The following is a 109961-nucleotide window of genomic DNA, read 5'->3' on the forward strand; positions in this document are numbered from 1 at the left end:
GCGGCGATGTCCAGCGACTGCATGGAGCGAGTCCTTCCCGCATCCCGCACGGCTCTATTCTGCATTTTGCCATAGAAGTGGCCAACCTTGCCGTGGAGTTCGGCGTCCAGTGCTCTGGCCGGCCTGAGATAGGGACCCGCGAGAGCCTTGAAAACATGAAGGACCGGGACGGCGAACGGCACGAGTTCAGCGTTTATTTCCGGCATTTCACCGCGCTCCGGAGCGGTGACCAATCCGGCCAGATCGCGGAGCCCGTCGATGCGGTCGCCCAGATGCCGGGCCACCGTCGTCAGAACCCGGGTCGTGTCAGAACGGCGCCCCCCGGCGAGGAGTTCATCGCGGACCCCGGGTGCGAAGTCGAAGGCGACCTCGTCCCGCGCGTCCGCCGCCGGCCCGACCCGGTGCAGGAGCCCGCTGCCCACCAGTTCGACCAGGTCCGAGGGCCGCGACTCCGGAAGCATGGTGCGCTGGACGAGTCGCATGACGGGAGCGTTCAGGGGCGCCGCGGCCAGATGCACCGCCAGCGCGTACACGGTCGGGCTCACGGCCGCCCGGAACCGCCGGACGATCTCGGGCGCCGACGCCTCCGCGGGCGGGGCCTCCTCGATGTCCGCCGCGTCCGGCGCTGGGAAGGGTTCCGGGGGCGCTCCGCAGACGGCGACCGCACCGTACCAGTCGCCGCGGCGCGCCGCCGCGAACCCCGCCCAGCCGGCGAGCTGCCCGGGGTCCAGTTCGATCACGGGCACATGGACGTGCGAGCGGTCCGCGTGCCGGGCCTCGACGTCGGGGCCGCCGAAGAGCGGCGGCGCGGGGTAGCGCGCCCGGTAGAGGCGGTTAGCGACCGCGGGACGCGCCGCGTAGAGCTTGGCGGGCCGGGTGGTGAGGCCCGTGCGCCGCCACTGGCGCCGGGCGAGCAGGTTGATCACCACGATCGGGGCCTGCCGGCCCCACCGGGCCAGCAGCCGCTGGGCGGCTCCCGAGTGCCAGGCGTCTCCGATCCCGTCCGTCAGCACGAAGACGAGCCGCCGGTCGCGGGCTCCCCGGGCGGTGAGTCCCTCGGCCGCACGCGCGGCGGCCAGCGGCCCCGGCCCGCGCAGCGCCAGGGGCCCGGTCTCGCCGGTGTCGGTTTCGAGCAGGTGCGTTCGGATCATCCCGAAGGCGCCGACGGCCCCGAGGCAGTCGATGAACCGGTCGGTCGTCGGCCGGTTGAGCGCGGCCAGGCGGCCGTCGTCCACGACGACGTCGAGATCGAGCCAGCGTTCGGGGACGAGCCGCGTCTGGGGCAGCCAGAGTCCGTCCTGAGCCGCGCGGACCGCGGTCGCCTCGTCGTCCAGTTCCACCTCGCCCCGGCGGGACTCGACCGCCCTTTTGAAGGGGCGGAGCGCCTGTTCGAAGCGGCGACGGTCGGCCAGAGGCCGCACCCCGGCGAACGGGTCGCTCCGCACGGGGAGGTGGAGGCGCGGGGACGCGGCGTGTCCGTTCAGGCCCGGTGCACGATGCCGCAGCGGATCCGGCGGGTCCTCCCCTCGGAGCGTACCGAAACCCGGCGGCGGTGTCCCGGCCGCGCCGGGCGGCGTCGCCTGCCCCGCGCTGGCGGGGCGGGACGTGCCGTCCAGCCCGTCGCCGTCCGGAGGCCCCGCGCGGTCGTCGCCAGAAGATTCACCGCTCGCCGGCCCTGGTCGCTCCGCCCGGGGTGCGCGCGCCGCGGCGGGATCGCCCTCGCGGCCCGCCGCGAGGGCCGCCGCGTTCATCTGCGCGGCCAGCCAGACAGCGTCGGAGACCTCGCGCCAAACGGGATGGCCGGCCGGGGCGTCGGGACGTCCCGCGCCTCGCGCCGTCGACTCTCCGGTCCGCTCACTCACTCAGGCGCCACTTCCAACCGCTGCCAGATGAGATCCAGGAGCCGCTCCCAGTCGGTGTCGGGGTCGCGTGCGCCGGAGGTCGCGAGATAGACCGCGTTGAGCAGCTGGTCAGCGGCGAGCCCGCGGTGGCTGCTGCGGTGCTCCAGGAAACTGCGGACCAGGCGCCGGGTGCGCTCGTCGGACCGCTCCGCGAAATGCGCCGCCACGATGTCGGCGAGCCGGGTCTCGTCGGGCTCTCTCATGGAGAACTGCAGGCACCGACGCAGGAAGGCAGGCGGGAACTCGCGCTCGCCGTTGCTGGTGATGACCACGATCGGGAACGCCCGGCAGCGCACTCTCCCCCGCACGATCTCGGCCGTGCCGTCCAGATCGGCGGTGTGGACCTTCACCACGGGTTCGCGTGCGCTCACCCGGAAGAGCTCGGTAATTCCGTACTCGCCCTCCTCCAACACGTCGAGAAGGTCGTTCGGTAGGTCGATGTCGCTCTTGTCGAGTTCGTCGATGAGGAGCACACGGGGCAGCTCATGGGGCAGCAGCGCGGTGCCCAGCGGGCCGAGCCTGAGGTAGTGCCCCACCCCGGCGTCGGTCGGCGCGGCGGCATCCGGATCGCCCTCCACGGGTGCGCCGGATAACTCCCCGGCCCGGCGCGCGAGCGTTCCGCGGCCGGTCGCGGCATCCTGCGCCCGGCCGATCGCGTCGTATTCGTAGAGTCCGTCGCGCAGCGTGCTCCGGCTGCCGATGGGCCAGCGCAGCACCCGGCCGAGTCCCAGCTCGCGGGTGATCCGGTAGGCGAGGGTCGACTTCCCGACGCCCGGGTCTCCGGTGACCAGAAGCGGCCTCCGCAGGAACAGCGCCGCGTTGACGGCGTCGACCTCCGCGGGGTCGGCCGGTCGCGGCCGCGCGCTGACGGGTCCGAGCCGGCGGACGAGGTCGCGCTCGTCGGCGGGCGGAGGCGGGAGCGGCGGACCGCCGTCGAAGGCGCGCCACGGGGGCGGCGGGGGCAGCGCCGCGGCGAACCGCCCTTCCGGCAGTGGGCGCCCGGTACCGCGGTAGATCCACCATGCGGCGCGGGCGTCCGGGGCGGTGTCCCCCGGGCCGGCGGGAATGGGCGCGTCACCAGGGTAAGGGACCTCGGGCGGCTCGTCAGCGGCCATCGACGATGTCCCCTTCTGGTGTGGCTATGGGTTCTTGCGATGGAGGGTCGAACTCGGGCAGAACCGGTGAGGGCCACCTTAGGTCGAGCATCCCCTTCGGGTCGATGATTCGCAAGACTTGGACGGGCTACAAACGACGTTGTGTCCCGTTCATGGGTCACAACGCGTCAACCGTCACATTCGGGCAGCCGGAGCCCGAAGTGCACGAACATCGTCCAGAAAGTGATTCGGGTCGTCCCATAGGAGGGTTACCTCCAGAGCAGAGCGACCATTCTGGTCATCGGACGGCGCGCTTCCCCGGAGCCGTCTGATGTCGGTCGGCAGGGCCCTGATGTCGGGACGATCGACGACCTGCCGCACCGCCTCCCGCATTTCCGAAGCGAGCCGATCCTCCCGGTGCCAGAGCACCACCGGCACCCCCGCGCGCAGCGCCTTCCAGAGTTCGCTGCGGCCGGGCTCGCGGTCGGGCGGGCCGCTCAGCACGCACGCGACGATCTCGCGGCTGCTCAGCAGCCGGTCCCCCATCGGACGGGGGTGGCCGGGGTCCTCCGCGGCGGCCCAGTAGGTGAGGCCGTCGACGGCGTCGACGAGCACCTGCCAGCGCTGGCGCCAGGCGCGGTGGAAGCCGAACGCGCGCAGCCGCTCCTGGCTCCGGACGAGGATCTCGTACTCAGCGCCGAGCTGCGGCGGGTCCGGCGTCTCCGAGGCGTCGCGCGTCCACTGGTCCACATCGAGATTGATCATGTCCAGCGGCAGCACGAACTCCAGCACGAGGGAGTCGTCGAGCTCGTAGGCCCAGCCGCGCTCGGCATCGTGGATCAGCTCGCCGACGTGCTCGCGCACCGCACTCAGGGGGACCACCTTGTCCTCCCCCGGCTCGGGGCGCCATTCGAGCGGGTGTATCTGCCGCCAGTGCGACAGTCGGCACTGGAGCTCGCCCTCGCCGAGTTCCGGGAGCGGTTCGAGCTGGATGATGAGGTAGATGGGCTTGTCGGCGCGCGTCGCGAGCACCCCGGAACGGTCGCGCATACGGTCGAGATAATCGGCCTGGGCGACGTCGCCCGCGCCGCGCAGCCGCTCCGTCTGCAGCGCCAGCCAATCGCGCAGCCTCTTGAGACGCCATGCCTCCTCGCTTCCCGCGCTTCCCGCGGTCTGCCGTGTGTGCATGGTCTGCAGCAGCATCGCGACGAATATCAGGTGCGGCGAGGGTTTCCCGGGCGCCGTGTTGTGGTCGAGAAGCGCCGAGAACGCGTCCCATGCGTCGGTGAGCCGGAACGGCACAGTGGCGATGCCGTTTCCGGTGGCGGCCACGTAAAGGCGGGTGAGGGAAGGTATCTGCAGACCGGTGAGCAGGTCCTCGATCTGGGTCTCGACGACCGGTTCCAGGTGGGCGCGGACCGGGCTCAGCATCCGCTTCAGGTGGGCCACGGCCGCGGTCGGCCCGGCCACGAACTCGATCGCGCGGACCAGCAACTGCAGGCCGTCGGGTATCTCCCGGCAGGCGAGAACGAGATGGTAGAGGTAGTACCTCGGCTGCGGCAGATCCGGCAGCAGCACCGGTGCCCGCACGTGCTCGCTGATGTAATGGAGGACGATGGAGCGGGCGGCCGCCTCCCGCATATCCGGTATGTCCAAGAGCAGCGCGACGATGTCGGCGGTGGTCTGCTCCGCGAGGACCTGCTCCTGCGCGTACCCCAGCGACAGCGGCGCCGGGGGCACCAGGGCGGGCGACCTCGTCTCCTCGTCCGCCATGCGCGTCACCGCCTCCCCGCCCCCGGCCGTTCCGCCAGCCAATGTAGGCCGCGGCCGCCGGGGCGTTCTGCGTCGCCGGACACAATGGGATTCACCACATCACCACAAGGAGCGCCCATTTGCGGGAGCCGCCGACCGGCACCCTACTTGCCGGGGCGAGCGTCATGCGTGCACCCTTGGGGGCAATCCAATCGTTCAAGGGGCATCAGAGGTCATGCGGAACGGCTCCGGCGAAGCGGGGACAGGCTGGACCCCGACCGGTCATTGCACGCTCTTCGTCTGCGACATCATCAGTTTCGGCAAACGCGCCGACCACGTTCAAAGCCATCTGCGAGCCGTCTTATACGAGGCCCTCCGGAGCTGTTTCGAGGCGTCGGGCATGCCCCTCGAGGGCTGCTACCAGGAGGACCGCGGCGACGGCGTCATCGTCGTGCTGCCGCCGTCCTACGACCCGGCGCGCCTCGCCCACCCGCTGCCCGACCACCTGCGCGGCTCCCTCCGCAGGCACAACGGGCTGGCCGCCGAACACGCCCGGATGCGGCTGCGGATCGCGCTCCACAGCGGGCCGCTCGAATCGGATTCCGAAGGGATCGTCGGCACCTCCGTCAACCACGTCAACCGGCTCCTGGACGCGCCGTCCTTCAAGGAGGCGCTCGCCGCGGTGCCGGCCGACCTGGGGGTGCTGGCGTCCGACGAGTTCTACCGCGAGGTGATCCGGGAGGGCCGCGGCGCCATCGACCCCACGGAGTTCCGGCCGATCGAGGTACGTCTCAAGGAGACCGAGACCACCGCCTGGCTCAGCGTCCGCACCGCGCGGCCGCCGGAGGCCACGGGGGACGGCGCCAACACGCCCGCCCGGGTGGGACCGCTTCCGGCCAGCGGGCCGCCCGCTCCCGGCCTGGACGCGCGCCAAGCGCCGGACCAGGCGGACGTCACCGCTCTGCCCGCCCTCTTCGAGATCGTCGAGCGGCTCATGGACATCCCGCTGCTGACGACGGCCGAGGGCCGCCAGCAGATCGTGGACGCCCTGCGCAAAGAGATCGCGATCCGCGTGCCGCGCCGCACGCAGCCCCATCTGGACGTCCATTCGATCGTCCGGACGTGCTCGGAGTTCCCCGGCGGCCTCCAGGAGTTCCTCGCGCTCGTCCACGCCTACGCCGGGGAGTCATTGCAGGTCCAAGCACTGGACGACACGGTCGCGAGGCTGACCGGGCGCGCCTCCTGACGTTGGCGCCCGAGCCGTCTCCGCCGAGCGGGTCACCAGGTCACGGGCAGCTCCAAGGGGCCGTGGAACAGGGAGTCCGTCCGCCATCGGACCGCTTCGGGAGGGACGGCCAGGCGCAGGTCGGGGAAGCGCCGCACCAGGGCGGCGAGGGCCGTCCGCATCTCGGTCCGGGCGAGTTGGGCGCCGACGCAGAAGTGGGGGCCGTAGCCGAACGTCAGGTGCTTGTTGTCGACGCGGCCGAGGTCGGTCACCTCCGGATCGGTGAACAGGGCCGGGTCGTGGTTGGCCGCGAGCGCCGACACCGCGACCGTGCTGCCGGCGGGGATGGGCACGCCGCCGACCTCCACGTCCCGGAGCGCCAGGCGCGGGGTGCCGACCGGCACCGACGGCACCGTCCGCAGCAGCTCCTCCACCGCCGTCGCCACCAGCTCCGGGTCGCGGTGCAGCGCGGCGTACATCTCGGGGCGCGCCAGCAGGGCGTACACGCAGCGGGCCAGCTGGTTCATCGTGGGCCCGTGCCCCGCGATCAGCAGGGTGATCGCGAGCCTGACCAGCTCCGCCTCGGTGATCCGCTCCTCGCCGTCGCGCCCGGCCAGCAGTTCGCCCACCAGATCGTCGGCCGGTTCGGCGCGGCGGGCCGCGACAAGGCCGACGAAGTAGCGCCGGATCGCCTCGCGGGCGCGGTCGATCTCCTCCGCGGAGGGGCCGCGCAGCGCCATGATCGTCTCGGCCCAGCCGCGGAAGGAGTCGCGGTCCTCGCGCCGGACGCCGAGCAGCTCGCAGATGTCGGTGAGCGGCAGCGGCGCGCACAGGGCGTGGACCAGGTCGGCGGGCGGCCCGCCCGCGGCCATCTCGTCCAGCAGCCCGTCGACGACCTCCGCGATGCCCGCCCGCATGGCCTCGACGCGGCGGCGGTTGAACGCCTGGGCGACCGCCCGCCGCAGGCGGGTGTGCTCGGGCGGGTCCATCTCGAACAGGACCCGGCTGGAGCCGACCGGCTCCCGCGGTTCCGCGGGCGTGCGGGGCAGGAACGTCGCGGCGCTGCTGAAGGCCGGGTCGCACAGCACGTGCTGCGCCTCGGCCGCCCGGGTCACCACGTATCCGACGTCGCCCGACAGCATCCGCACGCGGGCGGCGGGGCCGGGGGTGCGGACGTCGTTGATCAGCGGCGGGGACGGCGACCGGTCGTCCCCCAGGTCCAGGTCCGTCGGCTCGTTCACCGCTCCTCCCGCCCGGTCGTGGACGCCTCGGCGGCCCGGTCGTCCGCGGCCGGGCCGGTGTGGCAGGCGCTGACGCGCGAGCGGGTCGCGCGGACCTCGGCGTCCAGGCCGCGGAGCGCGGCGGCGAGCTCCCGGTGCCCCGGTGAGGCGAGGAAGCGCTCATGGGAGTCCTGGTCGGTCCAGTCGCTGATCAGGTGGTAGGTGCCGGGGTCGGCGACGTCGCGCGACAGCGACTGGGTGACGTGCCCGGGGTGGCGGGCGGCGACGGCGGCCACCCGGCGCCAGGTCCGCTCGAACTCCGCGCCGCGCGCCGCGTCCACGCGGATCTCCAGCAGCAGCCGGTACGTCGCCTGCGGCCCGCCGTCCGACCAGTGGTAGAACTCCTCGGCCTGCGCCTGGCGCATGGCCGGGCGGTCCCGGTCGTACGGGACGAGCAGCGTGGCGAGCCTGGCGTTGATCTCGCGGAACCCCGGGTCGTCGCCCGCGGCGTACAGGGCCTTCTCGAACGACGCGTCCCCTTCGACCAGGTGGATGTACAGGTCGTGGAAGGTCAGCAGGGTGCGGCGCGTGACGCCGATGCGGCGGGGCAGGTCGGTGCGGTCGTGCTCGCGGAACACCGCCGCCACCGCGTCCCGGTCACCGGGCTCGATCTTTCGGATCATGACCGCCCGGTGGGTCGGGGGCGGGGCCTGAAAAAGCATGCTCGTCCTCCTTGACGTCGGGATCGGGGGCCCGGGTCACCGGCGCCCGGTCACGCGGTCTCCACAGGGCGGCATTCCAGGACGGTCCAGTGCCCCTCCCGGGGGCGGCCGACCAGCGCGAACCCGCACCGGGCGAGCAGCCGGCGCCACTCCCCCGCCCCCCGCTCCCGGCCGCCGAACAGCACGAGCATGTCGAGGTCGAGGAACTTCGCGTGGTCCCACCGGTTCCCCTCCGCCACCACGTGCTCGACGATGAACAGCCGCGCCTCGCGGCGGTCCCCGATCGCCGCGCGCACCGCGGTCAGCAGATCCGCGGCCCGCTCGTCCGGCCAGTTGTGCAGGACGGCCTTGAGCACGTACGCGTCGCAGTCGCCGGGCAGCGGGTCGGTGAAGAAGTCGCCGGCGACGCAGGTGACGCGCTCGGCGACCCCTTGGGCGTCGAGCACGTCCGCCGCGGTCTTGACGGCGCACGGCCGTTCGAAGAGCACGCCCGAAGCGTCCGGCGCGCGCCGCAGCGCGGCCGCGAGGAAGTGGCCCTGGCCACCTCCGACGTCGGCGATCCGGTTGAAGCGCTCGGGCACGACGACGTCCAGGTGCCGTTCGGTCTCCCAGCGGCCGAGCGTGGTCATGGTGCGGTCGAAGCGGTCGCCGTCGTCGGGGTTGTCCTCGAAGTAGCGCCAGATGTCGGTGCCGAGCGTCGGGACGGTCGCGGGCTCGCCGGTGCGGACGCTGTGCGCCAGCGCCCCGAACGGCTTCGTCACGAACGACCTCGCACTGTGCAGGACCAGGGGCAGCAGGCTGTAGGGGTCGTCGGCGCGCAGGCCTCCGCCCAGGGGTGTGCTCGCGAACCGTCCGTCCTGGTGCTCCGCCAGGATCCCGACGGAGGCGGCGCAGCGCAGCAGGCGGTGGAGCGCGTCCGGCACGGTGCCGGTGGCCTCGGCCAGGTCGGCGACGGTACGCGGCCCGGACGCGGTCAGATCCGCGATGCCCAGTTCCGCCAGCGTGCTCACCACCGCGGCCAGCCGCATCCCGCACGTCAGATACAGCAGACGCTGCGCGTGGATGTCGCCGGGCCCGTAGTCGACGGACCCGCCGTCGCCGGCGGCTTTGCGGGCACGCTCCTCCAGGACGGCCTTGATGTGCGCCATCTGCTCGACGGTGCCGCGGTTGATGCGGTCGCGCATCGCGTCCTCGCCGATCGGCGAGTCGGGCTTCATCGCGAACTCCTGCGTCCACCGCATGAGCACGCCCGCCGCCTGCTGGCGGTACTCCCAGCGGATGTTCATGAACGCGAAGGGCCCGGTCTCCACCCGGTGGGCGCGGACGGTGCGGGTCTCGGGGTCGGGGGTGCGCCGCGACACCCACGACCAGACGTTGCCCTGCTCGTCCGGGTGGGTGGTGAGCCGGAACACCACCGAGGGGCCGTCCCGTTCGATGATCTCCACGTCGGCGTACTCGGTGAACAGGCCCGGCCAGCCCGCCACGTCGTTGGTGTGCTCCCACACCAGCTCGATGGGCGCGTCGACCAGGATCTGGTTGTCGGTGCTCACGGTCACGACCGGACCTCCCCGTCCCCGGCCGCGGCCTGGTTGAGGCAGCGGAGCATCTCGGCGGGGGTCCCCAGCTCGAACAGCCTGTCCTCGTCGAGCCGCAGGCCGAAGCGCTCGACCATCCGCGCGGAGACCTCCATCATCGCGACGGAGTCGTAGCCGAGGTCGGTGAACGCGCGGTCGGCGATGTCGCCGGCGAGGTCGACGCCGTCGTCCTCGCCGGCGCAGGCGCGCAGGACGGTCACCAGGTCGGTCAGGGTTATCGGGCCTTCTTCGGCCATGTCAGCTCCTGGGTTCGGTTCCGGGAAGGGCACGGGGAGCCCGCTCGTCGCGTGGACCGGCCGCGGACGCGGCGCCGCGCGGGCAGGCGGCCAGGACGAGGGCGCTGTTGAACCCGCCCTCGCCGCGCGCCAGGATCAGCGCGTGGTCGATGCGGGCGGGGCGGGGACGCCCGGTGACCAGGTCGAGTCCGTAGGACGGATCGGGCCGGACGTCGGCGGTCGGCGGGATCATCCCGTCGCGCATGGCCAGCAGGCAGGTCGCGACGTCGACGGCGGCGCCGCCCGCCGACATCCGCCCGGTCATCGCCTTGGGCGCGGTCACCGGCACGCCGCCGGCGCCGAACAGCCCGGTGAGCGCCTCGGCCTCGGCACGGTCGCGCAGGGCGCTGCCCGCGGCGTCCGCGAACACCACGTCGATCCGCTCCGGGGCGAGGCCCGCGTCGGCGAGCGCGAGCGCGGCGGCGTTGCGCAGCGTCGCCGGGCGGCTCGACCCGGGCGGCGGGTCCATCGTCGCGGCGTACCCGGCGACCCGCCCGTACCGGTGGCGGGCGCCGCGGGCGCGGGCGTGGCGCTCGCGCTCCAGCACGAGGATCGCGCCGCCCTCGGCGATCACATGCCCGGAGGCGCCGGCGGCGAAGGGGCGGTAGGCGGTCGCGGGGTCGTCGCCCCCGGACAGCTCCGGAGCGGTCGGCGCGTGCCGGCCGGCCGCCATCGCGGTCACCCCCCACGAGCAGACCGGGGCCTCGAACCCCCCGGTCAGCACGCCGTCGGCGCCCTTGCGCAGCACGCGGCACGCCTGCCCGATCGCGTCCAGGCCGCCGGCCTGACCGCTGACCAGCACGCCGCAGGGGCCGCGCAGCCCGTGCCGGATGGAGATCTGGCCGGTGTTGACCGCGTAGAACCAGGCGTACGACTGGTACGCGCTGACCTTCTTCGGCCCCATCGACCACAGCTTGCGCAGCTCGTTCTCGCCGAACTCGAACCCTCCGGCCGAGTTGGCCAGCACGACGCCGTACCGCAGCGACTCCTCGGGGGACGGCGCCAGCCCGGCGTCGGCGACCGCCCACCCGGCGGCGGTCAGCGCCAGCTGGGTGAGGCGGTCGGTCTGCGGCAGCAGCCGTCCCGGGAGGTGGTCGCGCGGGACGAACCCGGGGACCTCGCCGGAGAGGCGCGCCGGGTAGCCGCTCGGGTCGAACCGGGTGATCGGCCCGATCGCGACGCGGCCGGTGAGCGTCGCCTCCCAGTGCCGGTCGGCGCCCAGGCCGCTCGGCGTGACCACGCCGATCCCGGTGATGACCGCCTGGTCGTCCTCGGCGGCGCCGGTCATCCCGGCCACCGTCCCGGGGCGCTGAGCACCATCGCGCTCTGGAAGCCGCCGAACCCGCTGCCGACCGTGAGCACGGTGTCGACCCGCTGCTCGCGCGCCGTCACCGGGACGTAGTCCAGGTCGCATTCGGGATCGCGATACCGGAGGTTCGCGGTGGGCGGGACGACGTCGTGCTCGATCGCCAGCGCGCTCGCCGCCACCTCGATCGCGCCGATCGCGCCGAGCGAGTGCCCCACCACCGACTTGATGGAGCTGACCGGAAGCCGGTAGGCGTGCTCCGGGCCGAGCGCGACCTTGAACGCGGCCGTCTCGTGGCGGTCGTTCTGCCTGGTGCCCGACCCGTGCGCGTTGATGTAGTCGACGCCTTCCGCGGGCACGTCCGCCTCGTCCAGCGCCGTTCTGATCGCCGCGGCCATCTCGGCCCCGTCGGGCCGCAGCCCGGTCATGTGGTAGGCGTTGCTGCGGGACGCGAAGCCGCGGATCTCCGCGTGCACCCGCGCCCCGCGCGCACGGGCCGCCGCGGCGTCCTCCAGCACCAGCATCGCCGCGCCCTCGCCGAGCACGAACCCCGCCCGGGTGGCGTCGAAGGGGCGGCAGGCGCGCTCGGGCTCGTCGTTGTCCGGAGACGTCGCCCGGATGGCGTCGAAGCAGGCCACCGTGATCGGGGAGATCGGGGCCTCGCACGCCCCCGCCAGCACCACGTCCGCGGCGCCGTCACGGATGATCTCCACGCCGTGCGCGACGGCGTCCAGCCCGGAGGTGCATCCGGTCGACACCATGCAGGCGGGCCCCTCCGCGCCCACGTCCCAGGCGACCTCGCGGACCAGGGACGCCGGGACGAGGTAGTCGGGCAGGTGCGGCGAGCCGTAGGACGGGTCGACCACGGCGAGCCGGCCGCTGTCGCTGACCACGCTGTACTCGCGTTCGAGCGAGACGGTGCAGCCGACCGCGCTGCCGACGACCACGCCGGTGCGGGACGGGTCGAGGTCGCCGGACCGCAGGCCGCAGGAGGCCAGGGCCTCCCGCGCGGTGACGAGGGCGAACTGGGCGGCGCGGTCCATCCGGCGCCGCTCCCGGGGCGTCAGCCCGTGCCGCGCGGCGTCGAAGTCGATCTCCGCCGCCATCTGGGACCGGTACGGCCCCGGATCGAACGCGGTGATCGTGCGGAAGGTGGGCTTGCCGCCGGTGACGGTCTCCCAGAACCCGCTCGTGCCCGGAGCGCCCGGCGTCAGGACCCCGATCCCGGTGATCGCCACGGGGCGGGCCGGCCTCCCGCTCACGCCGGCTCCCGCGCGCCCGCGGCCGTGTCCACCGACGGCGCCGTGTCCACCGACGGCGGCGGCCCGTCGCCGGCCGGCTCCGCGGTCTCCACGTGCCCCATGTCGGGGCTCGGCGCCAGCGGCCCGAGGAACAGCACGGCCGTCGCCGGCCGGTCGCCGCGGTTCTCGTAGCGGTGCCGGGCGCCGCGGCGGATCAGCACCGACTCCCCGGCCTCCACGGCCTGCTCGGCGCCGTTGACGGTCAGGACGAGCCGCCCGTCGGAGACGTAGACGTGCTCGTCGGTGTACGGATGGTAGTGCTCGCTGACCCGCTCCCCCGGCTGGAGTTCCAGGAGCGCCATGAGGCCCGCCGTCGTCCGGGCCGTGCCCGGCGACAGGAGCATCCGGATGCTGCCGCCGAGCCGGTGGTTCGGTTCGACCTCGCGGGCGCGGACCTTGACGGCTTCGAGAGCGGTCACGTTCCCTCGCCCCGCTCTCCGGCCGGTGCCGGGCCGCCCGGGACGGGCGGCGCCGCCGACCCGGCCCGCGGGCCGTCGCGGCCGGGGGCGCCGCACGGCTCGGCGGCGCGCGGTTCGAGGAGCATGGGGGTGCGGATCATTGGGGGTTGCGTCCTTCCTGGCCGGCGGTGGCCGCGCTCGTCCTGCTCGGCAGCCGAGAGCGACCGGTACGCCTTGGGAGATCGGTGCTGAGCGTCGTGTCGGGGCCTTCCCGGGCGGGGGAAGCACGCGCTCGATCCGGGTTCGCTCCTTTCAGAGAACCGCACGGACTCTCTTCTTTATAGCCAATGAAAAACGATCAATGGCAAGGCAAAGGTAGATTTTTGCGAGATCCTCGGACGCAGTTCTTCTGAAATCCGGACCGAGTGCACCATCACGGCGCCCCGCCATCGAAAAGGGACCGATTTGACCCGATCACCCGCTATGTCTTCCCTAGGCGTCTCGCCAGGTAAGCGAGACTTCGCCGGCCGTGCCGCCGAAGGCGTCGCCGATCACAACAAAGAGGATCATCGCCCCTGACCTGCCGAGAAGCCTTCGCCGCAGCACACCGGCCGCCAATGGAACAGGAACCGATCCGAAAACATTTCCCTGTTCCGGAAACATTCGATGACACGAACAACACGGGAGCGGAACTGCGGGAGCAGCCGGTTTCCGCTTCATTATTCGAAGCGGCTCCACAGGCGATGACGGAGGGTCGAGTCCGCGCCGATCAGGCGGCCGAATAGGCACGCCCGCCGCCGTCCGGGCCTCGCCCGCCTCGGCCGGGCGGCCGCCGTCGCACCGGGCCCTGCCCACGAATTGCACGCGCCGGAGGCGGCGTCCGCCGGGCAGCGCCGACCGGTGCCGCAGCACATGCCCGCTCCACCCCACGAGCGGATCGACTCCGCCGGGACCGCCTCCCGATCGACGCCCAGGGCTCGGCCGCGGATCGCGGACCGACCCGCCCCGGGATGCCCGTCCGGCCCCGGTCGCTCACCGTTACAGGTGATCCGCGCCACGAACGCCGGCGGGGCCCCTAGAGTGATCTTGGGCTGCAGGCGTGACGATCGAGGGGCCGGCGATGACCGAGGACCAGGTGGACCTGAATACCGGGATCCCCCATTCCGCCCGGGTCTACGACTACATTCTCGGCGGCAAGGACAACTATCCGGCGGACCGCGAGGCCGCGACGAACATCGTCGCCGACTGGCCCCACCTGCCGAAGTCCATGCGCGCCAACCGGAATTTCATGGCGCGCATGGCCCGCCGCCTCACCGCCGAGTTCGGCGTCCGGCAGTTCCTCGACATCGGCACCGGGCTGCCCACCTCGCCCAACCTGCACGAGGTGGCCCAGTCCGTCGCGCCGGAATCGCGGATCATCTACGTCGACAACGACCCGATCGTCCTGGTGCACGCCCGCGCCCTGCTCACGAGCACGCCGGAGGGCAGGACCACCTACCTGGACGCCGACTTCCTCGACCCCGACGCGATCCTGGGGTCCGGCCACCTGCGCGGCACCCTCGACCTGAGCCTGCCCGTGGCGCTCAGCCTGATCGCGATCGTGCACTTCATCCCGGACGACGCGCAAGTCCAGCGGATCATCGACCGCCTCATGGAACCGCTGGCCCCGGGCAGCATCCTGGCGGTGTCGACCTGCACCGCCGACAGCGCCCCGGACGAGGTGGCCGCGGGCGTGGCGGCCTACAACGCCAACGGCATCCCCCTGGTGGCGCGCACGAAGCCCGAGGTGGAGCGCTTCTTCGACGGTCTGAAGATCCTCGACCCCGGCGTCGTGCCCGTCCACCACTGGCACCCCGACCGCGCGGCCTCCGAAGTCCCCGACGCCCACGTCCACATGTACGGCGGCATAGGCCGCAAGAGCTAGGCGGAGCCTCCGGCCCCCTGCGAGGAGGAGCGATTCAGTGAACCCGTTCGTCCCGTATGTCATGCCCGAGGCCAGGGCGCAGGCCGTCGCCCTGGTCGCGAAAGGCGACGTGATTCCCGCCGTCAGGCTGATCCGGCAGGCCGCCGGCCTGGGACTCAAAGAGGCCAAGGACTACGTGGACGGCCTCAAGGGGGAGGCGTACGCCCGGACGGTCCCGGCCGACGTCCAGGCCAAAGCGCGCACGATGATCGCTGTGGGCAGGTGGAAGGACGCGGCGAAGTTCGTCCGGCAGGAGACCCCTCTGGGGTTGAGAGCCGCGAAGGACTACGTCGACGCCGTGAGAACGGGATTGATACCCGCCGAGCCGCTGGCGCTCCGCTTCGTCGAAGCCCTCCGCTGACCGGACACGCGCGAGGCCGCGTCCCGGTCGTCGCCGTGTGATCACAAGGGACGCGGTGCGTCAGGCGGACGTCGTCAGGGCGGGGACGCCCGGTCCGGTGAGCTCGTTCAGGGACGTGCGGCGGCCGGAGATCGTCAGGAGCAGGGCGAGGGCCGGTCCGGTCACTTCCGGGCCGTCTCCGATCACGAGGTCGGCGTCCGTCGCGGTCAGGCGGAGGCGGGCCGTCAGTTCCTTGGCCCCGCCGAAGGACGCCGGCGTGCGGGCCTGGTACCGGAGCGACCTGACGACGGCCTCCTGCGGGTAGGCGTGGACGAGGCCCAGAGGCCGGCGGATGTCCTCGCCGTGGACGACCTCCTCCACCAGGCGGCTGTCGAGCGCCGCCGGAGGGGTGGACGTCCGTGAGGCCACCTGGCGGAACCGGTCCAGCGTTTCCCGGGGTGAGGCGCCGCGCTCGCGCTCCACCCCCTGCGTGTTCTGCCGGTCGAAGTCGAAGCGCGCCTGGGCGAGGCGGCGGACGAAGCCGAGACGGGTCGTGCGGGCCGTGTCGACCAGGTGCGCCACCACGTCGTGCACCGTCCAACCGTCGCAGAGCGAGGGTTCCTCCCACTGCCCGGCGTCGAGGTGCGAGAGATCGTCGATCAAGGCCGCACGCTCGGCGTGCACCATCGGCCACACATCGTTCTTCACGGGTTCCCCTTCGGTCGCGGGCGGGTCCGCAATGAGGACCCGCGGCCCGGCGAAAACTCATCGCTCGGCGAGCGGAGGCCCCTGGCCTGCGGGTTCACGGACGGGCCGCGCCCGCCGAGCGGGGGTTGTGGCGCTTGACACACCGGAGCGGCCCCGCCTAACCTCCCGTCAACCGACAGGCACAGACGAAGACACCCCTGTCAGTGGTCTTCGTCTGTGCCTTTTGTCATTCCCGGACCGCTGGCAAGGGTTTCAACCCCCGAAAGGCGGCGGGCATGAACGACGGCCCTGCGAGCACGAGAACGGCGGTCATCCGCAGCGCGGCGGACGCGGCCGGACTCATCGACACCCTCACGAGCTTGCGCGGCCGTGCGAACTGGATCTGGTTCCTGGCCCTGTCGGGCCTGTTCCTGGACGCCTACTCCAACGCGGCGCTCGGCGCCGGGCTGTCCCCCATGGTCGAGCAGCTGGACCTGTCGCCCACGCAGGTCAGCGTGCTCACCGCGATGGCCCCGGCCATCGCGATCGTCTCCAATCCCTTCGGCGGCTGGCTCGCCGCCCGGATCGGCCGGATCAGACCCCTGCTGATGACGAAGGTCATCTTCGGGATCGGCGCGATCCTCACGGCGGTCGGCTCGGACTTCCAGACCGTCTTCGCCGGGCGGGCCCTGGTGGGCGTCGCCTACGGCATCGACTTCGCCGTCGCGATGGCGCTGCTCGCCGAGTACACCCCGTCCTCGCTCAAGGGCAGGCTCAACTTCTGGCAGGGCGTCTGGTACGTGGCGACGACCACCAACCTCGCGCTCACGCTGCTGTTCTACAAGCTCGACGTCGGGGCCGACATCTGGCGGTGGTCGGTGGGCTCGGCGGTCGTCCGCGTACTCACTCGTGACGCGGGCCCGGTGGCCGCGCGGGCGGGCGCTGGCGCACGTCGCCGTCACGGGCCTGCTCATCCAGGCGGTGCAGTTCGGCTGCTTCTACACCGCCCTCGCCCTGCACTACCCGGCGGCCGTGATCTCGCTCGTCCAGGGACTCAACCCGGTGGTGATCGCGTTGGCGGCCCGGCTGCTGGGCGAGGCCGTCACCCGGCGGCAGGCCCTGGGCTTCGCCCTCGGCGCGGCGGGCGTGGTGCTCGCGGTCGCCGACCGGGTGAGCCTGTCGGCCTGGGGCGTCCCGCTGTGCCTGGCGGGCCTCGCCGGGCTCAGCCTCGGCACCCTCTACCAGAAGCGCTTCGTCCCCGACATGGACGTCCGGACCGGGACCGCGACGCAGGTCCTCGTCGGCGCGGCGGCCGTCGGCCCGCTCAGCCTGGCCCTGGAGACCCCGCGCGTGTCGGACTGGACGGCGTTCGGGGGGTCGGTCGCGTGGATGGTGCTCGTCAACTCCGTCGCGGCGTTCCTGCTGCTCAACAGGATGCTGTCGCGCTCCTCGGCGACCCGGGTGAGCACGGTGTTCTTCCTGACCCCGTCGGTGACGGCGCTGCTGGCCTGGCTGGTCACCGGCCAGGCGCTGCACCCGCTCGTGATCGCCGGCCTGGTGCTCGGCGGCGCCGGCGTCCTGCTCGCCGCCGCGGACCCCGCGCGGCCGGCCCGAGGCGTCCGGGGCACGCGGCGCCGGGCGGCCCGGGGCGCCCGACGCGGGCCGCCCGACGCCGGACGGGCCGCCCGCTCGCCCTCCTAAGCGGGTCAGCGGTAGCCGTTCTCCGCCGCGGGGCCATAATGGGCGTCCACCGTCCGACGGAGGAACTGCAACGATGGCCGACGCCGGTCCCAAGCCGCGGCTGCGGGCGCCGGCCCGCAGGGCCCTGATCACGGCGGCGGCCGTGAAGGTCTTCGCCGGGAAGGGGTACCACGGCGCGTCCCTCGGTGAGATCGCGGCGGCCGCCGGGGTGGCGCGCACGGTCCTGTACGACCACTTCCCGTCCAAGCGCGTGCTGCTGCTGGCCGTCATGCAGGAGGAGAACGCGTCGCTGATCGCGTACGTGGGGGCCCGCATCAGGGCCTCCGGCACCGCCGAGGACCGGATGCGGTCCACGGTCGAGGCCTACTTCAGCTTCGCCCAGAGCCGTCCCGACGCCCGGCGCCTGCTGTTCGACCGCACCGGCGAGGACGATCCGGAGGTACAGATCGTCCGGCAGGGCATCCGCGAGTCGCGGACCCGCGCGGTGACGGCGCTGCTCGCCGACGACGTCCGCACGGTGGGGGTCGAGCCCGGCGAACCCATCGCCGAGGCCATGGTCGAGCTGATCATCTCGGGGCTGGACGGGGTGGCGCAGTGGTGGGAGCGCAACCCCGACATGCCCAGGTCCATGCTGGTCGAGGGCGCGATGCGGCTGCTGTGGACCGGGCTCGGCGAGTGAGCGCTCAGCCCACGCTCGTGTCATGGTGGTCGTAGGGGGTGCCGGAGACCCCCGACCGGGCGGCGAGCCTGGACGCCAGGGCGACGCCCCGCCGCTGCCACGCGTCGCCGTGGCGGGTCCGGGCGTCCATCCTGCGGCGGGCGCCGGGCAGGCGGTCACCGACGCGGCGCGCCGTCACGTTGAGGCGGACGAGGCGCCCGGCGATCCACTGCCAGGGTTCGAGGCGCAGGGTCGCGAGGGGCGAGGCGCGGAGCAGCGCCCGGACGAGCGGTTCGCCGGTGAGGGCCGAGACCAGGCCGAGCAGCGGGGCCGAGGCCCGGATCTGCAGGCGGCGCAGCACCGGGTTGCCGCTCAGCAGGTGGTCGCAGGCGGCCCTGACCGTGATGTCGGTCCACTCCGTCGGGCCGCCCGCCGTGAGGATCATGTGGTGGGCCATCCGCAGGCCCTCGACGGCGTCGCGGGGGACGAGCTCGTCGGCGACGCCCATCAGGTGGGCGATGTAAGCCCAGTACAGCATGACGTCGTCCAGGTCGGCCGACGTGATCCGCCGGCCGTGGGCGTGGTCGAACAGCGGCGGGAGCAGCCCGAAGGTGACGGCGGCGCCCATGGTCATGGCGTTGGAGACGGGGTTGCCGTGCCGGGCGAAGTGCTCGTCCCCCCACATCCCCCGCAGGGCGAGCCGGGCCTGGGCGTGCATCAGCCTGACCCGGACGATGCTCTTGAAGACCCCGGAGCGCCGATCGGCGCCCCCGGGGCGGGTGACGTCGTGGAACCAGGTGACGGTCTCCAGCTCGCGGCGGCGGAAGTCCGCGAGGAACCTGCGGGTCTGACCGGTCGCCGACGACACCTCGGCGCCGACGAACGTCCCCATGGCGTCGCTGAGCATCATGGTCGTCTTTCCGGCGAGGGACGCGTTGATCCACAGTCGGCGGCCCCGCTCCCAGGCGGCGGGGTCGAACCATTCCGGAGGGTGGTCCAGTCGGTCGAAGAGTCCGACGAGCGCCGGCGGCGGATCGGCGACCGCGCCGATGCCGTGGTCGAGGGCCTGGTCGAGCATGCGGCGGCCGCGTGACATCCCGATCTCCGTGAAGGCGAGGACGAGGGCGTCCATCAGTTCGTCGCCCTGCCAGCGGTGGTCGTCGAACAACCGGGTCAGCGGCGTCCGCACGGGCTCGGCGCGCACCGGGATCCAGGGTGAGAACTGCTCGATGTGGGGCTCGGTCAGCCAGAGCGGGGAGGCGACGGCGGTCTCGGGCGCCGGGCGCAGCGCCATGCCCGGCCGGTAGTAGTAGTCGTTGGGGTGCCGGCCGGCGTTCCGCCGGCCCGCTGCTCCGCTGTTCGGCATCGAACTCCCGTCAGTGTTCGAGGTGGTAGTCGGTGGGGTCGAGGCGGCGGGTGCGGCGGCGGTAGCCGGTCATGGAGCCGGGCCAGTTGTTGGTGTTGCGGCGGTCGGCGTCGAGGTACCAGCTGTCGCAGCCGCCCTGGTTCCAGACGGAGGCGGACAGGCGCCCCTGGGCGGCGGCGTCGAAGCGGTCGAGGACGTCGGCGCGGACGTCCATCGAGGTCGCGCCCTCGGCGAGGAGGCCGGCCGCCTGGACGATGTAGGCGGCCTGGCTTTCGAGCATGTGGACGATGGAGCCGGACCCGACGTTGGTGTTCGGCCCGTACATGAGGAAGAAGTTGGGGAAGCCGGTGACGGCCAGGCCGAGGTAGGCGCGGGCACCGTCCTTCCAGGCGGCGTTGAGCTCCTGCCCGTGCGCGCCGAAGACGCGCATGGGCGCGACGAAGTCCTGGGAGCGGAACCCGGTGGCCCAGATGAGGGTGTCGAAGGTGTGGTGGTCGCCGTCGGCGGTCCGGGCGCCGTGAGGGGTGATCTCGGCGATGGGGCTGTCCACCACGGCGACGTCGGGCCGGTTGAGGGTCGGGTAGTACTCGCTGGAGGTGAGGATGCGCTTGCACCCGGGCTCGTAGCGGGGCGTCAGGCGCCGCCGCAGCCGCGGGTCGCGGACCGACCGGAGCGCGTACCGGCACAGCAGGCGGACGGGGGCCGACAGGACGCGGCGGCCTCGCGGCGAGACCAGCGCGGGGTTGAGGACGAGCTCGAACCACAGGAAGATCCCCAGCCGCGACAGCCGCTGCACCGCGGGCAGGCGGCGGTTGAGGGCGTGCCGCCGGCGCGGGTAGGGGCGGTCGGGTTTCCTGCTGATCCAGTGGACCTCCCGCTGGAAGATCGTCAGATGCTCGGCGGCGGGGGCGATGAGGGGGACGAACTGGATGGCGCTGGCCCCGTTGCCGACGACGGCGACGCGCCTGCCGTCCAGGGCGTGGTCGTGGTTCCAGCGGGAGGAGTGGAAGGCCGTCCCGCCGAACCGGTCCTGACCGGGCAGGCGGGGCACGGCCGGGTTGGACAGCTGCCCGCACGCGGCGACGAACAGGTCGCACTCGTGGACCCCGCCGTCGCCGGTGTGCAGGCGCCAGCGTCCCGCCGCGGCGTCGAAGTGCGCCTCGGTGATCGTCGTGCGGAACCGGAAGTGCGGGGTCAGTCCGTACCTGCCGGCGCAGCGCCGCAGGTAGGCCAGGATCTCGTGCTGCTCGGCGAACCGGCGCGACCAGTCGGGCTTGGGTTCGAAGGAGTAGGAGTACAGGTGGGAGGGCGCGTCGCAGGCGGCGCCGGGGTAGGTGTTGTCGCGCCAGACGCCGCCCGGCCCGCCGGCCCTGTCGAAGATGGTGATGTCCTCGAAGCCGGCCCTCTTCAGTGCGATGGCCAGCCCGATCCCGCTGAACCCGCTGCCCACGACGGCGATCGAGATCGCGCGGCGCCCCGCGCGGGGACCCGCCCCGCCGGGTCCGCCCGCCTCTCGCCGCGGTCGCGCTTTTCCGACACTCATGTCGGTTAGGGTGGCGGCACCGAGGGACGGGAGTCAAGACCATGGCCAAGGATCCGCCCAGGACGCGGATGCGGGGGCCGGCGCGGCGGGCGGTCATCACCGCCGCGGCGCTGGAGCTCTTCGCCGGCAAGGGGTACCACGGGACGTCGCTGAGCGAGATCGCCGCCCGCGCCGGAGTGGCCCGGACGGTGCTGTACGACCACTTTCCCTCGAAACGCGGGCTGCTGCTGACCGTCATGCAGGAGCAGAACACGGCGCTGATGAGCCACGTCGGCGCTCGCATCACCGCGGTGGGACCGGCCGAGGATCGAATGCGGTCGACCATCGACGCCTATTTCAGTTTTACCGAAACAGGGTCCGCCGGGCGCAAACTCCTGTTCGACCACGCGAACGAGGACGATCCGGAGATCCGGATCGTCCTCCACGGCATCCGGGAGTCCCGGGCCCGGGCGGTGACCTCCCTGCTCGCCGACGACATGCGCGCGATGGGCGTCGACCCCCGTGAGCCGATCGCCGAGGCGATGGTCGAGCTGATCATCACCGGCCTGGACGGCGTGGCGCAGTGGTGGGAGCGCAACCCCGACATGCCCAGATCCCTGCTGGTCGAAGGCGTCGTGAGGCTGCTGTGGAACGGTCTCGGCCGGCCGCGGTGACCCCGCGCGGCCTCGCGGCGCTCCCCCGGACCGGCGTCACACGAGGGGCTTGACGCCGCACAGCGGCGTCCTCATAGTGAGGGGCCATCCACAACCGACATGAGTGTCGGTTAGCAACCACCCCCAAGGAGTGCGCCGTGGAGGACAGGACTCCATCGCAGACCTCGTCGTCTCACAGCGAGCCGGCTCGGAGCGGGCAGCCGGCCGCCGGAGGCGGGCTGGACCGCCGCCGGTTCGTCACCGGAGCGATCACGGCCGCCGGAGCCGTCGCCGCCGCCGGAGCCCTCGGCTCCGGGACCGCCCGGGCCGCCGCGCCCGCCGCCCGCCGCGCCCCGCGGACCGGCCGCGCGGCCGCCGGCCGCCGGGTAGCGATCTTCGGCGGCGGGATGGGCGGCCTGTCGACCGCCCACGAGCTGGCCGAGCGCGGCTTCCAGGTGACCGTCTACGAGCGCAAGGCCTGGGGCGGCAAGTGCCGCAGCATGCCCGTCCCGAACACCGCGGGCGGCGGCCGCCAGGACCTGCCCGCCGAGCACGGGTTCCGGTTCTTCCCCGGCTTCTACCAGAACCTCCCCGACACCATGTCCCGGATTCCGCTGCCCGGCGGCGGCAGAGCCTTCGAGAACCTGGTCGCGGTGATCAGGTCGCCGCCTTCTACAAGGGCACCAAGTTCACCCTTCCGGCGAGGGGCAGCATCATCGGCACGCTCAGCCCGGACTCGCTGCTGGCCTTCCTCCAGACCGCGCTCAACGTGGTCGGCGCCGTCCCGGCGGTGGAGGTCGGCTACTTCCTCCAGAAGATGATCGCGTTCGTCACCAGCGGGCCCAAGCGCCGCTACCGGCAATGGGAGAACATGAGCTTCTCCCAGTTCGTGCACGCCGAGAAGATGTCCAAGCCCTACAACGAACTGCTGGTGGAGATGTTCACCGGTACCCTCGTGGCGGCCAAGCCCGACAAGGCCAACGCCCACACCATGGGCCTGATGGCCGAGGCGTGGGTCTACAGCACCCTCGGCCTGGGCGGCTACAAGGCTCCCGACCGGCTGCTGAACGCCCCGACCAACGAGGCGCTCATCGACCCGTGGGTGGCCTACCTCAAGTCGCTCGGCGTGACCTTCCAGTCCGACGCCACGCTCACGCGGCTCGACGTCCAGGACAAGAAGATCAGCGGCGCGCAGATCACCGGCGCCTCCGGCACCGGCACGGTCGACGCCGACTACTACGTGCTGGCGGTGCCGGTCGAGCGCGCCGTGCCGCTGCTCAACGACCAGATCCTGACCGTCGACCCGGGCCTGAGGTCGCTGCGCGAGCTGACGACCGACTGGATGAACGGGATCATGATCTACCTGCGGCAGCCGATCGACCTGGCCAAGGGGCATGTCGCCTACGCCGGTCAGCCGTGGGCGCTGACCTCGATCAGCCAGGCGCAGTTCTGGAAGAAGAGGTTCGGCACGACCTACGGCAACGGCGAGGTCAACGAGTGCCTGTCGATCGACCTCTCCGCCTGGGACAAGCCCGGCGTCCTCTACGGCAAGGCGGCCAGGGACTGCACCTCCGACCAGATCTTCAAGGAGGTCGTCGCGCAGATCCGCAAGGCTCTTCCCTGGAACGGGATCATCCTCAACGACGCCAACATCCACTCCTACTTCATCGACCCGGCCATCACCGGGAACGGGACCCCGCAGCCCGCCAACGACGAACCCCTGCTCATCAACAGGCCCAGTTCCTGGAACCACCGGCCGGAGGCCGCCACCGCCCTGCCCAACCTGTTCCTGGCCTCCGACTACGTCCGCGCCGACATCAACCTGGCGACGATGGAGGGCGCCAACGAGGCCGGGCGAAAGGCCGCCAACGCCATCCTGGACGCCTCCGGCGCCGCAGGCACTCCGGCCAAGCTGTTCAAGCTCTACCAGCCGAACGAGTTCCAGGGCTTCTTCGACGACGACGACCGCCGCTTCGACCGCGGCGAGGCCAACTTCTTCGACCTCTACGACCCGGCCAAGCCGTGATCCGGGAAGTCCCGCAGTGAGCCGCCGCCCGCGGCCCGGCCGTGCGCGCCGACCGGCCGGGTCCGCGGGCGGCCCTGGAGGTCGCGCGACCGATGACCGCACCTGAGTCGCCGCCGTTCCCCCGGCGCGGACGGCCCCTGGACGAGCGCGCGGTCAGGAGCCTGCGCGAGAGCGTCCCGCGCATCGCCGCCACCGCCGCGGACACCGCGCGCACCCGTGTTCCGGGCTACGGATGGGCGCGGCGCGCGGACGACCGCGACCTCCTGCGCCAGGCGATCGCCCTCGCGCTCAACGGATTCCTCGATCCCTCCGCCGGCCGGCCCGGCGAGCCCCCGCCGCCGGTCCTGGAGGCGTTCCGGAAACTGGGCGAAGCCGAGGCCGCCGAGGGGCGCGCCCCCGACGATCTGCAGGCGGCGCTGGCCGTCGCGACCGGCGTCGCCGCCGAGCACCTCACCCGGCAGGCCCTCGACCGCGGGCTGGCGCTCACCCCGCGGCACGGCGGGACGGCCGTCCAGAACGGCCTGGCCTACACCGACCGGCTCCGGCGGGCCGCGGCGGCGGGCCACCTCTCGGCGACGGCGCGCGGAGCGGCCCGGTGCGGGCGCGACCAGCGGCGCCTGATCGACCTGATCCTGAGGCCGCACTGCGACCTCCGGCCGCTGCGCGAAGCCGCCGCCCGCGCGGCATGGCCGCTGCCGCGGACCATCGCCGTCATCGCCGTCGACGGTCGCCGCCGTGCCGCCGTGCCGCCGCGCTTCCTGCCGGAGGACGTCCTGAACGGGCTCCACCTGGGGGCGCCCTGCCTGGTCTTCCCCGATCCCGCAGGACCCGGTCGCCGCGCCTCCCTGGAGGCGGTGCTCGGCGACCACCCGGCCGTGGTCGGCCCGACGGTCGCCGTCACCCGCGCCGCCCTGTCCCTGCGTCTTGCCCGGCGCGGTCTCGACCTGCTCCCGCCCGCCATGCTCGCCGGCGGCACGCCCGTGCATGTGAGCGAGCACATCCCCGCGCTCCTGCTCGTCCAGAACCACGACCTCGCCCAGCGTCTCGTCGACCGCATGCTGGCACCGCTGCGCCGGCTGCGCCCGCCCCAGCAGGACCGGGTGGCGAGGACCCTTCTCGCCTATTTCGAATGCGGCCTCAACGCCAGCAGCACCGCCGCCCGCCTGCACACCCACCCCCAGACGGTCCGCAACCGCCTCCGCCTGCTCGAACCCCTCTTCGGCCCCGAGCTCTACGACCCCGCCAGGGCCCTCGACTACCTCATGGCCCTGCACGCCTGGCACCTCCTCGCCGACCGGTCCGCGTCCGGCGCCGGGACGCCGCCCAATACTTGGCCGTCGGCGACCTCGCCCGCGCGTTCCCCATGACGCTCCCCTCGTTCATGAAGCACGTGCGGACCCTGGAGGCGAACGGGCTCATCCGCACCGCCAAGTCCGGCCGGGTGCGCACCTGCGCCCTCAACCGCGAGCGGCTCGACCTCGTCGAGGGCTGGCTCGCGGAGCAGCGCCGCGTCTGGGAGGGGCGCACCGACCGGCTCGAACGGTTCGTCACCGACACGAAGGAGGAAGACCGGTGAACCCCGAGCTCGACCTCGGCCTGCAGCGGATCATCCGCGCTCCGCGCGCGGCCGTGCGGCGCGCCTGGACCGATCCGTCCCGGCTCGAGCGGTGGTGGGTCCCGGCCCCCTCCCGCTGCCGGGTGGACCGGCTGGACCCGCGGCCCGGCGGCGCGTTCGTCACGCGCCTGAGCGACGGCGGGGCCGGCTTCGTCCCGCACATGGACGCGTGCTTCCTCGCCGCCGAGGAACCCCACCGGCTGGTGTTCACCAACGCGATCGACAGCACGTGGCGTCCCGCCCGCCCGGCGCCGGTCGCGATGACCGCCACGGTCACGCTGGACGACCATCCGGACGGCACGGACTACCGGCTGGTCGTCCGGCACGGCGACCCCGAGTCGCGCGACCGCCATCGCGGGCTCGGCTTCGCCGACGGCTGGACGGCGGTCACGGGCCAGCCGGCGGCGCTGACCGAGAGGACGGCCGCGCGATGAAGATCTCCCTCACCGAGTTCGTCACCCTCGACGGGGTCAGCCAGGGCCCCGGCTCGCCGGACGAGGACACCACGGGCGGCTTCACCCGCGGCGGCTGGCTCGTCCCCCACATGGACGCGACGATCGTCCGCCGCGCCTCAGCATGGCTCGTCCTCGCCGACGGGCTGCTCCTCGGCCGGCGCACCTACGAGGCGTTCGCGCGCGACCGGCCGAAGATCACCGACCCGGCCGACCCCTTCGCCGGGAGGATGAACGCGCTGCCGAAGTACGTCGTCTCCACCACCCTCACCGAGGGGGTCTGGCGCCCCGCCACCCTGCTCGCGGGCGATCCGGTCCGGGCGGTCGCCGAGCTCAAGGAACGCCCGGGAAGGGAACTGCAGATCCACGGCAGCTCCCGCCTGGGGGACGCGCTGCTGTCGGCGGGCCTGGTCGACACGCTCCGCCTCGTGGTCGCGCCCGCCGTGCTGCGAAGCGGCCGGCGCCTTCTGAACGGCCAGGGCGACCCGACCGGGCTGCGCCTCGTCCACCACGAGGCGACCCCCAAGGGCCTCCTGCTCCTCGAATACGAGACGGCGGGCCGAGCACCCCGGGCCCGGTACGAGGGCGCGGCGGCGTTCGCCTAGCACGAAGGAGAACCGCGGACAGCGGCTCGGCCGGCCTCACGCAAGGCCGCCGAGCCGCGGTCCGCCGTTCCGGTCAGCTGCTCTGGGAGCGGACGGCGACCCTGCGGATGAGCTGCACGTCGGTGAGCGGGCCCGTGGACGCGGCGAAGCCGAACTTGACGGTGCTCGGGACGGGCGTCGGGGCGGCGAATCTCAGCACCCGCTTGAAGCCCTCGCCGTCCCGGAAGTCGATGTCGACCGTCGCCACCGGGTTCGGTCCCGGGGACACCGCCACGCGGACGACTCGCTTCACCGGCTCCAGCAGCCTTTCGGCGCGGCTCGCCGTGGCGTCGGCGGGCATCGTCTTCAGGTTGCCGTGGAGCCGCCCGGGCAGCGACGATCGCCAGGAGCCCCCGGTCGTCCGGCTCCCGGTGGTCGCGCCGAGCAGGCAGTAACCGGTCACACCGTCCCCTGGGCCGCGCGCGGTCACGACGTTGGGGCCGGGGGCGGGCGGCCGGAACGCCGTGCCCGCCGGCGATCGCCGTGCGCAGCCGTTCCCGCGCCCTTCTCCGTCGCCGAAGTAGTCCCCGAGCACATCGAGTCCGATGCCGAGGTACCCGCCGTCGACTCCGGGGATGAACTGCCCGTCGGCTCTGCCGCCCGGCAGTTTCTGGGCGTAACCGAGACTTCCGCCGAACGCGCCCGGCGTGGTGAGGCTCCGGGCGCCGTCGGTCAGGAAGAAGGAGATCCCGTCAGCCGCGGATCGCGTGGTGTTGCCGTACTGCCATTGTTCGAAGGTGACCTCCAGGCCGCCGCGCATGGGAACCGGCGTGTCGAACAACGCGGCGCCCGTCTGCTCGAAATGGGCGTCGGTGAGCTGGAGGTATCCGCGCGATGCGGCGTCTCCCGGCGGCACGGGACCGACCGGGTCCCGGCGGCAGCCTCCGAGCGGATGGTTCGTCGCCTCAGCCGCGGCGTCGCCTCGCGGCGCGCCTGTCAGGCAGGCCGACCCGTATCCGACGAAGCGCGAGTCCGCGGTCGCCCTGGTGAACGGTTCCTTGACCAGGACCGATCCCGGAGCCCGGTCCGCCGCCGACGCGTGGCCGAACGACGCGACGGCCGCGACGACACCGACCGCCGCCGTGATGAATGCTCCCCGATGCCTCATGCCGTTTACTCCCACGGAGGTTCGAAGCGATCTTTCTTCCGCGTTCATCTGAACACACGATCACGTCGAGACCCCCGCATTGCCGGTACTACGGCAATATGCGAGGTCATTCTTTACTGAAATGCATGGCATCCCAGGAGGCGCCCACAATTCCGCCACGGGAGCAGAAGGCGGGACTCGTCCGCGGATCACGCGGGGTTCAGGGCTTGCGGGCCAGTCCTCCCGAGCAGGACACCTCGGGGACGTCCTCCTGGCCGGGGTCGGGCCGCCATCGCGTCACCGGGACGACGCCGGGCTCCAGCAGTTCCAGGCCGTCGAAGTATCCGGCGATCTGCTCCTGCGTGCGGGGGATGTAGGGGACGGCGCCGCTGGCGGAGTTGCAGGTCCGGATGGCGTCGGTGTAGGCGGGGTCGCTGTCGGTGCCGTCGCAGACGGCGAGGTGACTGCCGGACGGCAGCGCCGCCATGAGCCGGCCGACGATCGAGCGGGCCTGGTCGTAGTCGCCCACCAGCCCCAGGATGCCCATGAGCATGAGCGCGACGGGCTCGCCGTGGTCGAGGGTGCGGGAGGCCGGCGCGAGCCGCTGGGCGATCTCGTGGGTGTTGTCCATGGTCGGCAACCCGGTCCCGATGTCCAGGAACTGGCGGACGCCCGCCTCGCCCGCCAGGTGCCGCACCACGCGCCGCAGCATCCGCCGGGACTGCCTGGCCATGGCGACCATCCCGGGGAAGACCGTGAAGATCCCTTCTCCGGCCTGCCGGTCGACGGGGTAGTTGTCGACGCCGCCCAGCAGGAAGTTCCAGATCCGGGCCGAGTGCGGCACGGTGGTGTCGATCTCGGGTTGTGAGCTCATCGCATGTCCCTACCCGCCTCCGCGCCGATGAGCGCGGTCCGGGGACGCCGTATACATGAGCGCTGTTATATTAGCGCTGTGACATCTTCCGACCCGACCGCGTCGCCGGGGCGCTGGCATGCGCTGCACACCCTGCTGACGGGCCTGGACGCCCAGATCGAATCCCTGTACACCGACCGGGGCATCCGGGGAGTCCGCCCCCGGTTCGCCTATCCGCTGATCCGGCTCGCGCACACCGGCCCGCTGACGATCCGGGACCTGGCCGCCTCGCTGGACCGCTCCCACTCGGCGATGAGCCAGACGGTCGCGGCGATGCGCCGTGAGGGGCTGGTCGACTCCGAGCCCGGCGCGGACGCCCGGACCCGGCGGGTCACCCTGACCGACCGCGGCCGCGCCCTCGTCCCGTTCCTCGAGGCCGAGTGGCGCGCCACCGAGGCCGCGGTCGCCGAACTCGACGACGAGGTGCCCCATCCGCTCAGCGCGGTCGTCGCCGAACTGGAGCGAGCGCTGGCCCGGCGGCCGATGAAGGACCGGATCCTCTCCCACTTCGACGCGGCGCCTCCCGATGCCGCTCCCCCGGCGTCCTCCGCCCCGGCCGAGTCCTAGCCGTGCCCCTGCGCGAAAGGCTCATCGACGTCCGTCCGCTGCGCGGCAGCCGGGCGTTCCGCGACCTGTGGGCCGGGTCGGCACTCGCCTCGATCGGACAGCAGATCGCCGTCGTCGCCGTCCTGCAGCAGGTCTGGGAACTGACCCGCAGCCCGCTGTGGACGGGGGCGATCGGGCTGGCCACGGGCGTTCCGCTGCTCGTCCTCGGCCTGGTCGGCGGTTCGCTGGCCGACGCCGTCGACCGCAGGAGCCTCGTCCGCGCCGCCACCGCCGGCCAGGCCCTGGCGGCCCTCGGGCTCATGGCCCAGGCGGCCGCCGGGAACCGGTCGGTGGCGCTGCTGCTGGCCCTGGTCGCCGCCGAGGCCGGCTGCGCGGCGCTCGGGGCTCCGGCCCGGCGCACCTTCCCCGTCCGGCTGCTGCCCGCCGACCAGGTCGCCGCCGGGCTCGCCCTGCAGAACGTCGCGTTCCAGGCGTCCATGCTGCTCGGGCCCGCCGTCGCCGGCCTCGTGCTCGCGCAGTGGCGCTACCCCGCCGCGTACGCGATCCAGGCGCTGGCCACCGCCGCGTCGATGATCGCCGTGATCCGGCTGCCCGCGATGCCCGCCCGGCACCCGGGCGACCGGCGGCCGGCCGGACGGGGGCGGCGCGGGCCGCTCCCGGGCGGCTGGGGGATCATCCTCCGGCACCCGGTCCTGTGGGGATCCTTCGGCATCGACCTCGCCGCCACCGTCCTGGCCATGCCCATCGCGCTCTTCCCCATGGTCAACGAGCTCCGGTTCGGCGGCGATCCCCGGACGCTGGGGCTGTTCCTGTCCGCGATCGCGGTCGGCGGGCTCGGCGCCGGCCTGTTCTCGGGGACCGTCACCCGCCTCCGCCGCGGCGCCCTGGCCCAGCTCGTCGCGGCCACGGTCTGGGGCCTGGCCCTCGCCGGCTTCGGACTGGCGGAGCCGCTCTGGCTCGCGCTGTCCTGCCTGGCGGCGGCCGGCGCCGCCGACACCGTGGCCGTGATCACCCGCGGTGCCCTGATCCAGATCGAGACGCCGGACCACTTCCGGGGGCGGGTCTCCTCGGTCGAGCACGTCATCGGCGTCGCCGGCCCCGAGATCGGCAACTTCCGCGGGGGGCTGCTCGCGTCGCTCACCTCCGCGCCGCTGGCCCTCCTGGCGGGCGGCCTGGCGGCGGCGGCCGGAGTCGTCTCGGTCGGCCTCGCCAACCGTCCCCTGCGCCGCCACCGGACTCCGTTCCACGACGGGGACGGGGACGCGCGACCGCCGGACGCGCCAGGCGACAGCGGGCCGGGAGACACCGTTCCCGACAAAACCGTGCCCGGCAAAACCGTGCCCGGCAAAACCGTGCCCGGCAAAACCGTGCCCGGCATGAGCCCGACCTGGCTCGGGCGTCCGTGCGGATTGTGCTCCCATCGGCGGTTTTCGCCTAGGGTCATGTTCCGGTCGGTTCTGAAACCACGTCCAAAACCCCATGGGCGGCGATCAAGGACGGCCGGGGTCGGGACACGGGTGCCGGGCCGTTCTTCGGGCGGCCACGGAGATCACGGAGAAAGCGGGAGAGGGTCATGGACGTCGAGCGGACATCGCTGCCGGGCATCGGGTTGCGGCATGTCTTCACCACCGGGCGGGGCCGCCAGATCGGCGTGGTGTCGCACCGGACGGGGCGCCGGGATCTGGTGATCTACGACAAGGACGATCCCGACACCTGCGTGGTGTCGGTGGCCCTGGCGGGCGAGGAGGCCAACGCCCTGGCGGAGCTGCTCGGCACCGGCCGCGTGGTGGAGCGGCTGGCCGAGCTGAACCGGCAGGTCGAGGGGCTGGTGACCGAGCAGATCCTGCTGACGGCCGCCTCGCCGTACGCGGGCCGCACGCTGGGCGACACCCGGGCCCGCACCCGCTCCGGCGCCTCGATCGTGGCGGTGGTCCGCGACGGCGAGGTCATCGCCAGCCCGCGCCCGGACTTCGAGTTCCGCGCCGAGGACGTCGTGGTGGTGGTCGGCACCGACGAGGGCACCGACGCCGTCGCGACCATCCTGCACGGCGGGTGAGAGGCCGATGCACGCTGCGACACAACTGATCGAACTAGGGGCGATCGTCCTGGCGCTGGGCCTGCTGGGCGCGGTGGCGGTCCGCTTCTCCATCTCCCCGATCCCGCTGTACCTGGTGGCCGGGCTGGCCTTCGGCTCGGGCGGCATCCTGCCCCTCGGCGCCAGCGAGGAGTTCGTCTCGCTCGGCGCCGAGGTCGGCGTGATCCTGCTCCTGTTCACCCTCGGGCTGGAGTACACCGCGGGGGAACTGGTCGGCACGCTGCGCACCTCGGCGCCGGCGGGACTGGCCGACCTGGTCCTCAACGCCGCCCCCGGGGTGGCGGTGGCGCTGATCCTGGGCTGGGGGCCGGTGGCCGCGGTGGCGCTCGGCGGCATCACCTACGTCACCTCGTCCGGGATCACCGCCAAGGTCATGGGCGACCTCGGCTGGCTGGGCAACCGGGAGACCCCGGCGGTGCTGTCGATCCTGGTGTTCGAGGACCTGGCGATGGCCGCCTACCTGCCGATCCTGACCGCGCTTCTGGCCGGGGCCTCGCTGGCCGCCGGGGCGACCACGCTCGGCATCGCCGCCGCCACCATCACCGCGATCCTGTACATCGCGCTGCGGCACGGCCGGCTCGTGGAGCGGTTCGTGACCAGCCCCACCGACGAGGTGCTGCTGCTGAAGGTGCTGGGGCTGACCCTGCTGGTCGCCGGCCTGGCCCAGCAGCTTCAGGTGTCGGCGGCGGTCGGGGCGTTCCTGGTCGGCATCGCCCTGTCGGGGCCGCTGGCCCACACCGCCCGCGAGCTGCTGGCTCCGCTCCGGGACCTGTTCGCGGCGGTGTTCTTCGTGTTCTTCGGCCTGCACACCGACCCCGGCCAGCTTCCTCCCGTGCTGGGGGTGGCCGCGCTTCTCGCCGTGGTGGGCGTCGCCACCAAGCTCACCTCGGGCTGGGTCGCCGCCCGCCGCGCGGGCGTGGCCTCCCGCGGGCGGCTGCGCGCCGGGGCGGCGCTGGTCCCGCGCGGGGAGTTCAACATCGTCATCGCCGGGCTCGCCGTGTCCGACGGCGTCAACCCCCGGCTCGGGCCGCTGGCCGCCGCCTACGTGCTGATGCTGGCCATCGCCGGACCGCTGATCGCCCGCGGCGTCGAGCCCTTCATCCGCTGGCGCGGCATCCGGCCGTCCCGCGCCCGGCCGGGCGGGGGACGCCGCAGGCAGGACGTCCCCCGGCCCGCCGACGGCGCCGCCGACGACCGGGCCGGCGGGCGGGAGGACGTGGAGACCGCGGACCTGCCCCCGGTGCCCGGCCAGCACTGACCCGCGAACCGGCGTCTCAGCCCCGCGCCCGCGGAGGGGTGAAGGTGCAGGGCAGGCGCTTGTAGCCGTTGATGAAGCCGGACATGAGCCGGTCGGGCTCCCCCGCGGCGATGTCGGGCAGGCGGGTGAACAGCTCGCGGAACATCACGGTGATCTCCCGCCGCGCCAGGTTGGCGCCGAGGCAGAAGTGCGGGCCGGGCCCACCGAACCCGACGTGCGGGTTCGGCGAGCGCGTGATGTCGAAGCGGTCGGGGTCGGCGAAGACGGCCTCGTCGCGGTTGGCGGACCAGTAGAACAGCGTCACCCGGTCGCCCTCGCGGAAGGTGTGGCCGTTCATCTCGTGGTCGCGGGTGAGGTTGCGCCGCATGAAGATGACCGGGCTGCTGAAGCGCACGATCTCCTCGACGGCGCCGGCGATGCGTCCGTCGAAGTCGGCCAGCAGCAGTTCGCGCTGGTCAGGGTTCTCGGTGAACAGCTTCAGGCCGTGCGCGATCGCGTTGCGGGTGGTCTCGTTCCCGGCCACCACCAGCAGCAGGAAGAACGTGGCGAACTCGCGCGGGGACAGCCGTTCGCCGTCGACGTTGGCGTTCACCAGCGCCGAGGTCAGATCGCCTGTGGGGGCGGTCCGGCGCTCCCGTCCGAGCCGGGCCGCCAGCCGGTGCAGCCGCCACCCCGCCGAGGCCACCGTGCCCAGCATGCGCAGCGTGCCGAGCCGCCCCAGCTTCGGCGTGCCGTCCCTGTACTCGACGGTGGCGCCCACGTACTCGGGGTCGCTGTAGCCGACGATGATGTTGGTCAGCTCCACCACCCGCCGGTGGTGCCGGGAGGGGATGCCCAGCATGTCGCAGATGACCTCGACCGGCAGCCGCGCCGCCGCCCCGGCCACGAAGTCGCCGCCGCCGGCCTCGACCAGCTCGTCCACGATCCGGGCGGCCCGCCGCGCGATGTCGTCCTCGGCCTTGGCGAGCATCTTGGGGCTGAACGCCCGGGAGACGATCCGGCGGATCTTCGCGTGCCGCGGATCGTCCATGTCGATCATCGAGTTGAAGTAGCCGTCCATCCAGCGCGGCATGTCGGCCGGGCTGGTGGCGCTGGGCTCGCTGCTGAACACCTCCGGGTGGCGGCTGGCCTCCGTCACGTCGGCGTGGCGGACCAGGGCCCAGGATCCGGGGCTCCGGGCGAGGAAGGGGAGCTTCGGCAGGGTGAAGAACACCGGGCCCGGCTGGGCGCGCAGCAGCGCGAACGCCCGCGCCCGCTCCTCCAGCGGCCGGGCCCAGAACCGCAGATCGCTCAGGTCGGTGTCCGCAAGCGCCGGCTGCGGGGGGATCTCCGTGGACACCGGGCCTCACGCTCCCGTCTCGTCGCGACCCTATTTCTGGTGAACCAACACACCAGAAATATCTGGTGTGTACCGTCTCCAGATTTGCGGGGGAAGTCAAGGGATGCGGCACAATCGGGCTGTGACGTCCCAGACTCCCGGCGCGCGCCCTTACGGGGGCGTGCCCGCCGACCAGCGCCGGGCCCGCCGCCGCGCCGCGCTGCTGGCGGCCGGGCTGGAACTGCTGGGCACCCAGGGGTGGGCCGCCACGACCGTCCGGAAGGTGTGCGCCGAGGCCGGGCTGAACGACCGCTACTTCTACGAGAGCTTCCCGGACCGCGACGCCCTCCTCCTGGCGATCGTCGACGACCAGGTCGCCCAGGGCACGGACGTGATCCTGTCCGCCGCCCGCGGGGCGCCCCGCCACCCGCAGGCCCGCACCCGCGCCGTGGTGACCGCCGTCTTCGACTTCCTGACCACGGACCCGCGCCGCGCCCACATCCTCACCCACGCGTTCCCCTCCTCCCCCCTGCTCCAGCGGCGGCGGATCGAGATCATCCGGACCATGGCCGTGATCTTCGCCGCCCAGACCCACGCGACCCTCGACCAGGTCCCGCTCCCCGACGCCGACGTGGAACTGACCGGCCTGACCCTCACGGCCGGGCTCTGGGAGCTGTTCACCACCTGGTTCCGGGGAGACCTGGACGTCGATCGCGACCACCTGATCGACTACACCGTCGCGCTGACGCTGAGCACCGCCGATCTGGCCGCGCCCCTCCATCACCGCCTCCACTGACGGCCGCGCACGTGCGCACCTTCCCTCGCGCGCATCAAGGCCGTCCTGCGCGAGCACGGCTGGGAGCCCTCCGACGGCGGCCTGCCCGACTTCCTGCCCACGCTGCTGGAGTTCGCCGCACGCTGCGCCGGGCCCGGGGAGCGGCTGCTCGGCGAGCACCGGCCGGCACTGGACCTGCTGTGGCACGCCCTCGACGACCACGGCAGCCCTTACGCCGACGTCCTGCTGGCGGTGCGCGAGGCGCTGCCGGGCGGCCCGACGCGCGCGGACCGGGCCGCCGTCCGAGACCTGGCCCGCACCGGCCCGCCCGTCGAGGCCGTCGGGCTGGAGCCGTTCACCCCGGCCGGAGGAGACCTCCGATGAAGCATCTGGACGTCGCCCTGTGGGGCGTCCTGCCCTACCTCGCCCTGGTGATCATGTTCGCCGGGACGGCATGGCGGTACCGGTACGACCGGTTCGGCTTCACGACCCGCTCCAGCCAGTCCCGGAGAAGATCACCGATGACGTGCACGTCACCGAGCCGGAGTGCCACGCCGCCGCGCTGCTGATGGGCGGCGCCGCCGGGGTCCTGTGCGTCGCCGGGCTGGCGGTCCTGCCGTACCGGCGGCTGCGGGTGCCGGCGGTGCGGCGCGCGACCTCCCGCGGCGACCGTGTGATGGACCCGCTGCTCGGCGCCGCCATGCTGGTCGGCCTCGCCGCGACCGCGTCCACCATGGCGAACCCCTTCAGCCGCCTCGTCCAGGCGCTCACCGCGCCCGTCGGATACCTGGTCAGGCCCTACATCGTGTACCGCTCGCGGGGCGTGCGCCGCGCGCATCCCGCCGCGCGCCGGACATCGGGGTCCCGAACGCCCGTCCGCTGAAGCGGCCGCCCGGCGCGGCTGTGACGGGGCACACGCGCGCCGGTGTCACGGACGAGCCGCCCGCGGTGTCCTGTGGACGACCCATCCTGATGGAGGCGGACATGAAGGTCGTAGTGGCAGACGCGGGGTACGCCGAGACCCTCGCCGCGAACCGGCAGGCGAGGAAGGTACCGGACGTGGAGATCACGCCTGACCGAGGAGGGCGTGGTCCGGGGAGCCGGGTTCAGCGCCCGCACCGCCGTCGTCGGCGCCCTGCCCGAGGCGAAGTGACCGCCCGCCGGCCCGCCCGCCGGGCGCGCGGGAAAGGATGAGGCCATGAGCGACCGCGCCCCCGGCCCGGCGACCGAGGCCTTCGTCGCCCACCGCAACCTGCTCTTCACCGTCGCCTACGAGATGCTCGGCTCCGCGGCCGACGCGGAGGACGTCCTTCAGGAGACATGGTTGCGGTGGGTCGACGTCGACCTGGAGCGGGTGCGCGACCGGCGCGCCTACCTGGTCCGGATCACGACCCGGCAGTCCCTCAACCGGTTGCGCACGATGGCGCGCCGCAAGGAGGCCTACGTCGGCCCCTGGCTGCCCGAGCCGCTGCTCACCTCGCCGGACGTGGCGGAGGACGTCGAACTCGCCGAGAGCATGTCGATGGCGCTGATGCTCGTCCTGGAGACGCTGGCGCCGACCGAACGCGCCGTCTTCGTGCTGCGCGAGGTCTTCGACGTCGGCTACGAGGAGATCGCGGCCGCGGTCGGCAAGAGCCCCGCGGCCGTCCGCCAGATCGCCCACCGCGCCCGGCGGCACGTCGACGCCCGCCGGCCCCGTGAGGCGGTCTCGCCGAGCGAGACCCGCGCCGTCCTGGAGTCGTTCCGGCGCGCGCTCGACACCGGGGACCTCCAGGGGCTGCTCGACGTCCTCGCCCCCGACGTCGTGATGGTGGGGGACGGCGGCGGCCTCAGGCAGGCGGCGCTGCGGCCGGTCACCGGCGCCGAGAAGGTGGCCCGCTACATCGTCGGCGGCACCGGGAGGGTGACGAGGACGATCACCGTCGACCAGACCGTGGTCAACGGGAACCCGGCTCTCGTCATGCGGCTGGACGACGAACTCGACGGTGTCCTGGCGTTCCGCGTCGAAGGCGGCCGCATCACCGGGCTCTACTACGTCCGCAATCCCGAGAAGCTGACCCGCGTCGAATCCGAGACCCCGCTCACCCTGCGGTGAACACCGCCGAACCGCGGTGAAGGCCGCGGCGGCTCACTTCGGCGGGCGGCCGGGGACGTCCCGTTCCCGGGGGGCGGCGTGGAGGTCGAAGACGACTCGGCGCAGGTCGTCGATGGTGTCGTCCAGTCCGGTCAGAGCCGTGCGGACGCACTGGGCGGCTTGAGGGTCCTTGATGCGGGCCAGGGCGCGGTTGAGTTCGAGGCCGATTCCGAACAGCCGTCGGGTGATCTCGTCGGCCAGGTCGCGGGCGATGCGCTGCGCGTCACGCGATCCGCACGCGCGCCCAGGCGCAGGTGGCGGATAGGTCATCCCTCTGCCCTCTGCACAGGGAGCGATCGGTACAAGGGCAAGCATTCCCGGACCGCGCCCCGAACCACGCCCACAAAGGGTCAGTTTGTAGGCATTTTGTCGTTTCTGTCCGCATTCATAGCCGATGTCAGGCCGAAGGTCCCCCGAACCGGGGACAGCGGCCCCTGCCCGCGCCCCCTCGCCCCGGGAAAGGCTGGACACACCGACAGGGGAGGGATCGGCCATGAACGATCATGAGAGGACGGGCACCGTCCTGGTCGGCTACGACGGGTCGCCCGGCGCGGACGAGGCGATCCGCTGGGGGGCGCGGGAGGCGCTGCTCCGCCGCCTGCCCCTCACGGTGTGCCACGCCTGGCACTGGCCCTACCCGCTGCGCCAGCCGGACAGGGACACGCTGGAGGTCCTGCGCGGCGCGGGCGCGATCGTGGCGGACGAGGGCGTGCGCAAGGCGCACGGCCTCGCCGAGGACCTGGACGTCCGGTGGCGCCTGGAGCGGGGGTGGGCCACCGCCGTGCTGCTTGAGGCCTCGCGGCAGGCCGCCCTGGTCGTGCTCGGCTCGCGGGGGCACGGCGGGTTCGAGGGCCTGACGGTCGGCTCCACCGCGGCGCAGGTCGCGTCCCACGCCGACCGGCCGGTCGTCGTGGTCCGGCCGGACCCGCCGCCCGCCCCGAAGGGCCGCGAGCGGCTGGTGGTCGGCGTGGACGGCTCGACGGGCGGCGAGTCGGCCATCGGCTTCGCCTTCGAGGAGGCCGCGCTGCGCGGCGCGTCGGTGACGGCCGTGTGCGGCTGGTCGGACCCGGCCGCGTTCCGCGGGTCGGACCGCGTCCCCTTCAGCGATCCCCAGATGATCCAGCGCGAGGCCATGGCGCGGTTCGAGGAGGACGTCGCGCCCTGGCGGAGCCGGTACCCGCAGGTGCCGCTCGAGACGGAGTTCATGGTGGACACCCCGCGCCAGGCCCTGGCCGGCGCCGCCCGAGGCGCGGCGCTGCTGGTGGTGGGCGCCCGCGGGATCGGGTCGGGGCCTCAGACGCTCCTCGGCCCGGTGACCCAGGCCGCGCTGCAGGAGGCGCCCTGCCCGGTGGCGGTGGTGCCCGCCCAGGGGGCCGGGCGGAGCAGGGCCGCCGAGACCGCCGGCGCCTCGGCGCGCGGCGGGACGGGCTGAGAAAGGGCGCGGACGTCCGGGCGCCGGTCCCGGCGACCGGGAGCGACGATCCAACGGGAGGGAACATGCTGGTCAGCAACGTGTACCGGCCGACGGTCTTCGTCTGCCGGGCGGACGAGCCGCTCGCCGACGTCGCGCGGCGGATGATCGAGAAGAGGGTCGGGGCGCTGGCGGTGCTCGACGGCGAGCGGGTCACCGGGATCATCACCGAGCGCGACCTGGCCGGGGCCCTCGCCTCGTCGGCCGACCCGGCCTCGCAGGAGGCGGCGGGGTTCGCCTCGACGCGGGTCGAGACCGCCGCCCTGGACGAGGACGCGCGGGACGTCGCGCGCCGGATGCTGGAGGCGGGCATCCGCCACCTGCCGGTGGACGACCGCGGGCGGCTGGTGGGGATGGTCTCGATGCGCGACCTGCTCGCGCTGGAGACCTGGGCGGCCTGAGTCCGCGCGGGTGCTCCGCGCGGGCCTCACACGGTGTGCTCGGCCGTCGCCGGGACGCCGCTACCGTGAAGGCCCCGGACCCGGGCGTCCCCACCCGTGTACCGCCTCAAGTTGGCGACGAGTTGACGTCCCGCCGTCCTGCCGGTCGGAGTACATCGCCCCGCCGTCGATAGCCGGCCGTTCTCACCGGCTATCGACGGCCGCGTCCGCGGTTCCAATGCGCGTCGGCCCGCCCTCGACCGACCTTGGTCCCGGCCCACGCGGCTCACCTCGTCGGAGACGGTGGCGTCCCCCGGCGTTCACCCAGGTCCCGCGAACTGGGCGATGTCCCTGCTCGCGACCCCGTGGAGCCGGTCGGCCAGATCGGCCAGCGCGCGGCTCACGGCGAGTTCGTCGCCGATCTCCGGAACCTCGCGGTCCACCGGGTTGCGGCGCGCGTGCCCGCGCCCGGTGGTCCTCTTCTCACCGCCGCTGAACAGGACCGCGTGCGCGACGGTGTCCACGCCTTCCTCGGTGATGTAGAGCTCGACGCTCCACTCCTTGGCCTTCATGACGAGCCTCCTTCCCTCCCCTTCACCCTCCATCGTCGGAAGGCGGCCGGAGCGGACCTAGGGGCGGAAGTCCCCAATCCCTCCCGGATCCCGTCCCGTCCGGTAGGGACGGCGCCCTACCGGGGGGCGCCGACGACCGCCACCGGGCACTCGGCGTGGTGGATCACTCCGTGGCCGATGGAGCCGAGCCGGAACAGGCCCCAGCGGTGGGGGTGCGCGCCGACCACGACAAGATCCGCCGTCCGCGACGCCCTGACCAGTTCGGACACCGGGTGCCCGACGAGGACGTCGTTGACCACGTCGACCATCGGATACCGGGCGTACAGCGGAGCGTAGGCCTCGATGACCCGCGCCCGCCGCTCGTCGTTCAGGCGCTCCTCGTCGATGGCGTACGCGGCTTCGGCCATGTCCACGGAGAGCCGCCAGGCGTGCACGACGCGGAGCCGCGCCCCGCGGACGGCGGCCGCGTCGAAGGCGTACCTGAGCGCCTCCCCCGGCTCCTCGGCGACATCGTAGCCCACCACGACCTCGCCGCGGCCCGCGCCGCCGTCGCGCACGATCACGAGCGGGACGGCGGTCCGCCCCGCCATGCGCAGGCCCACCGAGCCGAGCGAGAGCCCGGCGAACCCGCCGTGCCCGCGGTGTCCGACCACCAGCTCGAACGCCTTGTCCGCCTCGTCGCGCAGCGCGTCCGGCGTCGCGTTGACGACCAGCGCGGTCGTCACCCGCAGCTCCGGCCGGCGCTCCCGGGCGCGGCCCTCGGCCTCCAGCAGGACGGCGTGCCCGGCCGGCGAGGCGCGCTCGGCCGGGTCGGGCGGAGTGAAGCGGCGAAGCTGGTACGGCCAGATCTCCGCCGCGTGGACGATGTGCAGCCGCCGGTGCCGCAGCGCCGCCTCGCCCGCCGCCCAGTCGACGGCCCGGCTCGCGGCGACGGACCCGTCCGTCCCCACGACGATCGGTGCGGACATGGCTCCTCCGACGATCAGGCGTCCTCTCCCGTCCTCCCTCCAGCCTTCGAGGACGGGCCCGGCGCGGGCCAGGGACCAAGGTCCACCGCGGCGGGGACCTTCGGCGCGCCCGGTCCACGCACGTTCTTGACCGTTCCCGCAGCATGCGCCGCCCGACGCAGGGGCAGGTCACGGCAGGTGGAGGCACGGGAAGGCGTCATGCCCGGAACGCTGGCCGGGGAGCGGTTCTTCGCCGGCATGCCAGAGCGGCACCACGCCGCCCTGGCCGCCGCCGCCCGGTCGGTGGACGTCCCGTCCGGGCATCGCTTCTTCGAGGAGGGCTGGGCCGCCGGGCACTTCTGGCTGCTGCGTTCCGGGGCGGTCGACCTCGACCTCCAGGTGCCCGGGCGGGGCGCGGTGGTGGTGGAGACGCTGCCGGCCTCCTCGGTGCTGGGCTGGTCGTGGATGTTCCCTCCGCACGTCTGGAGGTTCGGCGCCGTCTCCAGGCAGCCGGTGCGGGCCCTGCGGTTCGACGGAGCCGAGGTCCGGGAGCTGTGCGCCGCGGACCTCCGGCTCGGCTACGACCTGACCCTGCGGTTCGCCGCCGTGCTGCTGGACCGCCTCGAAGCCACCCGGGTCCGCGTCCTGGACCTGTACGCGCACCCGGAGCAGCGGGCATGAGCTCCATCGCCGCGGACGGCCCCATGATTCCGGTCCCCTACCGCGTGACGGCCCGGCGCGCGGAGACCGCCGACACGGTGACGCTCGCGCTGGAGCCCGCCGGGGCTCCGATCGCCGAGCCGGCCCCGGGCCAGTTCACGATGATGTACGCGTTCGGCGTGGGCGAGGCGCCGATCTCCGTCAGCCGCACAGGGCCGTCCGGGGGCGCCGCCCCGCACGTGCTGGAGCAGACGGTCCGGGCCGTCGGGGCCGTCACCCGCGCGGTGTGCGCGGCCCGGCCCGGCCAGCTGCTCGGGCTCCGGGGCCCGTTCGGCGCCGGCTGGGACCTGGACGAGGCGCGCGGGCACGACCTGGTCGTGGCGGCGGGCGGGATCGGGCTGGCCCCGCTGCGGCCGGTGGTGCTGCGCGCCCTGGCCGACCGGGGCGCCTTCGGCCGCGTCGCGATCCTGGTCGGCGCCCGTACCCCCGGCGACCTGCTGTTCACCGGGGAACTGGACGCCTGGCGGGCGCGCGGCGCCCAGGTCGAGGTCACCGTGGACCGGCCGGCCCCCGGCTGGGACGGCCGGGTCGGCCTGATCACGGCACTGGCGGGCGGCGCGGACGTCGACCCCGCCCGGACCGCCGCGTTCGTCTGCGGGCCGGAGATCATGATGCGCCTCACCGCGCGGGCGCTCACCGGGCTCGGGGTGCCCGCCGGGAAGATCCGGCTCTCCCTGGAGCGCACCATGCGGTGCGGGGTCGGCTGGTGCGGGCACTGCCAGCTCGGTCCGCTGCTGGTCTGCCGGGACGGGCCCGTCGTGCCCTACGCGCGCGCCGCGGCGCTCATGACCGTCAGGGAGCTGTAGCCGTGAGCCGACCGACGCTGGCCGTGTGGAAGTTCGCCTCCTGCGACGGCTGCCAGCTCACCCTCCTGGACTGCGAGGACGAGCTGCTCGCGCTCACGGGCGAGATCGAGATCGCGCACTTCCTGGAGGCGTCGAGCGCCGCCGGGGACGGGCCCTACGACGTGTCGCTGGTCGAGGGGTCGATCACCACGCCCGCCGACCTGGACCGCGTCCGGCACGTGCGGGCGGTCTCGCGGAAGCTGGTCACGATCGGCGCGTGCGCGACCGCCGGAGGGATCCAGGCGCTGCGCGACTTCGCCGACGTGGAGGAGTTCGCCTCGGTCGTCTACGCGCGGCCCGAGTACGTCGCCGCGCTCGCCCGGTCCACGCCCATCGCCGCGCACGTCCCCGTGGACTTCGAGCTGCGGGGATGCCCGATCGACCGCCGCCAGCTCCTGGAGGTGCTCGCGGCGCACCTCGCCGGCCGCAGGCCCGACGTCCCGTCCCACGCCGTCTGCTTCGAGTGCAAGATCCGTGGGAACGTCTGCGTGATGGTCGCCCGCGGCACCCCGTGCCTCGGCCCGATCACCCAGGCGGGCTGCGGCGCGATCTGCCCGGCGTACGCGCGGGGCTGCTACGGCTGCTTCGGCCCCGCCCCCGCGTGGAGCGGGGGCCGGCCCAACACGCGCGGACTGCTGCCCTGGCTCGACATGACCGAGGGCGAGGCGCACCGCGTGCTGTCCACCTTCAACGTCACCGCCTTCCGCGAGGAGGGCCCGCCCGAGGGACCCGGCGATGACGCGCCGCGGTGACAGGACCCTGACCGTCGGGGCCCTCGCGCGGGTCGAGGGCGAGAGCGCGCTGTACGTCCGCGTGCGCGGCCCGGACGTCGTGGAGGCGCGGCTCGACATCTACGAGCCGCCGCGGTTCTTCGAGGCCTTCCTGCGCGGCCGCGCCCACACCGAGCCGCCCGACATCACCGCCCGGATCTGCGGGATCTGCCCGGTGGCCTACCAGATGAGCGCCTGCATGGCGGTCGAGGAGGCCTGCGGGGTGACCGTGGACGGCGCCCTCGCCGAGTTGCGCCGCCTGCTCTACTGCGGCGAGTGGATCGAAAGCCATGCCCTGCACATCTACCTGCTGCACGCACCCGACTTTCTCGGCTACCCCGGCGTGGTCGAGCTGGCCCGCGACCACCGCGCCGCCGTGGAACGGGGGCTGCGGTTGAAGAAGGCCGGGAACGCGCTCATGGAGTTCCTCGGCGGCCGCGCGATCCACCCGGTGAACGTCAGGGTCGGCGGGTTCTACCGGACCCCGGCGCCCGCCGAGCTGGCCCCGCTCGCCGAAACGCTGCGGCAGGCGCGCGACGACGCCCTCGCCACCGTCGAATGGGCGGCGGGCTTCGAGTTCCCCGACTTCGACCTCGGCCACGAGTTCCTCGCGCTGTCGGCGGACCGCTACCCTCTGGAGCGCGGCACCGTCCGGGGCGGCACGGGGCGCGCCTTTCCCGCCGCCGAGTTCGAGCGCAACGTCGTCGAGGAGCAGGTCCCGCACTCGACCGCGCTGCACGCCCGTCTCGCCGACGGCGGCCGCTATCTGACCGGCCCCCTGGCCCGCTACTCCCTCAACCGCGACCGCCTGTCCCCGCTCGCGCTGGAGGCCGCGGACCGGGCCGGGCTCGGCGCCGAGTGCCGCGACCCGTTCCGCAGCATCCTGGTCCGCGCCGTCGAGGTCGTCTACGCCGCGGACGAGGCGCTGCGGATCATCGCCGGCTACGAGCCGCCGCCCCACCCGGCCGTGCCGGTGCCGCCGCGGGAGGGGACCGGCCACGGCGTCACCGAGGCGCCGCGCGGCCTGCTCTACCACCGCTACGACCTGGGTCCGGACGGGCTCGTCAGGGCCGCCCGGATCATCCCGCCGACGTCGCAGAACCAGGCCGCCATCGAGGACGACCTGCGCCGCTTCGTCGCGGCCCGCCTCCATCTCGACGACGAGTCCCTGACCCGACGCTGCGAGCAGGCGATCCGCAACTACGACCCCTGCATCTCCTGCTCCACCCACTTCCTCGACCTGACCGTGGAGCGGTCGTGACCATCGTGATCGGCGTCGGCAACGACCTGCGCCGCGACGACGGCGCCGGACCCGCCGTGGTCGCGGCGCTCCGCGGCCGCGTCGAGGCCGCGCTCGCGGTCACGGACGGGGAGCCCGCGAGGCTGGTCGCCCTGTGGGCGGGCGCCGGCCTCGCGATCGTCGTGGACGCCGTGCGCGCCGACCCGCCCGCACCGGGCAGGGTCCGCGAACTGGACGCGGAGTCCGCGTCGCTCTGCGCGCGCCCGGTCACCGACCACGCCCTCGGCCTCGGCGACGCCGTCGCGCTCGGGCGGGCCGTGGGCCAGATGCCCGCCCGCCTCCGCGTCCTCGCGATCGAGGGGGCCGACTTCGGGTTCGGCCAGGGGCTGACCCCGAGCGTCGCCGAAGCGGTCGGCGCGGTCGCCGACCGCCTGGCCGGCGCGCTCGCGTCCCGAGCAGGAGGGAAGAACGGATGACCGCTCCGACGAACGCCCCGGAGCCCAGGGGCCCGGCGCTGGAGCTGGCGAACCTCCGCCCGCTCTGCGAGGCGCTGCGGCGGGCGGGCTACACCGTCATCGGGCCGACGGTGCGCGACGACGCGATCGTCCTCGCCGAACTCGACTCGGCCGACCGCCTGCCGTACGGCTGGGGCGTCACGCTCGGCGCCGGCGCCTACCGGCTCCGCCGGCGGGAGGACGGCGCGGCCTTCGCGCACGCGGCCGGGCCGCAGTCCTGGAAGCCGTTCCTGCACCGGCCGAGGGTCAGGCTCTGGGAGGCGGACCGGACGGAGGACGGGTTCCGGGTCCGGGACCCCGCGCCCGAACCGGCCCGGCTCGCGCTGCTCGGCGTCCGGCCCTGCGATCTGCGCGCGATGGCGATCCAGGACCGCGTCCTCCTGGGCGGCCGCCACGCCGACCCCTCCTACGCGGCGCGGCGGCATGGCAACTTCGTCATCGCCGTCAACTGCACCGAGCCCGGCGGGACGTGCTTCTGCGCCTCCATGGGCACCGGCCCGGAGGCGGGCCCCGGCTACGACCTCGCGCTCACCGAACTGGTCGGCGACGGCGGCCCCCGCTACGTCGTCGACGTCGCCACCGAGGCGGGCGCCGCCCTGATCGGCGACCTGGACTGCGCCCCCGCCGAGCACGCCGACGTCGACCGCGCCCGCGCGGAGGTGACGGCGGCGGCCGGCCGGATGGGCCGGGAGATGCCCGCCTTGGGGCTGCGCGAGCTGATGGCCGGGACCCTGGAGGCCGACCGCTGGGACGAGGTGGCCGAACGCTGCCTGAGCTGCGGCAACTGCACGATGGTGTGCCCGACCTGCTTCTGCACGCGGGTCGCCGACACCACCGACCTGACCGGCGACCACGCCGAACGCTGGCAGCTCTGGGACTCCTGCTTCGATCCGGACTTCACCCATCTGCACGGGGGCGGCGTCCGGGTGTCCGCCAGGAGCCGCTACCGCCAGTGGCTCACCCACAAGCTCGGCACCTGGCACGACCAGTTCGGTTCCTCCGGCTGCGTGGGCTGCGGCCGGTGCGTCGTCTGGTGCCCGGTCGGCATCGACCTGACCGTCGAGGTCGCGGCCCTGCGCGCCGAGGCCGCCGGGGAGGGCCCCGGCCGGGTCGGGGGGTCCAAAGACCCACAGGATGGGGAACTTCGCCCCTGACCTCCGGGCGGATCGCCGCGCGAACCTGGTGGCGTCGGTAGGAGGCCCGCGATGAAGCAGACGTTCAGACTCGGCACCTTCCGGGGGATCCCGGTCGGCATGCACTGGTCGGTCCTGGTGATCATGCTGGTGATCGCCGAGATCCTCGGGCGCTCGGTGCTGCCCGCCGCGGACCCGGGCGTGCCCCCCGGCGTGCGCTGGACGGCGGCCGCGCTGGCCGCCGTGCTGTTCATGGGCTCGCTGGCCGCGCACGAGTTCGCGCACGCGCTGGTCGCCCGCCGCCACGGGGTGCCGGTCGGCTCGATCACGCTGTGGGCGCTCGGCGGCCTCGCGGAACTGGGCGGCGAGCCCGGCACCGCCCGCGCCGATCTCCAGATCGCCGCGGTCGGCCCGCTGACCAGCGCGGCGGCCGGGGCGGTGTTCGCCGCGGCCTGGGCGGCCGGGCACGCGCTCGGCGCGCCCGTCATCGTCGCCGCCACGCTGAGCTGGCTGGCGGCGACCAACCTCCTGATCGCCGTGTTCAACCTGCTTCCGGGAGCTCCGCTGGACGGCGGGCGCATCCTGCGCGCGCTGCTGTGGGGCCGCAGCGGGGACAAGGCGAGCGCGACCCGCAGCGCCCAGCGCGCCGGGCTGGTGCTCGGCCAGACCATGATCGGCGCCGGGCTGCTGACGCTCCTGCTGTGGAGCTGGTTCAACGGGCTGTGGCTGGCCGTGGTCGGCTGGTTCATCGCCGGCTCGGCGCGGGCGGAGGCGCGCTGGACGGATCTGCGCGAGGCCGCGCGGAACCTGCGGGTCGCCGACGTCATGACGCGCGACCCCGACCACGGCTGGACCTGGCAGCCCGCGTCCGCTTTCGTCCAGGAGGTGGCGGTGCGGTCCCACCAGACGGTGTTCCCGGTCGTGGGCGTGTCCGGCGATCCCACCGGAGCGGTCACGGTGGACCGGCTGGCCCGCGTCCCGGAGCAGGAAACCGCCGTCACCCTCGGCGATCTGAGCGTCCCGCTCGGGCCCGACCGGATCGTCGGCCCCGAGCAGCCCGTGGACCCCCTGCTCCAGCTGGCCCCCGTCGCGGGCGGCCTCGTCGCGGCCGTCGCCGCCGACCACCGCCTCCTCGGGATGGTCACCACCGACGACCTCCAGCGGATGATGCGCCAGACCCGGCTCCGCCGCGGCACCCCCGCCCCCGCCTGAGACCCGGACATGCCGATCCCACCGCCGGCACAGGCCGCCGATGGGATCGGGGCGGGGTCAGTGGGCGGGAACGACGGCGACGGGACACTGCGCGTGGTGGATGGCCCCGTGGCAGGTCGACCCGAGCTGCGGAGCGCTCCAGCGCCGGTCGTGGGCGCCGACCACCAGCAGGCGGGCGCTCCGCGAGGCGTCGGCCAGCGCGGTCACGGGGTGCTCCAAGACGATCTCGTCGGCGACCTCGACCCCCGGGTGCGTCCGCCGGACGGGCCGGTAGGCCGCGACGACCTCGGTGCGCAGATCGTCCTCGATCTGGTCCGCGTCGACGGCGTAGCCGGCCTCGATCAGCGTCGCGAACGTCTGCCACGCGTGGACGACCCGCAGGCGGGCGCCGTAAAGCGCGGCGGCCTCGAAGGCGTAGTCGAGGACCGGGTCCATCTGCCGGGCCAGGTCGATGCCCACGACGACGTCGCCGCGCTCGGCGGCGGCGCCGCGCACGATCACGACCGGCACCGCGGAGTGGCCGGCCAGGCGCAGGCTCGTGGACCCCAGCAGCAGGCTGGCGAACCCGCCCCGGCCTCGGCCGGCCACCACCAGCTCGAACGCCTTCTCGGACTGCGCCCGCAGGGCCTGCCACGCCTCCTCGGCCACCAGCTCGGTCGTGACCTCCAGGTCCGGCCACCGCTCCTGGACGCGCTCGCGCGCGGCCGCCAGGAGCGTGCGCCCGGCGCGGGTCACGCGCTCGGCGGTGTCGGGCGGCGCGAACAGCGGCGTCTTGTAGGGCCAGCTCTCCACGGCGTGGACGATGTGCAGGGGGCGCTCGCGCGAGGCGGCTTCGGCGGCGGCCCAGTCCAGGGCGCCCGCCGCCTCGTCGGATCCGTCGGTCCCGACGACGATCGGCTCGGACATCGGTTCTCCTCCCGGCTCGGCGGATGTCGCCTCCTTCGGCGCGACCCCGCGCACGGCGGCATGGCCGCTCCCTTCCACGCTCCATTGCGGGCCGGGCGCGGCCCTAGGGACGAAGGTCCCCAGGTCCGGCACCCCCTCGTCCCCCGGGCCGCGAGCCGACCGGCCCTGAGATCCCCGGTCACCGCCTGGAAGCGTGGGCGGCAGGAACTCCGCACACGCGGCGAGGTGGGGATGACGGTCAGGGCCGCGTTCGCCCGGAACGCTCACGAGCTGCTCTTCGCGCTGACCGGCGGCGGGCTGGCGGCTGGGGCCGCGCTCCGCTGGTCGGCGGGCTCCGGCCCCGGAGACCTGGTCTGGCTGCTGACGACCGCGGTCGCGCTGTGCCCCGCCGTCTGGTGGGTCGTGGACGGGCTCCTGCACCGCAGGTTCGGCAGCGACGTGATCGCCGTCCTCGCGCTGGCCGGGACGATCGCGGTCGGCGAGCCCTTCGCGGGCGCCGTGATCGCCGTGATGCTCACCGGGGGGCGGCTGCTGGAGGAGCGGGCCGGGCGGCGCGCCCGCCGCGACCTCGGCGCGCTGCTGTCGCTCGCGCCCCGGGCGGCGCACCGCCGGACCGCCGCCGGCCTGGACACCGTCGACGTCTCCGAGGTGCGGCCGGGCGAGCTGCTGCTGGTCCGCGCCGGGGAGACCGTGCCGGTGGACGGGCTGGTGGAGCGCGGGCCCGCGGTCCTGGACGAGTCCACGCTGACCGGGGAGGCGCTGCCGGTGGAGCGTCCCGCCGGGGACGCGGTGCGCGGCGGGACGGTCAACGCGGGAGACCCCTTCGAGCTGCGCGCGACCAACGACGCCCGGTCCAGCACCTACGCCGGGATCGTCCGGCTGGCCGAGGAGGCCGCGGCCGAGAACGCGCCGTTCGTCCGGATGGCCGACCGGTACTCGGCCCTCTTCATCCCCGCCACCCTGCTGCTGGCCGGAGCGGCGTGGATCGCCGCCGCCGACCCCGTGCGGGCGGTGGCGGTGCTGGTCGTCGCCACCCCCTGCCCCCTGATCCTCGCCGCGCCCATCGCCTTCGTCTCCGGCCTGTCGCGGTGCGCGCGGCGGGGCGTGGTCGTGAAGGGCGGCGGCACGCTGGAGCGGCTCGCGGGGGCGCGGGTGCTGCTGTTCGACAAGACCGGCACCGTCACCTCGGGGCGGCCCGCGCTCACCGAGATCATCGCCGCCGATCCGGACCGCCGCGAGGACCCGCTGCTCCTGGCGGCGTCGCTCGACCAGGTGTCCCCGCACGTGCTGGCCTCGGCGATCGTCCGCGGCGCCCGCGAGCGCGGGATGCGCCTGGCCGCGCCGGCGGACGTCGTCGAGCGCGCCGGACGGGGGGTGCGGGGCACCGTGGACGGCCGCCGGGTGAGCGTCGGCAAGGCGAGCTGGGCGGGGCGGGTCGACCCGGCGTGGCTGGACCGGGTCCGCGGCCGGGCCGCCGCCCGCGGCGCGATCACCGTGTTCGTCGGCGTGGACGGCCGGCTCGCGGCCGTCCTGCTGCTGCGCGACCGCGTGCGGCCGGACGCGGCGCGCACGTTCCGGCTGCTGCGCCGGGCGGGGATCGGCCGGGCGGTGATGGTGACCGGCGACCGCCCGGAGGTCGCCGGGCCGATCGGCCGGCTCGTGGGGGCCGACGCCGTGCTCGCCGGGCTGTCGCCCGCCGGGAAGGTCGAGGTCGCCCGGGACGAGGCGCCCGCGCGCCGACCGTGATGGTCGGCGACGGGGTCAACGACGCGCCCGCGCTGGCGGCGGCGGGCGTCGGCGTCGCGCTCGGCGCCCGCGGCGCGACGGCCTCGTCCGAGGCGGCCGACGTGGTGATCACCGTCGACCGGCTGGAGCGGCTCGCCGAGACCCTCGCGATCGCGCGGCGCACCCGGTCGGTCGCGCGGCAGAGCGTGCTCGCCGGGATGGGGCTGGCGCTGGCCGCGATGGTCGTCGCGGCGCTCGGGTTCCTGACCCCGGCGGCGGGGGCGCTGCTCCAGGAGGGCATCGACGTGGCGGCGATCCTGTCCGCCCTGCGCGTGCTCGGCCCGGGGCGCGACCGGTCGCCGCGCCTGCGCGGCGACGAGGCCGAGCTCGTCCGCCGCCTGGACGAGGAGCACCGGGCGCTGTGGCCGCGGATCGAGCGGCTTCCGGCGCTGGCGGACGCGGCGGCGGGGCCCGCCGGACGGGACCGGGACGCCGCCATGGACGCGATGTCGGCGTTCCTCGCGGACCTGGAGGCCCACGAGCGCAAGGACGAGAGGCTGCTCTACCCGGCGGTCGCGCGCGTCCTCGGCGGTTCCGACCCCACGGGGGCGATGAGCCGCGGGCACACCGAGATCGCCGAGCTGGCGCGCCGGATCGGCGCGCTGGCGGCCGAGCTCCGCGCCGCGCCGGGCGCCCCGGAGCCCGCGGGCGACCTGCGGCGGACCGCGCAGGAGCTCTGCGCCGTGCTCCGCCTGCACTTCGCCCAGGAGGAGGAGAACTACTTCGTCCTCGCCGACGTCCACGACGAGCCCGGCCCCTGACCGCCGGAAGGCCGGCGCCGCCCGGACGACCGCGACACCCGGGACGTTCGACTCTGGGAACGGGCGCGTCCCGGGCAGAGGCTGAAGTCAGGACGCCACCGAAGGTGAGGCATGACCATCTTGGTGGGACACGCGGGTGCGCACGGCCCGGCGGACCTTGGCGTGGCGACGGGGGGACCTAGGTCCCTGGTGGCGGGCCACCCGGCCAAGGAGCCTTGGGGGCATCCAGGGAAGGCCTAGGGGGAAGGCATGGGCACGAGGGAAATGCAGCCGGCGGCGTTCGGGGAGTTCGTCACTTCGGTCGACGGCGATGGCGCCGGCCCGGCGCGCGTGACGGCCCGCGGTGAGCTGGACATCGCCTCGTCCGCCGCGTTCGGCATCGAGCTGGCGGGGCTGATCGCCGACCGGGGGCCGGACGTCGTGGTCGACGTCTCCGGCCTGACCTTCTGCGACGCGCGGGGGCTGGCGGCGCTCGTCGCCGCCGACGAGCTGGCGCGCCGCCGCGGCGGCGCCGTGACGCTGGCCCGGCCCCGCCCGCAGATGGCGAAGATCCTCCGGCTCACCGGCCTCGACCGCCGGTTCGCGGCCGCCCGCGCCGGCACCGGTTGAGGCGGCCCCGCGCGGGGCCCCCGACGAGCGGGCCGGTCGTTCCGGCGTGTCCGCCGGAGGTACCCCTACCCCGTACTCGTTGAGCGCGTCGATCGCGGGGACGTGTGGCAGGTCACCTTGCTGAACACCTCTTGAGGGCTTGCGGTTTCGCATATACCCCCCTAGGGTAAGCCGAGCTCGAAAGATACCCCCTAGGGGTACAAGAGGAGGGGACATGTCCGCTCGTTCCGTACCGCCCGCCACCCGCCGGTGGTGGGCCCTGGCACTCATCGCGACCGCCCAGTTCATGGTGATCATGGACACGTCGATCATCGGGGTGGCGCTGCCCCGCATCCAGGACGACCTGGGCTTCTCCCAGGGCGACCTGTCCTGGGTGTTCAACGCCTACGTCGTCGCCTTCGGCGGCCTGCTCCTGCTCGGCGGCCGGCTGTCGGACCTGTTCGGCGCCCGCCGGCTGTTCTCGGCCGGCTGGGTGGTCCTGCTCGCCGGCTCCGCGGTGGCCGGGGCCGCCGGCACCGTCGCCGTCGAGCTGACCGGCCGCGCCCTGCAGGGCGCCGGCGCCGCGCTCATCGCGCCCGCCGCGCTCACCCTGCTGATGATGCTGTTCGGCTCCGAGCCCCGCGAGCTGACCAAGGCGCTGTCGCTCTACGGCGCCGCGGCCCCCGCCGGGGGCACCGCGGGAGTGTTCCTCGGCGGCGTCATCACCGAGTACGCGGCCTGGCCGTGGGTCTTCTACGTCAACATCCCCATCGCCGTGCTGGCGCTGGCCGCCGCGCCGGCGCTGATGCCCGGCGGCAGCGGCGGAGCCCGCGGCTCGGTCGACGCGGCCGGCGCCCTCACCGTGACCGCCGGGCTCGGCGCCGTCGTCTTCGCCGTCGTCCGCGCTCCCGAGGTCGGCTGGGGCGCCGCGGCGACCTGGGCCGTGCTGGCCGGCGGGATCGTCCTGCTCGGCGCGTTCCTGGCCGTCCAGGCGTCCCGCCGCACCCCGCTGATGCCGCTGTCGATCTTCCGTGCGCCGAACCTGGGCGCCGCGAACCTCGCCCAGCTCCTGCTCGGCGGCGCGTGGATCCCGATGTGGTTCTTCCTGAACCTGTACCTGCAGCGGGTCCTCGGCTACAGCGCCTTCCCCTCCGGGGCCGCGCTGGTCCCGATGACCGCGCTGATCATGCTCGGGATGATCGTCCTGGCGCCGCGGGTCCTCGGGCGCATCGGTCCCAAGGCCTCCGTCGTCGCCGGGCTGCTGGTGCTGGCGGCCGGCATGGGCTGGCTGGCGCTGATCCGCCCGGACGGGAACTACTGGGTGGACGTCCTGCCCGCGTCGCTGGTGGCCGCGCTGGGCATGTCGCTGGCCTTCATCCCCTCCCTGGGCACCGCGCTGTCGGCCGCCCGGCCGGAGGAGGGCGGCCTGGCGTCCGGCATCGTCAACACCAGCTACCAGGTCGGTTCGGCCCTGGGCCTGGCGGCGATGACCGCCATCGCCGCCTCCTTCGGCGCCGACAGGCCCGGCGACCTGCCCGCGCTCACCGACGGCTTCTCGGCGGCGTTCGCCGGCGCGGCACTGGTCGCGCTCGCCGGCGCGGCGCTGGCCGCCGTCACCCTGCGCGCCCCGCGTCCCGAGCCCGCGCCCGCCTCCGCGCCGGGGGCGGAGCACGAGAAAGCCCCCGGGCGCTGACCGGCACATCCGCGGGGCCGCCGCCGGCGGCCCCGCGGAGCCCGTCCTTACGGACCGGGCGCGCCCTCGCTCAGGTCGCGTGGACGACCGCGACCGGGCAGGGCGCGTGGTGGACCAGGGCGTGGCTCACCGAGCCGAGGAGCAGGCCCCGGAAGCCGCCGAGGCCCCGCGAGCCCACCACGAGCAGGCGCGCCTCCTGCGCGGCGCTCATCAGGACTTCGCGCGGCGGCCCGGTCACGACGTCGAACTCGACCTTCACGTCGGGGTGCAGCTCGCGCGCCGGGATCATCAGCCGGGCCAGCCTCGCCGCTGCGGCGTCCCGCATCCCGGCCTCGTCCACCAGCGGGGGGACGTCCTTCTCGGGCACCGCCTCCCAGGCGACGACCGCGTGCACGTCCCAGCCGTGCGCGCCGGCCTCGGCGAAGGCCAGCGCCAGCGCCTCGCGCGACGCCGGCGAACCGTCCACCCCCACGACGACGTGCCCGTGCGCCTGCTCCGGCGGCGGGACCTGCTCGCCCCGGACGATCACGACCGGACACGGGGCGTGCGCGGCCACCTGCGCGCCGACGGATCCGAGCACCAGCCCGACGAACCCGCCGAGCCCGCGCGGGCCGAGCACGATCATGTCCGCGCCGCGCCCCGCCTCGATCAGCCGGGCGGCCGCCTGGCCCCGGGCCAGCACCCCCCGCACGCTGAGCCCCGGCGCCGCCTTCCGGACATGCTCGACCCCGTTGTCGAGGCTCTCCTCGGCCACCGCCCGCAGGTCGACGACCGGCATCGCGATCGGGCCCCCGACGTAGACGTCCCACACGTGGAGCACGGTCAGGGGCAGCCCCCGGGTCCGGGCCTCGTCGGCGGCCCACTCCAGGGCCCGCACCCCGCCCGTGGAGCCGTCGTAGCCCACGACCACACCGGTGATCGGCTCGTCGTTCATCGAGAGTTCTCCTTCGGGGGTTCCTGCCTGGTCGCCTCAAGCCTCGTCCGCCGGGGCGCCGCGCAGGAGGGGCGACGGTCCGCGGAAACCGGGACCTTCGGCCCTCTCATTCGTCGGGTTCTACCGGGACGTCCGGGCGGGCGGGACCACCGCGATCGGGCAGACCGCGTTGTACAGCAGCCACTGCGCGACCGAACCGAACGCGGGATGCGCGGCCCCGACCACCAGGAGGCGCGCCTCCTGCGCGGCCTCCCGCAGCGCTTCGGGCGGGGGCGCCAGGGGGTTCTCCGGGTGCGTGCGGACGTCCGGGCGGCGCTCCTGGATCACCGCCACGGCCCGCTCCACGGGGTCCCGGGCCGAGGAGTGCCGGAGCGCGGGGCCCGCCGGCGCCTCGACCTCGGCGCCCGAGTAGACGATCTTCAGGGGCAGCTGCCGCAGCTCCGCCTCGCGCGCGGCGAACGCGAGCGCGCCCTCCGCCGCGGGCGAGCCGTCCAGCACGGCCACGACCGGTCGCGGATCCTCGGGACGGGGCAGCGCGCCGACGCCCCTGACCACGACGACCGGGCATCGCGCGTGCACGGCCACGTGCGCGGCGACCGAGCCGACCGGCACCCGCGCGAGCCGCCCGAGCCCGCGGGACCCGAGCACCAGGAGCCCGGCGCCGGCCGACAGCTCCGTGAGCCGCTCCGTCGCCGATCCCTCCTCCGACACCGGCCTGACCGCGACCCCCGCGGTGCGCTGCCGAGCGCACTCGACGCCGTGGGCCAGGACGTGTTGCGCCGCCTCGTACAGCGACCGCCGGCCCGCCTCCTCCAGCTCTGGGGAGACTCCCTGGTACGGCCACTGCCACGCGTGGCACAGGACCAGCGGCGACCCGCGCAGCTCCGCCTCGTCCAGCGCCCAGTCCAACGCCTGCATGGCGTAGACCGATCCGTCGAATCCGACGACCACGTCGCGTGCGCCGCTTCCGTCAGGCATCGCGAAACTCCGTCCCCGTCCCGATGCGTCCGCGCAACAAGAGTGGGGCGGGAGAAGCCCTCCGCCGCTTAGGCAGCGTTTCGAGATGGACGGTGCGTGGTCTCCCACTTCTCCGTCCCTTTCCGCTCGACTTCTCTCGCCCGGTTTCATTGCACCTCGCCGCCGATGTCCGGACCAGGGACGAAGGTCCTTCGTTTCGCCTCGGGTCCTTCACCGAAGGAGCCGGAGGTCCGCTCGGCGGGCCTCGCCGGCCCCCACGTCCTCGATCCCGGCGAAGCCGCGGCGGGCGACGCGCCGGCGAAGCCCTCGGAACTGCCTGTGCTGCATGGCGAAGTGCGCCGGCTCACCGAAGACCCAGGCGAACACGCGGTTCGCGAGCGAAGGCGCCCCGCGGCCGCGCGTGCGGACGATCAGCCGGGTGCACCCGTCCGGCAGGCGGCGCAGGTGGAAGGCCCAGATCCCGTCGGTGTACGCCCTCGGCATCGGCCCTCGCGGGTCGAACGACCTGCCGGACGGCAGTTCCAGGTCGCTCCGCAGCACCAGGGTCCTGCCCGGATCGAGGGCCTCGACGCGGAAGTAGGTCCTCCCGCTCGGGACCGCGGGCACATGGTCGCCCACAGCCAGCTCCTGCCACGCGGGGACGACGCGGTCCGCGCTCAGCCGCCCGCCGTTGTCGATCACGTCCCAGCTGTACCAGCCTGCCCGCCCGCACCCCATCTGCACCAGCCACGGCCAGACCGCCTCCGGCGGGCCGGGCAGCGAGACCGCCATGGTGGACTGGCTCGTCGCGTTCTCGATGAGCTCGTCGCTCGGATACGCGGTGTCCGCCTCCCTGTCGGTGACCCCCCAGCGCAGCAGCGCCGGGCGGATCGCGGCCGCGTAGGCGGCGACCGCGCCGCAGGCGAGCGCGGCACCGCGGACGCTCATGCTCATCACGTGCCCTCCCCTGTCGATGACCGCTCGTTTCCACGCTGGCGAGCGGGGGCCCGGCTCCGCAGAGGCCTTCGCCACGTCGGCAGGGGACGTTGGTCCCTCCGACGCGGCCGCGCAGTCGAACACGCCGGAAGTGAGGACCTTCGTCGCGGTCGCGGGGACATCGGTCCGTGGTGCTCGGCGCGTCCCCGGAGAAGGCTGGTGTAAAGCCGTTCCGGGCGACTTCCGAGGTCGTTCGGTCATCGACCCGGGGAGCAGGCATGAAGCCGCCGGATGCCAGGACACGCGCGGGCCGCCTGCGGCGCCGCTGCGGGTTCGACGGCAACGCCCTGCGCCGCAGGGTGGATCGGATCCAGTGGCGCGTCGGTCTCCTCCTGCTCCTGCTCTTCCTGGTCGCCGCCCCCGTCGCCTGCTCCCACGTGGTCTCGTCCGTCCATGCCGCGGGGGTCCGCGCCGAACGGTACGAGGCCGCGACCCGCCACCGGGTCGACGCGACGGTGGTCGGGGTCACGCCGCTGGAGTCGGGGCGCGAGGTCAGCGTGGCCTGGACCGGCACGGACGGCGCCACGCACACCGGTCGTTACACCAGCTGGCGCGCGACCGCCGTCGGCCAGCACCGCGTGCTCTGGACGGGCCCCCGCCACAACCTGGGAGAGATGGGCCCGCGCACGCGTGCGCGGACCGTCGGTGACGACGTGTCCGCCGCCACGGCGGTCGTGGCGGGGACGGGCCTGCCCCTGCTCACCGTCTACCTCGTGTTCCGCTGGAGCTGCGACAGGCGCCGCTACCGGCAGTGGGACGAGGAATGGGCCGACTTCGACCGCCGCTCCCGCTCGACCTAGGAGACCCGCCGCGCCACGCCCTGTCGCCGAGGCGCGAATTGCACGACGCAGCGGACCGTCAGCGGAGGCGGCGCAGGTAGGGGTCCCAGACGCGCCGGGGCAGGAGCCGGACGCGGGCGTCGACGGCCACCGCGCCGTCCGGCCGGACGACGGTGGGGTTGAGGTCGAGTTCGGCGATCTCGGGGTGCTCGGCCACCAGCCTGGACAGCCGCAGCAGGGCGTCGCGCAGCGCGGCGAGGTCGCCCGCGGGTCGGGCGGGGTGGCCCAGCAGCAGGGCCGACAGGCGCGGCTCGCGGATCAGGTCGTCGGCCTCCCGCGCGGTCAGCGGGGCGAGGCGGGCGGTGCGGTCGGCCAGGGCGTCGGCGTCGACGCCGCCCGCACCGAAGATCACGACGGCTCCGAACACCTCCTCCTGGACGGCGCCGCACAGCACCTCGACGCCCTCGTCCACCATGGCCTGGACGACGACGCCCTCCAGGTCGCCGCCGAACCGCCCGGCCAGGCTCCGGAACGCCTCCCGGACCTCGCGCTCGCCCTCCAGGCCCAGGCGCAGCGCACCGGCTGCGGTCTTGTGCACGACTCCGGGCACGTGCGCCTTCACCGCCGCCGGGACGCCGAGTTCGCGGGCCGCCGAGACGGCCTCGTCCTCGGTCCGCGCCCAGCACCAGGGGGCGAGAGGGAGCCCGTAGGACTCCAGCAGCCGGAAGGCGCTGACGGGCGGCAGCCAGCCGCCCTCCGGGCTGGTGGACAGGAACCCGCCGACGATGCCCGCCGCCTCGACCGGCATCAGGCCGGGCAGCTCGGGCGGCGCGTCGGGTGGGACGCCTCTGCGCCGCGCATAGGAGAACGCACGGGCGAACGCGCGGACGGCGTTCTCCGGATAGGCGTAGCAGGGGACGCCGCGCTCGTTGACCAGGACGGTCTCGGGCTGCCCGAGCAGGACGGCGGCGACCGGTTTGGCGTGGCCGCCGAGCGCTCCGCGCAGGTCGGCGAGCGCCGTCGGCGCGACGAGCGCCAGGACGATGTCGACGGTCCGGTCGGCGGCGACGGCGTCCAGGGCGCTCCGGAACCGGTCGGCGGAGACCGCGGCCGTGGTGTCGACCGGGTTGGCGACCGCCGCGCACGCGGGCAGGAGGCCGGACAGGCGGCGCCGCGTGGCCGGGGCGAGGACCGGGACGGTGAGTCCCGCGTCGGCGCAGGCGTCCGCCGCCAGGACCCCCGCCCCGCCCGCGTTGGACACCACCGCGACGCGCGGCCCGTCCGGGAGCGGCTGGCTCGCCAGCAGCGCCGCGGCGTCCACCAGTTCCCCGAGGTCGCCGGTGGCGACGATCCCCGCCTGCTCGAACAGGGCCCGGCGGGTGAGCTCCGGGGTCGCGGCGGCCGCGGTGTGGGAGGCGGCCGCCCGCGCGCCGGGCGCCGACCGCCCGGCGAGGACGGTCAGCAGCGGCATCCCGGCGGCCACCCGCCGCGCCGTCCTGGCGAACTTGCGCGGGTTGCCGAACGACTCCACGTGCAGGATTCCGAGCCGGGTCGCCTCGTCCGACTCCCACCACATGAGCAGGTCGTTCGCGCTGACGTCGTACTTGTCGCCGACGGAGGCGAACGAGGAGATCCCGGTCCCCAGCCGGGACAGCCGCTCCAGCAGCGCGATCCCGACGCCGCCCGACTGCGCCACCACGCCCGCGCTCCCGGGGGCCGGGTGCCGGGCGCCGAACGTCGCGTCGAGGGAGATCGCGGGGTTGGCCGTCCCCAGGCAGTTCGGTCCGACCAGCCGCATGCCGTGCTCGCGGCACGCCGCCAGCAGGTCGCGCCCCTGGCCGGCGGTCAGCCCCGAGCTGACCACCACCAGCGCGCGGGCCCCGCGCCGCCCGCACTCGGCCGCCGCGCGGACCACCGCGCCGGCGGGCAGGGCGACGACCGCCAGGTCGGGCCGCTCCGGCAGGCCGGCGGGCGCGGCCACGCACGGCACGCCGTGCAGGTCGCCGCCGGCGGCGTGCGGGTTCACCGCGTACACGGCGCCGCCGAAGCCGGCGGAGACGATGTTGCGCAGGATCTCGGCCCCGACCGTCCCCGGCCGCCGGGACGCGCCGACGACCGCGACCGTCCGCGGCCGCATCAGCGGTTCCAGGCTGGCGACGTCCGCGCGCCGCTCCCGCTCGGCCACCGCGTCCAGGTACCGCTCGTCGGAGACCAGCGGCAGGGTCAGCTCGACCACGCCCCCGGAGAACCGGCGCCGGGCCGCCATCCCGGCGTCGGCGAAGACGCGCAGCATCGCGGTGTTCTCGGCGAGGGCGTCGGCGCGGAAGGCCACGATCCCGCGGGCGCGGGCCAGCGATCCGAGGTGCTCCAGCAGCAGCGTCCCGACCCCGCGGTGGTGCGACCGGTCGGCGACCGCCATCGCGAACTCGGCCTCTCCGGGCACGTCGGTCGGCTCGTACTCCGCGACGCCGACCAGGCCGCCGCGCAGCCACGCGCCGAGAGCCGCGTGGCCTTCGCCGTCCGTCCGGCAGACCCGTTCCGCGACCTGTTCGGACACGGCCCGGTGGAGGCCGAAGAACCGGAGGTAGAGGCTCTCGTCGCTGAGACCGTGATACAGGTCGCGCACCGCCTCCCGGTCCGCCTCGCCCAGCCTCCGGATCTCGACCTGCGCGCCGTCGGTCAGCAACGCGAACACGCGCGCCCCGTCAAGGCTCTGCGTCATGCCCCCAGCGTCGGACGGGACGGCCCGGACGGGCAGCGCCCAACGTCACCGGTCGCCGGGACCTTCGTCCCCGGCGCGGAGGGGCCCGACCGGGTAGGACGAATGGGAGGAAATTGAAGAAACCGCCACCCTGAGGAACGGCGCTCTCGTGGATCTCAACTCGCCCGGCCGCACACTGCGGATCGGCGGCCGCCCGCTCCCGGTCGTCGGCCCCGCCCGCATGTACGTCTGCGGGATCACCCCGTACGACGCGACCCACCTCGGTCATGCCCGCACGTTCGTCTGGGCCGACGTCGCCGCCCGGGTCCTGCGGCACGCGGGCGGCGACGTGCGCGTGTGCCGCAACGTCACCGACGTCGACGACGTGCTGGACCAGGCCGCGCACCGCGCGGGCAGCCCGTACGACAGCTTCGCCGCCGTCCAGCAGTACTACTTCGAACGCGACCTGGAGGCCCTCGGCGTCCACGCGGTCGATCACCAGCCCCGCGCGCACAACCACGTCGGCGAGGTCGTCGCGCTCGCCCAGGGCCTCCTCGCCGCAGGTCACGCCTACGTCCGGGACGGCGCCGTCTACTTCCGCGGCGGCGGGGTCCCGCGGCGCGCCGGCCTCGACGCCGAACGGGCGCGCGGGCTGCTCGCCGAGTACGGCGACGCGCCCGGCGACCCCGCCAAGGAGGACCCGTTCGACGTCGCGCTCTGGCGGCCCTCGCGGCCGGGCGAGCCCGCCTGGCCCGGCCCCTGGAGCGCGGGACGCCCCGGCTGGCACGCCGAGTGCTCCGCGATGGCCATGGCGACCTTCGGCCCGGCGCTGGACCTGCACGCCGGCGGCGTCGACCTGCGGTTCCCCCACCACGCCTACGAGACCGCCATGGCCGAGGCGCTGACCGGCGTACGGCCGTTCTCCCGGGCCTGGCTGCACGTCGGGATGGTCTTCCGGGACGGCGCCAAGATGGCCAAGTCCACCGGCAACCTGGTGCTGGTCTCCGATCTGGTGCAGGACCACCCGGCCCAGGCCGTCCGGTTCATGCTGCTCACCGAGCCCTGGGCGCGGGAGTGGGAGTACACGCCCGACTCCCTCGACCTCGCCGCGGCCGGGCTGGACCGCCTGCTCGCCGCGGCGGGCCGCGCCCGCTCCTCCCCCGCCGCGGAGGCCGCCGTCGTGCGCGCCCTCCTCGACGACCTCGACGTCCGGACGGCGCTCGATGTGGCGGAGCAGGAGGGCGGCCGGACCGCTCGCCTCGCGGCGCGGATCCTGGCCCTCGGCTGACCCGCGCGGCGCGGCGGCGGATCAGTTCGGAAGGGTCACGCGGAAGAGCGTGCGCTCCCCCGCGACGAGTTCGACCCGGCCGCCGTGGGCGGCGGCCACCGCCTGGACGATCGCCAGTCCGAGTCCCGTGCCGCCCGCGCCGCGGGACCGGCTCTGGTCCGCGCGGACGAACCGCTGGAAGATCTCCTCGCGCAGACCGGCCGGGATGCCGGGGCCGTCGTCCTCCACGTCGAGGAGCACCGCGCCCTCCCGGACCGCGAGCCGCACGGTGACGCGGGTACCGGGGGGCGTGTGGACGCGCGCGTTGGCGAGCAGGTTGGCGACCATCTGGTGCAGGCGCCGGGCGTCACCGGTGACCGTCACCGGTTCCTCCGGGAGCACCAGTTCCCAGCGGTGTCGCGGGCCGGCGGCGCGCGCGTCGGCGGTGGCGTCCAGGACGATGCGGGTCAGGTCCACCGGATCCGTCTCCAGCGGGCGGCCGGCGTCCAGGCGGGCGAGGAGCAGCAGGTCGTCGACCAGTTCGGACATCCGGACCGACTCGGCCTCGATGCGCCCCAGCGCGTGCCGCACCCCGGCCGGGACGGGCTCGGTCGTGCGCAGCGCGAGTTCGGCGTGGCCGCGGATCGCGGCGACGGGGGTGCGCAGCTCGTGGCTCGCGTCGGCGGCGAAGCGGCGGAGCCGCTCCTCACTGGCGTGCCGGCGGGCCAGGGCGTTCTCGACGTGGCCGAGCATCCGGTTCAGCGCGGCGCCGACCTGCCCGACCTCGGTGCCGGGATCGGTGCCCTGGACGCGCTCGGGCATCGCCACCTCCCCGCTGGCCAGCGGCAGCTCCGTGACCCGGGACGCGGTGGCGGCGACCCGCCGCAGCGGGCGCAGGGCCAGCCCGACCCAGACCGCCGCCGCGGTCCCGCCGGCGGCGAGCACCGCCGCGAAGACGATCGCCTCCACCAGGATGACGCTGTGCAGCGTCTCCTCGGCGGGCCGCAGCGGCAGCCCGGTGACCAGGACGTCCCCGTCGTCGCCGCGGAGCGCCGTCACCCGGTACTCCCCCAGCGCCGACAGGCCGAGCGAGCGCGCCCGGCCGTCGGGCGGGAGGGCGGCCAGGGCGCGCCGGTCGCCGGCGTCGAGCGGCACGTTCTCGTCGGCGCTGTCGCGCACCACCGCGGCCTCCGTCACCGTCCGGCCGAACAGCCGCGCGCCGAACGTCCCCGGCGCCTGCCCCCGGGTGTCCGGACGGTCGTCGGCGTCCCGCCGGCGCTCGTGTTCGAGGCTCGCCGGGAACCGCCCGCCGGACGCGGTCAGCTGCTCGTCCAGCCGCCCCATGAGGAACCGGTCGAGCGCGCTCGCGGTGGCGACGCCCACGGCGAGGCAGCTCAGCGCCAGCAGGACGAGCAGCCCGGCGGTGAGCCGGGCCCGCAGCGTGCGCGGGCCCCTCACGAGGCCTCCGGTTTCAGCACGTACCCGACGCCGCGCACGGTGTGGATCATCGGTGTCCGGCCCGCGTCGATCTTCTTGCGCAGGTAGCTGATGTACAGCTCCACGACGTGGGCCTGCCCGCCGAAGTCGTAGTCCCAGACGCGGTCGAGGATCTGCGCCTTGCTGAGGACCCGGCGGGGGTTGCGCATGAGGAACCGCAGCAGCTCGAACTCGGTGGGCGTCAGCTCCACGACCTCGCCGTCGCGGGTCACCTCGCGGGCGTCCTCGTCCATGGCCAGGGCGCCGACGGTGAGCAGCCGGCCGGCGTCGGCCGGCCGCGCCATGCCCGCCCGGCGCAGCAGCCCGCGCAGCCGCGCCAGCACCTCCTCCAGGCTGAACGGCTTGGTCACGTAGTCGTCGCCGCCCGCGGTGATGCCGGCGACACGGTCCTCGACGGCGTCCTTGGCGGTCAGGAACAGCACGCACACGTCGGGCGCGTCTGCCCGCAGCCGCCGCAGCACCCGGAGGCCGTCGATGTCGGGGAGCATCACGTCCAGCACGACGGCGTCGGGGCGGAAGTCGCGCGCGGCGGCGAGCGCGCCCGCGCCGTCCCCGGCCGTCCGCACCGCCCAGCCCTCCGAGGCCAGCACGCGCGACAGCACCTCCGCCAGATCCGGTTCGTCGTCGACGACGAGGACCCGCACGGGCGTGCCGTCGGCCCGCCGCAGGCCCGCCGCCGCGGGTTCGTCCTTGGTCATGGTCCGTCCAGCATCCCTCTCCAACCTCTGCCTTTCCTCTGAAAAGCCTCTGAGAGGGGCCTTTCCCCACGGTGTCATAGGGAACTCAGAAACTGCGTTGGCAGTGTGGCCGCCATGACGACGACCAGGTACGACCTCATGCGGTCGTCCCCGCAGGTCAGACGGCCGCCGACATGGCGTGTCCCACGCTGGTGGCCGCAGGTGCTGATCTACGCCGGGGCGGTCGCGGTGCTGGCGCTGTGGTGGCGCGGCACCGGCTCGGTCACCGGCCTCGACGGCTGGCTGACGGAGGCGGGACGCGTCACCGGGCTCCTGGCGGGCTACGGGTGCGCCGTCCTGCTGGCCCTGATGGCCCGCGTGCCGGCGCTCGAACGGGGCGTGGGCACCGACCGGCTCGCCCGCTGGCACGCGATGGGCGGGCGGTACACCGTCTGCCTCGTGCTGGCGCACGCCCTCCTGATCATCTGGGGCTACGCGGTGACGGCCCGGACAGACGTCGTCCACGAGACGGCCACGGTGGTCGTCGACTATCCCGAGATGCTCAAGGGCACGGCCGGGTTCCTGCTCCTCGTCGGCGTCGGGATCACCTCCGCGCGGGCGGCCCGGCGGCGGATGCGCTACGAGACGTGGCACTACCTGCACTTCGCGACCTACCTGGCCGTCTTCCTGGCGTTCTCGCACCAGCTCGCCAACGGCGCCCAGTTCGCCGGATCGCCGTGGGCGAAGGCGGCCTGGTACACCCTGTACATCGGCGTCGCCGTCACCCTCGCCTGGTTCCGGTTCCTGATGCCCGCCGTGCGCGGGATCCGGCACGGGCTGCGGGTCACCGCCGTCCACGCCGAGGCGCCCGGGGTCGTCTCGGTCTACATGAGCGGCCGCCACCTGGACGAGCTGCGCGCCGAACCGGGCCAGTTCTTCCGCTGGCGGTTCCTCGCCCCCGGCTTCTGGTGGACGGCCACGCCCTACTCGCTGTCCGAGCCGGCCCGCGGCCACCGGCTGCGCATCACCGTCAAGGACGCCGGGGACCACAGCCGGGCGCTGGCCCGGCTCCGCCCCGGCACGCGGGTCTGGGCCGAGGGGCCCTACGGCGGGTTCACCGGGGCGCGGCCGCACCACGACCGGGCGCTGCTGATCGCCGGCGGCGTCGGCATCACCCCGCTGCGGACGCTGTTCGAGACCCTGCCCGGCGACGTGACCCTCGTCTACCTCGCCCGCAGGCCCGAGGATCTGGCCCTGCGCGGCGAACTGGACGACATCGCCCGCCTCCGCGGCGCCCGCGCCCACTACTTCGTGGACGAGCCGTCCCACCACTCCCTGCCGCTGGACGGCCCGGCCCTGCGGGGCCTCGTCCCCGACATCCGGCACCGGGACGTCTACCTGTGCGGGCCGCCCGGCATGATGAGCGCCGCCCAGCGCGCGCTCAAGCAGGCCGGCGTGCGGCGCCGCCATGTCCGATCCGAATCCTTCGAGTTCTGAGGGGGACCGCGCCACATGCGCCGAGCCGTGTTCACCACGAGCGCGACGATCGCGGGAGTCGTGCTGCTCCTGTCGTTGAAGCCGCACCAGCACGACACCGCCGCGCCGCCGGCCCCGGCCGCCACGGGCGGGACGAGCAACGGGACGAGCGGCGGAGCGAGCGGCGGAGCGAGCGGCGGAGCGAACCCGGTGAGCGGGACCTACCGGGGAAAGAGCGTCGACACCCGCTACGGCCCGGTCCAGGTCGAGATCACGATGTCGGGCGGCCACCTCAGCGGCGTCCGCGTCCTGCGCTCACCGTCGGAGAACGGCCGCGACCGCGAGATCGCCTCCTTCGCCCTCCCGAAGCTCACCAAGAAGGCCCTGGCGGCGGGCAACGCGAAGATCGACGCCGTCTCCGGCGCCACCTACACCAGCGAGGGGTACATCACGTCCCTGCAGAGCGCCCTGGACGGTGCCCGTGCCTGAGGGGATCCGCCATGTCGAGCACGCGATGGGGACGGTGTTCTCCTTCGACATCCGCACCCCGCGCTCGCCGTCCGTCACCGTGGCGCTCGCGCAGGCCGTCGCCTGGCTCCACCGCGTCGACCGCGTCTTCTCCCCCTACCGGCCGGACAGCCAGGTCTCCCGTCTGGCGGACGGCCGCGCCGAGCTCCGCGAATGCGACCCCGAGGTCGCCGAGGTCCTGCGCCTCGGCGCGGAGTTCGAACGGGCCACCGGGGGCGCGTTCACCTGCGCGCCCGGGGGCCGGCTCGATCCCAGCGGCGTGGTCAAGGGCTGGGCGATCGAGCGGGCGTCGACGATCCTCCACGACGCCGGCGCGCGCGACCACTGCGTGAACGGCGGCGGCGACGTGCAGGCGCGCGGCGAGGCCGGGCCCGGTGACCCGTGGCGGATCGGCGTCGCCGACCCCCGCGACCGGGGCGCCCTCATCGCCGTGGTGTCCGGGCACGACCTCGCCGTCGCCACCTCGGGCACCGCCGAGCGCGGCCGGCACATCCTCGACCCCCGAACCGGGCGGCCCGCCGCGGGCCTCGCCTCCGTCACGCTGGTCGGGCGCCACCTCACGGATGTCGACGCGCTCGCCACCGCGGCCTTCGCCATGGGCGACGGGGCCCGCGCCTGGGCGGAGGCCCACCCGGCGATCGAGGCGCTCGGCATGACCACCGAACACCGCCTGTGGTGGACCAGCGGCTCTGCTGACTGCGTTTCTCTCCTCCCTCGGGCCTAGCGGCCCTCCATCGTCGAGAAACGCGGGCGATCGCCGGCATCGCTCCGCCTCGCCTGGCGGCTCGCTGCGCGATCAGGTTCTCGCAAGCTCGAACCTGCCTTCGGACGCGATCGCGACCTTCGGGTTGTTGCTTGGTCTCGGTGCGGGCGGCTACGTCGCTTCACCAGCTCGCATTGGGCTCGCCCGGTCAGACTGCGCGGTCCAGGGTTTCGGGGGCGGCTTCGGCCAGCCGGGCCTGGGTGGCCTCCAGGCGGCCCACGACCTGCTCGGCGAAGCGGCGCGTCATCTCGTAGCCGAGCGACGGGTCGACCGCGCTCAGCGTCCGGACCAGCCGGCCGTCGAACTCGATCGCCCGGACCGGCGTGCTCGCGATCGCGCCGAAGCGCCACCGGTGCGGGCGGAACAGCCAGGACCAGCCCACCACCGATCCGGGCCCGAAGGTGTCGATGACGAGCGTCCCGCCGTCGGGGACGCGCATGTCGACGGCGACGATCCCGTCGAGGAGGAGCCAGAACCGCTCCGCCGCCGCGGACTCCGCGAACATGCGCCGGCCCGCGGGCAGGTCGGTGCGCCGGGCCGCCTTCGCGAGCCTGGTCAGGTCCAGGCTCCGCATGCCGTCGAAGAACGGCTCGCGTGCCAGGTCGGCAGCGGTCACCCTGCTCACTTCACTCGCCTGCCTTCGGTGTTCTCCGGTGCCCGGCGCTCATCCGGCCGGCCGCGGGACGATCGTGACCGTGCAGGGGGCGTGCTTGAGCAGCGCGTCGCTCGTCGCGCCCAGCGTCAGCGGCTTCACGGCGCCGACGCCGCGCGCGCCCACCACCGTCAGCGTCGCGCCCTCCGCCGCCTCCAGCAGGGCCTCGCGGGGCGACCTGAGCACCAGCGACGTCGCGGCCTGCACGAAGGGGTACTTGACCAGCCAGGGCGCGACCGACCGTTCCAGCACCGCCCCGCACACGTGGCGGAGCTTGTCCTCGTCGCCGAACAGCGCGAGATCGGCGTCCGGGACGGCGCCGGGCTCCCAGCACCCGTACACCGCGCGCAACCGCCAGCCGCGCAGCGCCGCCTCCTCGAACCCGAACGCCAGCGCCGCGTCGGCGCCCGGGGAACCGTCCACGCCCACGACCACCAGCCCGTCGCGCGCGGAAGCCGAGCGCACGACCGCCACGGGGCGGACCGCCCGGGCCGGCACCCGCAGCGCGGTGGAGCCGACGGGCGTCTCCTCCGGCGGGTGCGAGCCGATGACGATGAGCTCCGCGTCCGGCCCCTGGTTCAGCAGCGCCTCGTAGGGCCCGCCGGTGTCCAGCCGCCTGCGCACCTTCGTGCCGGGGGCCAGCTCCTGCGCCAGCGCCACGCCCTGGTCGAGCATGTGCTCCCCCATCCGGCGGACGATGGCCGCGCCCTCGTGGTCGAGGTGCCCGATCGGATACGGCCACTGCCAGGCGTGGCACACCGTCAGCGGCAGCCGCCGGAGCCGGGCCTCCTCCACCGCCCAGCGCAGAGCGCGCTCGCTCTCGCTCGTCCCGTCGTACCCGACGACCACATGGCTCATGACGCCCTCCTCGATCCGCCTTCATTCCACCGCCCGCCGCCTCGCTCACCCAGGGCCGAACGGCCCTCGGCGGAGGGACCTCCGGCGTCCGCTCAGGCGGCCGTGAGCGCGCTTTCGAGCCGTACGCCGATGCGCGGGGTGTCGACGATCGAGTTGTTGACCGTGCAGGCCATGACGGCGGCCATCAGGCCTCCCACGTCCCGGTCGGGCAACCGGACGGGAGGGCGCACGCGCAGGTCCACGCGCGACACCCGGGCGGGGCCCTCCGGGCTCATCGCGTACTCGACGGCGACCTCCAGCCCGTTCGCGGGCAGGCAGCGCGCCTTCAGGTAGCGCCGGGCGTGGTCCGCGGCGCACGCGCCGAGGGACGCCACGAACAGCTCGACCGGCGTCGGTCCCGCGTCCATGCCTCCCCCCATGTACGGCCGGTCCACGTGGATCACGTGGTCGCGGACGATCACCGCGAAGGCGTCGTCCTCACGGTGGACGACCAGCATCTCGCTCATCGGTGCCACCTCCTCTGCTGGCGGTTCCTCGCTTGGGCCCCAGTCTCGATATCAGGAGTCTTCGCAGGTAGAGCCGAAGGTCCTGCCGGAGGTCCCGGTGGGGTGAGGCACCTCACGCGCGATGACATACCCCAGGGGGTATGGTGGGCGCCGGAGGTGGAAGGTGGAGCATCTGGAGATGGACGCGACCGCCCTGGCGGACGCGCTGACCCGGCTCCGGCGGGCGCACGGCCAGCTGGGCGGGGTGATCTCGATGATCGAGAACGCCGACGACTGCGAGCGGGTGCTGACCCAGCTCGCGGCGGTGTCCAAGGCGATCGACCGGGCCGGCTTCAAGATCATTTCGACCGGCCTGCGGCACTGCCAGGCGGCCGCCGACCGGGGCGAGATGCCGCCGATCAGCGCCGAGCGCCTGGAGAAGCTCTTCCTCGCCCTCTCCTGAGGACGGCGGGAGGGCGTCCCCATCGGCCGACGGGGGACACGACCATGGCCGAAATCTGACCACAGCATACCCCCCGGGGTATAAGGAGGGAACGCAGATGGCACATGTCCAGGTAGTCGAGACCTCGTCCCTGGGCGACCGCAGCTACCTCGCCCACGACGGGCGGGTGGCGCTGGTGGTCGATCCGCAGCGCGACATCGACCGCTTCCTGACTCTGGCCGGACGGCTGGACGTCCGCATCACGCACGTGGCCGAGACCCACCTGCACAACGACTACGTCTCCGGCGGGCCGGCGCTGGCCAGGGCGACCGGGGCGGTGTACCTGCTCTCGGCCGACGAGAGCGTCGCGTTCGACCGGACCGGCGTTTCCGACGGCGACGAGATCGCCGTCTCCGACGCCCTGAGCATCCGCGCCGTGGGCACCCCCGGGCACACCTTCCACCACGTCTCCTACGTCCTGTCCGGCCCCGCCGGGCCCGAAGGCGTCTTCACGGGCGGGTCGCTGCTGTTCGGCACCACCGGCCGCACCGACCTCCTCGGCTCCGAGCACGCCCGGCCGCTGGCCCGCCGTCAGCACGCGTCGGCGCGCAGACTGGCCGACCTGCTGCCCGACGGCGCGCACGTCTGGCCCACGCACGGGTTCGGAAGCTTCTGCTCGGCGAGCCAGTCCGACGCCGCCTCCTCGACCATCGGCCGGGAGCGGCGGGCCAACCCGGCGCTGCGGCTGGAGGCGGACGACTTCGTCGCCCAGACCCTGGACGGACTCGACGCCTACCCCGCCTACTACGCGCACATGGGCGTCCGCAACAGCGCCGGCGCCGACCTGCTCGACCTCACCCCCGCCCGGGCCGCCGACCCGGCCGAGCTGCGCGACCGCATCGCCGCCGGGGAGTGGGTCGTCGACCTGCGCTCCCGCAAGGCCTTCGCCGAGCGGCACCTCGCCGGAACCCTCAGCTTCGGCTTGGACGGCGCGATGTCGACGTGGCTCGGCTGGCTGGCGCCGTGGGGCGCGCCCCTCACCCTGCTCGGCGACAGCCCCGAGCAGATCGCCGCCGCCCAGCGGGAGCTGGCGCGCATCGGCATCGACCGCCCGGCCGCGGCCGCCTCCGGCGAGCCCGAGCGGTGGGCCGGCGGCGACACCGCCCGGCTGCGGGAGACGCCCGTCGCGACGTTCACCGACCTCGCCGCCGCCCGCTCCGGCCGCGTCCCCCGGCATCTGCCCGCGCCGGACGTCGTGCTGGACGTGCGCATGACCAACGAGTGGAGGGACGGGCACGTCGAGGGCGCCGTCCACATCCCGCTGCCCGAGCTGACCGGCCGGCTGGACGAGCTGCCCGACGGGACCGTCTGGGTGCACTGCGGCTCCGGCTACCGGGCCGCCGCCGCCGCCAGCCTGCTCCAGCGGGCCGGGCTCCGGACCGTGCACATCGACGACGCCTACTCCGAGGCCGCCCCCGCGGGCCTCGCCATCACCGACCGATGAACCTCGATCGCCTCCGCACCGACGACACAAGGGAGAAGACTTCGTGACCACCCCGCCCACCGCGTCCACCGTGGACGTCCCCGCCCTGCGCGAACTCCTGGACTCCGATGACCCGCCCCGGCTCATCGACGTCCGGACGACGGGCGAGTTCGAGACCGTTCACATCCCCGGCTCCTACAACGTGCCGCTCGACCTCCTGCGCGAACACCGCTCCGAACTGCGCGCCCGCCTCGACGAGCGGGTGGTGCTCGTCTGCCACTCCGGGCAACGGGCCGGCCAGGCTTCGCGGGCACTGGCGGACGCGGGCCTGCCCGACCTGCGCGTCCTGCACGGCGGCATCGGCGCCTGGCAGGCCGCGGGCGCACCGGTCGCGGCGGGACGCCCCCGCTGGAACCTGGAGCGCCAGGTCCGCCTGGTCGCCGGCTCGATCGTGCTCGGCTCGGTCCTGGCCAGCACGACCGCCCCGCGCGCCAAGTGGCTCGCCGCGGCCATCGGCGGCGGACTGGCCTTCGCCGCCCTGTCCGACACCTGCGCCATGGGGATGGCGCTGTCCAAGCTCCCCTACAACCGCGGGCCGAAGTGCGACATGGCCGCCGTCCTCGGCGCCCTGGCCCCGGACCGCCCGTGACACGCCCTCCGCGCCCGCCCGGGAGGTGACGGCATGCTGACAACGCTCGTCCTCGGCGCCCTCATCGGCGTCCTGCTCGGGCTGCTCGGCGGCGGCGGCTCCATCCTCGCCGTCCCCGCCCTCGTCTACGGCGCGGGCCTGCCGCTGGCCTCCGCGGTTCCGGCGTCCCTGCTGGTCGTGGGCTTCTCCTCGGCCACGGCCGCGCTGCCCCGCGTCCGCGCCGGGCAGGTGCGCTGGCGGATCGCCGGCGTCTTCGGGGCCGCCGGAGCGGCGGCCGCCTTCGGCGGCGCCGCCCTGAACCGCCTCCTGCCCGACCAGGCCGTCCTGCTCGGCTTCGCGGCGCTCATGGTGGCGGCCGGCTGGCGGATGCTGGCCGGAGGCGACCGGCTGGGCGGGGCGTGCGCCCTTCCCGGCGGCGGCGTCGACTGGCACTCCTGCCTGCCGAAGTCGATCGGCGCGGGCGCGGCCGTCGGCGTGCTGACCGGGCTGTTCGGCGTCGGCGGCGGCTTCCTCGTCATCCCGGCCCTGGTCGTCGGGCTGGGCCTGCCGATGACCGCCGCGGTCGGGACCTCCCTGGTCATCGTGGTGGTCAACTCGGTCGCCGGCTTCGCCGCGCACGCCGGGGACGCGACGCTGGACCACGGCGTCATCGCGGCGTTCACCCTGGCGGCCGTCGCCGGGTCGCTCGGCGCCGCCCGCCTCGCCCGGCGGCTGGACGCCGACCGGCTGCGGCGCTGGTTCGCCTACCTGGTCTTCGCCGTCGCGGCCTTCGTCGCCGCACAGGCCGTCCTCCACCCGGGGGCCACCGGCTGATCCCGCTCCACCACCCCGACCGCTGCCCGAATCAGGTCGAAAGTCCTGATTTGGAGGGACGCTCGGCACTGACCCGCGGAACGTCCCGGACGGGAGGGTGGGGGTGACTGAGGGAGGTCGCTGATGTGGGTCGTGCCCGAACAACGGTCCGTCGTCGTCGGGGTCGACGGATCCCCCAACTCCATGGCCGCACTGCGCCGGGCCGCCCGCGAGGCCTCCGAACGGCACGCGCGCCTGGACGTGGTCCGCGTCATGGAACCCGGCGACGCCCCGGCGCGGCGCCCGTTCCACGCGGTCAGGGAGTGGCTGCGGCTGCGCGGCCTGGTCGCCCGCCTGATCCCCCGCTCCCGGCACCTGACCACCCGGCTGCGCGTCCTGCACGGGGAGCCGGGCGTGGTGCTGGCCGACGCGGCCGGGCGCGCCGAACTGCTGGTGGTCGGCGCGCGGGCGCACTCCGAGCACGGCAACCCCCTCGGCGGCGACACCGTCCCGGTCGTGCGGGAGCGGGCGCGCTGCGAGGTCGTGATCTGCGCGGACCAGCGGGCCGCCGCCGGAGAGAACCTCTGAACCCCGCGGCGCCCCCGGGAGGAGGGCCATGAGCACCCACACCAGCCCCGCCCCCTGTCCGGGGGCGTGAGGCCTGTGGGGGGCGCCGACGTCGTCGAGACCCACATCGGCGTGGTCTTCTTCGCCGGGGACCGCGCCTACAAGCTGAAGAAGCCGGTGAACCTGGGGTTCCTGGACTTCAGCACCCGTGAGCTGCGCGAGCGCGCGTGCCACGAGGAGGTCCGGCTGAACCGGCGGTTCGCCCCCGACGTCTATCTCGGCGTCGCCGACGTGCACGGGCCCGGCGGCGACGTGTGCGACCACCTGGTCGTGATGCGCCGGATGCCCGCCGACCGGCGCCTGTCCACCCTGGTCGGGGAGGGCGCGCCGGTGCGGGACGCGCTGCGCGACACGGCCCGGATCCTCGCCGCCTGGCACGCCCGGGCGCCGCGCGGCCCCCGCATAGCGGCCGAGGAGACCCGCGACGCCGTCCGGGGCCGCTGGCACGACAGCTTCGAGCAGGTCGGGCCTTTCCACGGCGCCGTCCTGGACGCCGCGGACTCCGCCGAGACCGAGGACCTCGCGGACGCGTTCCTCGCCGGCCGCGGGCCCCTGTTCGACGCGCGCATCGCCCAAGGCCGCGTGGTCGACGGGCACGGCGACCTGCTGGCGGGCGACGTCTTCTGCCTGGACGACGGTCCGCGGATCCTCGACTGCCTGGAGTTCGACGAACGCCTCCGCTACGTCGACGGCCTGGACGACGCCGCGTTCCTGGCGATGGACCTCGAACGCCTGGGCGCACCCGAGCACGCCGAACGCTTCCTCGGCTGGTACGCCGAGTTCGCAGCCGACCCGGCCCCGTCGTCGCTCCGCCACCACTACGTGGCCTACCGCGCCTTCGTCCGCGCCAAGGTGGCGTGCCTGCGCCACGGCCAGGGCGCGCCGGACGCGGCCGCCGAGGCCCGCGCCTACGCCGACGTCGCACTGCGCCATCTGCGCGCGGGCCGCGTCGGCCTGGTCCTGGCGGGCGGGCCGCCCGGCACCGGGAAGACCTCCTTGGCCGGCGCGCTGGCCGACCGGCTCGGCTGCACGGTGCTCAGCAGCGACAGGATCCGCAAGGAGCTGGCCGGGCTGGCGCCCGCCGACCCGGCGGCCGCGCCCTACGGCTCCGGCATCTACACGCCGGAATGGGGGCGGCGCACCTACCGCGAGCTGGCCGCGCGCGCCGCCCGGCTGCTCCGGATGGGAGAGACGGTCATCCTGGACGCCTCCTGGGCCCGCGCGGCCGACCGGGACCTCCTCGCCGCCGTCGCCGATCAGGAGCACGCGCACCTGACGCCGCTGCGCTGCGAAGCGCCGGAGGCCGTCTGCGCCGAGCGGATGCGGACCCGTCCCCGGGGCGCCTCCGACGCCGACGCGAGCATCGCCGCCGCCATGCGCGCGGACTTCGCGCCCTGGCCCGGATCGGCCGCCGTCGACACCGGCGGCCCCCTCCCCCGCGCCGTCGGCCAGGCCCTCGCCGCCGTCCGGCGCGCGTAGGGCCGCCCGTCCGACACGCGTAGGAGGGGCGCTCCGGGGAGCGCCCCTCCTGCCGCGGATCAGGTCACTTGAGGATCGGGAGTCGCCTGACCAGGCGGGTTCCGCCCCACCAGCGGCCGAGGCCCAGGGTGTCACCGGCGCTGACCAGGGCCAGCCCGATGATCAGGACGGCGTAGACGAGGTGGTCGTCCACGAAGGGGTTGTTCTCCGGAGGCAGGACGGCCGACCACATCATCACCAGCAGGGCGGCGCCCGCCGCGGCGGCGATCCGCATGCCCACGCCGAGGACCAGGGCGGCGCCGATGCCGCCCAGCCCGATCATGAACAGCCAGTCGGCCCAGCCCGCGCCCGCGATGTCGTGGTAGAAGCCGGCGAACGGCCCGGCGGGCGAGTGCGCCAGGAAGCCCTCGGTGGGGCTGCCGCCGTCGATCCACGCCTTGGCGGCGGGGGTCTCGTGGCCCAGCCCGAAGGTCTTGTCCAGGAACGCCCACAGGAAGACCCAGCCGAGCGCGAAGCGCGCGGCGGCCCAGGCGTAGCGGGCGGCGTGCGACTCGGTCAGCGGCCTGGGGGTCACGACCCGGATCAGAGTGTCCCGTCCCACGCGGGTCTTGTGCTCGGAGAGTGCCATCGCCACTCACCTTCCATCGCATCGATGATCTCGTCACCCTTGACCCAATCCCGAACCGCCCTTGGCCTGTAGGTACGTTCGGCGCACGTTCGGCGGGACCAAGGTCCCGCGTGCGGCGGGCAGGAGGACCCGGGAGGTCCCGCCCGCGCGGGGCTTCCGCCCCTGCACCCTCCCGGGGCCGGTGCGTAGCGTCGTGGTGGAGGGAAGGTGAAGGGACGGCGTCATTGGGAGCGACGACCATGCGAGCACGGACCGGCCGCTGGACAGCACGGATGGACCGCTGGCGTCGCGGATGCGGATTCGACCGCAACGACCTGCGGCGCGACGTGGACCGGGTCCAGTGGAGGCTAGGGCTGCTGCTCCTCCTGGTCTTCCTCGTCGCGACGCCGCCGCTGCTCACCCATGCCGTCCGGTCCGCCTACGACTCGGGGGTGCGGGCCGAGCGCCGGCAGTCGGCGACGCGGCACCGCGTCGAGGCCACCATCGTGAAGGTGCGGGACCCCGGGGGCCGCCGCACCGTCACGGTCGCCTGGACCGACCCCGACGGGACGCGGCGGACCGCCGACTACACGACCTGGCGGGGAGCCGGTGTCGGGGAGCGCCTCGTCCTGTGGGCCGGTCCCGACGGCGTCTCGATCACACCGCCCCGCCGGCACGCGCAGACGGTCATCCACACCGCGGTGGCCGGGACCGGCATGGCCCTCGCCACCGGACTGCCCGCGCTGAGCCTCTACTGGCTCGTCCGGGCGCGCTGCGACCGGCTCCGCTACCGGCTGTGGGACGCCGAATGGGCGCGCCTCGACCACCACCGCACCGGTCCCTGACCACGGTGGGCCGGTCCCGCGGAAGGTCAGGCGGGCTTGAGCGGGACGCACCAGACCAGCACGGTGCCGCCCTCCGGGCGCCGCCCGGCGGTGCACGTGCCGCCCAGCCCCTCGGCGCGGGCCTCCATGTTGCGGAGCCCGCTGCGGCGGCCGCCTTCGGCGATGCCGATCCCGTTGTCCTCCACCCGAACGGTGACGTCGTCCCCGACGTCGATGTTCAGTGCGGCCTCGGTGGCGCGGGCGTGCCGGGCGACGTTGGACAGGGCCTCCCGCACGACCGCGAGGAGCTGCTCGCCGATCTCCTCGTCGACCGAGGTGTCGAGCAGCCCGTCCAGCCGCACCGAGGGCGCGAACCCCAGGTGCTCCGCCGCCCGGTCGGCCAGGGCGTGCACCCGGCTGCGCAGCGACGTCTCGTCGGCCTCGGGGCCCTGCAGCGCGAAGATGGACGAGCGGATCTGCCGGATGGTGTCGTCCAGGTCGTCCACCGCCCGCTGCACCCGGACGGCGACCTCCCGCTTCTGCGTGATCTTGATCGCCGCCATCAGCCCCATCGCGGTCGCGAACAGCCGCTGGATGACGGTGTCGTGCAGGTCCTTGGCGATCCGGTCGCGGTCCTCCAGCAGCGCCAGCCGCTCGGCGTCCCGGCGGCGCTCGGCCAGCTCCAGGGCCACCGCCGCCTGCCCCGCGAACGCCTCCAGCAGCCGCTGCGTCCCCTCCGAGAACAGCGCCCCGCCGGGCGGGTTGACCACCGCGATGACACCGCGCGCCGCCGAACCGAGGCCCAGCGGGACGACCAGCAGCGGACCGACCGGCAGCCGCACGGGCACGTCCGCCTCGCGCGCCGCCTTCCCGCCGTCGGCGAGCCTCAGGGCCTTCCCGTCGGTGAACACCGGACCGGCCACCGAGTGCTCCAGCGGCACCCGCAGCCCCTCCAGCCGCTCGGCGCCGTGCCCGCGCGCGGCCTCGACCACGAAATGCGGGCCGCCCTCCTCCACCAGCGCCACGGCCGCGAGGTCGGCCTCGGCGATCTCCTGCGCCCGCTGCGCCACCAGCGTGGTCACCTCGTGCGGGTCCGTGCCCGACAGCAGCGCGGTGGAGACCTCGGCCGACGCCTCCAGCCACCGCTCGCGCCGGCGCGTCTCCTGGTACAGCCGGGCGTTCTCGATCGCGACGCCGGCGGCCGTGGCCAGCGCGATCACCACGACCTCGTCCTCCTCCTCGAACTGGCCGCCGCCGGCCTTCTCGGTCAGGTAGAGGTTGCCGAACACCTCGTCCCGCACGCGGATCGGGACGCCCAGGAACGTCCGCATCGGCGGGTGGTTGGCGGGGAAGCCGCTGGAGGCCGGGTGGTGCCCGAGGTCGGGAAGCCGCAGCGAGCGCGGATCCCGGATCAGCAGGCCGAGGATCCCGTGCCCGTGCGGCCAGTGGCCGATCGCCTCGATCTCCTCGTCGCCGACGCCCACGGTGACGAACTGCACCAGGTGCTCGCCCTCCTCGCCGATGACGCCGAGCGCGCCGTACCGGGCGTCGACGAGGGTGGTGGCCGCCTCGGTGATGCGCCGCAGCACCGACTCCAGATCCAGTTCGCTGCCGATCGAGACCACGGCCTCCAGCAGCGCGTGGACCCGGTCGCGGGTGGACCGCGCCGCCTCCAGCCTCGACTGCAGCTCCGACAGGAGATCGTCCAGCTGCAACTGCGGCAGGATCAGCCGTGCCCGGTCATGCCCGGCGCCCGAATCATGAGCCACAGACCCAGTATTACCCCGCCGTGAGTGAGAAGTCAGGTCAGGGACCTTAGACCCTGATGCCCGGGTCACCGGGGCAGCACGCTGGGGGGCATGGACCTCGACCACAGCGGCATGGAGATCCTCGGCAACGGGGAGTGCCGGGCCCTGCTCCGCCGATCGACGATCGGCCGGATCGTGTTCACCCTCCAGGCGCTCCCCACCGTGCAACCGGTCAACTTCGTCTTCGACGGCGAACTCATCGTGGTGAAGACGTCGTCGGACTCGCGACTGGCCACCGCCGCCTCCGACACGATCGTCGCCTTCGAGATCGACGACATCGACGCGGACGCCGGCACGGGCTGGTCGGTGGTCACCGTGGGCCCCGCCCGGCGCGCCACCGAGCCGGGCGAGGTCGCCCGGCTCTCCTCGCTCCCCCTGCGCAGCTGGGCGCCGGGCGAGCGCGACCAGTTCATCGTCGTGCGGCCCCACCTCATCACCGGGCGCCGCATCCCCGACCGCGTCCCGCTCAGGGCTCCACGATCATGACGTCGGCGACGGGGCGGCGGACGGTGTCCAGCCCCTCCCCCTCCGGCGCCCCGACGCGCAGCAGCATCTGCGGGTAGGCGTCCCGGCAGAAGTGCGCGCGGATGAAGCCGCGCAGCTCCGGCACTTCGAGCGCCTGGGTGTGGAAGGCCGCCGCCAGGTCGCTCTCGGACGCCCTCAGCAGCGCCCGCTGCAGCGCCTGGCCCGTGCGCAGCCAGTCGGCGGGCCCGTCGCCGTCGGAGACCAGGAGCAGCGCCACCCCCGCCACGGCCTTCTCCTCCGGGTGCGCGGGCTCGGCGCCCCAGCCCTGGCCGCGCGCGAAGTCGCGGGCCGGGAAGTGCGGGCTGGTCTCGGGAGTCCGCCGGGGGTAGGCGCCTTCCTGGACGCCGTCCTTGCGGGCCGTCCTCGGCGAGGGGGCCCAGCGGCCGATCTCCGTGGAGTACGCGGGGGTGCGGCGCTGGAGGTGCTCGGCCGCGTCGGTCAGGGCGGCCAGGGCCCCCTTGACGTGCGAGTCGACCGCCTCGATCAGCCGGGCGCCCTCGCGCTCGACGTCGTACCGCATGGCCGTGAGGACCTCGGCGGGGACGGTCTCGGGACGGAACCCGCCCCGATGGCTGCGCCGGCGCCGGATCTGCTGGTGCTCCCGCAGGGTCTGCCGGTCCGCCGGCTCGTCGGGCTCCAGTTCCACGTCGGCGAGCAGGTGCGGGCGGTCCGGATCGGGCAGCAGCCGCACGGCGGGGTCGTAGCCCAGCGCCCGCAGGGACAGCCGGAGGTTGTAGAGCGCGGCGCCGCAGCTGATCAGCATCTCCCGGCCCTTCGGGTCCGCGATGCCCAGGCGGCGGTCCGGGTCGGCGCGCAGGCTGACGCGCGAGCCGCGCACGCCGAACCGCCACGGCTGGGTGTTGTGCACCGACGGCGCCCACAGGGCGTCCTCGACGGCACGGAGCGCGTCATCCGCGATGTCCGCGGAAGTCCTGTACCTGGTTTGCATGAATGGCTCCTTCCCTCACCCTTCACCCCACCAGCGGCACACGTCTCGCGGCAGGGCCGAAGGTCCGTCCCGTGGGGCGCGGGAACGCGCGCCGGAGCGGGACGTAGGTCCCGCGCACGGGGGACTTCCGCAGGCTGGGGAAAGGACCCGGCGGCGGGGTAGCGTCCATTCCGTCACCACCGGAGCGACGAAACGAGAGCCATGACCTCCCAGACGCCGGGGAACCCGGGGACGATCCGGGTCTTTCTGATGGACGACCACGAGGTCGTCCGCCGCGGGGTGGCCGCGCTGCTGTCCGCCGAGGACGACATCGAGGTCATCGGCGAGGCCGGCACCGCGGCCGAGGCGCTGGCGCGGATCCCGGCCGTCCGGCCCGACGTGGCCGTCCTGGACGTCCGCCTGCCCGACGGGGACGGCGTGAGCGTCTGCCGCGAGCTGCGCTCCCGGCTGCCGGAACTGGCCTGCCTGATGCTGACCTCCTTCGACGACGACGACGCCCTGTTCGAGGCGGTCATGGCGGGGGCGGCCGGCTACGTCCTCAAGCAGATCCACGGCTCGGACCTCGTCGGCGCCGTCCGCACCGTCGCCACCGGGCAGTCCCTGCTCGACCCCCGCAGCACGGCCCGCATGCTCGAACGGCTCCGCACCCGCCAGGAGAAGAGCGACCCGCTCAAGGGCCTGACCGAGCAGGAGCGCCACATCCTGGAGCTCATCGGCGAGGGCCTGACCAACCGGCAGATCGGCGAGCGCCTCTTCCTGGCCGAGAAGACGGTCAAGAACTACATCTCGAACATCTTCGCCAAGCTCGGCATGAGCCGCCGCACCCAGGCCGCCGCTCTGGCCGCGCAGCTCAAGGCCGACGGCGCCCAGTCCAGGCAGGGGCGCGACTGAGCCCTGGCCCGGCCGGGTCCCTGGGGGGGCGGCCGGGCCAGGCTTCTCGCGCCACGGACAGGTCACCCGCGTCCACGGACGACGGCTGCCGGGCAGTCGGCGTGAGATCTCCCAGGCGCACCACCCGCGCGGCGGGTCGGTCAGAGGCATGGGTCCGCCGACGCCGGGACCTTCGGCCCTGCCCCCGGACTCCGCGTGCCGCCAGGCTGAGGGCGGCAGGAGGTGCGACGATGGACGTTCACCGCGACCCGGTGGTCGCCGACCCGGGCGGCCGGGGCCGCGGGCCGCGATGACGACGGCTCCGGCGCCCTACCGCAGGACGGCCGAGGACGTCGTGCGCGCGTTCGGCGGCGACGCCTCCGACGGGCTTGCCTCCGGCGAGGCGGCGAGACGGCTGGAGCGGGACGGGCCCAACACGCTGCCCGCGGCGCGCGGGCGCGGCCCGATCGTGCGGTTCCTCCTGCAGTTCAACAGCCCGCTCATCTACGTGCTGCTGGCGTCGGCGGCGGTGACCGGGCTGCTCGGCGAGCACGCGGACGCGCTGGTCATCCTCGGTGTGGTGGTCGTCAACGCGGTCGTCGGCTTCGTCCAGGAGTCGCGCGCGGAGAAGGCGCTGGGGGCCCTGGCCGCCATGGCCAGGACGGCGGCACTGGTCGTCCGCGACGGCGCGGCGCGGCGCGTGCCGTCGGCCGAGCTGGTGCGCGGCGACCTGGTCAGGCTGGAGGCCGGCGACAAGGTCCCGGCCGACCTGCGGCTGCTGCGCGCCGACGAGTTCGCCGTGGACGAGTCGGCGCTCACCGGCGAGTCGGCGCCCGTCGCCAAGGGCACCGCGGCGCAGGACGAGGCCGCCCTCGCCGACCGCACCGGCATGGCCTTCTCCGGCACGCTGGCCACGTCGGGGAGCGCCGCGGGCCTGGTGGTGGCGACCGGCGCCGGCACCGAGCTCGGCGGCATCAACCGCCTGGTGCAGGGCACCGGCGCGGTCCGGACGCCCCTCACCCGCAAGATCGCCCACTTCAGCAAGGTCGTGACGGCGGCGATCCTGGCGCTGGCCGCGCTGACCTTCCTCATCGGCGTGCTCCGCGGGCGCGGCGCGGCCGAGATGCTCACCGCCGCGGTCGCCCTCGCGGTCGGCGCGATCCCCGAGGGCCTGCCCGCGGTCGTCACGATCACCCTGGCGCTCGGCGTCTCGCGCATGGTGCGCCGCGGCGCCGTCGTCCGGCACCTGCCCGCCGTCGAGACGCTCGGCGGCACCACCGTCATCTGCACCGACAAGACCGGCACCCTCACCCAGAACCAGATGACCGTCACCGCCGTCACCGCCGGCGGGCGCGACTACACCCTCACCGGAACCGGCTACGCGCCCACCGGGGCGATCCTCCGGGACGGCCGGGAGGTCGACGTCGCCGCCCATCCCGCGCTCAAGGAGACGCTGCTCGCCGGTCTCGGCTGCAACGACGCGCAACTGCACCGGCGGGACGGCTGGCAGATCACCGGGGACCCGACCGAGGGCGCCCTGCTGACCAGCGCGGCCAAGGCCGGCCTCGACGGGGTGCCGGACCGCGTGGCCACCCTCCCGTTCACCGCCGAGCGCCGCTACATGGCCACCCTGCACGAGGACGGCGCCGTCTACGTCAAGGGCCCCGTCGAGCGGATCCTCGAACTGTGCGGCGCCGCCGCCGGCCCGGACGGCGCGCCCGTCCCCCTCGACCCCGCGGCGATCACCGCGCGTGCGGAGGAGTACGGCGGCCGGGCGCTGCGCGTGCTCGCCTTCGCCCGGGGACGCGCCGGCGGCTCCGCCCTGGACGAGCCGCCTCCGCTGACCTTCCTCGGCCTGCAGGCCATGCTCGACCCGCCCCGCGAGGACGCCGCCCGGGCCGTCCGGACCTGCCACGACGCCGGCGTCCAGGTCAAGATGATCACCGGCGACCACGCCGCCACCGCGCGCGCCGTCGGCGCCCGCGTCGGGCTGGACGGCGTGGTGATGACGGGCGCCGAGCTCACCGCCGGCGTCCCCGCCGAACGCGTCCAGGCCACCACGGTGTTCGCCCGCGTCTCCCCCGAGCAGAAGCTCCGGCTCGTCCAGATCCTCCAGGACCGCGGGCACGTCATCGCGATGACCGGGGACGGGGTCAACGACGCGCCCGCGCTCAAGCAGGCCGACATCGGCGTCGCCATGGGGGTCACCGGCACCGACGCCGCCAAGGAGGCGGCCGACATGGTCCTCACCGGCGACGACTTCGCCTCGATCGAGAAGGCCGTCGAAGAGGGGCGCGGCGTCTTCGACAACCTCGTGAAGTTCGTCGTCTGGGCGCTGCCGTCCAACATCGGGCTCGGGCTCGTGCTGGTCGCCGCGATCGTCGCGGGCACGGCGCTGCCGGTCCTGCCGCTCCAGGTCCTCTGGCTGAACATGACCGCGGTGCTCGTGCTCGGCCTGCCGTTCTCCGTCGAGCCGAAGGACGAGCACATCATGCGGCGCCCGCCCCGCGACCCGTCCCTGCCGCTGCTCACCCGCGCGATGACGCTGCGCATCCTGGTGGTCTCGGCGATCCTGCTCGCCGGCGCGTTCGGCCTCCAGCACTGGGAACGCGCCCACGGCGCCACCCCGCAGACCGCGCAGACGATCGTCGTCAACGTCTTCGCGCTGACGCTGCTCACCTACCTCTTCAACTGCCTGTCCCTGGACCGCCCGCTGCTGTGGCACGGCGTCCGCCGCAACCCCTGGGTCGGCGCCAGCGTCCTGGCCCTCGTCGCCGTCCAGGCGCTCTACACCTACGCGCCTTTCATGAACGGCGTGTTCCACTCCGCCCCGCTCGGCGCCGGCGCCTGGGCGCGCATCGGCGCCGTCGCCGCCGTCTCCTACGTGGTGATCGAGATCCTCAAGTACGTCCAGCGGCGCGCCGATCCGGCCGTCCGGCGGGATGGCCGGGGACGTTCGCCCCTGCCCGCCGCACCCGCCCTGGAGGAGCCTGGAGCCGGAGGCAAGCCGTCCGGCCCGGAGGAGGAGCCATGACGTCGAACCCACCGCTGGAGCAGCGCGCCGTCGCCGAGCTGATGAGCCGCGACCTGCTCACCATCGCCGCGGACGAGTCCGTGATCATGGCCTGGGAGCTGATGTGCCGGGCCGAGATCCACCACCTGCCGGTCACCGACGTCGAGGGCGGCTTCCTCGGCGTCCTGGACGCCCAGACCCTCACCGCGACCTGGAGCGCCGCCGTTCCCCGCGAGGCCCGCCGCCCCGTCACGGCCCTCCTGCCGTCCCGTCCGCCCGCGACGGTGCGCCCCTCGGCCACCGTCGCCGAGGCGGCGCTGGCCATGCTGGAGTCGGACCGGGACTACGTGGCCGTGACCGACGAGCACGGCGCCCTGGCCGGGCTCGTCACCGCGCGGGACCTGGTCTGCGCCCTCGCCGGGGTGCACCGCGAGATCCCCGCGCGGACCGGGGGCATGCCGTCCCTGTACCGGATCGAGCCCGTCCTCCCCCGCGAGGCGCCGGCTCCGCACCCGGGCCGGAGCACCATCGGCCCCGACTGATCCGGCGGGGCTCCCTCAGCCGGCGCCCTGGTCGGTGTACCGGGGCGCCGGGACGATCGCGACGGAGCAGGGGGCGTGGTGCAGCATCGCCGAGCTGGTCGCTCCGAGCAGCAGCGGGTCCAGCCCGCCGGTGCCGCGGTCGCCCACCACGAGCAGGTCGGCGCCGTCGGCCGCGCTCAGCAGCGTCTCGCGAGGACGCTCCAGCAGCAGCGAGACGTCCACCTCGACCTTCGGGTACCGCCGCCGCCAGGGGTGCACGACCCGCTCCAGCATCGCGGCCCGCGCCTGGTACAGCCTGGCCTTGTCGGCGAACAGGGGCAGGTCGCTCTCGGGCACGGCGCCCGGCTCCCACGCCCCGTGCACCACGCGCAGGTCGCACTCGCGCAGCGCGGCCTCCTCGATGGCGAAACCGACGGTCGCGTCCGCGGCCTCCGAGGCGTCGACGCCCGCCACGACGAGGCCGCGGTCCCCGTCCGCGCCCCGGACGGCCACCACGGGACGGTGGGTCCGCGCCGGGAGTTCCATCGCCGTCGAGCCCGGGGGCAGCCAGTGCCGCTCGTGCGACCCGACCACGATCAGCTCCGCGTCGTCGGACTCGTACACCAGCGTGTCGCAGGCGGGCTCCCGCCTCAGCAGCGTGCGCACCTTCCCCTGCGCGCCCAGGTCGCGTGCGCGGCGCGCACCCTTGCGCAGGAGGTTCTCCCCTGCCCGCTGCAAGACCGACTGCACCGCGGCGTCCACGTGACCGCTCGGGTAAGGCCAGTGCCAGCAGTAGCACAGCATCAGGTCGAGCCCGCGCAGCCGCGCCTCTTCCACCGCCCAGCGCAGCGCAGGGTCGTTCTCCTCGGTCCCGTCGTAGCCGAACAAGACGTTCGACCGCTGGGCCCTTGTCAGCGCTGCCATCCGCCCGACCCCCTTCCTCGAACAGAGGTGCCGCCTTCAGTCTCGGCCGTCGGAACCCGGGGCGCAGGGGCCGAAGGTCCCGCCGCGCGAGGTCCTCCGGTACTGCCGGGCGGCGAGGGGCCGATGACAGCGTGGGGGCGGGAATGCCTCCGACGGGCCCGACGACGGTGTGAGGAGACGCCATGAGCCGCTGGATCCTGGCCTATGACGGCTACGATCCCGCGACGGAGGGGCTGCGGGAGGCGCTGTGCACCCTCGGCAACGGCTACGTCGCCACCCGCGGCGCCGCCCCCGAGTCGGCGGCCGACGGCGTCCACTATCCCGGGACCTACCTGGCCGGTTGCTACGACCGGCTCCGCGCCGAGATCGGCGGGCTGCGCGCCGACAACGCCGACCTCGTCAACATGCCGAACTGGCTGCCGCTGACCTTCCGCGCCGAGGACGGCGAGTGGTTCGAACCGGACGCCGCCCTCAAGGAGGACCGGCTCCTTTCCTACCGGCAGGAACTCGACCTGCGGCGCGGCGTCCTGACCCGGCTCGTCCGCGTGCGCGACCGCGCAGGACGCGCGTTCCGCCTGGCCCAGCGCCGGATCGTCTCCATGGACGACCCGCACCTGGCGGCGCTGGAGACCACGATCGTCGCCGAGGACTGGAGCGGCACGCTGCACATCCGGTCCGCGCTGGACGGACGGGTCGCCAACGCCGGCGTCGAGCGGTACCGCGACCTGCCCGGAACCCACCTCACCCGCGAGGAGCCGCCGCGGCGGCACGACCCGGAGCCGCTCCTGCTGCGCGCCTCGACCGTCTCCTCGAAGATCGGCATCGGGGTCGCGGCCCGCACCCGGGTGTCCGTCCCCGCCACGACCTCAAGGATCACCGAGCCCGGCTGGGCCGCGGAGGACCTGACCGTCGACGCCGCGGAGGGCGCGCACGTCACGGTCGAGAAGGTGGCGGCGGTGTTCACCTCGCGCGACCGCGCCGTCGAGGAGGCCGGCGAGGCCGCACTGGGCGCCGCGGCGGGGGCGGGCTGCTTCGACGCCCTGCTGGAGCGGCACACGCTGGCGTGGAGCCGTCTGTGGCGGCGCTGCCAGCTGAGCGTCGACCACGTCGAGGTCCAGCGCGTCCTCAACCTGCACATCTTCCACCTGCTGCAGACCGTGTCGGAGCACATCGTCGACCTGGACGTCGGGGTCCCCGCCCGCGGCCTGCACGGGGAGGCCTACCGCGGCCACGTCTTCTGGGACGAGGTGTTCGTCCTGCCGTTCCTGACCATGCGGTTCCCCGAGATCGCCCGCGCGCTGCTGCTGTACCGGTGGCGGCGGCTGCCCGCGGCCCGGCGGGCGGCGGCGGACGCCGGGCGCCGCGGCGCGATGTACCCGTGGCAGAGCGCCGCCGACGGCCGCGAGGAGACCCAGCTCGTCCACCTCAACCCGCGGTCGGGCCGGTGGCTGCCCGACCGCACGCGCCTGCAGCGCCACGTCGGCCTGACGATCGCGCTCAACGTCTGGCGCTTCTACGAGGCGACGGGCGACGCCGAGTTCCTCGCCGAGTACGGCGCCGAGATCATGCTGGAGGTCGCCCGGTTCTTCGCGGACCTGACCTTCTACGACCGCTCCACCGACCGGTACGGGATCCGCGGCGTCATGGGCCCGGACGAGTACCACGACGCCTACCCGGGACGGGACCGGCCCGGCCTGGACGACAACGCCTACACCAACGTCCTCGCCGCCTGGCTGCTGGAGCGGGCCCTGGAGGCGCTGGCCGTCCTCCCCGAGGACCGCCGCGGGGAGCTGCGCGAACGGCTCGCGCTGACCCGCGAGGAGATCACCCGGTTCGAGGACGCGGCGCGCAAGATGCACGTCCCGTTCCACGAGGGCGTGATCAGCCAGTTCGAGGGCTACGGCGCCCTGGAGGAGCTCGACTGGGACCGCTACCGGGAGCGGTACGGCGACATCCGCAGGCTGGACCGGATCCTGGAGGCCGAGGGCGACTCGCCGAACCGCTACAAGGCCTCGAAGCAGGCCGACGTGCTGATGCTCTTCTACGTGCTCTCGCCGGGCGAGCTGGACGCCGTCCTGCGGAACCTCGGATACGACCACGGGCCCGAGCTCGCCGCCAGGACCATCGCCTACTACCTGCCGCGCACGTGCGACGGGTCGACGCTGAGCTCGCTCGTCCACGCCTGGATCCTCGCGTACGCCGACGGGGACGAGGCCTGGGACGTCTTCCTCGAATCGCTGTTCACCGACGTCACCGGCGTCCAGCGCGGCACCATCGCCGAGGGCGTCCACCTGGGCGCGATGGCCGGAACCGTCGACCTCGTCCAGCGGTGCCACGCCGGGGTCCGCACCCGGGGCGGCGCGCTGCGGCTGGAGCCGCGCCTGCCCTCGGCGATCGGCGAGCTGCGGCTCGGGCTGCGCTACCGCGGCCACTGGGGCATCGACCTGACCTGCCGCCAGGACCTGGTCCGCGTCGCTCTGCGCCCCGGCGCCGCCTCCCCCATCCGGATCTCCTACGGCGCCGAGGACATCGAGATCCAGCCCGGCGCGTCCTGGGAGAGCCCGCTGCTGGCCGGAAGGCGGCCGGCGACCGGCGGCTGAGCCGGACCGTTCGAAGGGCCCGGCCGGGTCGGGACGGACGGCGCCCCGCGCAGTGACCTTGGCCCTCTCCCGCCCGCGGCGGGCGGCGCGGAGCATGGAGTCATGAGGGAGGAAGTCATGATGAGCGCGGACGGGGCGGCGGGCCTCACCCGAGCGGAGTGCCTGCGCCTCATGAGCAGCGCCGCCGTGGGCCGGATCGTCTTCACCGAGCAGGCGCTGCCCGCCGTGGCGCCGGTCGGTTTCACCGTCGACGGCGAGGACGTGGTCATCCCGGTGCCGCGCGGTTCCCGGCTGGTCGCCGCGACCCGCGACGCGATCGTGGCCTTCCAGACCGACGACCTGGGCGCAGCCGGCCGCGCCGGCTGGACGGTCACCGTCGTCGGACGGGCCCGCGTCGTCCGCGACCCCGGGGACGGCGCCCGCGCGGCCCTCCGGCCCTGGACGGCCGTGACGGGCGCGCAGTTCATCCTCGTCTCCTGCCAGCGGGTCAGCGGTCAACGCGTCGGGGGCGTCCTGGCCGGCGACCGCGAGACCGCGGCCTGACCGGCGTCCGGGAAGGCCGCCTGGCACCTGCCCCTTCGGCCGACGCGGGTCCACGTCCCGCCGTCCGGCTCAGGGCGCGTCGGCGCCTGCCGCGGGGACGACGGCGACGGGGCAGTCCGCGTGGTGGAGGAGCCCGTGCGTCACCGCACGCCTGCGCGGCACGGTCAGCCCCTCGCGCGGGTGCGAGCCGGCGACCACCAGGTCGACGTCGCGGGACGTGGCGACGAGCGCGGCGGCGGGGTTGTCCCGCACGACGTCGTCCACGACCTCCACCCCCGGGAAGCTCTTGCGCATCGGCGCGTGCGCCTCGATGACGCGCCACCGGGCCCGCTCCTCGACGCCGTGCGCGTCCCGGCCCTCTCCGGCCTCGTCGCGGGCCGGTCCGAACGGCCAGGCGTGCACGACGCGGAGCCGGGCCTCCCGTGCCGCGGCGGCCCGGAACGCGTACTCCAGGACGCCGGAGTCGTCGCCGAGACCGACGCCCACGGCGATCTCGCCGCGCTCGGCGGCCGCCTCCCCGCGCACCACCACGACCGGGCAGGCGGCGTGGCGGACGGCGCCCAGCCCGACCGACCCGAGGACCAGACCCGCGAACCCGCCGAGCCCGCGGCAGCCCACCACCAGCTCGAACGCCTCCTCGGAGTGCTCGGCCAGCGCCCGGACGGTGCGCGCGGACGCCAGTTCCACCCGCACCGGCACCTCCGGGCGGCGGGCGTGCGCGACGCGCTCGGCGGCGGCGAGCACCTCCTCGCCCTCCCGCGACAGGGAGACCACCTCGCCGGGAGCGGTGTTGAGCGGGACGTCGAACCCCCACCGCTCCACCGCGTGCAGGATCTTCAGGGGGCGCCCGTACCGGGCGGCCTCGTCGGCGGACCAGGCCACGGCCCGGTCGGACGGGTCGGAGCCGTCGGCCCCGACGATGATCGGATCGGACATGGTCGACTCCTCTCGCTTCTCCCCCCGGCGGAGGTCCCGCCGGGGCGGCCCGGTCACCGGTCGATGGGCGCCACCACCACGGGGCAGTGCGCGTGGTGCAGGACCGCGTGGTTGACCCGGCCCAGCGCCATGCCGATCCGGCCGGTCCGGCGGGCGGCCCCGACCACCACCAGGGCGGCCGACCGCGACGCCTCGACGAGGGCCTTGGCCGCCGAACGGTCCGAGACGAGCTGCTCGACCCGGACGTCGGGGTGGTGCTCGCGCCGGCCGGCGAGGGCCTCCGACAGCTCCAGGTCCTCTACCACCCGCCTGCGGGGAGACCCGAACTCGCCGCCCGCGGCGTGCAGCGCCAGGATCCCGGCGCCGCGCGAGGCCGCCTCCTCGAAGGCCCAGGCGGCCACGGCGCTCTCACCGGGGCGGTTCTCGATCCCGATCACGATCCGTGCCGGCGCCTCGGCCGGGTAGGGCGCCTCGCGCGGCACCACCAGGACCGGGCACCGGGCGTGCGCGGCGGTGTAGAGCCCGACCGACCCGAACAGCAGCCCCTCGAACCCGCCCAGGCCGCGCGACCCGACGGCCACGAGCGCCGCGTCCTCGCTGCCCTCCACCAGCGCGCCTCCCGGATCCGTCCGGACGAGCCGCGTCGCGACGTCGAGGTCGGGGTGCACCTTCAGCGCGTACTGCCGGGCCTCGCCGAGCAGGTCCTCACGCTCGGCGACGAGCCGGCGCAGCGCGTCCTTCGGGATCACCCCGTCGTCGACCAGCGCACGCGAGGCGTGCACCAGTTCCAGGGGCCTGCGGTGCCGGACGCCGTAGTCGGCGGCCCAGTCGAGGGCCCCCCAGGCGTGCGCGGAACCGTCGACGCCCACGATGATCCGGGTCATCACAGCCCGCATCGCGAGCCTCCCTCGTCGCTCCTCAGGTCCGCTACCAGCGTCCGACCGGGAGCGGCGGCGGTTGCAGGGCCTAACGTCCCGGCGCGCGGGCCTAACGTCCCGGCGCGAGGCCGGGGGGCCGCAGCCCCAGCTGCACCTTCCACATGGCCTCGGCCAGCGCGTGGAACTGGTAGAGCAGCCGCCGCAGGACGGGGAGGTCGCCGGCGGACGCCGTCGCGGCGGCGTGCTCGGCGACGATCGTGAGCCGGTCGACGCGGCACGCCAGGAAGTGGGCGAGCGCCTCGCGGCGCACGCTCCCGGACAGGGTGTCGAGCAGGATCTCCTCGGCGGCGCGCAACTCGGCCATGACCTCGGCGGTGGCGGCCCGCACGTCGACCTCCGTTCCGGGGCCGCTCCTCGCCACCAGCCTGAGCCTGCTCAGCGCGGGCAGGCAGCGCCGGTGATGGTCGCGCAGCCGGTCCTCCAGGAGCGCCGGCCCCGCCGGGCCCGTCCCTGTGCCGCTCATGTTCCCTCCCCGTTCCGTGGCGGCACGCCGGCCCGTCGTGCCCAGCCGTGCGGCATGGCCGTCGCGCACATCGACGATCCCCTTCGCCGAGTGCGGACGGGTAGGGAGGGAGGTCCCGGCCTCAGGGCCGAAGGTCCCGAACCGCCCGGCCTCGCGGCGCGGGCAGGGTTCGGCTCGTTCAGCGGCACATCGCGGCGATGAGATCCGGGAAGTCCGGGAACTCCGCCCGCGCGGCGGCCACGATCTCGGCGGGCGGACGGCGGCCGGGGGCGTGGCGCTCGGCGATCGCGCGGAAGGCGTCGTTCGGCTCCCCGGGGGTCTCGGGGTCCTCGAACGCCTCCAGCGGCCCGAGGCCGGCGGCGAACAGCCAGAGCAGGTCGCCGAGATCGCGCGCGATCACGCCGCGGTCGCCCTCGGAGCCGAGCAGGACGACGGGCTGGCCGGTGACCGGCACGCCGGGCCGCACCAGCCAGAAACCGGCGTAGTCGCCGGCCCCGGTCGAGCCGAAGAAGCGGAACCGGCCGCCGTCCACGTCCGGGTTGCCGGTCCACAGCCGGAACCACCACGCGGTCTTCGCGGGCTCCTCGAAGCGGTCGTACGGTTCGAAGTCGCAGCCGCGCGCCTCGTCGGTCTCGTCGTCGTACTCCCATTCGAAGCCGATCGCGGCCACCTCGGCGAGGGCGGTGGGCAGCGCGAGGTCCTCAGGCATCTCCGTCACCCCGGCAGGCTAAGCGATCTTCGCCGCGCCCGGGGCGGAAGGCGCGGATCAGCGGGCGGGCGGGGACGCGCGGCCGCCCCGCACCCGGAACCGGTCCGGGGCAGGGCGCTCGCCCGACGCCGCTTCGGCGATGATCCGGCCGAGGAGCGGCGCGAACTTGGCGCCGTGCCCCGAGCACGGCGACGCGACCGTGATCCCGCCGACGCCGTCGACCACGAAGTCCTCGGCGGGGGTGTTGGTGAAGAGGCAGGTCGTCTCCGCGTACGGCTCGGGGACCACGCCGGGCAGGGCGCGCCGGACGTAGGCGACGATCCGCTCGCGGTTGGCCGGGTCGACCGCACCGGTCCGCGCGGCCGCGCTCCGGATCGGCCGCCCGCCGTTGAACTCGGCCACCTTCTGGCCGCTCCGGCCGTCCGGGAGGGCGGCGTCGCGCCCGCCGGGCAGGCCGTAGACCAGCGTGTCCGCCTCCTTGTGGATGAACGTCGGCCACGGTTCCCCCGGGGCGTCGCGGTAGGGGAAGTGGTAGGCGTTCTCCTGCATCACCTGGAGGGGCGGGAACGCCGCGAGGAACGAGTCCGGCAGCGCGAGGTCGCCGAGCAGGTCGGGCAGCCAGCCGCCGGCGGCGACGACGACCTTCTCGGCCTCCTCGGCCCGCCCGTCAAGGCGGACGACCCGGTGACGGGTGCCGGCCCGCTCGACCGACGCCACCGGACGGCCGGTCTCGACCCGGGCGCCGTCGGCCTCCGCGAGCCGCAGCATGGCCGCCACCGCGGCCTCCGCGTCGACCACCCCGGCGTCCGGGTGCCACAGCACGTCGCCTCCGCCGTCGCCGAAGCGGAACTGCGGCCAGCGCGCGGCCGCCTCGGCGCCGGTGAGCAGCTCATGGTCGACGCCGACCCTCGCGAGCACCGCGGCGAGCTCCGCCGGGTCCCGGGCCGCTCCGGCGTCCAGGGACCCCGTGCGGGTGACGAGCCGCTCGCCGGACAGGCGCTCCAGTTCCCGCCATTCGCCGTGCGCGTCGACGACCATCCGGGCGTAGAACGGGTCGGCGTAGCCGTACCGGAGGATCCGCGCCGATCCGTGGGAGCTGCCCTCGGCGTTGGCCGGCGTGCTGCGCTCCAGCACCGTCACCTCGTGCCCGCGCCGGGCCAGCTGCCAGGCGGTCGCGGCGCCGGCGAGGCCGGCTCCGACGACGACGTACGTGCCCATCGCGATGCTTCCTTCCCGCCGTGGACGAGGTTCATCACCGTAGGGTGGCGCGGTGGACGGCGACAGGTTCGTCGCCGGATTCGACCACCCGATGTTCGTGGTGACCACCCGTCGATCCCGGCGGCCCCGCCGGCCGGTCGGGCGGATCGTGGAGCGCGCCGGCCTCGGCGACCACACCGGTTTCCTCCTGGCCCCGACCGACGTGACGATCGGGGCCGAGGCCGTCCCGCTCAGCTTCCGCGCGCTGCCCGACCTGGAACCGGGCCACGGGGCCGGTTGACGGTCCGCTTCTCCCGGCGGCTGCCGCGGGGCAGGGTGATGGCCATGATGCTGCTGGGCGTGTCCAGTTCCATGCGGTGCCAGCGCCCGCGCGGGACGATGGCGGCGGTCCCGGCCGTCAGCCTGATCTCCTCCTCCTGCCGCCCCGGCTCCTCCGGACGGAGGTAGAGGCGCATCTTCCCGATGAGGCAGGAAACGACCTCTTCCGCCTCGGGGTGGACCTCCCAGTGGTCGGCGTGGACGTCGGCGTCGGTCTTCGCGTGGAAGGCCGTCAGCCGCCATCCGTCCGGCCCGTGGTCGAACCCGCGCGGTGCGGCCTCGATCGCGCCGCCGCGGTGGAGATGGAGGAAGGAGGAGAAGAGATCGATCGGGGTGACGGTCATGGCGGGACGTCCTTTCTGGGAGGGGCAGCCCGGCGGCGAGGCATCGCCGGTCAGTCCGAAACGGTCAGCAGTTCGCGGTCGTCGATCTGCTCGGCCCGCGCCGGCGGGGCGGTCCGGGGCAGCACGGTGAAGGCGACCACCGCGGCGGCGGCGAGCAGCGCGGCGCCGAGCGTGAGGGCGAGCGCGTAACCGTCGTTGAGGGCCTGGGGGGTGGGGACGCCGCCGGTGCGGTGCTGCGCCGCGGTGCCGAGGGCGGCCAGGCCGAGCGAGGCGCCGATCTGGCGCGAACTGTTGAGCAGCGCCGAGGCGGTGCCGGTCTCCCGGGACGCGACCCCGGCGGTGGCGATGGAGACGAGCGGCGCCAGGCAGAGCCCGAAGCCCAGGCTCGCGACGATCGAGGGCCCCAGCACGTCGGTGGCGAAGGCGCCGTCGGAGCTGATCATGCCGAACCAGGCGAACCCCGTCGCCGTCAGCAGCCCGCCGGCGACCAGCAGGGTCCGGGGGGCCAGCCGGTAGCCGAGCCTGACGGCCAGGACCGAACCGGCGACCACGCCCAGCGCGAACGGCAGGAACATGATCCCGGTCAGCGCGGCTCCGTGCCCGAGGACCCGTTGCAGGTAGAGGGACATGAAGTAGAAGGACGAGGCCATCGCCGCCCCCGCCAGGAGGTTGAAGGCGTTGGCGCCGGCCACCGAGCGGTTGGCGAACAGGCCCAGCCTGACCAGCGGGTCGCGGGCGGTGGTCCGCTCCAGGTGGAGGAACGCGGCCAGCAGGGCGACCGCGACGGCCAGGGTCGTCAGGGTGGTGGGCGAGGCCCACCCGTGCCGGTCCGTGCGCACGATCCCGAACACCAGCAGGCTCATGCCCGCGGTGGCCAGGACGCCGCCGAGGACGTCCGGGCGGCCGCTGCGGTCGGGGGGCGGGCCGGCGGCGACCCCGCGCCAGGCGAGCGCCAGCGCGCCGGCGGCCATCGGCACGTTCACCAGCATCACCCAGCGCCAGCCGGCGTACTCGGTGAGCACGCCCCCGATCACGACGCCGAGGGCGCCTCCGGCGGCGTTCGTCGCGCTCCAGATCCCGAAGGCCCGGACCCGCTCCCGGCCCGCGGGGAACGTCGCGGCCAGCAGCGCCAGCGCGGCCGGCGCCAGCGCCGCCGCGCCGACGCCCTGGACGGCGCGGGCGGCGACGAGGTGGCCGGGCTCCTGCGCCAGGCCGCCGGCGAGGGACGCCAGTCCGAACAGGCCGAGCCCGAACAGGAGGACGGGTTTGCGGCCGTACCGGTCCGCGGCCTTGCCGCCCAGCAGCAGCAGCCCGCCGAAGGAGAGCGCGTAGGCGTGGATCACCCAGGTCAGGCCGACCGCGCCGAACCCGAGGCCGGCGGCGATCCGCGGGAGCCCGACGTTCACCACCGACAGGTCCAGCGACACCATGAACTGCACGACGGCCACCGCCGCGAGGGTGAGCCCGGGGCGAGTGCCGCCCTTGTCTTCGATCGTGTGCATGCCTGCCATCGTGGTGTTAGAGCAGGTCAGCGCACATCGCGCGGGAGATGGCCTTTTCACGTGACGCCCGGGGCGTACGATCGGGGCCACTACACCGCAGGATGTAGGGACTTCTCCGCCGCTCCGCCGAGGAATCCCGGCGGAAACGGCCCTAATCTGCACCAATGAGCTCCATGAACCGGTGGCGGCCGCTCGCCCAGGACGGTCTGCTCGCCGTGGCGATGGCCCTCTTCCTGTCGGTCGTCGTGGCCATCACCCCGCACGCCGGCGCGCTCGACCTCGCCGCCGCCCTGGCCGGCTCGCTGGCGCTCGTCGGCTGGCGCCGGGCTCCCCTGGCGGCCCTGGTCGTCAGCGCGGGCTGCATGCTCGCGCTCGCCGCGCACGTCCGGACGGGCCCGGCGGCCGCCTTCCCCGTCATCGTGGCCGTGTTCGCCGCGTTCAGGGCGGGCCACCGGCTCGCCACGGCGCTGGTGGGCGCGGCCTTCCTCGGCGCCGGCCTGGTGGTGCGGCTGCCCAGCGCCGAGGGATCCCTGCGCGACCTCCAGAGCGTCTCGCTGCTGGTGGGGTGGTTCGTGGCGGCCGGCGTGACGGCGACGGTGACCCGGCACCGGCAGGCCTACCTCGAGGAGGTCGAGCGGCGGGCCGCCGAGGCCGAGCGCACCCGCGAGGAGGCGGCCCTCCGCCGCGCCGGCGAGGAGCGCCTGCGCATCGCCAGGGAGCTGCACGACTCCCTCACCCACAGCATCTCCATCATCAAGGTCCAGGCGGGGGTGGCCGTCCACCTGGCGCGCAGGCGCGGCGAGGACGTGCCGCCCGCCCTGCTGGCCATCCAGGAGGCCGGCGGCGACGCGATGCGCGAGTTGCGCGCCACGCTGGAGGTGCTGCGCGACGACGACGGCTCCGACGGCGAGTCGCTCGCCAGCGGCCTCGACCGGCTCGACGTCCTGGTGGAGCGGGCGCGCTCGATCGGGCTGCCCGCCACGGTGACGGTCTCCGGCACGCGGTGCGACCTGCCCGCCGAGGTGGACCGGGCCGCGTACCGGATCGTCCAGGAGGCGCTCACGAACGTCTCACGGCACGCGGGCGGCGCGGCCGCGGCGGTGCGCGTCGACTACGCGGGTGGGGAACTGGTCGTGCAGGTCGACGACGACGGCGAGGCCGACCCGGACGCTCCCCCGGTTCCCGGCACGGGCCTGCTCGGCATGCGCGAGCGCGTCGCGGCGCTCGGCGGCCGCCTGCGGGCCGGGCCCCGCCCCGAGGGCGGCTTCACCGTGCGCGCCGAGCTCCCCCTGGGTGGCCCCTCGTGATCCGCGTGCTGCTCGTGGACGACCAGGCGCTCATCCGCGGCGGCTTCCGGGCCCTGCTGGAGATCGAGGACGACATCGAGGTGGTGGCCGAGGCCGCCGACGGCGAGCGGGGCGTCGCGCTCGCCGCCGAGCACCGGCCCGACGTCGCCCTCGTCGACGTCCAGATGCCGGTCATGGACGGCATCGAGGCGACCCGGCGGATCGCCGCCGACCCCCGGCTGAGCGGCGTCCACGTCGTGATCCTCACCAACTACGGCCTCGACGAGTACGTCTTCAACGCGCTGCGCGCCGGAGCCTGCGGGTTCATGGTCAAGGACACCGAGCCCGAGGACCTGGTGCAGGGCGTCAGGGTCGCGGCCCGCGGCGACGCCCTGCTGTCCCCCGGCATCACGCGCCGCCTGATCGGCGAGTACGTCGCGCGCCGGCCCGAGCCCGCCGCCGAGGGGCTCGACACGCTCACCCGGCGGGAGCGCGAGGTCACCGTGCTGGTGGCCCGCGGCCTGTCCAACGACGAGATCGCCGCGCACATGGTGATCAGCCCGGCCACCGCGAAGACGCACGTCAGCCGGGTGCTGGCCAAGCTGCACGTCAGGGACCGCGCCCAGCTCGTGGTGTTCGCCTACGAATCGGGCCTGGTCACCCCGCGGCGCGGCGGCTGAGCGCCCGGCGGGCTCAGCGCCCGCGCAGGGACGTGACCGCCTCGTCGGCGGTGGGGTGGAAGGCGAAGACCTGGTCGAGCCCGGTGATCTCGAAGACCCGGGTGAGGTCGGGGTTCAGCCCGGCGAGCACGATCCTGCTCCGGGCCGCCTGGGCGCGGCGGTAGCCGGCGATGAGCACGGTGATGCCGGTGGAGTCGCAGTAGTTCAGGTCGGTCACGTCGAGCACGGCGCCGCCGCCCGGGGCCAGCGGCAGGGCCTCCAGCGCCTCCCGCAGGCGGGGAGCGGTGTGGTAGTCGAGGTCTCCCCCGACGCGCAGGACGGGGACCTCGGCCCCCTCGGACGGGAGGTTGACGGTGAAGGTGTGGTCGGTCACCGAAGCGGCTCCTGTCCGGACGGCAGAGGACGGCGGGGCACGGAGAGGGCCAGCAGCGCAGTGTCGTCGCTGACTCCCGCGCCCAGTTCCGTCAGCAGTTTATGGATGTTCGCCAGCAGATTATCCGCTCCGTCGAAGGGCGTGCTGGTCAGATGGGCGGTGAGGCCCTCGTCGCCGAGCATGGCCCGTCCGGGGTGCGCGCTTCGGTGAGGCCGTCGGTGTACAGCAGGAGGGCGTCGCCGGGGGCCAGGCGCACGTCCGCCTGCGCGAAATGCGGTCGGGCTGTATCCCGACGAGCTGCCCTCCCAGCGTCTCGACGGTGGCCGTCCGCGGTGGTGATGAGGGCCGCCGCGGCGGCGGCAATCCCGCCAGAAGGAAGGCTTTACCCTGTTTGGTCTACTTATCACTTCGGCCATTGACCAGGATGGACGGCGGGGACCGGAGAGGCGCCGCCCACCGGGCACGCGGCGCGACGGACGTCCGGAGGCCGCGGAAACGGTTGTTGCCTCCGAGTTTTCCGGGGTAAAGGCTTGGCCATGCGGAGTGCGGGCGCGTCGGGCGTCCGCCGGATGCGGTGGGTGATCGCCTGAGTGGAAGAGGGGTGCGGTGGCGCTTTCGGAGGACGCCGGGCGTTCTGAGAAGGCCGGACGCGAGCCCCGGGCGGGGGCGGGCGTGTTCTCCGCCGACGAGGAGATCGGCCCCGATCTCGCCGCAGTGGACTGGGCGGCGACGCCGCTCGGCCCCCCGGACGCCTGGCCGCAGAACCTGCGGACGGCCGTCGACATCCTGCTGTCGTCCCGGTTCTCGATGTGGATGGCCTGGGGCCCGGAGCTGACGTTCTTCTGCAACGCCTCCTACCGCCGCGACACGCTCGGCCGCAAGTACCCGTGGGCCCTCGGGCGGCCCGCGAGCGAGGTGTGGGCGGAGGCGTGGAACGACGTCTCGCACAGGATCGAGACCGTGCTCAGCACCGGGGAGGCGACCTGGGACGAGGGGCTGCTGCTGTTCCTCGAACGGTCCGGGTACCCCGAGGAGACCTACCACACCTTCTCCTACAGCCCGCTGCGCGACGACACCGGCGACGTGGTCGGCATGCTGTGCGTGGTCAACGAGGACACCGAGCGGGTCATCGGCGTGCGGCGCATGACGACGCTGCGGGACCTCGGATCCGACCCGAGCATGATCCGGACCGAGGAGGAGACGCTCGCCTTCGCCGACCGGCAGCTCGGCGGCAACCGCAAGGACCTCCCCTTCACGCTGACGTACCTGTTCGAGGACGACGGGACGGCGCGGCTCGCCGGCACGACCGGCGCCTCCCGCCTCCATCCGGCCGCCCCCGCCGTGCTGACAACGGACGAACCGGACGGAATCTGGCCCGCGGCGGCCCTCGCGCGGGGAGAATCGGTGCTGACGCGGCTCGACGATCCCCGATTCGGGGTCCTGCCCTCCGGGGACTGGCCCCAGCCTCCCGACCAGGCGCTCGTGGTGCCGCTGCTGCGGCCCGGTAGCGCGCCGTACGGGTTCCTGGTGGCCGCGCTGAACCCGTACCGCCGGCTGGACGAGGCCTACCGGGGCTTCGTGGAACTGGCCGCCGGGCACGTCGCGGCGGGCATCGGCGGCGCCCGCGGCTACCAGACGCAGCGCCGGCGCGCCGAGGAGCTCGCCGAGCTCGACCGCGCCAAGACGACGTTCTTCTCCAACATCAGCCACGAGTTCCGCACCCCGCTGACCCTGATCATGGGCCCGGTGCAGGAGCTGCGCGCGACGCTGGAGGGCGCCGGCGAGCAGGTGCACCGGGAACTGGACGTCATCCACCGCAACGGGCTGCGCCTCGGCAGGCTCGTCAACTCCCTGCTGGACTTCTCCCGGATCGAGGCCGGCCGGATGCGGGCGCGCTACGAGCCGGTCGACCTGCCCGAGGTCACCGCCGAGCTGGCCAGCGTCTTCCGCTCCGCCGTGGACAGGGCCGGCCTGGCCTTCGTGGTCGAGTGCGACCCGCTCCCCCGGCCGGTGCACGTCGACCGCGACATGTGGGAGAAGGTGATCCTGAACCTGCTCAGCAACGCGCTGAAGTTCACCTTCGACGGGGCGATCCACGTCCGCGTGGGCGTCGAGGACGGCCAGGCGCAGGTGACGGTGGCCGACACCGGCGTCGGGGTGGCCGCGGACGAGGTGCCGCGGCTGTTCGAGCGGTTCCACCGCGTCGAGAACACCCGCGCCCGGTCCAACGAGGGCAGCGGCATCGGCCTGGCCCTGGTCAAGGAGCTCGTCGGCCTGCACGGCGGGACCATCACCGCCGAGAGCGGCGAGGGCGAGGGCACGCGCTTCACCGTCCGCCTGCCGTTCGGGACCGGCCACCTGCCCGCCGGCGCCGTCGCCCCGCCGCGCTCGTCCACGGCGGCGTCCGTCACCTCCGGCCCCTACGTCCAGGAGGCGCTGCGCTGGCTCCCCGCCGAGCATCCCGGCGGGGACCCGAACTCGACGGACCCGACGCCGCCCGAGCCGGTCGCGGCGCCCGCGCCCGAGGCGTCCGCGCGGGTGCTGGTCGCCGACGACAACGCCGACATGCGCGAGTACCTCACCCGGCTGCTGCGCGGCGCCGGCTACGAGGTCGACACCGTCGCCGACGGCCGCGCCGCGCTGGAGGCGGTCCGCGAGACCCCGGTCGACATGGTGGTCAGCGACGTGATGATGCCGTACGTGGACGGGCTGGAGCTGGTGGCCGCGCTGCGCGGCGACCCGCGCACCGCCGCCCTGCCGGTGCTGCTGCTGTCGGCCCGCGCCGGCCAGGAGGCCTCGATCGAGGGCCTGCGGGCGGGCGCCGACGACTACCTGCTCAAGCCCTTCGCGGCCGCCGAGCTCCTGGCCCGCGTGCGGGCGAACGTGGAGCTGGCCCGGCTGCGCGGGCACCACACCCGGTGGCGCACCGCGCTGGTCGACTCGCTGCAGGAGGCGTTCTTCGTCTGCGGTGAGGACGGCGGCGTCACCGAGTTCAACACCGCCTTCACCGACATCCTCGGCTACGCCGCCGCAGGGCTCCCCTACCCCCCGCGCTCCCCCTGGTGGCCGGACGAGAGGACCGACCTCGGAGCGCACCGGCAGGTCGCCCAGGCCTTCGAGAGCATGCTCGTGCGGGAGCGCGGCACCTTCGACGTCCCCGTCAGGCACCGCGACGGCCATCGCGTCTGGATCAGCGTCGCCTTCAACCACGTCCACGACCCCGAGACCGGGCGGCGGGTCATCGTCGGCACCTTCCGGGACGTCACCGCCGACCACCACGCCATCCAGCGCGAGAGCGCCCTCGCGTCCCTCGGCATGCGCCTCACCGAGGCCGTGAACCTGCGCGATGCCCTGGCGGGCGCGCTGGAGGAGCTGCGGGACCTCTGGCACGCCGAGCGGGTGCTGGCGGCCGTCTTCGACGGCGGGCCCCCCGAGCTGACCTCGACCGAGCCGGGGCTGACCTGGCAGGGCGTGTCCGAGGAGCGCCGCGACGCCCTGGCCGCACTGCGCGAGCACCCGGCCCTCACCCCCGTAGAGCACGCCACCGCGATCACGCTCGAACACCCCCGGGGCGTCCTGGTCCTCTGGATCGACCTCGCCGAGCGACGGCCGTTCACCGACCAGGACCGGCTGCTGCTGTCCCTGCTCGCCGGGCGCCTCTCCCAGGGGCTGTCCCGCGCCAGCCTGATCGACCAGCAGCGCGAGACCGCACTGGCCCTGCAGCGCGCCATCCTCGGCCCGTCCGAGCTGCCCGCCGGCTTCGCCGTCCGGTACGAGCCCGCGGCGCGGCCGCTGGAGGTCGGAGGCGACTGGTACGACATCCTCGCCCTCCCCGACGGCCGCATCGGCATCATCGTGGGCGACTGCGTCGGCCGCGGGCTGGAGGCGGCCACCGTCATGGGCCAGCTGCGCAGTGCCTGCCGGGCCCTCCTGCTCCAGGACGCCGGACCCGCGGGGACCCTCACGGCCCTCGACCGCTTCGCCGCCGGCATCCCCGGAGCCCGCTGCTCCACCGTCTTCTGCGGCGTCCTCGACCCGGCCACCGGCGACCTCACCTACTCCAGCGCCGGGCATCCGCCCGCCATCCTCGCCCGGTCCGACGGCACCACCCGGCTGCTCGAAGACGGCCGGTCCGTCCCGATCGCCGTCGCCTCCCCGCGGCCCCGGCCGGACGCCGCGACCACCATTCCCGCGCGGGCCACCGTGCTGCTGTACACCGACGGGCTCGTCGAACGCCGCCGGCGCTCCCTCACCGAGGGCATCGAGCAGGTCGGCCACGCCGTCCAGGACGGCGGCGAGCGCGGCGTGGACGAGCTCGCCACCCACATCATGACGAGCCTGGCGCCGCCGGACGGCTACGACGACGACGTCGCGCTGATGCTGTACCGGCATCCCGCGCCGCTGGACGTCAGCTTCCCCGCCGAGTCCTCGCAGCTCGCCCCGCTCCGGGAGGCGCTGCGCGGCTGGCTCGCCCAGTGCCAGCTCCCCCGCCGCACCGCCCAGGGCGTCCTGGTGGCCGCCGGCGAGGCCTGCGCGAACGCCGTCGAGCACGGCCGGCCGGCGGGCGGCGCGCACACCGTCCGGCTGCGGGCCGAGGCCTTCGTCGACCGGGTGCACCTGACGATCGCCGACACCGGCCGCTGGAAGCCTCCCGGCGGCGGCGCCGACCTCAACCGCGGACGCGGCACCGCCCTGATGCGCGCGCTGATGAGCAAGCTCACGATCACGCCCGGCCCGGACGGCACCACCGTCCACATGCACACCAGGATTGGCTCATGAGCACACCCCTGACCCTCACGACCGCCCGGCGCCCGGACGGGAGGGCGCTCGTGACGGCCGTCGGCGAGATCGACATGAGCAACAGCGGGGCCCTCGCCGACGTGCTCGACAGCGCGCACGCGGACGCGGGCGAACTCGTCCTCGACCTCACCGCGGTCGAGTACCTTGACAGCGCGGGGCTGAGCGTCCTGTTCGCCCATGCCGACCACCTCGAACTGATCGCTCCGCAGCTGCTGGAACCGGTGCTGACCCTCTCCGGGCTTCCGGAGCTCGCCACCGTCCGCCTCGCCTCGCCCGACGCCGCACCGCCCGGGAACGACCACACCTGACAGTTCCCGAGGCACCGGCGGCGCCGGGCCCCGACCCACAGAAAGCGAACGACGTGGAGGCAACGCCATGGCCGAGGTGACCGGCCGCGCGCGGGACGGCTGGACAGTGATCACGTTGACCGGCGATCTGGCACTGGACACCGCGCAGCAGGTCGAGCAGCGCATGCGCCGGCTGCGCAGCGAGCACGGCGAGCACCTGGTGCTCGACCTGAGCGGCCTGCGGTACCTGGACTCGGTGGGCCTCAGCCTGCTGATGCGGTTCTACCTGGCGGCCGAGGGCCGCGGCGGCGGCGCCGTGCTGGCCGGCCCGCTGCAGGACGCGGTGCGGCGCGTCCTGCAGATCACGCACGTCGACGAGCGCCTGACCATCCATCCGACGCTCGACGCCGCGCTGGCCGAGTCGCTGCCGCCGGGCGCCGACCTGCGGGGCGGCTGAGCCCGGAATCAGGCGCCGGCGAGGGGGCCGGGCCGGCCAGGCGCGGAACGACATGTGCCAACCCTGTTACAGGAAATAGATTTCCGTAAAGGCTGCTCGTATGATGTCGCCCCGAGCACGCCCTCCCCGCCGGCCGGCGGCTCCCTTGCCGGTGGCCACCGCGCGTCCCGCGGCGGCGGCGGCGGACGCGGGAAGGCGAGGCGGGCGGATGGAGAGCACACCGAGGCGGCACGACGACAAGCCGTGGACGTTCCTGACCAACCACGCGCGGGTTCTGATCGTCATCGCGCGCGACCCGGACGTGCGGGTCCGCGACGTCGCCCAGGACATCGGCATCACCGAGCGCGCGGCCCAGCTGATCATCACGGATCTGGAGGCCGCGGGATACCTCACCCGCACCCGGGTCGGACGCCGCAACCGCTACACCGTCAACGCCGGCCGGCCCTTCCGGCATCCCACCGAAGCCGACCACGACGTCCAGGCCCTCATCGGACTGTTCACGGGGCGCGGCGAGTCGCGGGCTCCGGCCGCACACGCTCCCGCAGAGAGCCGGTAGGGAGTGCGCGGCGCCAGGGGGCCCGCCCAGACGGGTCACCGCCTCCGGTGCGTTACCGTCGCGGTCTGGCGGGCCACGCGGGACTCGGCCGCCTCACGCGGCGGCGAGCCCCGGGATATGCATAGTTGCCATAAGGCAACTACTATCGGCGCGGCACCGGCGGGGCGGAGGGTGAAGGGTGGTGGACGGACTGATGCCGCACGGTCTTGAGGCGACCGGTCTCGACGCGGTCTCCCCCGCTCCGCCCGGCCCGCGCGCGCCGAACCCGGCCATCGGCCCCGACGACGGGGGGCCGGAGCCGGTCCCGCCGCGGGTCCTGCTGGTGGAGGACGACCCCGCCGACGCGCTCCTGGTCGAGGACACCCTCGCCGACACCGGGCTGCGGGCGTCGCTGCAGTGGGTGCGTTCGCTCCCCGAAGCGCGGGGCCCGCTCGCCGCGGAGCCCATGCCCGACTGCGTGCTGCTGGACCTGCACCTCGGCGAGTCGCAGGGGCTGGCGGTCCTCCGGCAGGTGCTGGAGTGGGCGCCGGGCGCCGCCGTGGTGGTGCTGACCGGGCTCGCGGAGTCGCAGGCGGGCACCGCGGCGGTGGCCGCGGGCGCGCAGGACTATCTGTCCAAGGACCAACTGGAGTCGGACCGCCTCGGGCGGGCGATCCGGTACGCGGTGCAGCGGCGCCAGGTCCAGCATGCCGTCGCGGCGCTGCAGGTCCAGCGGATGCGGGCCCAGGAGAACGCCCGACTGGAACGCGGGCTGCTGCCGCGCCCGAGGGTGTCCAACCCCCGCCTGCGGGTCGTCTCGCGGTACCGGCCGGGACGGGCCCACTCCCTGCTGGGCGGGGACTTCTACGACGTGGTGGAGACCCCCGACGGCCTGGTCCACGCGGTGATCGGCGACGTGGCCGGGCACGGTCCCGCCTCCGCGGCCCTGGGCGTCAGCCTGCGGGTGGCGTGGCGGTCGTTCGTGCTGGCCGGGACGCGCGGAGCCCGCGTGGTCGAACTCCTGGAAGAGCTGCTGGCCGGGGAGGACGGCGGCTCCGAGATGTTCGTCACGCTCATCACGGCGACCCTGTTCCCCGACCGTCCCGTGGCGCGGCTGGTCCGCGCCGGCCATCCCGGTTTCCTGCTGCACGGGGACGGCGAGGTGCGGCTCGTCGAGCCGCCGGGCGGGCTCGGCGTGGGCATGGTGCCCGGGCTCGCCGGCTGGCGCGAGCACGAGATCCCGCTGCCGCGGGGTTCCTCGCTCGTCCTGTTCACCGACGGCCTGTTCGAAGGCCAGATCGACGCCGACGGCCGGCGCCTGGACCTCACCGGCCTGCTCCGGCTGGCCCAGGGCCACCGCGCGCTCCCGCCCGACGCCTTCGTCGACACACTCATCACCGACGTCGAGGCGGCCTCGCTCCGGCACGGCGGCCTGGCCGACGACGTCGCCGTCATTCACCTTGGATGGACCCCCACATGAGCACACCGCCCCAGACGGTGCGGGACGCCGAGACGGCCGGATCCGCCGATCTCGCCGCGCCGGCGCCGGCGAGCGGCCCCCCGGACCGGCGAGGACTGGCCGTCCGGACCTGGTTCATGCTGGCCGCGCTGCTGATCGTCGTGCTCACCGTCACCGGCGCCGTGGCGGTCCACAGCCTGCTGGAGGAGACGGCGCGGGCCTCGGACCGGCTGGTGGACCGGATCGCGCCGGCGCAGGTCGAGGCGAGCCGGATGCAGATGGCCATGCTCAACCAGGAGACCGGCGTGCGGGGCTACGCCCTGGCGGGCGACCGGCAGTTCCTGCAGCCCTACACCGACGGGCTGGCCACCGAGCAGGAGTCGTTCGCGCGGCTCCAGCGCCTGCTGGCCGACGAGCCCGAACTGCGCGCCGACCTCGACACGATCCAGCAGGCGATCGGCGTGTGGCGCCGCGACTACGGCGGCGTCGTCATCGACCAGGTCGGCGAGCAGGGTCCGGGCGGAGAGGCGGCCGCCACGGCGGCCCGGGGCAAACCCGCGTTCGACCAGGTCCGCACCACGTGGGCGGCCCAGAACCGCCACCTGAGCCAGGTCCGCGTCGAAAGCCGCGCCGATCTGCGCGACGCCCGCACGATGCGGGACTGGACGCTGACCGCCCTGTTCATCGCGCTGCTGGCGACCGCGGCCCTGCTGGCGATCCTGCTGCACCACGCCGTGGACCGGCCGCTGCGCATGCTCCGCTCCGCCTCCCGCCGGGTCGCCGACGGGGACTTCACCCATGTCATCGACGCGCACGGCCCCGCCGACGTGCGCGACGTGGCCTTCGCCGTGGAGGCGATGCGCGGCCGGATCACCATGGCGCTGGAGGAGTCCACCGAACGCGAGCGCCTGCTCGAGAGCCAGACCGCGGAGCTGGACGCGCAGACGGTGGAGCTGCGCCGCTCCAACGCCGAACTGGAGCAGTTCGCCTACGTCGCCAGCCACGACCTGCAGGAGCCGCTGCGCAAGGTCGCCTCGTTCTGCCAGATGCTGGAGCGCCGCTGCTCCGACCAGCTCGACGACCGCGGCCGCCAGTACATCGCCTTCGCGGTGGACGGCGCCAAGCGCATGCAGGTGCTGATCAACGATCTGCTGACCTTCTCCCGGGTCGGCCGCCTGCACCAGCACCAGCGGACGCTCTCGCTGAGCGAGCCGCTCGACCAGGCGCTGGCCAACCTCGACGGCGCCGTCACCGAGGCCGGCGCCCGCGTCGAGAGGCCGGACGAGCTGCCGGAGCTCACCGCGGACCCCACGCTCATGGTGATGCTGTGGCAGAACCTGATCGGCAACGCGGTCAAGTTCCGCTCCCCCGACCGCGACGCCGTCGTCCGCGTCACCTGCGAACGGGAGGACGAGCACTGGCACCTGACCGTCTCCGACAACGGGATCGGCATCGCCGCCGAGTACGCCGACAAGATCTTCGTCATCTTCCAGCGGCTGCACAGCCGCGACGCCTACGCCGGCACCGGCATCGGCCTGGCCCTGTGCAAGAAGATCGTCGAGTACCACGGCGGCCGGATCTGGCTCGACCCCGAGCGCGAGGAAGGCTCCCGCTTCCACTTCACCCTTCCGGCCGACGACCCGCCCGCCGCGGCGGACGACGACGGCGCACCGGCCGACCAGAATAGGGACGGCGACGGCGCACCGGGCGCCGCCGCTCCGGGCGGCGACGTCCCGTCCACCGACCTCCAAGGAGCCACTTCGTGACCGACACCGCCGTCCAGCCCATCACCGTCCTGCTGGTCGAGGACGACCCCGGTGACGAGCTGATGACCCGCGAGGCCTTCGAGCACAACAAGGTCGGCAACACCCTGCAGGTCGTCCGCGACGGCGCGGAGGCCCTGGACTTCCTGTACAAGCGAGGGGCGCACGAGGGAGCGCCCCGCCCCGACCTGGTCCTCCTCGACCTCAACCTGCCCAAGCGCGACGGCCGCGAGGTCCTCGAAGAGATCAAGTCCGACCCGGAGCTGGCCTCCATCCCGGTGGTGGTGCTGACCACCTCGTCGGCGGAGGAGGACATCCTGCGCAGCTACAAGCTGCACGCCAACGCCTACGTCACCAAGCCCGTCGACTTCGACCAGTTCATCAAGGCCATCCGCCAGATCGACGACTTCTTCGTCACCGTCGTCCGCCTGCCCACCCGCCACTGACCGAGTGTTCTTCGACGGCTTCACGCCGGATCGGGCCGACGTCGGCGAGGCCGTGCCGAGGGTGCGGCGCGGCGGGTCGGGGCCGCCCGTGCTGCTGCTGCACGGCCATCCCCGGACGCATGCCGCCTGGCACGGGGTCGCGCCGCTCCTCGCGGACCGGTGCTCGGATGGCCCGGGCCCTGGAGCGCCACCGCGAGGGCCTCCTGACCGACGCGTGAGGAATCCGGGCGAAGGCGGTCCGTCCCAGCGCATTGCGATGCCCTTGCGGCCCGCGGGCGATACCGGTCAGGAATCGAGAAGCGCGGGTGAAGGAGCCGCGGCTAGCGTGATCGGCATGGACATCACCATCCACACGAGCTTCCTCCCGCACGACGACCCTGACGCCTCGCTGGCCTTCTACCGGGACGCGCTCGGCTTCGAGGTCCGCAACGACGTCGGCGGCGGCAGGATGCGCTGGATCACGGTCGGTCCGGCCAAGCAGCCCGACACCTCCATCCTGCTGGCGCCCGCGGCCACCGATCCCGGCATCACCGACGACGAGCGCCGCACCATCGCCGAGATGATGGCCAAGGGGACCTACGGCTGGATCCTGCTCGCCTCCCCCGACCTCGACGACACCTTCGACAGGGTGCAGGCCGCGGGGGCCGAGGTCGTCCAGGAGCCGATCGAGCAGCCGTACGGGGTGCGCGACTGCGCGTTCCGCGATCCCGCGGGGAACCTGATCCGCATCCAGGAGCTGCGCTGATCCCGGACGCGCCGCGGCTCCGAACCGGCTTTCCGTCCGCTTTCCTCCATTCACTGCCCGATTCAACCTGCGCGAGGCGCCCACGACCCTCGCCGCCGCTCCCGAGCGGATGCCCGCCCTGCGCACCCGCCTGGCCGCCGCGCTCCCCTGACCACCGATCACCGGGAATACCGGCAACGCGCGGACCTTCCCTCTTTGAACGGATATGGTTCCTCACTGCTGCTCTCCCCGGCTGTCGAGATGGTTGGAGCGTCGGTGGTGCGAACGCGTCTGCTCGCACAGGTGCGGGACCGGGTCGACCGGTTCAACGCCGAGCGTGACGCGGCTCTGGTCCTGGAGCCCGGAGCCCTCGGCGACGCGGTGGATCTGGTCTGCTCGGTCCCGGACCCGACGGACGACGTCGAGGTCGCGCAGGCGGCGGGATGGCTGTTCTGGCTGCGCTTCGCCGCCCGCCTCCCGGCCGAGGGCGAGCCCGACCTCACCGCCGCCCTGGAGCTCCTCAAACCGGTGTACCTGCGGGTCCCGGCCGGAGTCCCCCCGCAGATCCGGGAGGTGTTCGCCGACGGCCCCCCGGCGCCCCCGGACGGCGGCACGCTGCTGGCGCACCTCGGCCGCATGCTCTACCGGGGCACGCTCGCCTCGCAGGACGCCGACGCTCTGGACCGGGCCGTCGGCCTGTTCCGGCTGGCGGCCGGGGCGACCGGTCCCGGCCACGCCGAGTACGGCCGCTGCCGGACCAACCTCAGCAGCGCGCTGCTGACCCGGTTCGAGCGGGCGGGAGCACCACCGGATCTGGAGGAGTCGATCGCGTTCGGCCGGGCGGCGGTGGACGGAGCCGGACCGGGCGAGCCCGACCGCGCCACGCACCTGTCCAACCTCGGCAACGCCCTGCTGACCCGGTTCGAGTACCGCGGCGGCGAGTCGGACCTCGACGCCGCCATCGAGGCCGGGCGGGAGGCGGTCACCGGCTGGCCCGACCACCCGGACCACGCCGCCATGGTCTCCAACCTCGACCTCGCCCCACGGACCAGGCAGGCGCTGGACGACCGGGTGACCGGCGTGGACGAGCTGATCGGCCTGGCGCGGGACGCGGTCATCACGACCTCGCCCGACCACCCCGCGCACGCCCGCCAGCTTGCGCAGCTCGGCCACGCGCTGCTGGCCCGGTTCGACCGCGCGGGGGACCCGGCGGATCTGGACGAGGCGGCGGAGGCGCACCGGGAGGCGGTGGCCGTCGCCGCGCCGGGGGACCCTGAGCGTCCGGCCTACCTGTCCGAGCTCAGCGACGTCCTCCGGATCCGGTCCGTGCAGACCGGCGACGAGCGGGACCTGGCCTACGCGGTCGAGGCGGGCCGGGCCGGGGTCGCGGCGACCCGCGCCGACGATCCCGATCTGCCCGGGCGGCTGTCCGACCTGGCCAATGCGCTGTGCGCGCTGCATCGGCGCACCGGGGCCCGCGAGGAGCTGGACGAGGCGGTCGCGCTCGCCCGGCGGGCCGCGGCCGGCGCTCCGGCCGAGGATCCCGAGCGCCCCTCACGCCTGGCCGACCTGTGCGACATCCTCCGCGTGCGGTTCGAACGCGCCGGGGACGAGGCCGACATCGACGAGGCGGTCGAGGCCGGTCGCGGCGCGGTCGCGGCCGCGCCGCCCGGTCACCCCCGCCTCTCGGCCCTCCTCGGCAACCTCGGGGCGGCCTCGCTGTCCCGGTTCCGCGCCACCGCCGGCCAGGCGGACATGGACGAGGCGGTCGACGCCCTCAGGACGGCGGTGGCCGCCGCGCCGGACGTGAGCCCCGACCGCGGGACGATGCTGGCGAACCTGGGCGGCGCGCTGCAACTCCGGTTCGACTCCGTGCGGCGCCCCGAGGACCTGGACGAGGCGATCGCCGCGTGCCGGGAGGCGGTCCTCGCCACCCCGCCCGGGCACTCCGCCCGGGGCGCGCGCCTGTCCAACCTCGGCGCGGCCCTGCGAGCGCGGTTCTCGATCAGCGGGGAGCGGGCCGACATCGACGAGGCGGCCGAGACCGTGCGGGCCGCCGCCGCGGCCGTCCCTGAGGGCCACCCGCGCCGCGCCGCCGTCCTGTCGAACCGCGCGATCGTCCTGCACCGGCGGTTCGAGCACACCGGCGAGGCCGCGGACGTGGACGCGGCGATCGGCGCCGCCCGCGCCGCGGTCGCCGCCATCGCCCCCGACCATCCCGACCGCGCGGGCTGCCTGGCCAATCTGGGCCTGGCGCTCGGCGCCCGGTTCGCCCGCGCGGGCGCCTGGCCGGACCTGGACGAGGCGCTCGATGCGTGCCGGGAGGCGGCGGCGGCCGATACCGCCCCGCCCCGCGTCCGCGCGGTCGCGGCCGCCCGCTGGGCGAGGCTCGCCGCCGGGGCCGAGCGGTGGGAGGAGGCCGTGTCCGGTTACGCGGCGGTCGTGGACCTGATGGGACGCACGGTCCCCCGCGGCCTCGACCGCCGCGACCAGGAGATCCTTCTCGGCGACATGGGCGGGATCGGGTCGGACGCCGCCGCCTGCTGCGTGCGCGCCGGACGGGTCGAGTACGGAGTCGAGCTGTTCGAGCAGGGGCGCGGGCTGCTGCTCGGCCAGGCGCTCGACGCCCGCACCGACCTCACCGCGCTCTCCGAACGGCATCCGGATCTCGCCGCACGGTTCACCGACCTGTGCGCGAGGCTCGACCGTCCCGCGCCCGCGGCGGGGGTCCCCGGCAGCGGCGCCGCCCCTCCGCCGCAGGCGTCGGTGGAGCGCCGCACCACGGCCGCGGCCTTTGACCGGCTCGTCGCGCAGATCCGGGGAATCTCCGGATTCGACCGCTTCCTGTGTCCGCCCGCCGTCCGCGACCTCGCACCCGCCCGCGGCCACATCGTGATCGTCACCGTGTCGGACCTCGGGTCCTACGCGCTGGTCCTGGACGCCGACGCCGGCGCCGCGGCCGTGCCGCTGCCCGCGCTCACCCCTGACGCGGTGACGGCGGAGGTCGGCGCGTTCCTGACGGCGGCCGAAGAGGCGAGGGAGCCCCGATCGTGGGCGGCCGGGCAGCGCAGGATGTCGCGGACGCTCGAATGGCTGTGGGACGCGGTGGCCGGCCCGGTGCTCGACCACGCCGGCATCGGAGGGCCGCCTCAGGGCGGCGAACCCTGGCCGAGGCTGTGGTGGTGCCTCTCGGGGCTGATGTCGTTCCTGCCGGTGCATGCGGCGGGGTACCACGACACCATGGCCGACGCCGTCCCGGACACGGTGATCGACCGGGTGGTGAGCTCGACGGCCCCGACCGTCCGGGCGCTGGCCCACGCGCGCCGCGGCGCGGCGGACGCGGTGCGGCCCGGCGGGGACCGGGCGGTCGCCGTGGTGATGCCCCGCACGCCCGGCACCCCGCCCGACCTGCCGGAGGCGGAGGCCGAGGCGGCACTGGTCGGCCGGCGCTTCCCGGGCGCGGTCGACGTCCTCACCGGCCCGTCGGCCACCCACGAGGCGGTGCTCGCGGCGCTGCCGGAGGCCCGGTGGGCGCATTTCGCCTGCCACGGGCACAGCGACCTGGCCGACCCGTCGGCCGGCCACCTGCTGCTGGCCGACCACCGGACCCGGCCGCTGACGGTGGCGGACCTCGCCGGGCTCCGCATGGACGGCGCCGAGCTCGCCTTCCTGTCCGCCTGCTCGACCGCCCGGCCGGGTGCGCGCCTCGCCGACGAGGCGATCCACCTGGCCTCGGCGTTCCAGCTCGCCGGCTACCGGCATGTGATCGGCACCCTCTGGCCGATCGGGGACCGGCACGCCGTCGACATCGCCGATCTCGTCTACACGGCCGTCGCGGGCGGCGGCGACGTCGCGGGCGCGGTCCACTCCGCGACCCGCCAGATGCGGGACCGCTGGCCGGACCACCCTTCGGTGTGGGCGTCGCACGTCCACGCCGGGGCCTGACCGGGGCCGTCCGTACTAGCCGTCCGCACCAGGGGCTCGAAAGGGGCGGCCCAGCAGAAGCTCGGCCGCCTGCCGCGGGTACTCGTCGTCGTCCGGCACCATGAGCAGCACCCGTGACGTGCCCGGTCTCCTTCCCGGAAGGCCGTGGCAGTGCACGACGAAGGGCGGCGGTTCGGACCCGGCGCTCGCATCGGCCGGTCCTGCGTCCCTCGTCTCGAAGAGGAACCGGCCGTCCGTGACCGTCACGAGAGCGATGCCGTGCGCCCGCGCGAAGGCCACCGCACCGCTCTGGTACGCGGCGGTGGACACCATGACGCCCTTGTGCCCGCCGACGCTCTGGACCTTCTGGTGGAGGACCTGCACCAGCTCGCGCTTGATGGGGTTCCGGTGGTGCTTGGCCTCGACCACGACCAGGAACGCCATGCCCGCGAACCGGTAGCGGACGGTCGCGTCGAGGTCGTAGGTCCCGTCGGAGCCGGCCACTCTCTCGTGCAGCGTGACACTCAGCCCGCTGACGTGCGGGGCGGCCGCTCCGAAGAGCCGATCGGCGACGAACTCCTCGAACTCGGCGGGCGTGATCCCGGGCCGGGGGCGGGCCACCCGGGTCTCCTCCTCGCTCACCTGTCGGATCCTACGAGCTCACCGCCCGCGCTCGCTGATCCACACGGCTACCCGGGTGCGGGACGAGTAGCCGAGCTTGGCGAGGATGTGCTCGACGTGCGAGTCGGCGGTGCGCTTCGCGATCGTCAGGCGCTCGGCGATGGCGCGGTTGGACAGCCCCTCGGCCACGAGCGCCGCGACCTGGCGTTCGCGCTCGGTGAGCGGAGAACCGCCGCCGACCGCCACGGGCGCGGGAACGGCGGCGGGAGGCGCGGCGGCCGGGGACTCCTCCAGCGCCTCCTCGATCGCGCGCGCCAGGGGCAGCCGCTCGCCCTCCTCGAACGCCGTGCGGTACCCCTCCTCGCCCAGGGCCTCCATGGTCCTGTCGATGTGCACGTCCCGCAGGACGGCGTGGTAGGGGCCGAACCAGGACGTCCGTGTGGACTCGCGCATCCGGTCCGCGGCGCCGAGCAGCCGGGCGGCCCGGACGTGGTCGCCGCCGCTGCACAGGCAGCCGGCGATCGCTTCGAGGCCGAGCGTGATTCCCAGCCGGTCGCCGAGGTCGCGCTTGGTCAGCAGCGACCGCCGGAGCCGCCGCGCCGCCCCGTCAAGGTCTCCGGCGAGCCACAGGCTGAGCCCGCCCACCAGCATCCCGTAGGAGCGGACCCAGAGCTCCCCGCGTTCCTCACCCGTCCGGACGGCCCGGTCGGCGTGCGCGACGGCGGCGGCGAAGTCGTTCTCGAAAAGATGCACCGCGCCGCGGAAGACGTCGACGAGCAGGCTGAGCACGTCGTCGTACCCGGTCTCGCGGTACAGGTCGTCGGCCCTGTCGAGCCGCTCCAGCGACACGT

108 protein-coding genes and 3 pseudogenes (2 of these 111 only partly in view) are annotated in these 109961 nt (G+C 74.5%); 65 read left to right on the top strand and 46 right to left on the bottom strand.

Features of this window, described 5'->3' with window-relative positions:
* The 3 genes from fxsT to ACQEU6_RS12585 all read right to left on the bottom strand — a co-directional run.
* Positions 1-1862: the 5' end (the start) of an FxSxx-COOH system tetratricopeptide repeat protein gene (fxsT, locus tag ACQEU6_RS12575; RefSeq protein ID WP_499331634.1), read on the bottom strand. 2596 nt of this gene lie to the left of the window's left edge; the window shows 1862 of its 4458 coding nt (coding positions 1-1862); its start codon is at positions 1860-1862; its stop codon lies beyond the left edge, outside the window.
* The gene (locus ACQEU6_RS12580; protein WP_499331635.1) at positions 1859-3016 is read right to left on the bottom strand and encodes an AAA family ATPase; all 1158 of its coding nucleotides are present in this window, start codon (positions 3014-3016) and stop codon (positions 1859-1861) included. The genes fxsT and ACQEU6_RS12580 overlap by 4 nt, the downstream gene beginning before the upstream one ends.
* A 174-nt stretch (positions 3017-3190) precedes the next feature.
* Entirely contained in the window at positions 3191-4768 is a 1578-nt protein-coding gene (locus ACQEU6_RS12585; RefSeq protein WP_499340163.1) for a VMAP-C domain-containing protein, read from the bottom strand.
* Positions 4769-5147: 379 nt separating this feature from the next.
* Between ACQEU6_RS12585 and ACQEU6_RS12590 the strand changes: the two genes are divergently transcribed.
* Positions 5148-5993, top strand: a complete 846-nt coding sequence (locus tag ACQEU6_RS12590) for an effector-associated domain 2-containing protein (protein ID WP_499331637.1) — start codon at positions 5148-5150, stop codon at positions 5991-5993.
* A 32-nt stretch (positions 5994-6025) separates the two neighbouring features.
* Here the strand turns inward: ACQEU6_RS12590 and ACQEU6_RS12595 are convergent, their stop codons facing one another.
* Genes ACQEU6_RS12595 through ACQEU6_RS12630 form a run of 8 tightly spaced genes read right to left on the bottom strand, consistent with a single transcriptional unit; the run spans position 6026 to position 12950 of the window.
* Entirely contained in the window at positions 6026-7213 is a 1188-nt protein-coding gene (locus ACQEU6_RS12595; protein WP_499331639.1) for a cytochrome P450, read from the bottom strand.
* On the bottom strand, positions 7210-7914 hold the full coding sequence (locus ACQEU6_RS12600) for a TcmI family type II polyketide cyclase (protein ID WP_499331640.1): 705 nt from the start codon (positions 7912-7914) through the stop codon (positions 7210-7212). Before ACQEU6_RS12600 ends, ACQEU6_RS12595 begins: the two co-directional genes overlap by 4 nt.
* Positions 7915-7964: 50 nt before the next feature.
* Complete coding sequence (locus ACQEU6_RS12605) at positions 7965-9470, bottom strand: methyltransferase (protein ID WP_499331642.1); 1506 nt, start codon at positions 9468-9470, stop codon at positions 7965-7967.
* Positions 9467-9745 (bottom strand): acyl carrier protein, encoded by a 279-nt coding sequence (locus ACQEU6_RS12610; protein WP_499331644.1) that lies wholly within the window; start codon positions 9743-9745, stop codon positions 9467-9469. The genes ACQEU6_RS12605 and ACQEU6_RS12610 overlap by 4 nt, the downstream gene beginning before the upstream one ends.
* Before the next feature lies 1 nt (position 9746).
* Positions 9747-11072 (bottom strand): ketosynthase chain-length factor, encoded by a 1326-nt coding sequence (locus ACQEU6_RS12615; RefSeq protein WP_499331646.1) that lies wholly within the window; start codon positions 11070-11072, stop codon positions 9747-9749.
* Positions 11069-12352: a beta-ketoacyl-[acyl-carrier-protein] synthase family protein gene (locus ACQEU6_RS12620; RefSeq protein WP_499331648.1), complete on the bottom strand. Its 1284-nt coding sequence runs from the start codon at positions 12350-12352 to the stop codon at positions 11069-11071. The genes ACQEU6_RS12615 and ACQEU6_RS12620 overlap by 4 nt, the downstream gene beginning before the upstream one ends.
* The gene (locus ACQEU6_RS12625; RefSeq protein ID WP_499331650.1) at positions 12349-12810 is read right to left on the bottom strand and encodes a cupin domain-containing protein; all 462 of its coding nucleotides are present in this window, start codon (positions 12808-12810) and stop codon (positions 12349-12351) included. The genes ACQEU6_RS12620 and ACQEU6_RS12625 overlap by 4 nt, the downstream gene beginning before the upstream one ends.
* The gene (locus ACQEU6_RS12630; RefSeq protein WP_499331653.1) at positions 12807-12950 is read right to left on the bottom strand and encodes a hypothetical protein; all 144 of its coding nucleotides are present in this window, start codon (positions 12948-12950) and stop codon (positions 12807-12809) included. The genes ACQEU6_RS12625 and ACQEU6_RS12630 overlap by 4 nt, the downstream gene beginning before the upstream one ends.
* Positions 12951-13909: 959 nt before the next feature.
* Here ACQEU6_RS12630 and ACQEU6_RS12635 point away from each other — a divergent pair.
* Together ACQEU6_RS12635 and ACQEU6_RS12640 are read left to right on the top strand one after the other, a co-directional pair.
* On the top strand, positions 13910-14713 hold the full coding sequence (locus ACQEU6_RS12635; RefSeq protein WP_499331655.1) for an SAM-dependent methyltransferase: 804 nt from the start codon (positions 13910-13912) through the stop codon (positions 14711-14713).
* Between the two features lie 37 nt (positions 14714-14750).
* Positions 14751-15113, top strand: coding sequence for a hypothetical protein (locus tag ACQEU6_RS12640; RefSeq protein WP_499331657.1), 363 nt, complete (start codon positions 14751-14753; stop codon positions 15111-15113).
* 60 nt (positions 15114-15173) lie between these two features.
* Here the strand turns inward: ACQEU6_RS12640 and ACQEU6_RS12645 are convergent, their stop codons facing one another.
* Complete coding sequence (locus ACQEU6_RS12645) at positions 15174-15800, bottom strand: maleylpyruvate isomerase family mycothiol-dependent enzyme (RefSeq protein ID WP_499331659.1); 627 nt, start codon at positions 15798-15800, stop codon at positions 15174-15176.
* Between the two features lie 455 nt (positions 15801-16255).
* Here ACQEU6_RS12645 and ACQEU6_RS12650 point away from each other — a divergent pair.
* The 3 genes and pseudogenes from ACQEU6_RS12650 to ACQEU6_RS12660 form a co-directional block, all read left to right on the top strand.
* Positions 16256-16615 (top strand): annotated as a pseudogene (locus ACQEU6_RS12650) (MFS transporter); the annotation flags it as partial.
* Between the two features lie 73 nt (positions 16616-16688).
* Positions 16689-17480: a DMT family transporter gene (locus ACQEU6_RS12655; RefSeq protein WP_499331660.1), complete on the top strand. Its 792-nt coding sequence runs from the start codon at positions 16689-16691 to the stop codon at positions 17478-17480.
* Between the two features lie 73 nt (positions 17481-17553).
* Positions 17554-18159 (top strand): TetR/AcrR family transcriptional regulator, encoded by a 606-nt coding sequence (locus ACQEU6_RS12660; protein WP_499331662.1) that lies wholly within the window; start codon positions 17554-17556, stop codon positions 18157-18159.
* Positions 18160-18163: 4 nt separating this feature from the next.
* On the opposite strand, the gene ACQEU6_RS12665 is transcribed toward ACQEU6_RS12660, so the two are convergent.
* On the bottom strand, positions 18164-19504 hold the full coding sequence (locus ACQEU6_RS12665) for an oxygenase MpaB family protein (protein ID WP_499331664.1): 1341 nt from the start codon (positions 19502-19504) through the stop codon (positions 18164-18166).
* Between the two features lie 10 nt (positions 19505-19514).
* Positions 19515-21047: a flavin-containing monooxygenase gene (locus ACQEU6_RS12670; protein ID WP_499331666.1), complete on the bottom strand. Its 1533-nt coding sequence runs from the start codon at positions 21045-21047 to the stop codon at positions 19515-19517.
* Positions 21048-21088: 41 nt separating this feature from the next.
* Here ACQEU6_RS12670 and ACQEU6_RS12675 point away from each other — a divergent pair, with 41 nt between their 5' ends.
* From ACQEU6_RS12675 to ACQEU6_RS12705, 7 genes are all read left to right on the top strand, one after another.
* Complete coding sequence (locus tag ACQEU6_RS12675) at positions 21089-21700, top strand: TetR/AcrR family transcriptional regulator (RefSeq protein WP_499331668.1); 612 nt, start codon at positions 21089-21091, stop codon at positions 21698-21700.
* A 137-nt stretch (positions 21701-21837) separates the two neighbouring features.
* Positions 21838-22500, top strand: a complete 663-nt coding sequence (locus ACQEU6_RS12680; protein WP_499331669.1) for an FAD-dependent oxidoreductase — start codon at positions 21838-21840, stop codon at positions 22498-22500.
* Positions 22449-23705, top strand: coding sequence for a hydroxysqualene dehydroxylase (locus tag ACQEU6_RS12685; protein WP_499331671.1), 1257 nt, complete (start codon positions 22449-22451; stop codon positions 23703-23705). Before ACQEU6_RS12680 ends, ACQEU6_RS12685 begins: the two co-directional genes overlap by 52 nt.
* A 92-nt stretch (positions 23706-23797) precedes the next feature.
* A complete protein-coding gene (locus tag ACQEU6_RS12690; protein ID WP_499331673.1) occupies positions 23798-25072 on the top strand; it encodes a PucR family transcriptional regulator in 1275 nt (424 codons plus the stop codon).
* A 14-nt stretch (positions 25073-25086) separates the two neighbouring features.
* Entirely contained in the window at positions 25087-25281 is a 195-nt protein-coding gene (locus ACQEU6_RS12695; protein WP_499331675.1) for a hypothetical protein, read from the top strand.
* Positions 25278-25754 carry an SRPBCC domain-containing protein gene (locus ACQEU6_RS12700; RefSeq protein ID WP_499331676.1) on the top strand — a complete coding sequence of 159 codons (477 nt, stop codon included), beginning with the start codon at positions 25278-25280 and terminating at the stop codon, positions 25752-25754. The genes ACQEU6_RS12695 and ACQEU6_RS12700 overlap by 4 nt, the downstream gene beginning before the upstream one ends.
* Complete coding sequence (locus tag ACQEU6_RS12705; RefSeq protein ID WP_499331678.1) at positions 25751-26377, top strand: dihydrofolate reductase family protein; 627 nt, start codon at positions 25751-25753, stop codon at positions 26375-26377. Before ACQEU6_RS12700 ends, ACQEU6_RS12705 begins: the two co-directional genes overlap by 4 nt.
* Before the next feature lie 73 nt (positions 26378-26450).
* Here ACQEU6_RS12705 and ACQEU6_RS12710 read toward each other — a convergent pair whose 3' ends face one another.
* Positions 26451-27524 carry an L-type lectin family protein gene (locus tag ACQEU6_RS12710; protein WP_499331679.1) on the bottom strand — a complete coding sequence of 358 codons (1074 nt, stop codon included), beginning with the start codon at positions 27522-27524 and terminating at the stop codon, positions 26451-26453.
* A gap of 199 nt (positions 27525-27723) precedes the next feature.
* The gene (locus ACQEU6_RS12715; RefSeq protein ID WP_499331681.1) at positions 27724-28377 is read right to left on the bottom strand and encodes an SAM-dependent methyltransferase; all 654 of its coding nucleotides are present in this window, start codon (positions 28375-28377) and stop codon (positions 27724-27726) included.
* Between the two features lie 78 nt (positions 28378-28455).
* Between ACQEU6_RS12715 and ACQEU6_RS12720 the strand changes: the two genes are divergently transcribed.
* From ACQEU6_RS12720 to ACQEU6_RS12735, 4 genes are read left to right on the top strand one after another with little or no spacing between them, the layout of a single operon-like run.
* The gene (locus tag ACQEU6_RS12720; protein ID WP_499331683.1) at positions 28456-28983 is read left to right on the top strand and encodes a MarR family winged helix-turn-helix transcriptional regulator; all 528 of its coding nucleotides are present in this window, start codon (positions 28456-28458) and stop codon (positions 28981-28983) included.
* A 2-nt stretch (positions 28984-28985) separates the two neighbouring features.
* A complete protein-coding gene (locus tag ACQEU6_RS12725; protein ID WP_499331684.1) occupies positions 28986-30671 on the top strand; it encodes an MFS transporter in 1686 nt (561 codons plus the stop codon).
* Positions 30557-31039, top strand: coding sequence for a cation:proton antiporter regulatory subunit (locus tag ACQEU6_RS12730; RefSeq protein ID WP_499331686.1), 483 nt, complete (start codon positions 30557-30559; stop codon positions 31037-31039). Before ACQEU6_RS12725 ends, ACQEU6_RS12730 begins: the two co-directional genes overlap by 115 nt.
* 7 nt (positions 31040-31046) lie before the next feature.
* Positions 31047-32336 (top strand): cation:proton antiporter, encoded by a 1290-nt coding sequence (locus ACQEU6_RS12735; protein WP_499331688.1) that lies wholly within the window; start codon positions 31047-31049, stop codon positions 32334-32336.
* Between the two features lie 16 nt (positions 32337-32352).
* On the opposite strand, the gene ACQEU6_RS12740 is transcribed toward ACQEU6_RS12735, so the two are convergent.
* Positions 32353-33675: a cytochrome P450 gene (locus tag ACQEU6_RS12740; RefSeq protein ID WP_499331690.1), complete on the bottom strand. Its 1323-nt coding sequence runs from the start codon at positions 33673-33675 to the stop codon at positions 32353-32355.
* A 121-nt stretch (positions 33676-33796) separates the two neighbouring features.
* Here ACQEU6_RS12740 and ACQEU6_RS12745 point away from each other — a divergent pair, with 121 nt between their 5' ends.
* The 5 genes and pseudogenes from ACQEU6_RS12745 (at position 33797) to ACQEU6_RS12765 (ending at position 36524) form a co-directional block, all read left to right on the top strand.
* The gene (locus ACQEU6_RS12745; RefSeq protein WP_499331692.1) at positions 33797-34450 is read left to right on the top strand and encodes a TetR/AcrR family transcriptional regulator; all 654 of its coding nucleotides are present in this window, start codon (positions 33797-33799) and stop codon (positions 34448-34450) included.
* Positions 34451-34477: 27 nt separating this feature from the next.
* A pseudogene (locus ACQEU6_RS12750) lies at positions 34478-34663 on the top strand (molecular chaperone TorD family protein); the annotation flags it as partial.
* 18 nt (positions 34664-34681) lie between these two features.
* On the top strand, positions 34682-34813 hold the full coding sequence (locus ACQEU6_RS12755; RefSeq protein WP_499331693.1) for a hypothetical protein: 132 nt from the start codon (positions 34682-34684) through the stop codon (positions 34811-34813).
* Positions 34814-34866: 53 nt separating this feature from the next.
* Positions 34867-35312: pseudogene (locus tag ACQEU6_RS12760) on the top strand (respiratory nitrate reductase subunit gamma).
* A 315-nt stretch (positions 35313-35627) separates the two neighbouring features.
* On the top strand, positions 35628-36524 hold the full coding sequence (locus ACQEU6_RS12765; RefSeq protein WP_499331695.1) for an RNA polymerase sigma-70 factor: 897 nt from the start codon (positions 35628-35630) through the stop codon (positions 36522-36524).
* Positions 36525-36557: 33 nt separating this feature from the next.
* Here the strand turns inward: ACQEU6_RS12765 and ACQEU6_RS12770 are convergent, their stop codons facing one another.
* Complete coding sequence (locus ACQEU6_RS12770; RefSeq protein WP_499331697.1) at positions 36558-36833, bottom strand: histidine kinase; 276 nt, start codon at positions 36831-36833, stop codon at positions 36558-36560.
* 223 nt (positions 36834-37056) lie between these two features.
* Here ACQEU6_RS12770 and ACQEU6_RS12775 point away from each other — a divergent pair, with 223 nt between their 5' ends.
* Both ACQEU6_RS12775 and ACQEU6_RS12780 read left to right on the top strand, forming a co-directional pair.
* Positions 37057-37995 (top strand): universal stress protein, encoded by a 939-nt coding sequence (locus ACQEU6_RS12775; protein ID WP_499331699.1) that lies wholly within the window; start codon positions 37057-37059, stop codon positions 37993-37995.
* Positions 37996-38060: 65 nt separating this feature from the next.
* A complete protein-coding gene (locus ACQEU6_RS12780) occupies positions 38061-38435 on the top strand; it encodes a CBS domain-containing protein (protein ID WP_499331701.1) in 375 nt (124 codons plus the stop codon).
* A gap of 299 nt (positions 38436-38734) precedes the next feature.
* Here the strand turns inward: ACQEU6_RS12780 and ACQEU6_RS12785 are convergent, their stop codons facing one another.
* Together ACQEU6_RS12785 and ACQEU6_RS12790 are read right to left on the bottom strand one after the other, a co-directional pair.
* The gene (locus ACQEU6_RS12785) at positions 38735-38986 is read right to left on the bottom strand and encodes a DUF1876 domain-containing protein (RefSeq protein WP_499331703.1); all 252 of its coding nucleotides are present in this window, start codon (positions 38984-38986) and stop codon (positions 38735-38737) included.
* 116 nt (positions 38987-39102) lie between these two features.
* Positions 39103-39954, bottom strand: coding sequence for a universal stress protein (locus ACQEU6_RS12790; RefSeq protein ID WP_499331705.1), 852 nt, complete (start codon positions 39952-39954; stop codon positions 39103-39105).
* Between the two features lie 198 nt (positions 39955-40152).
* Here ACQEU6_RS12790 and ACQEU6_RS12795 point away from each other — a divergent pair, with 198 nt between their 5' ends.
* Genes ACQEU6_RS12795 through ACQEU6_RS12825 form a run of 7 tightly spaced genes read left to right on the top strand, consistent with a single transcriptional unit; the run spans position 40153 to position 46368 of the window.
* Positions 40153-40614 carry a cyclic nucleotide-binding domain-containing protein gene (locus ACQEU6_RS12795; RefSeq protein ID WP_499331706.1) on the top strand — a complete coding sequence of 154 codons (462 nt, stop codon included), beginning with the start codon at positions 40153-40155 and terminating at the stop codon, positions 40612-40614.
* Positions 40611-41459, top strand: a complete 849-nt coding sequence (locus tag ACQEU6_RS12800) for an FAD/NAD(P)-binding protein (protein ID WP_499331708.1) — start codon at positions 40611-40613, stop codon at positions 41457-41459. Before ACQEU6_RS12795 ends, ACQEU6_RS12800 begins: the two co-directional genes overlap by 4 nt.
* 2 nt (positions 41460-41461) lie before the next feature.
* On the top strand, positions 41462-42250 hold the full coding sequence (locus ACQEU6_RS12805) for an NADH-quinone oxidoreductase subunit B family protein (RefSeq protein ID WP_499331711.1): 789 nt from the start codon (positions 41462-41464) through the stop codon (positions 42248-42250).
* Positions 42234-43529 (top strand): Ni/Fe hydrogenase subunit alpha, encoded by a 1296-nt coding sequence (locus ACQEU6_RS12810; RefSeq protein WP_499331712.1) that lies wholly within the window; start codon positions 42234-42236, stop codon positions 43527-43529. The genes ACQEU6_RS12805 and ACQEU6_RS12810 overlap by 17 nt, the downstream gene beginning before the upstream one ends.
* Entirely contained in the window at positions 43526-43984 is a 459-nt protein-coding gene (locus ACQEU6_RS12815) for a hydrogenase maturation protease (RefSeq protein ID WP_499331713.1), read from the top strand. Before ACQEU6_RS12810 ends, ACQEU6_RS12815 begins: the two co-directional genes overlap by 4 nt.
* Positions 43981-45177, top strand: a complete 1197-nt coding sequence (locus ACQEU6_RS12820) for a 4Fe-4S dicluster domain-containing protein (RefSeq protein WP_499331715.1) — start codon at positions 43981-43983, stop codon at positions 45175-45177. The genes ACQEU6_RS12815 and ACQEU6_RS12820 overlap by 4 nt, the downstream gene beginning before the upstream one ends.
* 51 nt (positions 45178-45228) lie before the next feature.
* The gene (locus ACQEU6_RS12825; RefSeq protein WP_499331716.1) at positions 45229-46368 is read left to right on the top strand and encodes a site-2 protease family protein; all 1140 of its coding nucleotides are present in this window, start codon (positions 45229-45231) and stop codon (positions 46366-46368) included.
* Positions 46369-46425: 57 nt separating this feature from the next.
* Here the strand turns inward: ACQEU6_RS12825 and ACQEU6_RS12830 are convergent, their stop codons facing one another.
* Positions 46426-47274 (bottom strand): universal stress protein, encoded by an 849-nt coding sequence (locus tag ACQEU6_RS12830; protein WP_499331717.1) that lies wholly within the window; start codon positions 47272-47274, stop codon positions 46426-46428.
* Between the two features lie 231 nt (positions 47275-47505).
* Between ACQEU6_RS12830 and ACQEU6_RS12835 the strand changes: the two genes are divergently transcribed.
* From ACQEU6_RS12835 to ACQEU6_RS12850, 4 genes are all read left to right on the top strand, one after another.
* Positions 47506-49020 (top strand): heavy metal translocating P-type ATPase, encoded by a 1515-nt coding sequence (locus ACQEU6_RS12835; RefSeq protein ID WP_499331718.1) that lies wholly within the window; start codon positions 47506-47508, stop codon positions 49018-49020.
* Positions 49020-49820: a hemerythrin domain-containing protein gene (locus tag ACQEU6_RS12840; protein ID WP_499340165.1), complete on the top strand. Its 801-nt coding sequence runs from the start codon at positions 49020-49022 to the stop codon at positions 49818-49820. Before ACQEU6_RS12835 ends, ACQEU6_RS12840 begins: the two co-directional genes overlap by 1 nt.
* A 249-nt stretch (positions 49821-50069) precedes the next feature.
* The gene (locus tag ACQEU6_RS12845) at positions 50070-50429 is read left to right on the top strand and encodes an STAS domain-containing protein (RefSeq protein WP_499331719.1); all 360 of its coding nucleotides are present in this window, start codon (positions 50070-50072) and stop codon (positions 50427-50429) included.
* Between the two features lie 214 nt (positions 50430-50643).
* Positions 50644-52101, top strand: coding sequence for an MFS transporter (locus ACQEU6_RS12850; RefSeq protein ID WP_499331721.1), 1458 nt, complete (start codon positions 50644-50646; stop codon positions 52099-52101).
* Between the two features lie 70 nt (positions 52102-52171).
* On the opposite strand, the gene ACQEU6_RS12855 is transcribed toward ACQEU6_RS12850, so the two are convergent.
* The 3 genes from ACQEU6_RS12855 to ACQEU6_RS12865 form a co-directional block, all read right to left on the bottom strand.
* On the bottom strand, positions 52172-53035 hold the full coding sequence (locus tag ACQEU6_RS12855; RefSeq protein ID WP_499331723.1) for a universal stress protein: 864 nt from the start codon (positions 53033-53035) through the stop codon (positions 52172-52174).
* A 120-nt stretch (positions 53036-53155) separates the two neighbouring features.
* A complete protein-coding gene (locus ACQEU6_RS12860) occupies positions 53156-54013 on the bottom strand; it encodes a universal stress protein (protein WP_499331725.1) in 858 nt (285 codons plus the stop codon).
* 210 nt (positions 54014-54223) lie between these two features.
* The gene (locus tag ACQEU6_RS12865; protein ID WP_499331726.1) at positions 54224-54946 is read right to left on the bottom strand and encodes a hypothetical protein; all 723 of its coding nucleotides are present in this window, start codon (positions 54944-54946) and stop codon (positions 54224-54226) included.
* 260 nt (positions 54947-55206) lie between these two features.
* Here ACQEU6_RS12865 and ACQEU6_RS12870 point away from each other — a divergent pair, with 260 nt between their 5' ends.
* On the top strand, positions 55207-55788 hold the full coding sequence (locus ACQEU6_RS12870) for an Rv1733c family protein (RefSeq protein ID WP_499331728.1): 582 nt from the start codon (positions 55207-55209) through the stop codon (positions 55786-55788).
* Between the two features lie 58 nt (positions 55789-55846).
* Here ACQEU6_RS12870 and ACQEU6_RS12875 read toward each other — a convergent pair whose 3' ends face one another.
* Positions 55847-58489 carry a bifunctional acetate--CoA ligase family protein/GNAT family N-acetyltransferase gene (locus ACQEU6_RS12875; protein ID WP_499331730.1) on the bottom strand — a complete coding sequence of 881 codons (2643 nt, stop codon included), beginning with the start codon at positions 58487-58489 and terminating at the stop codon, positions 55847-55849.
* Between the two features lie 148 nt (positions 58490-58637).
* On the opposite strand from ACQEU6_RS12875, the gene ACQEU6_RS12880 reads away from it, so the two are divergent.
* A complete protein-coding gene (locus tag ACQEU6_RS12880) occupies positions 58638-59756 on the top strand; it encodes a class I tRNA ligase family protein (RefSeq protein ID WP_499331735.1) in 1119 nt (372 codons plus the stop codon).
* Positions 59757-59777: 21 nt separating this feature from the next.
* On the opposite strand, the gene ACQEU6_RS12885 is transcribed toward ACQEU6_RS12880, so the two are convergent.
* Positions 59778-61193 (bottom strand): sensor histidine kinase, encoded by a 1416-nt coding sequence (locus tag ACQEU6_RS12885; RefSeq protein ID WP_499331738.1) that lies wholly within the window; start codon positions 61191-61193, stop codon positions 59778-59780.
* Positions 61190-61930 (bottom strand): response regulator transcription factor, encoded by a 741-nt coding sequence (locus ACQEU6_RS12890; RefSeq protein WP_499331739.1) that lies wholly within the window; start codon positions 61928-61930, stop codon positions 61190-61192. Before ACQEU6_RS12890 ends, ACQEU6_RS12885 begins: the two co-directional genes overlap by 4 nt.
* Before the next feature lie 114 nt (positions 61931-62044).
* On the opposite strand from ACQEU6_RS12890, the gene ACQEU6_RS12895 reads away from it, so the two are divergent.
* From ACQEU6_RS12895 to ACQEU6_RS12905, 3 genes are read left to right on the top strand one after another with little or no spacing between them, the layout of a single operon-like run.
* The gene (locus tag ACQEU6_RS12895; RefSeq protein ID WP_499331740.1) at positions 62045-63406 is read left to right on the top strand and encodes a ferredoxin reductase family protein; all 1362 of its coding nucleotides are present in this window, start codon (positions 62045-62047) and stop codon (positions 63404-63406) included.
* Positions 63407-63421: 15 nt separating this feature from the next.
* The gene (locus tag ACQEU6_RS12900; protein WP_499331741.1) at positions 63422-63874 is read left to right on the top strand and encodes an FMN-binding protein; all 453 of its coding nucleotides are present in this window, start codon (positions 63422-63424) and stop codon (positions 63872-63874) included.
* Positions 63867-64637 (top strand): FAD:protein FMN transferase, encoded by a 771-nt coding sequence (locus ACQEU6_RS12905; RefSeq protein ID WP_499331742.1) that lies wholly within the window; start codon positions 63867-63869, stop codon positions 64635-64637. Before ACQEU6_RS12900 ends, ACQEU6_RS12905 begins: the two co-directional genes overlap by 8 nt.
* Before the next feature lie 187 nt (positions 64638-64824).
* On the opposite strand, the gene ACQEU6_RS12910 is transcribed toward ACQEU6_RS12905, so the two are convergent.
* The 3 genes from ACQEU6_RS12910 to ACQEU6_RS12920 all read right to left on the bottom strand — a co-directional run bounded on the left by ACQEU6_RS12910 (position 64825) and on the right by ACQEU6_RS12920 (position 66692).
* Positions 64825-65292 carry a Crp/Fnr family transcriptional regulator gene (locus ACQEU6_RS12910; RefSeq protein WP_499331743.1) on the bottom strand — a complete coding sequence of 156 codons (468 nt, stop codon included), beginning with the start codon at positions 65290-65292 and terminating at the stop codon, positions 64825-64827.
* Between the two features lie 48 nt (positions 65293-65340).
* Positions 65341-66186, bottom strand: a complete 846-nt coding sequence (locus ACQEU6_RS12915; RefSeq protein WP_499331744.1) for a universal stress protein — start codon at positions 66184-66186, stop codon at positions 65341-65343.
* Positions 66187-66278: 92 nt separating this feature from the next.
* A complete protein-coding gene (locus ACQEU6_RS12920; RefSeq protein ID WP_499331745.1) occupies positions 66279-66692 on the bottom strand; it encodes an OsmC family protein in 414 nt (137 codons plus the stop codon).
* Between the two features lie 178 nt (positions 66693-66870).
* On the opposite strand from ACQEU6_RS12920, the gene ACQEU6_RS12925 reads away from it, so the two are divergent.
* The 6 genes from ACQEU6_RS12925 to ACQEU6_RS12950 all read left to right on the top strand — a co-directional run bounded on the left by ACQEU6_RS12925 (position 66871) and on the right by ACQEU6_RS12950 (position 72143).
* Positions 66871-67134 (top strand): metal-sensitive transcriptional regulator, encoded by a 264-nt coding sequence (locus ACQEU6_RS12925; protein WP_499340167.1) that lies wholly within the window; start codon positions 66871-66873, stop codon positions 67132-67134.
* 97 nt (positions 67135-67231) lie between these two features.
* The gene (locus tag ACQEU6_RS12930) at positions 67232-68617 is read left to right on the top strand and encodes an MBL fold metallo-hydrolase (RefSeq protein WP_499331747.1); all 1386 of its coding nucleotides are present in this window, start codon (positions 67232-67234) and stop codon (positions 68615-68617) included.
* 43 nt (positions 68618-68660) lie between these two features.
* Positions 68661-69245 carry a rhodanese-like domain-containing protein gene (locus ACQEU6_RS12935; protein WP_499331749.1) on the top strand — a complete coding sequence of 195 codons (585 nt, stop codon included), beginning with the start codon at positions 68661-68663 and terminating at the stop codon, positions 69243-69245.
* A gap of 33 nt (positions 69246-69278) precedes the next feature.
* Positions 69279-70058, top strand: coding sequence for a sulfite exporter TauE/SafE family protein (locus tag ACQEU6_RS12940; RefSeq protein ID WP_499331750.1), 780 nt, complete (start codon positions 69279-69281; stop codon positions 70056-70058).
* Between the two features lie 123 nt (positions 70059-70181).
* Complete coding sequence (locus tag ACQEU6_RS12945) at positions 70182-70625, top strand: universal stress protein (protein ID WP_499331751.1); 444 nt, start codon at positions 70182-70184, stop codon at positions 70623-70625.
* A 66-nt stretch (positions 70626-70691) separates the two neighbouring features.
* Positions 70692-72143 carry a bifunctional aminoglycoside phosphotransferase/ATP-binding protein gene (locus ACQEU6_RS12950; RefSeq protein WP_499331752.1) on the top strand — a complete coding sequence of 484 codons (1452 nt, stop codon included), beginning with the start codon at positions 70692-70694 and terminating at the stop codon, positions 72141-72143.
* A gap of 64 nt (positions 72144-72207) precedes the next feature.
* Here the strand turns inward: ACQEU6_RS12950 and ACQEU6_RS12955 are convergent, their stop codons facing one another.
* Complete coding sequence (locus ACQEU6_RS12955) at positions 72208-72771, bottom strand: hypothetical protein (protein WP_499331754.1); 564 nt, start codon at positions 72769-72771, stop codon at positions 72208-72210.
* 239 nt (positions 72772-73010) lie between these two features.
* Between ACQEU6_RS12955 and ACQEU6_RS12960 the strand changes: the two genes are divergently transcribed.
* The gene (locus ACQEU6_RS12960) at positions 73011-73595 is read left to right on the top strand and encodes an Rv1733c family protein (protein WP_499331755.1); all 585 of its coding nucleotides are present in this window, start codon (positions 73011-73013) and stop codon (positions 73593-73595) included.
* A 26-nt stretch (positions 73596-73621) separates the two neighbouring features.
* Here ACQEU6_RS12960 and ACQEU6_RS12965 read toward each other — a convergent pair whose 3' ends face one another.
* The gene (locus tag ACQEU6_RS12965) at positions 73622-75343 is read right to left on the bottom strand and encodes a sensor histidine kinase (protein ID WP_499331757.1); all 1722 of its coding nucleotides are present in this window, start codon (positions 75341-75343) and stop codon (positions 73622-73624) included.
* Between the two features lie 90 nt (positions 75344-75433).
* Between ACQEU6_RS12965 and ACQEU6_RS12970 the strand changes: the two genes are divergently transcribed.
* The gene (locus ACQEU6_RS12970) at positions 75434-75868 is read left to right on the top strand and encodes a pyridoxamine 5'-phosphate oxidase family protein (protein ID WP_499331759.1); all 435 of its coding nucleotides are present in this window, start codon (positions 75434-75436) and stop codon (positions 75866-75868) included.
* On the opposite strand, the gene ACQEU6_RS12975 is transcribed toward ACQEU6_RS12970, so the two are convergent.
* Positions 75849-76856, bottom strand: coding sequence for an Acg family FMN-binding oxidoreductase (locus ACQEU6_RS12975; protein WP_499331760.1), 1008 nt, complete (start codon positions 76854-76856; stop codon positions 75849-75851). The two genes, ACQEU6_RS12970 and ACQEU6_RS12975, sit on opposite strands and share 20 nt — an antisense overlap.
* A 201-nt stretch (positions 76857-77057) precedes the next feature.
* Between ACQEU6_RS12975 and ACQEU6_RS12980 the strand changes: the two genes are divergently transcribed.
* The 3 genes from ACQEU6_RS12980 (at position 77058) to ACQEU6_RS12990 (ending at position 81281) form a co-directional block, all read left to right on the top strand.
* Entirely contained in the window at positions 77058-77747 is a 690-nt protein-coding gene (locus ACQEU6_RS12980; RefSeq protein ID WP_499331761.1) for a response regulator transcription factor, read from the top strand.
* A gap of 289 nt (positions 77748-78036) precedes the next feature.
* Positions 78037-80760 (top strand): cation-translocating P-type ATPase, encoded by a 2724-nt coding sequence (locus tag ACQEU6_RS12985; protein WP_499331763.1) that lies wholly within the window; start codon positions 78037-78039, stop codon positions 80758-80760.
* Positions 80757-81281 carry a CBS domain-containing protein gene (locus ACQEU6_RS12990; protein WP_499331764.1) on the top strand — a complete coding sequence of 175 codons (525 nt, stop codon included), beginning with the start codon at positions 80757-80759 and terminating at the stop codon, positions 81279-81281. The genes ACQEU6_RS12985 and ACQEU6_RS12990 overlap by 4 nt, the downstream gene beginning before the upstream one ends.
* Positions 81282-81296: 15 nt before the next feature.
* On the opposite strand, the gene ACQEU6_RS12995 is transcribed toward ACQEU6_RS12990, so the two are convergent.
* Positions 81297-82184 (bottom strand): universal stress protein, encoded by an 888-nt coding sequence (locus ACQEU6_RS12995; RefSeq protein WP_499331765.1) that lies wholly within the window; start codon positions 82182-82184, stop codon positions 81297-81299.
* Between the two features lie 182 nt (positions 82185-82366).
* Here ACQEU6_RS12995 and ACQEU6_RS13000 point away from each other — a divergent pair, with 182 nt between their 5' ends.
* Entirely contained in the window at positions 82367-84784 is a 2418-nt protein-coding gene (locus ACQEU6_RS13000) for a glycoside hydrolase family 65 protein (RefSeq protein WP_499331767.1), read from the top strand.
* 102 nt (positions 84785-84886) lie between these two features.
* Complete coding sequence (locus tag ACQEU6_RS13005; protein WP_499331769.1) at positions 84887-85327, top strand: pyridoxamine 5'-phosphate oxidase family protein; 441 nt, start codon at positions 84887-84889, stop codon at positions 85325-85327.
* Positions 85328-85396: 69 nt separating this feature from the next.
* Here ACQEU6_RS13005 and ACQEU6_RS13010 read toward each other — a convergent pair whose 3' ends face one another.
* The 5 genes from ACQEU6_RS13010 to ACQEU6_RS13030 form a co-directional block, all read right to left on the bottom strand.
* Complete coding sequence (locus ACQEU6_RS13010) at positions 85397-86263, bottom strand: universal stress protein (protein WP_499331770.1); 867 nt, start codon at positions 86261-86263, stop codon at positions 85397-85399.
* A 53-nt stretch (positions 86264-86316) separates the two neighbouring features.
* On the bottom strand, positions 86317-87159 hold the full coding sequence (locus ACQEU6_RS13015) for a universal stress protein (RefSeq protein ID WP_499331771.1): 843 nt from the start codon (positions 87157-87159) through the stop codon (positions 86317-86319).
* A 91-nt stretch (positions 87160-87250) separates the two neighbouring features.
* Positions 87251-87664 (bottom strand): hypothetical protein, encoded by a 414-nt coding sequence (locus ACQEU6_RS13020; RefSeq protein WP_499331772.1) that lies wholly within the window; start codon positions 87662-87664, stop codon positions 87251-87253.
* A 178-nt stretch (positions 87665-87842) separates the two neighbouring features.
* Entirely contained in the window at positions 87843-88373 is a 531-nt protein-coding gene (locus ACQEU6_RS13025; RefSeq protein WP_499340169.1) for an SMI1/KNR4 family protein, read from the bottom strand.
* 57 nt (positions 88374-88430) lie between these two features.
* The gene (locus ACQEU6_RS13030; protein ID WP_499331773.1) at positions 88431-89591 is read right to left on the bottom strand and encodes an FAD-dependent oxidoreductase; all 1161 of its coding nucleotides are present in this window, start codon (positions 89589-89591) and stop codon (positions 88431-88433) included.
* Between the two features lie 52 nt (positions 89592-89643).
* Between ACQEU6_RS13030 and ACQEU6_RS13035 the strand changes: the two genes are divergently transcribed.
* The gene (locus ACQEU6_RS13035; RefSeq protein ID WP_499331774.1) at positions 89644-89871 is read left to right on the top strand and encodes a hypothetical protein; all 228 of its coding nucleotides are present in this window, start codon (positions 89644-89646) and stop codon (positions 89869-89871) included.
* Here the strand turns inward: ACQEU6_RS13035 and ACQEU6_RS13040 are convergent.
* Together ACQEU6_RS13040 and ACQEU6_RS13045 are read right to left on the bottom strand one after the other, a co-directional pair.
* Positions 89822-90253, bottom strand: a complete 432-nt coding sequence (locus ACQEU6_RS13040; RefSeq protein ID WP_499331775.1) for a cupin — start codon at positions 90251-90253, stop codon at positions 89822-89824. The two genes, ACQEU6_RS13035 and ACQEU6_RS13040, sit on opposite strands and share 50 nt — an antisense overlap.
* A gap of 50 nt (positions 90254-90303) precedes the next feature.
* On the bottom strand, positions 90304-91755 hold the full coding sequence (locus ACQEU6_RS13045) for an MFS transporter (protein ID WP_499331776.1): 1452 nt from the start codon (positions 91753-91755) through the stop codon (positions 90304-90306).
* 164 nt (positions 91756-91919) lie between these two features.
* On the opposite strand from ACQEU6_RS13045, the gene ACQEU6_RS13050 reads away from it, so the two are divergent.
* Positions 91920-93062 carry a sensor histidine kinase gene (locus tag ACQEU6_RS13050; RefSeq protein WP_499331777.1) on the top strand — a complete coding sequence of 381 codons (1143 nt, stop codon included), beginning with the start codon at positions 91920-91922 and terminating at the stop codon, positions 93060-93062.
* A complete protein-coding gene (locus tag ACQEU6_RS13055) occupies positions 93059-93721 on the top strand; it encodes a response regulator (RefSeq protein ID WP_499331779.1) in 663 nt (220 codons plus the stop codon). The genes ACQEU6_RS13050 and ACQEU6_RS13055 overlap by 4 nt, the downstream gene beginning before the upstream one ends.
* Positions 93722-93734: 13 nt before the next feature.
* On the opposite strand, the gene ACQEU6_RS13060 is transcribed toward ACQEU6_RS13055, so the two are convergent.
* Genes ACQEU6_RS13060 through ACQEU6_RS13070 form a run of 3 tightly spaced genes read right to left on the bottom strand, consistent with a single transcriptional unit; the run spans position 93735 to position 94350 of the window.
* Positions 93735-94094, bottom strand: a complete 360-nt coding sequence (locus ACQEU6_RS13060; protein WP_499331781.1) for an STAS domain-containing protein — start codon at positions 94092-94094, stop codon at positions 93735-93737.
* Positions 94091-94276, bottom strand: a complete 186-nt coding sequence (locus ACQEU6_RS13065) for a hypothetical protein (protein WP_499331783.1) — start codon at positions 94274-94276, stop codon at positions 94091-94093. Before ACQEU6_RS13065 ends, ACQEU6_RS13060 begins: the two co-directional genes overlap by 4 nt.
* The gene (locus tag ACQEU6_RS13070; protein WP_499331785.1) at positions 94243-94350 is read right to left on the bottom strand and encodes a SpoIIE family protein phosphatase; all 108 of its coding nucleotides are present in this window, start codon (positions 94348-94350) and stop codon (positions 94243-94245) included. Before ACQEU6_RS13070 ends, ACQEU6_RS13065 begins: the two co-directional genes overlap by 34 nt.
* Positions 94351-94700: 350 nt before the next feature.
* Here ACQEU6_RS13070 and ACQEU6_RS13075 point away from each other — a divergent pair, with 350 nt between their 5' ends.
* The 9 genes from ACQEU6_RS13075 to ACQEU6_RS13115 all read left to right on the top strand — a co-directional run bounded on the left by ACQEU6_RS13075 (position 94701) and on the right by ACQEU6_RS13115 (position 108510).
* On the top strand, positions 94701-98873 hold the full coding sequence (locus ACQEU6_RS13075) for a SpoIIE family protein phosphatase (RefSeq protein ID WP_499331787.1): 4173 nt from the start codon (positions 94701-94703) through the stop codon (positions 98871-98873).
* Entirely contained in the window at positions 98870-99202 is a 333-nt protein-coding gene (locus tag ACQEU6_RS13080) for an STAS domain-containing protein (protein WP_499331789.1), read from the top strand. The genes ACQEU6_RS13075 and ACQEU6_RS13080 overlap by 4 nt, the downstream gene beginning before the upstream one ends.
* A gap of 67 nt (positions 99203-99269) precedes the next feature.
* Positions 99270-99638: an STAS domain-containing protein gene (locus ACQEU6_RS13085; RefSeq protein ID WP_499331791.1), complete on the top strand. Its 369-nt coding sequence runs from the start codon at positions 99270-99272 to the stop codon at positions 99636-99638.
* A 208-nt stretch (positions 99639-99846) separates the two neighbouring features.
* A complete protein-coding gene (locus ACQEU6_RS13090) occupies positions 99847-100194 on the top strand; it encodes a helix-turn-helix transcriptional regulator (protein ID WP_499331792.1) in 348 nt (115 codons plus the stop codon).
* A 181-nt stretch (positions 100195-100375) separates the two neighbouring features.
* Positions 100376-101653 carry a PP2C family protein-serine/threonine phosphatase gene (locus ACQEU6_RS13095; protein WP_499331793.1) on the top strand — a complete coding sequence of 426 codons (1278 nt, stop codon included), beginning with the start codon at positions 100376-100378 and terminating at the stop codon, positions 101651-101653.
* A complete protein-coding gene (locus ACQEU6_RS13100; protein WP_499331794.1) occupies positions 101650-103398 on the top strand; it encodes a sensor histidine kinase in 1749 nt (582 codons plus the stop codon). The genes ACQEU6_RS13095 and ACQEU6_RS13100 overlap by 4 nt, the downstream gene beginning before the upstream one ends.
* A gap of 62 nt (positions 103399-103460) precedes the next feature.
* Complete coding sequence (locus tag ACQEU6_RS13105; protein WP_499340171.1) at positions 103461-103841, top strand: response regulator; 381 nt, start codon at positions 103461-103463, stop codon at positions 103839-103841.
* A 334-nt stretch (positions 103842-104175) separates the two neighbouring features.
* On the top strand, positions 104176-104586 hold the full coding sequence (locus tag ACQEU6_RS13110) for a VOC family protein (RefSeq protein WP_499331795.1): 411 nt from the start codon (positions 104176-104178) through the stop codon (positions 104584-104586).
* A gap of 255 nt (positions 104587-104841) precedes the next feature.
* Positions 104842-108510, top strand: a complete 3669-nt coding sequence (locus ACQEU6_RS13115; RefSeq protein ID WP_499331796.1) for a CHAT domain-containing protein — start codon at positions 104842-104844, stop codon at positions 108508-108510.
* 15 nt (positions 108511-108525) lie between these two features.
* Here ACQEU6_RS13115 and ACQEU6_RS13120 read toward each other — a convergent pair whose 3' ends face one another.
* Complete coding sequence (locus tag ACQEU6_RS13120; protein WP_499331797.1) at positions 108526-109131, bottom strand: restriction endonuclease; 606 nt, start codon at positions 109129-109131, stop codon at positions 108526-108528.
* A gap of 18 nt (positions 109132-109149) precedes the next feature.
* Positions 109150-109961 carry the 3' portion of a LuxR C-terminal-related transcriptional regulator gene (locus ACQEU6_RS13125; RefSeq protein ID WP_499331799.1) on the bottom strand. Its footprint extends 400 nt past the window's final position, so 812 of the gene's 1212 nt are visible here — the last part of the coding sequence; the start codon falls outside the window, past its right edge; it ends in the stop codon at positions 109150-109152.

Origin of the sequence: Spirillospora sp. CA-108201 (assembly GCF_050936235.1) — a bacterium.
In the GTDB taxonomy this organism is placed as follows: domain Bacteria; phylum Actinomycetota; class Actinomycetes; order Streptosporangiales; family Streptosporangiaceae; genus Spirillospora.

What these genes read in the sequence shown, in the direction of transcription:
- ACQEU6_RS12580 (WP_499331635.1), bottom strand. Translation starts at nt 3,016, where the DNA reads ATGGCCGCTGACGAGCCGCCCGAGGTCCCTTACCCTGGTGACGCGCCC.
- ACQEU6_RS12585 (WP_499340163.1), bottom strand. Translation starts at nt 4,768, where the DNA reads ATGGCGGACGAGGAGACGAGGTCGCCCGCCCTGGTGCCCCCGGCGCCG.
- ACQEU6_RS12590 (WP_499331637.1), top strand. Translation starts at nt 5,148, where the DNA reads ATGCCCCTCGAGGGCTGCTACCAGGAGGACCGCGGCGACGGCGTCATC.
- ACQEU6_RS12600 (WP_499331640.1), bottom strand. Translation starts at nt 7,914, where the DNA reads ATGCTTTTTCAGGCCCCGCCCCCGACCCACCGGGCGGTCATGATCCGA.
- ACQEU6_RS12610 (WP_499331644.1), bottom strand. Translation starts at nt 9,745, where the DNA reads ATGGCCGAAGAAGGCCCGATAACCCTGACCGACCTGGTGACCGTCCTG.
- ACQEU6_RS12615 (WP_499331646.1), bottom strand. Translation starts at nt 11,072, where the DNA reads ATGACCGGCGCCGCCGAGGACGACCAGGCGGTCATCACCGGGATCGGC.
- ACQEU6_RS12630 (WP_499331653.1), bottom strand. Translation starts at nt 12,950, where the DNA reads ATGATCCGCACCCCCATGCTCCTCGAACCGCGCGCCGCCGAGCCGTGC.
- ACQEU6_RS12635 (WP_499331655.1), top strand. Translation starts at nt 13,910, where the DNA reads ATGACCGAGGACCAGGTGGACCTGAATACCGGGATCCCCCATTCCGCC.
- ACQEU6_RS12660 (WP_499331662.1), top strand. Translation starts at nt 17,554, where the DNA reads ATGGCCGACGCCGGTCCCAAGCCGCGGCTGCGGGCGCCGGCCCGCAGG.
- ACQEU6_RS12665 (WP_499331664.1), bottom strand. Translation starts at nt 19,504, where the DNA reads ATGCCGAACAGCGGAGCAGCGGGCCGGCGGAACGCCGGCCGGCACCCC.
- ACQEU6_RS12670 (WP_499331666.1), bottom strand. Translation starts at nt 21,047, where the DNA reads ATGAGTGTCGGAAAAGCGCGACCGCGGCGAGAGGCGGGCGGACCCGGC.
- ACQEU6_RS12675 (WP_499331668.1), top strand. Translation starts at nt 21,089, where the DNA reads ATGGCCAAGGATCCGCCCAGGACGCGGATGCGGGGGCCGGCGCGGCGG.
- ACQEU6_RS12690 (WP_499331673.1), top strand. Translation starts at nt 23,798, where the DNA reads ATGACCGCACCTGAGTCGCCGCCGTTCCCCCGGCGCGGACGGCCCCTG.
- ACQEU6_RS12695 (WP_499331675.1), top strand. Translation starts at nt 25,087, where the DNA reads ATGAAGCACGTGCGGACCCTGGAGGCGAACGGGCTCATCCGCACCGCC.
- ACQEU6_RS12705 (WP_499331678.1), top strand. Translation starts at nt 25,751, where the DNA reads ATGAAGATCTCCCTCACCGAGTTCGTCACCCTCGACGGGGTCAGCCAG.
- ACQEU6_RS12710 (WP_499331679.1), bottom strand. Translation starts at nt 27,524, where the DNA reads ATGAGGCATCGGGGAGCATTCATCACGGCGGCGGTCGGTGTCGTCGCG.
- ACQEU6_RS12715 (WP_499331681.1), bottom strand. Translation starts at nt 28,377, where the DNA reads ATGAGCTCACAACCCGAGATCGACACCACCGTGCCGCACTCGGCCCGG.
- ACQEU6_RS12730 (WP_499331686.1), top strand. Translation starts at nt 30,557, where the DNA reads ATGGACGTCGAGCGGACATCGCTGCCGGGCATCGGGTTGCGGCATGTC.
- ACQEU6_RS12735 (WP_499331688.1), top strand. Translation starts at nt 31,047, where the DNA reads ATGCACGCTGCGACACAACTGATCGAACTAGGGGCGATCGTCCTGGCG.
- ACQEU6_RS12765 (WP_499331695.1), top strand. Translation starts at nt 35,628, where the DNA reads ATGAGCGACCGCGCCCCCGGCCCGGCGACCGAGGCCTTCGTCGCCCAC.
- ACQEU6_RS12770 (WP_499331697.1), bottom strand. Translation starts at nt 36,833, where the DNA reads ATGACCTATCCGCCACCTGCGCCTGGGCGCGCGTGCGGATCGCGTGAC.
- ACQEU6_RS12775 (WP_499331699.1), top strand. Translation starts at nt 37,057, where the DNA reads ATGAACGATCATGAGAGGACGGGCACCGTCCTGGTCGGCTACGACGGG.
- ACQEU6_RS12780 (WP_499331701.1), top strand. Translation starts at nt 38,061, where the DNA reads ATGCTGGTCAGCAACGTGTACCGGCCGACGGTCTTCGTCTGCCGGGCG.
- ACQEU6_RS12785 (WP_499331703.1), bottom strand. Translation starts at nt 38,986, where the DNA reads ATGAAGGCCAAGGAGTGGAGCGTCGAGCTCTACATCACCGAGGAAGGC.
- ACQEU6_RS12790 (WP_499331705.1), bottom strand. Translation starts at nt 39,954, where the DNA reads ATGTCCGCACCGATCGTCGTGGGGACGGACGGGTCCGTCGCCGCGAGC.
- ACQEU6_RS12795 (WP_499331706.1), top strand. Translation starts at nt 40,153, where the DNA reads ATGCCCGGAACGCTGGCCGGGGAGCGGTTCTTCGCCGGCATGCCAGAG.
- ACQEU6_RS12800 (WP_499331708.1), top strand. Translation starts at nt 40,611, where the DNA reads ATGAGCTCCATCGCCGCGGACGGCCCCATGATTCCGGTCCCCTACCGC.
- ACQEU6_RS12810 (WP_499331712.1), top strand. Translation starts at nt 42,234, where the DNA reads ATGACGCGCCGCGGTGACAGGACCCTGACCGTCGGGGCCCTCGCGCGG.
- ACQEU6_RS12820 (WP_499331715.1), top strand. Translation starts at nt 43,981, where the DNA reads ATGACCGCTCCGACGAACGCCCCGGAGCCCAGGGGCCCGGCGCTGGAG.
- ACQEU6_RS12825 (WP_499331716.1), top strand. Translation starts at nt 45,229, where the DNA reads ATGAAGCAGACGTTCAGACTCGGCACCTTCCGGGGGATCCCGGTCGGC.
- ACQEU6_RS12830 (WP_499331717.1), bottom strand. Translation starts at nt 47,274, where the DNA reads ATGTCCGAGCCGATCGTCGTCGGGACCGACGGATCCGACGAGGCGGCG.
- ACQEU6_RS12835 (WP_499331718.1), top strand. Translation starts at nt 47,506, where the DNA reads ATGACGGTCAGGGCCGCGTTCGCCCGGAACGCTCACGAGCTGCTCTTC.
- ACQEU6_RS12840 (WP_499340165.1), top strand. Translation starts at nt 49,020, where the DNA reads ATGGTCGGCGACGGGGTCAACGACGCGCCCGCGCTGGCGGCGGCGGGC.
- ACQEU6_RS12845 (WP_499331719.1), top strand. Translation starts at nt 50,070, where the DNA reads ATGGGCACGAGGGAAATGCAGCCGGCGGCGTTCGGGGAGTTCGTCACT.
- ACQEU6_RS12850 (WP_499331721.1), top strand. Translation starts at nt 50,644, where the DNA reads ATGTCCGCTCGTTCCGTACCGCCCGCCACCCGCCGGTGGTGGGCCCTG.
- ACQEU6_RS12855 (WP_499331723.1), bottom strand. Translation starts at nt 53,035, where the DNA reads ATGAACGACGAGCCGATCACCGGTGTGGTCGTGGGCTACGACGGCTCC.
- ACQEU6_RS12860 (WP_499331725.1), bottom strand. Translation starts at nt 54,013, where the DNA reads ATGCCTGACGGAAGCGGCGCACGCGACGTGGTCGTCGGATTCGACGGA.
- ACQEU6_RS12865 (WP_499331726.1), bottom strand. Translation starts at nt 54,946, where the DNA reads ATGAGCATGAGCGTCCGCGGTGCCGCGCTCGCCTGCGGCGCGGTCGCC.
- ACQEU6_RS12870 (WP_499331728.1), top strand. Translation starts at nt 55,207, where the DNA reads ATGAAGCCGCCGGATGCCAGGACACGCGCGGGCCGCCTGCGGCGCCGC.
- ACQEU6_RS12875 (WP_499331730.1), bottom strand. Translation starts at nt 58,489, where the DNA reads ATGACGCAGAGCCTTGACGGGGCGCGCGTGTTCGCGTTGCTGACCGAC.
- ACQEU6_RS12890 (WP_499331739.1), bottom strand. Translation starts at nt 61,930, where the DNA reads ATGACCAAGGACGAACCCGCGGCGGCGGGCCTGCGGCGGGCCGACGGC.
- ACQEU6_RS12895 (WP_499331740.1), top strand. Translation starts at nt 62,045, where the DNA reads ATGACGACGACCAGGTACGACCTCATGCGGTCGTCCCCGCAGGTCAGA.
- ACQEU6_RS12900 (WP_499331741.1), top strand. Translation starts at nt 63,422, where the DNA reads ATGCGCCGAGCCGTGTTCACCACGAGCGCGACGATCGCGGGAGTCGTG.
- ACQEU6_RS12915 (WP_499331744.1), bottom strand. Translation starts at nt 66,186, where the DNA reads ATGAGCCATGTGGTCGTCGGGTACGACGGGACGAGCGAGAGCGAGCGC.
- ACQEU6_RS12920 (WP_499331745.1), bottom strand. Translation starts at nt 66,692, where the DNA reads ATGAGCGAGATGCTGGTCGTCCACCGTGAGGACGACGCCTTCGCGGTG.
- ACQEU6_RS12925 (WP_499340167.1), top strand. Translation starts at nt 66,871, where the DNA reads ATGGACGCGACCGCCCTGGCGGACGCGCTGACCCGGCTCCGGCGGGCG.
- ACQEU6_RS12930 (WP_499331747.1), top strand. Translation starts at nt 67,232, where the DNA reads ATGGCACATGTCCAGGTAGTCGAGACCTCGTCCCTGGGCGACCGCAGC.
- ACQEU6_RS12940 (WP_499331750.1), top strand. Translation starts at nt 69,279, where the DNA reads ATGCTGACAACGCTCGTCCTCGGCGCCCTCATCGGCGTCCTGCTCGGG.
- ACQEU6_RS12945 (WP_499331751.1), top strand. Translation starts at nt 70,182, where the DNA reads ATGTGGGTCGTGCCCGAACAACGGTCCGTCGTCGTCGGGGTCGACGGA.
- ACQEU6_RS12955 (WP_499331754.1), bottom strand. Translation starts at nt 72,771, where the DNA reads ATGGCACTCTCCGAGCACAAGACCCGCGTGGGACGGGACACTCTGATC.
- ACQEU6_RS12960 (WP_499331755.1), top strand. Translation starts at nt 73,011, where the DNA reads ATGCGAGCACGGACCGGCCGCTGGACAGCACGGATGGACCGCTGGCGT.
- ACQEU6_RS12970 (WP_499331759.1), top strand. Translation starts at nt 75,434, where the DNA reads ATGGACCTCGACCACAGCGGCATGGAGATCCTCGGCAACGGGGAGTGC.
- ACQEU6_RS12975 (WP_499331760.1), bottom strand. Translation starts at nt 76,856, where the DNA reads ATGCAAACCAGGTACAGGACTTCCGCGGACATCGCGGATGACGCGCTC.
- ACQEU6_RS12980 (WP_499331761.1), top strand. Translation starts at nt 77,058, where the DNA reads ATGACCTCCCAGACGCCGGGGAACCCGGGGACGATCCGGGTCTTTCTG.
- ACQEU6_RS12985 (WP_499331763.1), top strand. Translation starts at nt 78,037, where the DNA reads ATGACGACGGCTCCGGCGCCCTACCGCAGGACGGCCGAGGACGTCGTG.
- ACQEU6_RS12990 (WP_499331764.1), top strand. Translation starts at nt 80,757, where the DNA reads ATGACGTCGAACCCACCGCTGGAGCAGCGCGCCGTCGCCGAGCTGATG.
- ACQEU6_RS12995 (WP_499331765.1), bottom strand. Translation starts at nt 82,184, where the DNA reads ATGGCAGCGCTGACAAGGGCCCAGCGGTCGAACGTCTTGTTCGGCTAC.
- ACQEU6_RS13000 (WP_499331767.1), top strand. Translation starts at nt 82,367, where the DNA reads ATGAGCCGCTGGATCCTGGCCTATGACGGCTACGATCCCGCGACGGAG.
- ACQEU6_RS13005 (WP_499331769.1), top strand. Translation starts at nt 84,887, where the DNA reads ATGAGGGAGGAAGTCATGATGAGCGCGGACGGGGCGGCGGGCCTCACC.
- ACQEU6_RS13010 (WP_499331770.1), bottom strand. Translation starts at nt 86,263, where the DNA reads ATGTCCGATCCGATCATCGTCGGGGCCGACGGCTCCGACCCGTCCGAC.
- ACQEU6_RS13015 (WP_499331771.1), bottom strand. Translation starts at nt 87,159, where the DNA reads ATGCGGGCTGTGATGACCCGGATCATCGTGGGCGTCGACGGTTCCGCG.
- ACQEU6_RS13020 (WP_499331772.1), bottom strand. Translation starts at nt 87,664, where the DNA reads ATGAGCGGCACAGGGACGGGCCCGGCGGGGCCGGCGCTCCTGGAGGAC.
- ACQEU6_RS13025 (WP_499340169.1), bottom strand. Translation starts at nt 88,373, where the DNA reads ATGCCTGAGGACCTCGCGCTGCCCACCGCCCTCGCCGAGGTGGCCGCG.
- ACQEU6_RS13030 (WP_499331773.1), bottom strand. Translation starts at nt 89,591, where the DNA reads ATGGGCACGTACGTCGTCGTCGGAGCCGGCCTCGCCGGCGCCGCGACC.
- ACQEU6_RS13040 (WP_499331775.1), bottom strand. Translation starts at nt 90,253, where the DNA reads ATGACCGTCACCCCGATCGATCTCTTCTCCTCCTTCCTCCATCTCCAC.
- ACQEU6_RS13045 (WP_499331776.1), bottom strand. Translation starts at nt 91,755, where the DNA reads ATGCACACGATCGAAGACAAGGGCGGCACTCGCCCCGGGCTCACCCTC.
- ACQEU6_RS13050 (WP_499331777.1), top strand. Translation starts at nt 91,920, where the DNA reads ATGAGCTCCATGAACCGGTGGCGGCCGCTCGCCCAGGACGGTCTGCTC.
- ACQEU6_RS13065 (WP_499331783.1), bottom strand. Translation starts at nt 94,276, where the DNA reads ATGCTCGGCGACGAGGGCCTCACCGCCCATCTGACCAGCACGCCCTTC.
- ACQEU6_RS13080 (WP_499331789.1), top strand. Translation starts at nt 98,870, where the DNA reads ATGAGCACACCCCTGACCCTCACGACCGCCCGGCGCCCGGACGGGAGG.
- ACQEU6_RS13085 (WP_499331791.1), top strand. Translation starts at nt 99,270, where the DNA reads ATGGCCGAGGTGACCGGCCGCGCGCGGGACGGCTGGACAGTGATCACG.
- ACQEU6_RS13090 (WP_499331792.1), top strand. Translation starts at nt 99,847, where the DNA reads ATGGAGAGCACACCGAGGCGGCACGACGACAAGCCGTGGACGTTCCTG.
- ACQEU6_RS13100 (WP_499331794.1), top strand. Translation starts at nt 101,650, where the DNA reads ATGAGCACACCGCCCCAGACGGTGCGGGACGCCGAGACGGCCGGATCC.
- ACQEU6_RS13105 (WP_499340171.1), top strand. Translation starts at nt 103,461, where the DNA reads ATGACCCGCGAGGCCTTCGAGCACAACAAGGTCGGCAACACCCTGCAG.
- ACQEU6_RS13110 (WP_499331795.1), top strand. Translation starts at nt 104,176, where the DNA reads ATGGACATCACCATCCACACGAGCTTCCTCCCGCACGACGACCCTGAC.